This is a genomic window from Streptomyces sp. NPDC052042 (assembly GCF_044548345.1).
Lineage (GTDB): Bacteria > Actinomycetota > Actinomycetes > Streptomycetales > Streptomycetaceae > Streptomyces.
This window is the reverse complement of the sequence record NZ_JBIUBU010000004.1, coordinates 230687-345062: the sequence shown is the minus strand read 5'-3', so window position 1 is coordinate 345062 and position 114376 is coordinate 230687. Positions and strand designations below refer to the sequence as shown.

The following is a 114376-nucleotide window of genomic DNA, read 5'->3' as shown; positions in this document are numbered from 1 at the left end:
GGCCGCCGCCTTCGCCGAGATGGGACGGGACGTCATCCTGCTCGAAGCCGATCTGCGCGCCCCTTCCCTGGCCGCGGACCTCGGCCCGGCCGTGCAGGGGCCCGGGCCCGGCCGCATGACGCGAGGCCCGCTGCCCTGGCCCTCAGACAGCCGGATGAACGTGGACGTGCCCGGGTCGGGAGCCTTCACCCTGATCGCGGGACGGCGGACGGACAACGTGGCACGCGCCCTGACCTCCGTACCGGTGGGCCGCATCACCGACGAGGCGGACCGGCCGGGCGCCGTCGTCGTCGTACCGGCCCCGCCGGTGCTCTCGTACGCCGACGCCGTCGCCCTGATCGACCGGGTGCCGGGCGTCCTGGTGGTCTGCGACGCGCGGGAGGTCCACCGCAGCGACCTGGAACGGATCCGCGAGATCGTCGAGGCGGCCGGCGGCACCGTCCTCGGCGCCCTGCTGCACCCCGCCCGGACCCGCCGCGAACGCCGGGCCCGCGAGAAGGCCGCCCGGCGCCGCACGCCGGCCGAACGGTCCGGCCCCGCACCGGGCCGCGGCGGACGCAACGGCCCCGAGCACGCCGGCGATCCGGCCGACACACTGGGCCTGCGCGCCTTCGACCCCACCGCGGGACGCGGATGAGGGCACGCGCCGCGATCGTCTGCTCGGTCGCGGACCAGGGCGTGGCGGCACTCACCAACATCCTGGTGCTGGTGGTGGCCGCCCGGCTCTCCACCGCCGCCGAATTCGCCCGGTTCTCGGCGGTCTACCTCGTCTTCACGGTGCTGCTGGGCGTGTCCGGCGCCCACACCGGGCAACCGCTGGTGCTGCGGCGCGGCGGAGGCGACGAGGTGCGCGGCGCCTGCCGGTCGGCACTCGCCTTCACCCTGCTCGCCGCCGCCGCGCTGGGCCTCCCGCTCGCCGCCGTCTGCCTGCCGCTGCCCGGGGCCACCGCCCGCGCCCTGGCGGTGCTGGGGCTCGTCCTGCCGGTGGTGCTCGGACAGGACGCCGCGCGCTACGCCTTCTCCACCCTCCACCTGCCCCACCTCGCCCTGGCGGGCGACACCCTCAGACTGGTCTGCGCGCTCGGCGCGCTCGCCGCACAGCCCCACGGCACCCCGGCCGCCCGGCTCGTCCTCGTCTGGGGCCTGTCCGCACTGCCCGCCCTGCTGTTCTCGGCCGTGCTGCTGCACCGCACCACGGCCGGAACCCCGTCCCGGCCCGGAGAACTGCTGCGACGCGGCCACCTCGGGCGGCGCTTCGTGGTGGAGTTCGGGGTGGGGAACGCCACCGGTCAGCTGTCCGTGCTCGGCCTCGGCGCCGTCGGCGACCCGCTGGTCGTCGGGGCCCTGCGCGGCGCGACCACCCTCTTCGGGCCGCTGAACGTGCTGTTCGGCTCGGCCACCGGGTTCGGCCCGCCGCTGCTCGGGCGGCTCCCCTCGGCCCGCCACCGGGTCCGCGCCACGGCGGTACTCGCCGCCGTGCTGGCCGGGACCGCCGTGCTCTGGGCCACCGCGTCGGCCCTGCTGCCGGACGGAGCCGGCCGCAGGCTGCTCGGCGACACCTGGCCCGCCGCCGCGGCGCTGCTCCCGGCGACCGGCAGCCAGTACGCGGCGATGGCCGTCGGCACCTGCGGGCTGCTGGCGCTGCGCACGCTCGACCCCCGCACCACCCTCCCCGTCCAGGTGGTGTTCTCGCTCGTCACCGTCGTGTTCCTCACCGGCGGCTACGCACTCGGCGGGATTCCGGGCGCGGCCTGGGGCCTGTGCCTGGGGTCCGTCTGCAAGGCGGCTGCCACCTGGACCAGGGTGGCACGGCTGCGTCGCCGCGCCGTCGCGTCACCCGGCCCCCTCAGCGCGGGCGACGCGCGGCCCGGCCCCTGACACCGGCGACCAGCAGCAGGCAGAGCACCGCGATCGCCGGCTTCCCCATGGCCTGCAGCAGCGGGCCGCGCAACAGGATGAAGGCGTACCCTGCGACCAGCGGCACGACGACGGCCGCCGCCCCGCCGGGCCCGGCCCCGGAAACCGCACGCGCGTAGCGCCGGTCGGTGCGCGCGGCGGCGTACCCGATCAACGCGAACCCCCCGGCCATGCCTATCACCCCGAAATCCACCCAGAGCTCGGCCCACAGCGGCGCCGACAGGTTGGTCATGCTCATCCCCATCCACTGGCCGACCCGCACCCCCGTGTCCTCCGGCTTGCCGCTCCACACCGACCGGGGCACGAAGAACAGGGCGGAGCCCGCCAGTTGGTGGCCGTAGGTGTGGCCTCGGGAGCCGACCCAGGTGACGGTGTTGGCCACCATCACCGTCTGGTCGTAGTCCTTCGTGGCCAGCGGCTCGAACACCGACGACGACTCGATCGGCCGGTACCCCGCGCTCTCGTAGCGGAAGCGGTCCGCGTACGGGAACAGCACCAGCGCCCCGGCCACCCCCAGCGCCAGCACCGACCGGTGCATCGCCGAACTGCTCGGGAACACGGTGAACAACAACGACACCAGGACCGTCAGGAACCAGTAACGAGCGTTGGACACCGGGTTGTTGACGACCGCGTTGAGCACCGCCAGCGCACCCCACACCAGCACCGTCGACGGAGTGCGCCGGGCCCGGCGCGACGTCACCAGCCGACGGGAGTAGAGGAGCAGCGCGAGCAGGGCGGGCACCGTCCCGAAGCCCTTGAGGAGCGCCGGACCCACGTGGGAGCCGTCCGACCCGACCCCGCTGAACGCCACCGACGCGCTGATCTCCTGGCGGCTGCTGAAGAAGATCGCGGGCCCGCCGAGCCGCACGACGTAGTAGCCGCTCGCCGCGAACGCCAGCAGCACCAGCAGCCTGAGCCGCGCCCGTTGAGCGGAGGACGGATCCCGCTCGGGACGCGCCGCGAACCGCTCGCGCAGCGGACGCCTCGACGCCAGCAGCGCCCCGAGATCGAAAGCGATGCAGCCGACCAGGACCAGGGCGACGGCCGTCACCAGATCGGAACGCGGGCCGACCAGCGGGGTGGGGGTCTGCCCGATCACCGCCTGCGCGAACGGCGCCACCCCCATCGCGATGTACACGAACATCCAGAAGACGCCCTGCAGCAGCCGCCGCCGGGTGGACAGGATCATGGTGCCGAGCCGGGCACCCGCGTAGCACGTCAGCACGAGCTGCAACCAGTACGCGGTGTCACGGACACCGCTGCCCGGCTGCCCGGCGATCACCGCCGGCAGGAAGCACACCAGCGCGAGCACGAGGGGGACGGCGAGCGCGCGCGACAGCATCGCCCACGACATAGGCTTCGCCGTCGGCCGGACCCGGCTTTCCGGACCGTGTTCCGGCACGGGTGCGGACGGCTCCGTCTCGTGCGCGGACGTCATGGGCTCCCCGTTCCACCGACCGTGAACACTCTAACGAATCAACCCGGTTGAAGGATCGGGGCGACTATTCTGTGCGCAGCCGACCGAGGTTGGGGGAACCCTGGTGAAGATCCTGCACGTCGTCACACTGCACACCCCCGACCACGCCTTCGGCGGCCCGACCAGGGTGGCGCTCAACCTCGCGAAGACCCAGCGGGCCGGGGGCGACGACGCCCGCGTCATGGCCCTGGGCGACGGCTTCACGGGCCCGCTGCCGCATGAGGTCGAGGGGGTGCCGGCCCACCTCTTCCGGGCCCGCCACGTGCTGCCGAGGTTCGAGGTCAGCGGGATCACCTCCGGCGCGCTGCTGCTCGCCGCCCGCGGCCTGATGCGGGGTGCCGACCTCGTCCACGTGCACCTGATGCGCGACCTGGTGACCCTGCCCGTCGCGCTGCTCGCGCTGGCGTCCGGAACCCCCCTGGTCGTCCAGACGCACGGCATGGTCGACCCGACCGAGAACCGGGTCGCCCGGCTGACCGACCTGCTGGGGGTGCGCAGGGTGCTGCGCCGGGCGGACGCGTTGCTCCATCTCACCGAGGCGGAACGCCTCGACGTGAACGCGGTGGCCGCACCCGTTCCGCCGACCCGCACGGTGCGGCTGGTCAACGGCGTCCGGTCGCAGGAGCACAAGCCCGCCCGCGACTCGGGCCGGCCACCGACGGTCCTCTTCCTGGCCCGGATCCAGCAGCGCAAACGGCCGCAGGACTTCGTCGCCGCCATGCCGGAGGTCCTGGCGGTGCATCCGGACGCGCGGTTCGTGCTGGCCGGGCCCGACACCGGCGCACTGCCCGCGACGCTCGAACTCGCCCGCGCACTCGGGGTGACGGGCTCCCTGGACCATGTGGGCCCGCTGGATCACGACGAGGTCCTGGCGGCGGACCGGCGGGCCGACGTGTACGTCCTGCCGTCGATCGAGGAACCGCTGGGAGTCTCCGTCCTCGAGGCGATGTCGGTGGGCACGCCCGTCGTCATCACCCGCACCTGCGGCCTCGCGCCCGACGTGGCACGGGCCGGGGCCGGCCGGGTGATCGACAGCCGGGTCGGCGAGGACGCCAAGAACGCCTCCAAGGTGGCGGGCGCGATCCTGGAGCTCCTCGAACCGGAGGCCGGCGCACGGGCCGGGCGGGCCGCCGTGAAGCTGGTCGACGAGCACTTCACCATCGAGGCGGTGACCCGTACCCTCCGGCGGACCTACGAGGACGTGGTCCGCCGGAGGAATCGCTGAGTCAGGACGCCTTTGTTTGGCGGGATTTGAGCCCGATCTGCCAGCGGTAGAAGCTCATCGCCAGTGCGAAGTCGAAGCCCGCCCGGCCGTCCAGGAACCCCCGCCGGTACAGGTACATGTACACGAAGGACACCAGCGGCTTGAACGGCGCCTTGTGGAACAGCTGCCCCTGACGCGACTTGACCCTGCGCACCTGCTCCTTGACGTCCGGGTGGTGCTCCAGCCACGCCTCCCAGTCGGAGTAGCGGTTGTGCCGCTCGAACCAGGCGGCGACCGGGTCGAGGTCCTGGTGCTCGATCGGGTTCCGCAGAGCCCGGACCGACTCCGCGACCGGTTGGTAGTGGCCCTCCACCTCGCCGATGCCCGGCGCGTCGAGATCCCCCACCTCCGGGTAGTGGCAGCGGGTGCGGTCGGTCAGTGAACGCTTGCGGATGGTGTAGCCGTGCCGCAGCCGCTTTCCGGAGAACCAGTAGCCCAGCGGGATGTCGTACGCCGCCGGTCTCGCTGCCCCGTCATCGGCGAACTCCCGGCGCAGTTCGGCCAGCAGGCCGGGGCTGATCCGCTCGTCGCCGTCGAGCAGCAGGATCCAGTCGAGGTCGGTGCGGACGTGGTCGAGGCACCACTGCTTCTTGCGCGGATGGCCGCCGTCCCAGGTGTACGTGATCACCTCGGCGCCGCACTCCGCGGCGATCTTCGCCGTGTCGTCGGTGCTGTGCGAGTCGACGACGACGACCGCCGCGAAGTGGTCGAGGACCGACCGGACCGCCTCGGCGATGTTGAGCGACTCGTTCCTGGTCGGGATCGCCACGGCGATCGGCAGCTTCCTCATCCGGCCCCTCCTTCGGGCAGCCAGGCGTAACAGCCGGTGGAGGTGAAGGCGCGGGCCGTGTCCGGGACGGTGATCCGGGCCGGTTTCCCCGCGGTGGTGGAACCCGAGGCCAGGACCGCGCCGTCGGCCCCGGCGATCTGCCAGGTGCAGGAGTCGGTGGGGGAGGCGCCCCGGTAGCGGCCCGGCCGGAGCCCGGCACCCTCGTGGGTGCCGTCCGGGTACCCGCCCGCGGCCTCCCGCAGCAGATCGCGGCGGCGGGGGCACAGGTGTGCGATGGTCGGTTCGGCGTCGGCGATCTCGCCCGTCACGATGGCACCGACCGCGGTGTCCCGATCGGCCTTCACCAGGAACGCCAGCCGGTCGCAGGTCTCCTGACCGGTCTGGAGCACGGCCGCCGGGTCCATGCCCCGGGGCACCCGGTCGGTCAGGTACTCCTTCTCCTTCCGGGTGAACGAGCCGGTGGCCGGGGTGAGTTCCGCGGTGGGCAGCTTCGGCCGCTCCTCGTCCCGGTCCTCGTTCGGCGCGGGCTCGGGCGCCCGGGACGCGGTGGCGGCCGGACCGGCCACCGGGCCCCCGGCCGGAGCCGGGGACGTCGACGGTCCGGCGGCCACGTCCGCCGTTTCCCGCCCGGAGGAGGACGAGCCGCAGGCGGCCAGCACCGCCGCCAGGACGACGGCGGCGGCACCGGTGCGGAGCGGGTGTGTCATCAGCCCGTCCTCAGCGCGTAGTGGGCGCTGACCGCCGAGGCGCTCAGCGCGGTCGGATAGACGGCGGTCTCGTCGATCTGCCCGGCGAAGAAGCTGCTCGTCGGCTGGCCCGGCCAGTTCTTCAGGTTGTCGCCGCCCACACGCCAGTAGCCGCTGTAGTTCTCGTTGACGGTGTAGGAACTGTTGGAGGCGCGGAGCTTCCCGTCCACGTACAGGGCCGTGCCCCCGGCCCCCTGGGTGGCGACGACATGGTGCCATGCGCCGTTGTTGTAGGCGTCGGACGTGGCGATGGTCTTCGCGCCGCCGCTGTAGACGCCGAAGACGAGGCGCCCGTCGTCGCGCATGTAGACGTGCTTGTCGAACCGGGTGCTGTTCTGCATGGTCACGTTGCCGAAGCCGATGATCTTCCCGCCCTTGGCCGTCGTCGTCCTGAACCAGGTCTCGACGGAGAACCTGGCCGGCTGCGGATGGCGCCGGTTGCTGTACGCGTACTGGTTCGAACCGTTGAAGCCGATCGCGGTCGAGGGACCCGCGACCGCGGCCGGCTTCTGCCGGTAGGCGGGGGAGTTGCGCAGGAAGCCGTTGTCGCGTCCGGAGCCGGTGTCCGCGGCGAAGGTCGAGGATCCCTCGTCGTACCGCCAGTACAGCGAGGCGCCGTCGGACAGCACTCTGGCGGGGTACTTCTCGGCGGTGGAGGTCACGGTCGCGGAGGCGGCCGGTGACTTGGCGCTGGTGTTGGTGCCGTCGCTCGCGCTGATCCGGTAGGAGTGCGTCTCGCCCGGGGCCACGTCGGTGTCGGTCCACCTCAGCTGGGGGCGGTCCCAGAAGACCGAATACCCCGTCGTCGTGTGGACCGGGGTGGTGGCCCCGTCCTTGTAGATCCGGTAGGTGAGCTGCCCGTCGTCGGCGTCGAAGCTCGCCTGCCAGTTGACCTCGATCCTGCCGGGGGCGACCGTGGACAGGCTGACGTTGGGCACCCAGGGGGCCCCGGTGTCCGGACCGTCCGCGAACCGGGTCAGACCCTGCTGGCGGACCCCGTTGACGCTGGTGAACTCGCCGCCCACCCACAGGTAGTGGTGGCCGCCCTTGTCGGTCTGCGCCATGACCCGCGGGCCGACCGGCTCACCGATGCCGTCGTTGGTGTCCGGGAACCAGGGCAGCAGCTTCGGGTCGTTCACGGACTGGGCCAGCAGATGCCGGCGCGGCTGGTCCGGGAACTCGTCCATGCTGGAGCAGTCGTGGGCGTGGCTCCCGCTGTACAGCACGCCCCGGTGGACGAGGACGGCCTGGGTGGCGCCCAGACAGGTGTCGCGCCAGCGCTGCTCGAAGTTGCCGAGGTTCAGCGCGATCCGGCCGTCGAAGACGCCCGCGCCGGTGCCTTCGTTGGCGGTGTAGAAGCCCGTGGCGTCGGTGGTGATGTCCTGCACCGTGGAGGTGTCGGGGATGAAACCGGCCGGGTAGCCCTTGACGACGGCGCCGGTGACGGCGTCCACCACGGCCAGGGCGTGCGAGTTGGTGCCGTTGACCTTGAAGAAGTTGCCGCCGAGCAGGACACGCCCCCCGTCGGGGGTCAGCTCCACGGCCCGGCCCACCTCGTCGGCGTCGGCCGTCCAGGGCTTGAGGGCGGCTGCCGTGGTGACCGCGGCGAACTTGTTCCGGGTCTGCCCCGCGACCTTGTTGAAGTCGCCGCCCAGGTACACGGTGTCCGCCGTGACGGCCAGGGCCCGCACCGTCGCGGAGACGGACACCTTGAAGTCCTGGCGCGGGGTGCAGGTCGCCGTGTCGACCGCCGCGATGTTGCTCACCCCGACCCCGTTCACCGCCCCGAACTGCCCGCCGGCGTACAGGGTCTTCTGGTCCGGGGAGAGGGCGAGCGCCCGTACGGTCGCCGTACCCGACGACATGGTGAACGACAGCTCGCAACCGGTGGGTTCACCGGTCGCGGCGTCGAACGCGGCGAAGTTCAGCGCGGGCCGCTCCGAGGTGCCGGCCTCGGCCCCCGGCGGCCGGAGGGCGGAGAAGGTGCCGCCGGCGTAGACGACACCGGCGTCCGACGCCGCCATGGACCAGACGATGCCGTTGGTCTGCCAGGTGGCGAGGTCGTCCGCGGTCAGCGAGACCGGGGGAGTCAGCGCCGAGGCCGGTGAGCCAGCGGACGCCGTGGCGGTCAGCGCTCCGGCGAGCAGGCACAGCGCGGCGACACCGGCACGCGTCCGCCGGCGCCCGGCGGGTCCGCGCCCCGTGGTTGCGTTCATGATTCAGCTCCGAAGGTGAGAACGGGCCGCGGCCGGGGAGCCGCGATTCCTGCCCCGTCCGCTGGGTCGGCGGGGCCGGGCCGCCCCGTCATCGGCATGGGGAAGCGGGTGGTGGTGGGGGTGGTGCCGTCCCGGTCCCCGGTCCGGACGGGCGGGCCGGGGACCGGTCCCCGGCCGGGGGCGGGGCGCGGCAGGGCGTCGGGACGGTTCATCGGTCCACCCGCACGGCCGTTCCGGCGAGTTCGTCGGCGAGCCGGCGGATGTCGGCATCGACCATGATCACGGCGAGCTCCCGTGCCCGCACGGACGGTTTCCAGCCGAGCAGCTCCCGCGCCTTGGCGGCGTCGCCGATCAACGCGTCGACCTCGCTGGGCCGTTCGTACTTGGCGTCGTAGCGGACGTGCTCGCGCCAGTCCAGGCCCGCGTGCGCGAAGGCGTGCTCCAGGAACTCCCGGACGCTGACGCCCTCGCCGGTCGCCACCACGTAGTCGTCCGGGGTGTCGCGCTGGAGCATCCGCCACATCGCGTCCACGTACTCGGGGGCGTAGCCCCAGTCGCGCACCGCGTCGAGATTGCCGAGGTGGAGGCGGGTCTGCAGCCCCGCCTTGATCCTCGCCACCGCACGCGTGATCTTCCGCGTCACGAAGGTCTCGCCGCGGCGCGGGGACTCGTGGTTGAAGAGGATTCCGTTGACCGCGAACATCCCATAGGCCTCACGGTAGTTGACGGTCGCCCAGTACGAGTAGACCTTCGCGACGCTGTACGGGCTGCGCGGATAAAACGGGGTCCGCTCGTTCTGCGGCGGCGGGCTGGCGCCGAACATCTCGGACGACGATGCCTGGTAGATCCGGGTGTCGATACCGCTGGCCCGTACGGCCTCCAGCAGCCGCATGGTGCCCAGGCCGGTGATGTCACCCGTGTACAGCGGGGCGTCGAACGAGACCCGCACGTGCGACTGCGCGCCCAGGTTGTAGACCTCGTCCGGACGGATGTCGCGCAACAGGTTCACCAGCGCGACCCCGTCGGCCAGGTCGGCGTGGTGCAGGACGAACGACCGGTCCGGCTCCTCCGGGCCCTGGTAGATGTGATCGATCCGCTCCGTGTTGAAGCTCGACGAGCGGCGTACCAGTCCGTGGACCGTGTACCCCTTGTCGAGCAGTAACTCGGACAGGTAGGAGCCGTCCTGTCCCGTCACGCCCGTGATGAGCGCGGTCTTCGCCATGCGTCCCCCCATGTGATCCGCCCGAAGGGCTGTCGGTCCTCACCGATCTCTCCCGCCGCTCTCCCCCGGGTATTCCGCGATGGGGGAGATCCGCGGTACGGCGCCACCCCGCCGCTCGGCTGCTGGCACAATCCGAGCCATGACGACAGAGTCGCCCGGCCCCGCCCAGGAATCCGTCCGCTCCCTGCTGCCGTCCGCCGCCCGTGTGTTCGTCGCGGGCCACCGCGGTCTGGTCGGGTCGGCACTGGTGCGCCGTCTCACCGCCGCCGGGCACGAGGTGATCACCCGCGACCGCGCCCTTCTCGACCTGCGCGACGCCGAACGGACCGGGGCGTTCCTCCGCGAGGCACGCCCGGACGCCGTGGTCCTGGCCGCCGCCAGGGTCGGCGGGATCATGGCCAACGACACCTTCCCGGTGCAGTTCCTCGAGGACAACCTGCGCATCCAGCTCAGCGTTGTCGCCGGGGCGCACGCCGCCGGGGCCCGGCGGCTGCTCTTCCTCGGCTCGTCCTGCATCTACCCCCGGCACGCCCCGCAGCCGATCCCCGAGAGCGCCCTGCTCACCGGTCCGCTGGAACCGACGAACGAGGCGTACGCCCTGGCCAAGATCGCCGGTGTCGTGCAGACCCGGTCCTATCGCAGGCAGTACGGCGTCCCGTACATCAGTGCCATGCCCACCAACCTCTACGGGCCGGGGGACAACTTCGACCTGGAGACCTCGCATGTCCTGCCCGCGCTGATCCGCCGCTTCCACGAGGCGCGGCGCGACGGCGCGCCCACGGTCACGCTCTGGGGGTCGGGTCGGCCCCGCCGCGAATTCCTGCACGTCGACGACCTGGCCGCCGCCTGCCTTCTGCTGCTGGAGCGCTACGACGGCGAGGAACCCGTCAACATCGGCTGCGGGGAGGATCTGTCCATCCGCGAACTCGCCGATACCGTCAGCGAGGTGACGGGCTATCACGGGACGGTCGCATGGGACGTGTCGAAGCCCGACGGGACCCCGCGCAAACTGCTCGACACCACCCGGCTCGCCGCGCTGGGTTTCGAGCCGCGGATCCCCTTGCGCGAGGGCATCGCCGGCACGTACGCCTGGTGGCTGGAGCAGTCGGCCGCACGGAGCTGAGCCGACCTGCCGGGACCGGCCCGTCCGGGGAACCGGGCGGGCCACCGCCGCGCGCCGGTGGCCCCATGGGCCGGATCCGCTCGTCCGGGCCGTGCCGCGCGGCCCGCGCCCCCGTGATCCACGCATGGACGCCCGTCCCCCTCAGTAGGCCCCGCGCCCGTCGGCGACGGCGCGCAGCGTACGGCCCATGAGCCCTAGGTCGGTGGCCGGAGACCAGTTGTCGACGTACCACAGGTCCAGGGAGACGGTCTCCTGCCACGACAGGTCCGAGCGTCCGCTGACCTGCCACAGCCCGGTCAGTCCGGGCCGGACCGCGAGACGTCTCAGCTCGCGCTCGTCGTAGCGCGAGACCTCCTCCGGCAGCGGGGGGCGCGGACCCACGAGCGACATGTCGCCGCGCAGCACATTGACCAACTGGGGCAGTTCGTCGAGCGAGGCGCGGCGCAGCAGACGGCCGATTCTCGTCACCCGCGGGTCCCGGCGCATCTTGAACATCGGGCCGTCGCTGTCGTTCGCCGCCGCCAGCAGGTGCTTGTGGCCTTCGGCGTCCACCACCATCGTGCGGAACTTCCACATCGTGAACGGGCGGTTGTGCAGCCCCTGGCGGATCTGCCGGTGGAGCGCCGGACCGTCCGAGCCCAGCCGCACCGCCGCGCCGATCAGCAGCAGCACGGGCGCGAGGACCAGCAGTCCGAGGGCCGCGCCCGCGCGGTCCAGGACGGTCTTGAGGAGCATCTGAGGGCCCCGTCGCAGCGGCGGGGCGATGTGCAGCAGGGTCAGCCCGGCCGCCGCGGCGGGCCGCACCCGCGCGGCCGCGACGCCCGAGAGCTCCGACAGCACGGACAGGGGGAGCCCGCCGTCGTGCAGCCCCCAGAAGAGCCGGCACAGCCGCTCCTCCGAGAGATGCGGCCCGGGGGCCACCAGGGCCAGGTCCGCGTCATGGGCGAAGGCCGCGCCCAGGACCGTCGACGCGTCGTCCCCGGCGGGCGCCGGGGCGAGCCGCCCGGCCACCCGCACCCCGCAGTCCAGTGGCGTGGCCCCCACCGGTACGGCGGCCACGACCTCATAGGGGTGGCCGGCTCTTGATCCGAGCACCCGCACCGCGCGCTCCACCCCGAGCGGCTCGCCGACCACGAGCACCCTGCGCAGGGCTCGTCGCCGCCGCCCCGCGCGCGGCAGCCACCGCAGTGCCGCGCTCACCGGCACGCCGGTCAGTGGCACCACGAGGGCGGCCGAGGGTTCGACCGCGTCTGCGGTCACGGTCCGGAGCACGGCGAGCACGCCCACGAGCAGCAGCGCGTCGCCGACCGTGGTCAGCGGCCGCGGCGGGTTCCCTCCGGTGCGTTCGTCCGCGTAGCGGCCGCGCGCGGCGCGCACACAGACCCACGCCAGCGCGGCCACGACCGCCACCACCGCGGCCCGCGGTTCTCCGACGGCCCGCAGGGCCGGCCACGCCGGGAGCCCGAGCCCGAGGAACTCGGCACCGGCGAGTGCGGGCGCGCGATAGCGGGCCGGCCTCCCGGCCACGGCGGGCGCCGGACGCGCACGCGCGACGTCCCGCGCCCGCCGTGGGCCGTCGAGTGCCCTGCCCCGAGGCGGCGGCACGGCGGTCCGTGGACGGGGTGCCCCCCAAGGCCCCGTGGAATCCGATCGGTCCGAATCGGATAACTCGACATGCCCCATGAACCCCCCAGTCACAGTCGCATCGTCATAAACGGGGCGCACCCGTCGATCCTGGGGACCGACGGATGCGCCTTCGCCCGGTGCACGATATCCACACACGTGCCATTTCGCTGGAGTTCCGGTGAAGTTCAGACATGCGCACCGACTCGGAACTCGTCCCGTTCCGTGCCGGGTCTCCGGTTCTGCGGGCACCTGTGCGTACATGGGCGAGTCAGTTTCCGATAGTGCGCGTTTCTGTGCACGGTCCGTCGCATGATCCCATCGATCGGCGCCTGCCGGGAGACCGCCCCGGGGTCGCGGTGCGCGGGCGCGAGGCACGGGGCATCGGCGTCCCGGGCCGGGGGCACCATCGCGGGCCCGGGAGCGTCCGGGCGGCGGGTCGGGGTCCGGTCCGGCGGGCGCGAGGCGGCGCCCGGGCGGGAGAGAGCCGGCTCAGCGCCCGCCGGTCTCGTCCTCGGCGCGGGGCGGCCAGGCCACCGCTCTCCCCGGCGCCAGCCGGTCCACCACCTCGGCCAGCTCCTCGCAGGCGTGCTCGATCCTGCGGCGAATGTCGCTCTGCTCGGTGACCACGGCCGCGAGCAGCAGCGAGGTCAGGGCCACGGAACCGTCGAGCAGGGCGAGGTTGATCATCACATGGAGCATGCTGTGGCCCTCGAACGGCCCTACGCCCTGCGCGCCCGCGACCGCGGCCATCACCGACACGAGGAACGCGCACGGCGCGCTGCCCGCCAGCCGGAAGCTCAGGGCCGCCCAGACGAGCAGCGGGAAGACGAGATACAACATCTCCAGCGAACTCCTGGTGGCCACCCAGGAGACCACGACGGCCGCGACCGCCAGCGCACTCGCCTCGGCCCACCGGTCGCCGCGCCGGGGCATCCGCGCCCTGTGCAGCACCAGCACCAGCGGGGTGACGACCAGCACGCCCATCGCGTCCCCCGACCACCAGGCCGTCCACACCGGCCAGAACCCGTGCAGCGGCAGATCGCCGTCCAGCACCAGGGCGCAGGTGCCCACCGTCGCGCTGATGGCCATGCCCGGCACCGCGCCGAGGAAGACCAGCGCGAGACCGTCGCGCAGCCGGTCCAGCTCCCGGCGGAAGCCGGCTCTGCGGAGCATGAGGTACGAGCAGACGGGGGCCAGGGTGTTGCCCGCCACGACGGCGCCGGTGAGGAGGGAGACGGAGCCGTCGAGCGTGGAGAGGACGCAGAGGGATCCCAGCGCGATGCCGGGCCAGGCTCTGGGGCCCAGATGGATCAGGGCACTCAGCGCGATGCCCGTCGGCGGCCAGAGCGGGGTGACGGCCGCGCCGTGGACGGACACCCCGGGGATCAGCCCGAGCCCGCCGGCGGCGTAGTAGGCGGCGGCCACGGCCAGGACGCACAGGACGGTCCGGGCGGTGCGGCTGGTTCTCTCGCTGCGGATCACGCGTCTCATCAGACACCGGCCCGGACGGGCGGCCGACCCTGACACGCTCGGCCCCCGCCGGTCGTCAGTTCTGCCCGGGCGGGGCCCCGTGGCGCAGGACGAGAACGGCCGCGTCGTCCTCGTGCCCGGTGCGCTCCGCCGAGTCCAGGACCGCGTCCGCCAGCTCGCCGGCCGTGGCGGAGACCCGGGCGGCCACCAGGCGTGTCACGGCCTCCAGGCCCTCCTCCAGCGGGAACGAGGGGCCTTCGACCACGCCGTCCGTGAGCAGGACGAACGCCCCGGGCGCGGTCAGCCGCCGCCGGGTGACCGGATAGCGTTCCCCGGCCTGGACGCCCAGTGGCGGGCCGCCCTCGTCGGAGGTGATCCCCGCGCGGCCGTCCGCCGTGGCCCAGACGGCGGCCACGTGCCCGGCCCGGGCACTGCGGAGCTCCCGGGCGACGGGGTCGAGGCGCACGAACGTGCAGGTCGCGAAGAGACCGGAGTCCACGGACAGCAACAGGTCGTTGGTCCGTCCCATGATCTCCCCGGGGTCCGAGGCGGTGGCGGCCATCGCCCGCATCGCGATGCGGACCTGGCCCATGAACGCCGCCGCCTCGACGTCATGTCCCTGGACGTCCCCGATGGCGAAGGCCAGCGCCCCGTCGGGCAGCCTGAAACCGTCGTACCAGTCACCGCCGATGTCCAGCCCGTTGCGGGCCGGTGCGTACCGGGCGGCGGCCCGCAGTCCGGGAAGGCCCGGCAGCGTCGCGGGCAGCATCCCGCGCTGCAGCGCCTCGGCCAGTTCCACCCGGGCCCGGTGCAGCTCCACCTCACGGCGTGCCCGCGAGGTGAGCTGCTGGAGAGTGGCGAGCAGTTCGCCGGCGCTCGCCGAAGGGGGAGGACGACGCCGGTCCATGGGCCGCTCCGCATGCGGGGGAAGTGACCCGGGCATCGTATTTCGGCCCCGTGCTTCCCGCAGGGCGAGCCGGGGGCGGCGGATGGAGCGGCACGGCCCCCCGGAGCCGCGGAGCGGAACGGGGCCCCGCCGTCCGGGTGAGGCGGACGGCGCCGGGAGCACAGGGTGAGGCCGGGTGCGCGGGGCGAAGCGGAACGCGCGGACGGGCCCGGACGGGTGGATGCTGAGGACAGGGACGGCGAGACCGCGCCGAGTCCGCTGCTCCGGGCCCGCGCGCGGTGGCAGGAGGTGCGCGATGACCCGCACGCTGGAATGGAACGTCCGGGTCGGCCTGTCCGAGGAGGACGGCACGACCAGGGCCGAGGCGGTGCTGGAGACCGGCTCGGAGAAGCTCGTCGGGCACGGGGTCGCCCGTTGCAATCCGCAGGACGTGGACATCCCCGCCATCGGCGACGAACTCGCGGCGAGCCGCGCGATGAAGGACGTCGCCGCGCAGCTCATGCGGGCGGCCGACCGGGAACTGGAATCGGTCGGCGCGGGGCCCGCGAGCGGACCGGTGACACCCCCGTACGCCTGGTCCGACACCACGGCCTGAGAGCAGGACCACCACGGTCCGCGACCGGGTCCGGCGGCGGGACGACCGCGTCCACCCCCGCCCGGTGCGCTGCCCCGTCCCGGCCGGCGGATGCCCGGCCGGGACGGGGCCGGGCTCAGTCGCCGGACGCCTCCCGGCCGGGGGCGGGCAGCCCGATCGGGTTGGGGAACGGCAGCAGCTTCGCCTCCAGCACCTGCCGGGCCGGTACCTCCAGCGCGGCCAGCAGCGCGTCCGCCGTGCTCTCCGCGAGGGGGGCCAGCAGCCGGCCGGCCAGCCGGTCGGTGGTGTTCTCGACCAGGTCCCGTTCCACCGCCCGCCCGGACGTACGGCCGGGCTCCGTCATGCGGCACCCGCGTGCCGCTCGACGATCGCGGCGGCGTCGGTGCCGCGCGGCAGCACCCCGTACTGGAGGCCGCGCTCCTCCCCGAGCCGGGCGGCGACGAACGCCTCGGCGCTCGCCGCGGGGGCGTGCCGCAGCATCAGCGAGCACTGGAGCGCCAGGGCCATCCCCTCGACCGACGCCCGGGCGCGGGCCTGCGCGCCGAGCGGATCGCGCAGGTCGTCGGCCAGATCCCGGCGCAGTCGGCGCACGTGCGCGTCCAGGACGGGGTGGGCGCCGGCCGTGGTGTCCAGTTCGGCCCAGAAGGCGTCCAGCGACTGCGGCGTGCGGCCGATGCCGCGCAGCACATCGAGGGCGATGACGTTGCCCGAGCCCTCCCACACGGCCATCACCGGCTGCTCGCGGTAGCGCCGGGCCAGCGGCCAGTCCTCGGTGTAGCCGTTGCCGCCCAGGCACTCCAGCGCCTCGTAGGCGTGGTGCGGGCCGCGCTTGCAGATCCAGTACTTGGACACCGCGGTGGCCAGCCGCCGGAACAGCTCCTCGGACGTGCCGCTGTCGGCCTCGTAGGCGTGGGCCAGACGCAGCGAGGTCCAGGTCGCCGCCTCCGTCTCCAGCGCCAGGTCCGCGAGGACCGAGGTCATGGCGGGCTGGTCGACCAGCCGGGCGCCGAACGCGCTGCGGTGCCGCGCGTGCCAGATCGCCTCGGACACCGACTCGCGCATACCGGCGGTGGTGCCCAGCACGCAGTCGAGACGGGTGTGGTTGACCATCTCGATGATGGTGCGGACCCCGCGCCCGGGTTCGCCGATCCGCAGCGCCCAGGTGCCGTCGAACTCGACCTCCGAGGAGGCGTTCGACTTGTTGCCGAGTTTGTTCTTGAGCCGCTGGATCCGGATGGTGTTGCGGGTGCCGTCCGCCAGCACCCTGGGCACGAGGAAACAGGTCAGCCCGGCCTCGGCCTGGGCCAGCACCAGGAAGGCATCCGACTGCGGGGCGGAGAAGAACCACTTGTGGCCGGTCAGCAGATGGGCCCGTCCCTCGGAGCCGGAGGCGACCGGCACGGCCCGGGTGGTGTTGGCGCGCACGTCCGAGCCGCCCTGCTTCTCCGTCATCCCCATGCCGAACGTCAGCCCGGACTTCTCGGCCGGGGCGATCGGCCGTGGGTCGTACGAGCGGCTCAGCAGGCCCGGCAGCCAGTCCCGCCCCACCTCCGGATCGCGCCGGAGCACGGGGACCACGGCATGCGACATGGAGATCGGGCAGGCGTGGCCGGGCTCGATCTGGGCGAACAGCATGAACGCCGCCGCCCGGGCCACCGCGGCCCCTGGCCTCGGGTCGGCCCAGCCCGCCGTGTGCGTGCCATGGCGCACCGCCGCGCCGATGACCTCGTGGTACGCGGGGTGGAAGTCGATCGCGTCGACGCGGTTGCCGAAGCGGTCGTGGGTGCGCAGCACGGGCGGGGACGTATGGGCGAGTTCGGCGTCGGCCCGGAACCGTTCGGAACCGACCAGGGCGCCGATCTCGCGCAGTTCCGGCTCGCGCCAGGCCGCGCCGAAGGCCTGGACGGCCTGGACGAGCGGCTGGTTGGCGGCGTACTCGTCGATGCCGGTCCGGGGCGGTGGCTGGTTGGCGACCTCGTGGGTGCGGTGCGGGGCGGGTGCCTCGGGCCGGGGGCCGGCCGGCTTCGGGGTGACGGTCATCGCGGCTTCCTCCTGGAACGACGGGCGGGCGACGGCGGTTGACGGGGCGGCGGGACGGACGTGGGGGTGCGGGCCGGGCGGTGAACGGCCCCGACCGTGCGGGCCGGGCCGTTCGAGACGGGCCGGGTGGATGGTCGAGGTGGTCGGGCGGTGGCGGCTGGTCAGGGGGTGCGGCGGTGGGGTCGGTGGTACGGGTCCGGGGACGCGGGGGGACGCGGCGGAGGGTGGGCGATCACGTGGTACCGGCCCCGACCGCGCGCAGGCACAGCGCGGTGATGCCCGCCACGACCGGCTCCGGATCGGTCCGTTCGCCGACCGGCGACAGCGGGCCGAGCAGGGCCTCGCCGACCGCCCCGATCACGGCGGCGGCCGACAACCGTGCGTTCTGCTCGGGCAGTTCACCCGCCGCCATCCCGGCGGCGACAATCGACTCGGCGAGGGCGTGGTAGTCGCGCCGGTAGGTCAGCCGCTCCTGTTCGACGAGGGGATCGACCGGTTCGGCGAGCAGCGCCCAGGCCGTGCGCGGGGTGCGCAGTGCCCGGCGGGAGAAGACCTCGACCAGGGCGCGCACCTGCTCCGCCGCCCCGGACTCGGCCCGTACCGCCTCGCGCACCGCGCTCAGTTCATGACCGGCGACATGGCGGAAGACGGCGGCGAGCAGCTCCTGTTTGGAGGAGAAGTGGGTGTAGACACTGCCGGTGGCGACGCCCGCCCGGTCGGCGAGCGCGGAGACGCTCGCCGCCGCGTACCCGCCCTCGGCGAGGAGCGCGCGGGCTGCGTCCAGCAGCCGTTCCCGGTGGGCGAGCCGGGTCGCCTCCGTGCGGGCGGTGGGTCGATAGGCCACGATGATCTGAACCTCGATTCATATCTTCATCTGGCACTCAACCATGCTTGTGCGCAAGGGGCAATGGCCCTGCGGCGGACGCGGCCGGGAGCTCCTGCTCGGTCCACAGCGTCTTGCCCTCGGCGCCGTACCGGACGCCCCAGTGCGCGGCGAGCCGGGAGACGATGAACAGCCCTCGCCCACCCTCGTCGACGGTGCGTGCGTGGCGCAGATGCGGGGACACCCGACTGCTGTCGTGCACCTCGCAGGTGAGTGTGCGGTCGAGGATCAGCCGCAGGCGCAGCGGAGGGGTGCCGTAGCGAACGGCGTTGGTGATCAGTTCGCTGACGATGAGTTCGGTGGCCTCGGCGGTCTCCCCGTCGAGGTTCCAGCCGTCGAGCCGGTCGCGCACCAGGGTGCGGGCGACGGCCGGGGTGGTCCGGTCGTGGGGCAGTTCCCATGTCGCGACGCGGTCGGCCGGGACCGCGCCGGTACGGGCGATCAGCAGAACGGCCCCCTCCGCGCGGGTGTCGTCGGGCAGGCTGTAGACGATGGCGTCGCACAGGTCCTGGATGCTGCGTCCGGGCCGCGCGAGAGCCTCCCGCACCCGGTCCGCGCATTCCTCGTCGGGCAGGAGGGTGCCGCTGAAGAAGGCCAGGACGCTGCCTTCGGCGAGGTCGGCAGAGGTCATGGCGAAGGGTGAGCCCTCGGAGTCGAACAGCGAAGGCCCCTCCGGCACGTCCAGGAGGGCCGCGGTGCCACCGGGCGTGACCAGGACCGGCGCCGGGTGCCCCGCCCGGGCCACCGTGCAGGTGCGGGCGAGCGGGTCGTAGACGGCGTAGACGCACGACGCGGTCAGCGGGCGTCCGCTCTCCCGGCCGGCAGAGGGTGCCTGCGCCTGCTCGGCGGCCAGCCGGGTGGCCGAATCGGCGAGCCTGGCCAACACCTCGTCGGCTTCCAGGTCGAGACCGGCCAGGGTGTGGATCACGGTCCGCAGCTGCCCCATGACGATGGCCGCCCGCAGTCCGCACCCCTCGACGTCTCCGATGATCAGGGCGGTGCGCGCGCCGGAGAGGTTGATGGTGTCGAACCAGCGTCCGCTGCCGCGGCCGGGCAGCAGCACGTGCGCCGTCTCGACGGCCACCCCGTCCCCGTCGCGCTGGGGCAGGAGCCGGCGCTGCACCGCCGACGCGATCACATGGTCGCGTACGTAGCGCCGCGCGTTGTCGATGCTCAGGGCGGCGTGGGCGGCGGCCGTCAGGGCGAGCGGGAGATCGCTCTCCTCGAACGGCCGCGTCCCCCGGCACCGGTACAGACTCACGAGCCCGAGGACCGCCCCGCGCAGCGTCAGCGGCGCCACCAGCAGGGAACGGGCCCCGGTCTCCCCGATTAACCGAGCGGTGTCCGGGTCCGCGCCCAGCCACGGCGCCCGGCCGCCGACCGGCACGATACGGGCCCGCAGATCCGCCACGGCCAGGGAGTGCGGCGTACGGGCGGGCAGCCGCCGCATCTCCGGGACGAGGCCGTCCAGCGGGTCGTCCGCACCCGCACCGCGCACCGCCGCGCGGCGCAGCGGGACCGCGGTCCCCAGGGGCCCGGGAGGCGGATCCGAGCCGCGCACCACCTCGTCCACCACCTCCACCACCACGAGATCGGCGAACTCCGGAACGACAGCTTCCGCGAGCGCCTCGCAGGTGGCCGCCATGTCGAGCGATGCGCCCACCTTCGTTCGCACGGCCGCGAGGCACGCCGCCCGGGCGCGCTCCCTCTCCCGTTCCTCGACGTCGACGACGAGGGCCAGCAGCCCCAGGACCCGGCCGTCCGAGTCCTCCAGCCGGTGGACCGACACCAGGAGGCTGCGGTCGGGGCCGGGGGCGTCCGCGAGCCTGCCCCGGACCACCTGGTCGTACACGGGCACACCGCTGTCCAGCACCTCGCGCAGCAACCGTTCCACCCTGTCCGGCCGCTCGAAGTGGTACGCGTCCGTGAAGTGATGCCCCACCAGGTGCTCGGCGGACCCGGCGCCGGACAGGCTGGCCGCCCGCACCAGGCGCAACCGCGCGTCCAGCACGTGCAGCCCTACCGCCGACTGGGCGAACAGGGTGTGGAGCAGCGCCGGCCCCATTGCGTCGGCCCGTGCCGACGCGGGGCCCGGTGCACCGGCATCCGACACGGGTTCACCCCCATGAGACCGCCCCCGCGAATCCGGGGCTGGTGACCAGCCTCGGTCCGCCCCGCACGCCCCGCCACCGGCGGATGGTGCACGGGTGAACCGCGCGACCGGTCCGCGGGGGCCGCCGCCCGCCGCGGGTGGTAGGGCGGACTTCCTCGGAGCGCCGTCGACCCGTACGGCACCGTCCGGGTGCCGGGCAGGGGCGGCCCCCGGCCCGGCACCCGTTCCGCACGGGCCCGGACTTGGCGCATGCCGTGCGGAACCGGCCGGCCGGAGCCCGAACGACGGGAACCGCCGGCGCACCGGGGCCCGAACCGGCCGGAACCTGCGGCGTGTCGAGCCGGCCGCAGGTTCCGGAGCCGTGGACGGCGGCTCCGGCCGGTCCCCGGCGGCCATCCCGACCCGATGGCCGGATTCAGGCGTCCAGGGCCGCGGAGACCACGGCCCGTGCCTCCTCCTGCACCGTGGCGAGGTGATCGGCGCCCAGGAACGACTCGGCGTAGATCTTGTAGACGTCCTCGGTGCCCGAGGGACGCGCGGCGAACCAGGCGTTCTGCGTGGTGACCTTGATGCCGCCGATCGGCGCGCCGTTCCCGGGCGCCTCGGTGAGCACGGCCGTCACCGGCTCACCGGCCAGGGCGTCGGTGGTCACCTGCGCGGGGGAGAGCCGGGCGAGCACCGCCTTCTGCTCACGGGAGGCCGGCGCGTCCGTCCGCGCGTACGCCGGCGCACCGAACCGGGAGGTCAGCGCCGCGTAATGCTCCGACGGGGACCTTCCCGTCACGGCGAGGATCTCCGAGGCCAGCAGCGCCAGCAGGATGCCGTCCTTGTCGGTCGTCCACGCCGAACCGTCGCGGCGCAGGAACGAGGCCCCGGCCGACTCCTCGCCGCCGAACCCCAGCGACCCTTCGGCCAGCCCGTCGACGAACCACTTGAAGCCGACCGGCACCTCCACCAGCTCTCGCCCGAGCCCCGCGGCGACCCGGTCGATCATCCCCGACGAGACCAGCGTCTTCCCGATGCCCGCGGCGGCCGGCCAGCCCTCGCGGTGCGCGTACAGGTAGTCGATGGCGACGGCCAGGTAGTGGTTCGGGTTCATCAGCCCGCCGTCGGGGGTGACGATGCCGTGCCGGTCGGCGTCGGCGTCGTTCCCGGTCGCGATCTGGTAGCGGTCGCGCTGCGCGATCAGCGAGGCCATCGCCCAGGGCGACGAGCAGTCCATCCTGATCTTCCCGTCCCAGTCCAGCGTCATGAACCGCCAGGTGGGATCGGTCAGGGGGTTGACCACGGTCAGGTCCAGCCGGTGCTGCTCGGCGATGCGGGCCCAGTACGCGACGGAGGCGCCGCCCAGCGGATCGGCGCCGATGCGCACCCCGGCGGCGCGGATCGCGTCCAGATCGAGCACGGAGGGCAGATCGGTCACGTAACGGTCGAGGAAGTCGTACGTCCCGGTGGTCGACGCCGCCCGGGCCCGCGCGTACGGCAGCCTGCGCACGTCCTTCATGCCCGCCGCGATGATCTCGTTGGCCCGCTCCTGGATCCAGCCGGTGGCCTTTGACCCGGCCGGCCCGCCGTTCGGCGGGTTGTACTTGAACCCGCCGTCACCGGGCGGGTTGTGGGACGGGGTGACCACCACACCGTCCGCGAGGCCCGAGGACCGGCCGCGGTTGTGGGTGAGGACGGCGTGCGACACCGCCGGGGTCGGGGTGTAGCCGTCGGCCGGATCGACGAGCACGGTCACGCCGTTGGCGGCGAACACCTCGACGGCGGTGGTCCGGGCCGGTTCCGACAGGGCGTGGGTGTCCGCGCCGAGGAAGAGGGGGCCGTCGGTGCCCTGACGTGCCCGGTACTCGACGATGGCCTGGCTGGTGGCGGCGATGTGGTCCTCGTTGAACGCGACGGCCAGGGACGACCCCCGGTGCCCGGACGTGCCGAACGCCACGCGCTGGTCCGGCACGCCCGGATCCGGGCGCAGCGCGTAATACGCCGTCACCAGCCTGGCCACGTCGGTGAGATCCTCCGGCCGGGCCGGCTGTCCCGCTCGTTCGTGCGGCATTCGTCAGTCCTCCGTATCGGTCGGTCGTCGAGGGCTTCCCCGTGCCATCTTCGCGGGTCGACCGCGCCGGTCCGCGAGGGCCCCGCCGCATCGGGACGGCGGAGCGCGGCACGGGGGCGCCGGGGCGGACCGGGCCGCGCGACTCCCGTGGAGGGCTGCACGGTCGGCCGTGGTGGACCGGCGCGCGGCGTCGGACGCGATGCGCCGCGGGGCGCAGGAGCGCCCGCGTACCCGATGTGTGCGGGCGTTCCGCCCACGCGGCGAGGTGCCGCAGCCGCCGGTCGGCGCCCGCCGGGGATGACGGAGACGGCGCAGGATAGCGCGGGCCCGGTACCTGCGGCAGAGTGGGCACATGGACGACCTGACCATCCTCGCCGACGAGCACCTGGCCGCGGCCCGCGCCTCCGCGCACGGCCGCAGCGCCCACCGACTGCTCCACCAGGACCCCCTGCGCCAGACCGTCATCGCGCTCGTCGCGGGCACCGCCCTGGACGAGCACAACGCACCCACCGCGGCCTCCCTCCAGGTGCTCCGCGGCCGGGTGCGGCTGACCGCTGCCTCGGGCGACGTGGAGGTGGGCGCCGGAGGGCTCCAGCCCGTCCCGCACGAGCGACACGGACTGCAGGCACTGGAGGACGCCGTGGTCCTGCTGACCACCGTCAACGAGTGACGCCGACGGGCGCCGGATCCGTTCCACCGCCCGTCCAGACCCGCTCCAGCACCCAGAGCACGAGGCTCCCGGCGGCCAGCGCCGCGCCCAGCAGGCAGACACCGCCCCAGCCCGCCGCCGTCCACACCACCGGGGCGAGCGCCGCGCCGGCCGCACCGCCCAGGAAGAAGAGCGTCATGAAGGCGGCGTTGATCCGGTTGCGGGCCTCCGGACGCAGCGCGTAGATCACGTTCTGGCAGGAGTTGAGCCCGGCCTGCTGGGCGATGTTCAGCGAGATCACACCGACGGCCAGCCACGGCGGGGACGCCTCCCCGGCCAGCAGCGGCAGCCACGAGAGGACGAGCAGACAGGCCGCCGTCCCCGACACCGCCTGCACCAGGCCGCGGTCGCTCAGCCGGGCCGCGATATTCATGCCCACGACTCCGATGACGCCCAGCAGCCCGAACAGCCCGATGGCGGCCGCGTTCCAGCCGTACGGCGACCGGGTCAGCAGGAACGTCAGGGCGGTCAGCTGCACGCTGTACGAGGCCATCGAGAGCGCGCCGATGCCCGCCCGCCACCGCAGCAGGGGCTCCTGCCCGAGCAGCGACACGGTCGAGCGCAGCAGACCGGTGTACGACGGCGAACCCGCCTCGCGCGCGTGCGGCTGCCGGGGCAGCCGCAGCTGGAGCAGCACCGCCATCACGGCCACGAGCAGCGCGTTGACCCAGTACACGGTCCGCCAGCCGCCCAGCTCGGACAGCGCCCCGGCCGCCAGCCGGCCGAACAGTCCACCGAGCAGCACCCCGGACATCACGACACCGACGACCCTGCCGCGCTCCGCCGGAGCCGCCAGGGTCGCCGCGAACGGCACCACGACCTGCGCCCCCACGGAGGTGAGCGCGGTGAGCAGCGTCCCGGCGATCAGCAGCGGCCCGCTGGGTGCGGCGGCCGTCACCACCAGGAACAGGGCGGTGAGCGCGAACAGGGACACCGCCAGCCGGCGGCGCTCCAGGACGTCCCCGAGCGGCACGAGCAGGATCAGCCCCAGCGCGTACCCGGCCTGGGCCGCCGTCACGACCAGCCCCGCGGTGGTGACGCCGATGTGCAGGTTCCGCCCGATGACATCGAGCAGCGGCTGCGCGAAGTAGTTGCCGGAGACCGAGAGCCCGGCCGCCAGGGCCATCAACGGCACCGGACCGCGCCCCGGCACGGGGGAGTCGGGACGTGGGCGGGTAACGGACCGGGTGCGGGCCCGCACGGGGGAAGGAACCATGCGTTCAGCGTCGGGCATCGTCCTTCCATGAGTCCAACACATGTTTTTCATCTCATCGATCGTGATTCACGATGGATGGATGGAACTTCAGCAGATGCGGTACGTCGTCGCGGTGGCGGAACTGGGGAGCTTCACCCGCGCCGCGAAGCGGTGCCTGGTCGTCCAGTCCGCGCTCAGCCACCAGATCGCCCGGCTGGAGAAGGAACTCGGTGCCCGGCTCTTCGACCGCACCAGCCGCCGGGTGCGGCTCACCCCGGCGGGCGAGGCGTTCCTGCCGCAGGCCAGGCAGGCGCTGGACGCGGCGGAACGGGCCCGCAGCGAGGTGGCCGCCGCGGTCGGGGAGATCCGCGGGCGTCTCGCGGTCGGCGCCATCCCGACCATCGGATCGGTCGATCTCCCGGCCGAGCTGCGCGCGTTCCGCCACCGTCACCCGAACGTGGGCGTCGCCCTGCGGGAGGGGGCCAGCAAGGACCTGGTCCAGGAGGTCCGGGACGGCACGCTCGACGTCGCGTTCCTGGGCGTGCCGCCCAGCTACCGGCCCACCGGCGTGAGCCAGCGCGAACTCGCCACCGGCGAACTGGTCGCCGTGGTCGCCCCGGCCCATCCCCTGGCGGGCGAGGCGGACGTGGGTCTGGACCGGCTCGCGCGGGAGACGTTCGTCGACCATCCCGCCGGCACCGCCGCCCGGGCGCAGTCGGACGAGGCGTTCGCGGCCATGGGCCTGACCCGCGAGGTGGCGTTCGAGGTCGGCGGCACCGACTTCATCGTCCGGCTCGTCCGCAGCGGGCTCGGCGTCGCCATGCTCCCGGCCGCCTTCGCGGAGGGGCTGACCGGTGTGCACGTGCTGCGGGTCCGCGAGGCGCCCGCCCGCACGGAACGGCTGGTCTGGAGCCGCTCCGGCCCCACCCCCGCGGCCACGGCCTTCCTGACCGGACTCGGGGTCGACGCGGCGGCCGGCAACGGCGGGAGCACCGCGACCAGTGCCCGGAACACCACGCGCTGACGGGAAACCTCGCACCGTGCGAGGCCCCCCGGAAGACCGCCCCCGGCCCCGGCAGCGGGTCGCGACCGGCGCGCGACGCCCGCGTCCGGAGCCGGTCCCGCCCGTCCGCCGCAAGGGCGTCATCGAGCCACATCGCGCCCGGACGGCCCGCGACCGCGGATGCCGCCCGGACCCGTTGGGCAGGTACAGGTGTACGACCCGGCAGAGAAGTCCCCGGCGACCGCGCCGGAGGGCGTACGAGGTGAGGGAGCGGACCGTGTGGCAGTTCTCCGACGATCGTGGACAGGTGGCGGCCGCTGCGCGGCGCCCGGCACGGGTGCTCGCCTATGTGCAGGCCGGAGCGACCCTGTGGGACCACGGGATACGCCCGACCGCGATATTCGGCTCCGACCACGACGACCCCGCCGTGCCGGACACGGCGAAGACCGGATCGCTCCCGACGGACACGGTCGCCTACGCCGGGGCGGGCAGCGCCCTGGACACGGACACCCTGCTCGGCGGTGGGCCGGACCTCGTCGTGGCCGTCACCTACGGCGGCGGTCACGTGTATGCACTTGCCCCGCAGACCGCCAAGCAGGTGGAGGAGCAGGTCCCGGTCGTCGTCATCGACGTGAGCCGGGCGCGTTCCTTCGCCCAGGTCGCCGAACGCTTCGCGCAGCTCGCCCGGTCGCTCGGGGCCGAGCAGCCCGCCATGGGCACACGCGATCCGGAGACCGCACGGGACCGGCTGCGCACGCTCTGCGCCGGGGCACGCCGACCCCGGGTCCTCGCGCTCTCCCCGGCCGGCCAGGAACGGACGCACCTGGCACGCCCCCGCATGTGGCCCGAACTGCGCGTGCTGGCCGAACTCGGTGTGGACCCGGTGGAACCCGCCGACGGACCGGGCGCGAGCTGGGCGACGGTCGACTGGGCCGAAGCGGCGGCGCTGCGCCCCGACATCGTCCTCGCAGATGTCCGGGCCAACGCCACCCCCCTCGACGACCTGCGGACGAACGCGGAGTGGGCGGCGATCGAACGGACCGCCCGGGTGATCCCCTGGAACCCGGAGCCGGTCTTCGGCCCGCAGGCCCACGCGCGCTTCCTGGGCCTCGTGGCGGACGCGGTGGAGGACGCCCCCGGCCGGTGACCGCGGCCGGGCAGGATGGGGCCCACCGTGACCGCACGCCGCGCCGCCCGCGAGGGGCGACGCGGCACCGCACACCAGGAGACCCCGCCCCATGCCCGACCCCCTCGACCTGCTGGTCATCGGCGAATGCGTCGCCGACATCGTCCGGTCGGCGGACGCGTCCGCCCGTGTCCATCCGGGAGGCAGCCCCGCCAATGTGGCGTACGGCCTGGCACGGCTGGGGCACGCCGCCACCCTGCTCACACAGCTGGGCCCGGACGACCACGGACGGCTGATCAGGAGTCATCTGACGGACGCCGGGGTCGCCGTGCGCACGGACGGTTCGACGGCCCCCACCCCGACGGCCGTCGTGACCCTCGACCGAGAGGGCCGGGCCGCGTATGCCTTCGAGATCGGCTGGACGCTGGCCCCGGTCGCGCCGGACCGGCCGCCCCACCACGTCCACACCGGTTCGATCGCCGCCGTGACGGACCCCGGAGCGGCCACCGTCCTCGCCGCCGTCGAGGCGCTGCGCACGTCCGCGACCGTCAGCTACGACCCCAACGTACGGCCGGCGTTGATGGGCGACCACGACACGGCCGTGCGCAGGGCTGAGCGCTGTGTCGCGCTGAGCGACGTGGTCAGGGCCAGCGACGAGGACCTGGCATGGCTCTATCCCGGCGAGGAACCGGAGACGGTCGCGCGGCGGTGGCTGGACCGGGGCCCGGCCCTCGTCCTCGTCACCCTCGGCGGCGACGGAGCCCTGGCCGTCCTGCCCGGCGGGCGGGTGACGGTCGGCGCGTTCGGCACCGAGGTCGTCGACACGGTGGGGGCGGGCGACGCCTTCATGTCCGGCACCCTGCACGCGCTGGCCGCGCACGGACTGCTCGGCGCGGGCGGCCGGGAGCGGCTGCGTTCGGCGGACCGGGCCACCCTGGCCGACGTCCTGCGCCACGCCTCCGCCTCCGCCGCCGTCACGGTGGCGCGGGCCGGGGCCAACCCACCGGACGCGGCCGAGCTGAGCGCGGCACTCGCCCGCGGTCGAGCGGGCGGCGGGGCGCCGGCACGGGACCCGCGGCGAGCTGTACGGCACGGTGCGGCGGACGGGTGAAATCGATCACTGCGGATGGCCCGGACGGCCGAATCATGACCCGTTCGGCTCAATGAGCGCATCCTCACGGGGGATACGGCCGTTCGACAACCGGTAGGCGTGATCGATTACGGAGGAGGGGGCGGAACATGGGGCGGTCCGATACGGCCGTGGCGGTGACCGGCATGGGGATGGTGACTCCCGCGGGAGCCGACGAGCGCACCTTCTGGGAGGGACTGTGCGCCGGGGTGTCCCTGGCCCGGCGCTGCGAGCAACTGGCCGGTCTGCCCGTCGACTTCGCCTGCCCGGTGGCCGGCATCGACCTGGACGAGGCGGTCGGCGGACGCTCGGTGTGGCGGATGGCCCGGTTCGTGAAGATGGCGCTGGTCGCCGCCCGCGCGGCGGTCGCCGACGCCGGGCTGGCACCGGAGCGGTGGGACGGCGGCCGGGTGGGCGTGGTGCTCGGTGTCGGCGTGGGCGGGGTGGCCGTGCTCACCGACAACGCCCGCAGGCTGGACGTCGACGGGCCGGAGGCGGTGTCGCCGCTCCTCGTCCCGATGATGATGCCCAACGCCGCCGCGGGGGAGGTGGCCATCGCGCTGCGGGCGCACGGCCCCAGCCTGGCCCCGGCCACGGCGTGCGCCTCCGGGGCGACCGCGATCGCCCTGGCCGGAGACCTGCTGACGAGCGGCCGGTGTGACGTGGTGGTGGCGGGCGGCGCGGAGGCGGTGGTGACCCCGCTGGTGGTGAGCGCCTTCGCCGGCATGGGCGCGCTCTCGCTGCGGACCGCCGACCCGGCGGGGGCGTCGCGCCCGTTCGCCGCCGACCGGGACGGATTCGTGATCGGTGAGGGGGCCGCCGCCCTGGTGCTGGAGCGGGCACCCGACGCGTACGCCCGCGGCCGGCGTCCGCGGGCCCTGCTGGCCGGCACCGGTTCCGGCACCGACGCCCACCACCCCACGGCACCGTCCCCGGACGGGGCCGGGGCGCGCAGGGCCGTGGAGGCGGCCTTGCGCGAGGCGGGCTGGGCGGCCCGCGAGGTCGACCACATCAACGCCCACGGCACGTCCACCCGGCTGAACGACACGATGGAGACCGGTCTGATCTCCGGGATGTTCCCGCACCGGCCGACGGTGACCGCGCCGAAGGGCGTGCTCGGACACACCCTCGCGGCGGGAGGGGCCATCGAGGCGGCGGCCACGGTCCTGACCCTGGAGCACGGAGTCGTGCCGCCGGTCGCCAACCTGGAATCGCCGCCCGACGGCTTCGACCTCGACTGCGTGGTCAAGGAGCCCCGGACGCAGGAGGTCCGGCGGGCGCTCAGCCATTCCTTCGGCTTCGGCGGGCACAACGTCGTGCTCGCCTTCCAACGTGCCGACGGGGACGGCCCGGTGCCCGGACGCGAGGGGCCCGGCGCGGGGCGCGGCGCCGGATCGGCCCCGGTGTCCTAGCCGTTGACTGAATCGTTCATGTCTCATGACCGCAACGATCGACAGCCCGTACACCGAACGGTCCATGAACCCCCTCACGGCAGTGCTCCTCGGCGACGACCATCAGCGCGAACACGGCTTCTGGCGGCGGCTGATCGCCACAGAACCGTTCCGCCGACCGGACCGGCCCACGCACGAGCAGCGCCTCGGCCTCGCGTACGACCGCCTGCGCGCTCTCAACGACGCCCTCGGCAACGGTCCGGACGGCCCCGGCGAGAGCATTGGCAACGGCCCCGGTGGCGCTGCGCGGCTCGCCGCCGACCCGCGCGCCCTCTCCGCCCTGCACGAATGGCTCGGCCCGGTCGACCCGGCGCTCACGACCGTGGCCGGTATCCACTACAGCCTCTTCCTCGGCAGCCTTCTCGACCACGACGGTCCCGGCCACCGCGATCTGACCGACTTCCTCCGGCTGCGGAGGATCGGCACCTTCCTCTGCACCGAGGTGGCGCACGGCAACGACGCGGCGGCCATCGAGACCACCGCCCGCTACGACCGCGACCGCGACGGGTTCGTGCTGCACACCCCCCACGCCGGCGCCCAGAAGTTCATGCCCAACACCAGTCCGGCGGGCGGCCCCAAGGCGGGGCTCGTGGCCGCGCGGCTGCTCGTCGACGACACGGATCAGGGGGTCTTCCTCTTCCTCGTACCGCTCACCGATGCCGAGCGGGCCCTGCCCGGAGTCCGGGTCCGTCCGCTCCCCGCACGCATGGGGAGCCCGGTGGACCACTGCCTGACCTCCTTCGACCACGTCTTTGTGGAACGCGGCGCGCTGCTCACCGGGAACCACGGACGGATCGGCGACGACGGCGTGTTCAGCAGCGCGATCGGCAACCGGAGACGGCGCCTCCTCGCGTCGATCGGGCGGGTGACCGCGGGCAAGATCTCGATGAGCGCCTGCGCGGTCGGCTCCGCCCGCGCCACGCTCGCCGTCGCCGTCCGCTACGGCGGCCACCGCCACGTCTCCGGCCCCCGCGGCACCGGAACGGTGCCGGTGATCGCACACCGCAGCCACCACGGGCCGCTCGTCCGGGCCACGGCCACCGTCTTCGCGATGAGCCTGCTGCACCGCAGGGCCCTGGACCGCTGGGAGACGTGCGGGGACCAAGCGGGCCCCGAGAGGGAGGAGGCGGAGCGGCTGGTCGCCGTCGCCAAGGGGTGGATCACCTGGCAGGCCAGGTCGGTGATCGTGGAGTGCCGCGAACGCTGCGGCGCCCAGGCACTCCTGGAGAACAACGGCATGAGCGCGCTCCTCACCGGTGTGGAGGGCGCCGTCACCGCGGAGGGGGACAACCTCGCGATCCACGCCAAGGCCGCCGCGGAGATGCTCCTGGCCACCGACCCGGCCCGGGACGCGGCCCCGTCCGCCGGTGAACCGGGCGAGCTCGCCGACCCCCGCTTCCTCGTCGGGCTTCTGGCGGCCCTGGAGAGGATCTGGTTCGACCGCGCGGGGCGGCGCATGGGGCGCGTGCGGCACGGCGATCCGCTGGTCCGGTGGAACGCCGCCTCGGGTCCCGCCCTGCGCGGCGTCGAGACCCATGCCCACCGGCAGGCGGCCGAGGCGTTCACGGACGCGGCGGCCGGACTTCCGCCCGGCCGCGCCCGTGAGCAACTGAACCGGTTGCAACGTCTGTTCGCGCTGGGACGGATCGCGAACGACAGCGGGGAGTTGCTGGCCGCCGGTTATTTGACTCCACGTCAGGTCCAGGAGATCCCGGACGTCATGGATGAGCTGATCCTTGAACTCGCCGACGGGCTCCCCGAACTCGTCGACTCCTTCGCGCTGCCCGCCGAACTCCTCGCGGACTGGCCCATCGCCGGATCCGACTACATCGACGCCTACGACGACCCGGAGGCCGCCTGGCACCAGGCCGGGAGCCGGGCTGCGATCCGGAACGAGCGGCGGGAGTCGTGAACGACACGGGGACGGCCGGCCGCGGGGAGCGGGTCCGGGAGGCGGTCGGCGTCCTCGTGCTCCGGTTCGTACTGCTGGTCTTCTGGGGGACTCCGGCCGTACTCGCCCGCTCGCGCGCCTTGCCGCCGACCGGCGGTGCCGAATCGGTTCGCCATAAGGCGTAACTGGATCGACGCCACCCAGTTGATCGAGCGTCGGGACGATGTCGTCCCACTGCGCCGACAGCCGTACCGAATGATGGAGAGAAAGCCCATGAGTACGATTCATCCGCGGATCACCGAGGTCCTGACGCACACCTTCAAGGTGCCGCTCTCCGAGATCCACCCGGATTCCACGATGGACAGCCTGGAGATGGACTCCCTCGCCGTCGCCGAGTTCGCCGTCCTGCTCAGGGAGACGGTGGAGGGCGACACGGACCTGGACCGGATTCCCAAGGACGCCACGCTGGCTGAGATCTCGTGCTTCATCGACGTGCCGTGCGGCAGCGGAGAGCGGACGCACGCCGAGGCGCACCTGAGCAACGCGCGATGAACAAGCCGGACATCGCCGTCACGGGCCTGGGAATGATCACCCCGGTCGGCAACGACACCGAATCCACCTGGGAGGGCGTGTGCGCCGGGGTCTCGCCGGTTCGCACCGTCCCGGAACTCGACGGGTGCGCCATCGACTTCGCCTGCACGGTGGACGGGATCGACCTGGACGCCGCGATCGGGGGCCGCGCGTCCTTCCGGATGGGGAAGTACGTCAAGCTCGCCGTCGTCGCGGCCCAGGAGGCGGTCGCCGACTCCGGACTTGATCCGCGGCACTGGGCGGGCGATCGCGTCGCCGTGGTCGTCGGAACCAGCAGCGGGGGCTCCGCGGCACTGACCGAGCAGGCCGTGGTGCTGGACCGGCTCGGACCGGAGGCCACGTCGCCCTCGGGCATCCTGCTCACCATCCCGAACATGCCCGCGGCCGAGATCGCGATCAAGTTCCGGGCCACCGGTCCCAGCCTGGCGCCGTGCACCGCCTGCTCGTCCGGCGCCACGGCCCTGTCCGTCGCCCGCGATCTGCTGGCCACCGGGCAGTGCGACATCGCGATCGCCGGGGCCACCGAGTCGATCGTCTACCCGGTCGCCATGACCGGATTCGCCCGGTCCGGCGCCGCGGCCCGGGCGACGGGCGACCGGACCCGGCTGTGCCGTCCCTTCGCGGCCGACCGGGCCGGCCTGGTCATGGGCGAGGGCGCCGCCGTCATGGTGCTGGAACGGGCGGACGACGCGTACGCCCGCGGCCGACGTCCGCGTGCCCTGCTCGCCGGCACCGGCGCCACCACCGACGCCCACCACCCCACCAGCCCCCACCCGTCCGGCGCGGTGGCCCAGGCCGCCGTCGAGGCGGCGCTGCGGGATGCGGGCTGGGCGCCCGAGGACGTCGACCACGTCAACGCGCACGGCACGGCGACGCCGAGCAACGACGCCACCGAGGCCGCCCTCATCGGCCGGGTCTACCCGCACCGGCCGCCCGTCACCGCGCCGAAGGGCGTGCTGGGGCACTGCATGGGCGCCGCCGGGGCGATCGAGGCGGGGCTGACCATCCTGACGCTCCAGCGCGGTGTCGTGCCGCCGATCGCCAACCTGGACGCCCCGGCCTCCGGGTTCGACATCAACTGCGTCGTCGGGCAGCCGCTGCGGCGGCCCGTCCAGCGGGCCGTCAGCCACTCCTTCGGGTTCGGCGGGCACAACGCCGTGCTGGCCCTCCAACGGCCGTAGACGGCGGTCGGCGCCCCATGCCGTCGGCCGCGGCCATGGGGCGCCGCACCCCGGCCGGACCGACCCCACCCCGGCCACGACCCCGGCGCTACCCGCCCGTGCCGGACACCCGCCACCCGTGCCGCCCGTCATCCCCCCACCCCGCGGGGTGCGAAGGGCGGACCCGCGACTCGCCCGGGTCCGCACCCTCACCCCTCCCGGCCGTGCGACGCCGGGAGCGCCGTACCGGGCCCGCCGCACCGGGTCAGCGATGGCGTCCCCGGCCGAACTCGCCACCGGGGCCTTCGCGGCCGATTTCCTTGCCGTCCGTGTAGTCGATCTGCTCCTTGCGGAGTTCGGCGGAGATCTCCTTCTGCTCGGTCACCCGCTCGGTCTCCAGGCGCACCCGCTCGACGGGTACGGTCTCCTTGCGCGTGGTGGCCCGCTCGGCGTGCAGGGTGACCTCGACGTCCTGCTCACGGATGTCCGTGCGGCCGGTCGTCCTCTCGCCGGGCTGCACCGGCTCCCGGACCACCCGCACCTCTTCGTGCGTCAGCGGCACCGTTCTGGTGACGTTCTCCGTGACGACGTACTTGTGCAGGCGGGCCCTGCCGCTCTCGTACTCCTCGGTGCCCACGCGCAGCTGCTCCTCGGAGCGGATCATCTCCTCCCTGTCGCGGAGCTCGGCGGAGCGTTCGGTGCCCGCCCCCGCGCCGGCCAGGGGGCGGCCGGCCGCCTTGGCGTCGCGGTGCCTGCCCGTGCCCGAACCGGCTCCGGCCATGCCGGAGGTGCGCGGTGTGGTGGTGCGGGAGGTGTCCGCGCCCGCGGCGGGGGTGCCGGTCGTGGCCGACGTCTCGCGCCCGGTGGTGCGTCCGGTGCCGGCCGCGCCCACGGCCCCCGCGCCCGCCTGGCCGCCGAGCCTGGACCTGGTGTTCCTGGCGAGGCCGTAGTGGCGGTAGAGCTCTTCCTCCTCCGCCACGGACAGATGAGCGTCGGCGTCCACCCGAGGGGCGTCCCTGACGCTCTCCTTCGTATGCGAAATGTGCAGGTCGGAGCCCACACGGCGGGCTCCGGCAAGGGGCACGAAACTCTCCTTCATGCCGAACAGGCCGGTCTTCACCGTGATCCAGTCCGGGCGACCGGTGTTGTCGTCGACATACACCCGGCCCACGCTGCCGACCTTCTCGCCCGCGGTGTCGTACACCGCAAGACCGTCGAGTTCTCCGGAATCCGTGAATCCGTCAGCGGCTCCCATGACCGATTCCTCCTCACCCGGGCGCGTCCTGTGGCTGGGTCCATCAGGGGAGGCGCGTCCGATTCCCATCGCGCCTCACCCGGATGGGCGCTGCAACCGCCCCGTCCGAGGAGCCCGGGTGCCCTACGCGCACCGCGTCGGCGGTTGCGGCGTGGCACGGTGCTGCGCGGGCCGCACCTTCGTTAGGCCAATCGGGTGAGAGTGGTCCCCGGGTCGGTGCCACCGGGGGTGCACCGGACGGGTCCGGCCGGGGCAGTACGGGCCGGGCCGGGGAGGGGCTCAGGGGCGGCGCTTATGATCGTCCGGCCGACCGCCGGCCTCGTCCCGCCGTCCCACCCGGGGGTGCCTCATCAGTTCTGTACGCATCAGGCTGCCCGAACAGCGCGGTGAACTGCACGCCCGGCGCGAGGAGGGGCAGGACCTCCACCATCTGGTGTGGCGGATGGGACCGGGGTGGCGGGTGTGCAGCAGCGCCGTGCTCGGCGGCGGCATCGGTCCGCGTGCCTGGATCCTCAACGCCCAGGTGCCCGGCGGCTACCCGCGCATGGACCCGGACCGGCACCTCGCCGAGATCGCCGCCACGGAGGGCCTCGCCGGACCCGGCGTCGGCCTGATGACGGCCGCCGACGTCACCGCGTACACCCTCGCCTCCGACGGCGGCGTGACGGCCACCGCCACCTGCGGCCTCGGCGTGCGCGGCTGGGCCGCGGCACCCGCCGGGGAGGCCGACGGGGAGCCGCCGGGGCCCGGGACCGTCAACATCGTCGTGACCCTGCCGGTGGCGCTGTCCGACGCGGCACTCGTCAACGCGGTCGCCACCGCCACCGAGGCCAAGGTGCAGGCACTCCTGGACGCCGGTCTCGACTGCTCGGGCACCCCCACCGACGCCGTCTGCGTCGCCGCGCCCGCCCCGGAAGCCACCCCGGGCGAGCCCTTCGCGGGACCTCGCTCCCGCTGGGGCGCGCGGATTGCCAGGGCCGTGCACATCGCCGTCCGCGAAGGCGCGCTGCGGCGATCCTGGTGACCCGCCGCGCCGCGGGCCGACCGGGTCGCGGTGGACGGGGACGCCGGGCCGTCTCCGCAGACGCCAGGCTGTGTCTGCATGCGGGCGTCTGCTGTGCGACGTCCGGTACGCACGCTCGCCGTGTTTCGGAGCCGTCCTCGTGGGTCCGGTGCGAGGACGATCCCCGCCCCGCGGTCGCACGCGCCGGACGCCCTGCGGCCCGGCCTTCGGCCGAACGCCGCCGGTCCGAGGACACGGCCCGGGGAGTGCCCGGCCCATGGCCCCGAACGACGCCACCGGCTCCGGCACCGCGGCCGGTCCCGCGCCCCGGAACCGCCGCTTTTGACACCCTCGGCCTCGCGCGGAACCCGGGTCTTCCGCCGACAGCGGCACCGCCCGCGCGACGGGCACCCCCGCGCTCGGGATCGCCGTCCTCGGAACCGCCGCCCGCTCAATCCTCCACGAACATCCCGCTGCGCAGCTTCCGCAGGATCCGGCTGAGCAGCCGCGACACGTGCATCTGCGAGACACCCAGCTCCGCCCCGATCTGGGACTGCGTCATCTCCTGGCCGAAACGCATGTCGACGATCCGGCGCTCGCGGTGGTCGAGGCCGCCCAGCAGCGGTGCGAGCGCGTGCAGGTTCTCGACCGTCTCGATGGCGGGATCCGGGCCGCCCAGAACATCGGCGAACGTACGCCCCGGACCGTTGCGCCGACCCGCGTCCGCCGGTTTGGCCGGCATGTCCAGCGAACCGGCCGTGTGCCCGTTGGCCGCCATGATGCCCTCGCCGACCTCGTCCTCGCCCAGTCCCAGCCGCTCGGCGAGTTCGCGAACGGTGGGGTCGCGGTCGAGCTCCGCGGCCAGGGACTCCGTGGCGCCGGCGATGTCGGCCCGCAACTCCTGGAGCCGGCGCGGCACGTGGACGGCCCAGCCCGTGTCGCGGAAGAAGCGTTTGATCTCCCCGGTGATGTACGGGACGGCGAAGGAGGTGAACTCGACCTCCCGGGAGAGGTCGAACCGGTCTATGGCCTTGATGAGCCCGATCGTGCCGACCTGGACGATGTCCTCCGTGTCGCCGCCGCTCCGGCTCCGGTACCGCGCCGCGGCGAACCGGACGAGGGAGAGATTCATCTCGATGAGCGTGTTGCGCGCGTACTGATGAGCCGGAGTGCCCTCCTCCAGGACCCGGAGACGATCGAAGAACAGCCGGGACAGGTCCCGTGCGTCCGACGGGGCGAGCCTGCCCGCGTCCTCGATCCAGGGCAGCTCGCCGTTGCGGGCGGCGGCCTGCGCGCCGCCCCCGAACCTTCCGGCCCCGGCACGGTCCGTCCCGGTGGTCCGCACGGTGTGCGCCGTCATCTCGTCACACTCCCCTGGTCGTGGGTGAGGTGTTGCGCCTGCCCCCCGAAACGGGTGCTCATGCGAAGCGGCGGCGGCCGGCCCGTGCGGCGGCCGGCTCGTGGCCGGGAACCGACGTGATGACCGGTCAGGAAGGCGCGGACACGCCGCGGAACGGAACCGCCCCACCGGTACGGGGGAGCCCGGTGGGGCGGCCGTCTCCAGCGTGCCACAGCCGACGCTCCGTCGGGGCTGCCCTGCGCTCATCCGCTGGTAGTTGAGTCGAAATCGATGGTGGTGCGAGCGGTGCGCGCCGATCCGGCCCGCTGGCGCACGGGTGTCCGCCGCCGCGACGCGTCCCGAGGCGCTGGGCTCATCCGTTCGAGTGACTGGAAATTGTCGTGAACCGGATGGAGCGCTGAAGCCGATAGGCTGCGCAGAAACGTTTTTCGTCGGTTCCGGTTGCCGGTCTCGGCTTCTGGTTGTGAGGGGTGCGTCAGGTCATGGTGGGTCAGTGGCGTTGGTGGGGGCGGGGCGTGGCAGCCGTGGCCGTACTCGCGGTGGCGGGGTGCTCGGTGATCGACGAGGCGTTGGCACCTGCCACCGAGGACGGCAAACCGTCCGCCTCGGCCACGACCGGGGCCGGCGGCGGGCGGGCCGATGAGGCCGCCTCGACTCTCCCGGGTGTGCCGAGTGCCGAGCAGGCGCGGACGGACCTGACGGGGCTGAAGGTGGCCCCGCACGGTTCGATGTCCGGCTACAGCCGCTCCAAGTTCCCCCACTGGGCCTCCCAGGGCGAGTCCTGCGACACCCGGGAGACGGTGCTGGGCCGCGACGGAACCGATGTCGAGCGCGACGAAAAGTGCCGGGCGGTGTCCGGCGAGTGGGTCAGCGTCTACGACGACGAGGTGTTCACCAATGCCTCGGACCTGGACATCGACCACATGGTGCCGCTGGCCAACGCCTGGCGCTCCGGGGCCCGCACCTGGACGCAGGAACAGCGCAAGGCGTTCGCCAACGACCTGACCCATCCGCAACTGCTGGCCGTCTCGGCGTCGTCCAACCGCTCCAAGGGCGACCAGGGGCCCGACCAGTGGCAGCCGCCCTCCAAGACGTACTGGTGCACCTACGCCCGCTCCTGGGTCTCGGTGAAGGCGACGTACGAACTGTCGGTGACCGAGGCGGAGAAGGACAAGCTCGGCGAGATGCTGGACACCTGCGCCTCATGAACGCGGACCGAGCGGCCGGGGCGCGGAGGCTCGTCGACGACGTCGTGGCGGGGCCCGGTGGGGCGATGACCGACGAGGTCGGCGTCATCACCGGCGAGTTGACCGTCGCCACCGAGCTGCGGCCCGACGGACGCGCCGACATCGCCGTCCAGTACACCGAAGCCGACGAGTGGTACACCCTCGAGGGCAGCCCCGTGCCCCTGCCGCCCGACGGGCTGGACGCCCTGCACCAGGACGTGCTCGCCCGGATCCGGCGGGGGGAAGGCGCACGGGCCGCCCTCTGAGACCGGCCTCCGCCGGCCCGCCGCCCTTCGTCCTCACTGCCGCCACCGGGAGTGAGGGCGGCACGTCGCACGGGTGGGGCCTGACCGCCGGTCGCCGGTTCGGTGACCCGCTCACCGGTCACGAGGACCGTGTCCGCGCGGTTGCCGGGGCGCGTTCGACGGCCGTGTCCTCGTGGCCACCGGGTGTGTGGGGCCACCGGGGATTCGGGACCGCATGGTCCGGCTGTGGGACCTCGCCATCGGGCGACAGCCCGCCGTGGCCGTCGCCGGGTACCGACGGCCGGTGCGCGGGGTGGCGTCCGGCCGGGACGGGCGTACGTCGGCGTGCCGAGCGGTCGGCGCCGTGCCGCGCGCCCACCCGGAGCGAACGCGCCGGGGCACCGGATCCAGTGCCCCGGCCCTGGCGAAGGGACGGTGTCCGGCCACCGGCGGTATGCCGCACGGCCCTGGCCGCCCCAGGGACATGGCGGCCCCCTCATGCCGCCGGTCCGCCGGTCCGCCACCCCGGCGGGCTCCTCGCCGTGACCACCGCCGAGCCGGACGGCCGCCCCCTGCTCGTTTCCGCGGGGCAGGACGGGCCGGTCCGGGGCATCGGCCCGGAGCCCCGCGCGCCCGGCGCTCCGGGCCATGTCCGGTCCCGGCGCACGGTCCCGCGCCCCGGTCGCGCCCGCGGTCCCGGACGCCCGATCCCCGCGGTGGTCGCGGCCCCGTGGCAGACGAACCGGGCGGGTCGGACCGGTGGGGCGCCCCGCATTTTGCGCTGTCGCGAACCTTCGGCCGGTCCGGGGACGTCCGGGAATACGGACACCGGCAACTGCCTTGCCGCTGCTGGGGCGATTAGCGGTCCGCCCCGGCCGGGAGCGTCACGCGTCCCTGTACCGACAGCAGGCAGCCACGAGCCCAGGTACCGAAGGCAGGCAGGAGAGAGGGAATCCATGCCCAAGGCTTACGTGTTCACCCGCAACGGCGGTCCGGAGGCGGAGGCGCTCGTCGAGCAGGACGTGCCGGTGCCCGGCCCGGGTGAGCTGCTCGTCGCCGTGCGCGCGGCCGGGGTGAATCCGGTCGACTGGAAGCTGCGCACGGGGTACGTCAGGCCCGGAAGCGCGCCGCAGCCGTTCCCCACCGTCTTCGGCAGCGAGGCGGCCGGGGTCGTGGAGGGCGTGGGGCCGGGCGTCGAGGGCTACGCGGTCGGGGACGAGGTCTTCGGCAATCCGGTGACCGGCGGGTACGCCGAGTACACCCTGCTGCCCGTCGCGGTGACCGCGCACAAGCCGGCCGGGCTGTCTTTCACCGACGCGGCCGTGCTGCCGGTCGCGGCGGCCACCGCGTACGACGGCGTGCGCCAACTCGATCCGGTCCCCGGCTCGACGCTGCTGGTCACCGGCGCCGGGGGCGGCGTCGGATCGGCCGTCGTGCAGCTCGGACGGCACGTCGGCGTTCACGTCATCGGCATCGCGAGCGCGGACAAGAAGGACTACGTGGAATCGCTCGGCGCGGTGCACGTCGAGTCCGGCGACGGGATCGCCGATCGGGTGCGGGCCGCGGCCCCCGACGGCATCGACGCGATTTTCGACCTGGTCGGCGGCGACACCCTGCGGGCCGTGGCACCGCTGGTCGATCCGGCCCGGCTGATCAGCGCCGGGGGCAAGCCGCTGGCGGTGGCACTGGGCGGCGCGGCCGTCGCCCGGGCCCGCAACGCCGCAGTCCTCGAAGCGGTGGCGGACCTCGCCGCCACAGGAGTGCTGCGCGCCCATGTCACCCGGACCTTCCCGCTCGCCGAGGCGGGGGCGGCCCTGCGCGCGGTGGAGAGCGGACACACGCGCGGGAAGATCGTGATCGAGGTGACCGGGTGACCGCGCCCGGCGCCGCCGACGGCGCGCACCCGCTGGACCGCCCGGTGCACGCCGCGCTGACCGGTCCGCACGCCTCCTTCGCCGAACGACGCGGCCGTGTCCTGTGCTACCCGGCGGACGTGGCCCCCTGGTTCGCGCTGCCGGACGCACCGGATGCGAAGGACTGGGCGGACGCCGCGGCCCTCGCCGGACCCGGCGGAACCGTGGCCGTCACCGCCTTCCGTGAGCCGCCGCCCGAGGACTGGGAGGTCACCTTCCACGCCGAGGGTGTCCAACTCGTCGACGCGGGCGTGGTGGCCGCGCCGTTCCCCGAGGCCGTACGGCTCGGGCCCGCCGACGTGCCCGAGATGCTCGACCTGGTCGCCCGCACCCGGCCGGGGCCCTTCCTGCCCCGCACGGTGGAGCTCGGCACCTACCTCGGGGTCCGGCGCGACGGAGTGCTCGTCGCCATGGCGGGGGAGCGCCTGCGCCCGACGGGCTGGAGCGAGATCAGCGGAGTGTGCACGGACGAGTCGGTGCGCGGACAGGGGCTGGGCAGCGGGCTGGTCATGGCCGTCGCCCATGAGATCAGGCGGCGCGGAGCGACACCGTTCCTTCACGCCTCCGCCTCCAATACCGGGGCCGTCCGGCTCTACGAATCGCTGGGATTCGCGCTGCGCCGCCGTACCTCCTTCCTGGCGGCGCTCGTCCCGGGACACCCGGCGGCCGGTCTTCCGGAATCCGGCGGTGTGCACGCGGCATCCGCGGGCTGATCAGCGGCACGGGCCCTTGCCGTGCTCCACGGGACGGGCCGGACGGCCCACCCGCCTCCGGCTCCGGGACCTTCGGCGCACCCCGGGCCGGCGGACCCCGGGCCGCTCGCGGCGTCCATGCCCTCGGTGCGCGGGCCGGTCCCGCCCGCCTCGGACCGGCCGGTACACCGGGCCTCCCCGTAGCCCCGGCCGCGCCCGGTCCGGGCACCGCTCCTCCGGTCCGGGCGTCCGGGCGAGGGCGGGCGCCCCGGCGTCACCGGGCCGCCACCAGCGGGCGCAGCGGGGATTGCCGCAGCCGGGCCACCACCGGGCCGCAGCGCCGCGCCGCGATCGTCAGCGGCGCGGCCACCAGGGCGCCGACGACCAGCCCGATCAGTACGTCGTGCGGATAGTGGACGCCGATCCACACCCGGGACGCGGCCATCAGCAGCGCGGCCGGGATCGCGATCGCGCCGAGTCTGCGGTCCGTCAGCCAGATCGCCGCCGCCGCGGCGGCGGCGATCGCGGCGTGGTTGCTGGGGAAGGACCAGTCCCCGAGGGCGGGGCACGCCTCCACCGTCACGACATGCAGTGCCCGGCACGGCCGCTGCTCGCGGAAGAGGGACTTCACCAGGTCGTCGGCGAGGTACGCGGCCACCACGACAAGCGGAGCGCAGAGCGCCGCGGCGGTACGGGCGGGCGGCGAGGGGCGCGCGCGCCACCAGGCCGCCAGCATCAGCAGGGCGAAGAGCGCCAGCCCGTAGTCCGACCAGAGACGGACCGCCGAGTCGAGGACGGCGGGGGAGTGCCGGGCCAGTTCGGTGACCCGGACGTACAGGCCGCCGTCGACAGAGGCGGGGGCGGTGGAGGCGAGCGGCATCAGCGAGTGGCTCCTTCGGCGATGCGCGGACCGCGCGAGCGGGGCGGTCCGGCATCGGGCGGGACGGGGGAGACCGGGGCCGCCGCCGCGCCGGCCGGCAGCGCGCGGCGATCCGCGTCGGGCACTGACCCCGGTCCGTGCGCCGCGAGGACCGGTCCCGTGACCCGGACCGCACCTTCGGTGGCCCGCCGCGGCGCCGTCACCCAGGCGGGGACGCCGGATGGCGGCGAGGCGAGCAGGCCGGGCACCGCGCGCACGACGAAGACGCCGGGGGTGCCGGACGACCCGGGCAGTGCGCCGGCGCCCGGCGGGCACACGGCCCCGGGTGCCGGCATCGGTGAGCGATCGGACACGACGGAGGGTCTCCCATAATGATGAGCGGGCGACCTGATGGCACGCCCGGACTGACTACAGTGATGTAGACGGTCTACTTCACTGTAGACGCCCGGAGCGGGAGGAGGGTTCCCATGACCCAGGTGAACGGGACGTCCGGCGGAGAGCCCGGTTCCCGTCCGGACGGCGGGGCCGCCCCGGAGCCTGTGCCCGAGGCCGCGCCGGAGCCCCGTCCGGTACCCCGTTCCGGAACGGAGCGGCGCCCGTCCGGGGAACTGGAATCCACCATCCTGGCGGCCCTGTGGGCGGCCGGTACGCCGCTGACACCGGGCCAGGTGCAGGGCGCGATCGGACCGGCGCTCGCCCGCACCACCGTCACCACGATCCTGTCGCGGCTCCACGAGAAGGGCGTGGTGGCCCGCATCCGCGCCGGCCGGGGCTTCGCGTACACACCCACCGAGGACTCACCCGGACTGACCGCCCGCCGGATGCACAGCGAACTGCGGAAGGAACCGGACCGAGGCACCGTACTGGCGCGGTTCGTGTCCCAGCTCAGCGACGAGGACGAACGGCTGCTGAGGGAGCTCCTCGACGGGGAACCGCGATGATCTACGCGGTGTGGGTGCCGCTGCTGATGCCCTTCGCCGCGGTGCCGACCGCCCGCCGCCTGGCGGAGGCGCTGCCGCCGGTACGAGCCGCGCGGCTGCTCGCCGCGACCGGTGTCGGCCTCGCGCTGTGCGGTCTGCTCGCCCTCGCCCTCCTCGTGGTGCCCGGCGCGACCAGGTTCCCCGCCGTCTCCGCCTTCGGTGAACTCGTCAGGCCGCTGTCCGCCGTCGCTCCCGCGGCGGCCGTGCCCCTGGCGGCCGTGGCGCTGGCCCTGCTCGCGGGGTGCTCCGCCGCCGTCGCCCGCGCCGTCCGCCGCCACTGGGCCCAACTGCACCGGTCCGAGCCTCGGTTCGAACGGGCCGAGGAAGAACTCGCCGTGCTGCGCGACAGCCGTCCCGACGCCTACGCCCTGCCCGGACGCCCCGGCACCCCCGGCCGGATCGTCGTCACCACGGGCATGCTGCGCGCTCTGGACCCGGACGAGCGCGACGCACTGCTGGCCCATGAGCGCGCCCATCTCGTGGGCCGGCACCATCTCTACCTCGCCGCCGTCGAACTGGCGGCGCTCTGCCACCCCGCCCTGCGGTCCCTGCGCGGGCCCATGGGCTACGCCCTGGAGCGCTGCGCCGACGAGGCGGCCGCCGAGGCCGTCGGCGACCGGAGGCTCGCCGCCCGGGCCATCGGCCGCGCCGCCCTCGCCACGCGTGCCGCCGAGGGGGACGCCCGCCCCCGGCCGCGGGCGGCGCTCGCCGCGGCCGCCGGGCCCGTGCCGCGTCGCGTCGCCGCACTGCTCGGCCGCGGCACCCCGAGCCCCCGTGTCGGCCGGGCGGCCGCCGCGGCGCTGCTGGCCTGCCTGGTGGTTTCCGGGGCCGCGGCCCTCGAAGCCACCGGCGATCTCCACAGCAGCATCGAAGCGGCCCAGGGGGAGACCGGGCCGCACTGACGCTCCGGTTCCGCGCTCCGCCCGCCGCGGGGTGCGGAACCGCCTCACGGCGCGCGTGCGGGACACCGGCCTGCGCGGCCGTCGCGGGGTCATCGACAACCAGCTCACGGCGCGTGCGGGACACCGGCCCCGTCGCTCCTCGGTGCCGACGCCCCACCCACCTGATGCCGCCGGTCGTGTACCACCCGCTGCACTCTTTCGCGCCGGTGTGCACCCTTTCGCGCTCCGTCGCGCCACCTCGACGATGAACTGCCGCACCTGCGACATCCGTTCCGGCCGCGCCGCGCCTGATACGCCTCGGCCGTGTCGCGTGCAGAGAGGAGATCTCCATGAGGCAGCGGCCGATCGCCATCGATCCGGCGGGACGCGACATCCACGGTGAGGCGCGATCCCTCCGCCGCCACGGCTCCGTCGCCCCGGTCGAACTCCCCGACGGCATCAGGGCCTGGGCCCCCACCGGCTATCAGGTGCTCCGCGGCCTGCTCGCCGACGACCGGGTGTCCAAGGACCCGGACCAGCACTGGCCACCGTGGCGGAACGGAGAGTTCCGGGAGAGCTGGATCAACACCTGGATCGGTGTTTCCAACATGTTCACCGCCTTCGGCGCCGACCACCGCCGACTGCGCAGACTCGTCTCGCCCGCCTTCACCAAACGGCGGACCGATGCTCTGCGGCCCCGCGTCGAGGAGATCACCACGACGCTGCTCGACCGGATGGCCGCCGCCCCCGACGGCCGTGCCGAGTTGCGCGCCGACTTCGCCCATCCGCTGCCGACGGGGGTCATCTGCGAACTCTTCGGCGTTCCCGAGAGCCGGAGGGGCGACTGCGCGCGTCTCGTCGGCGAGATCTTCGACACCACCGCGACGGCCGAGCAGGCCCGAGCCACCCTGCTGGAGAGCCAGGGCCTGTTCGTGGACCTGGTCGCCGCCAAGCGCGAACACCCCGACGACGACCTGACCAGCGTGCTGATCGCCACCCGCGACGAGGAGGGGTCCCGTCTCACCGAGGCGGAACTCGTCGGCACCCTCTTCCTCGTCGTCGCCGCGGGCCACGAGACCACCGTCAACCTGATCGGCAACGCCGTCCACGCCCTGCTCACCCACCCCGAGCAGCTCGCCCGGGTGCGAGCCGGCGAGGTGCCCTGGAGCGAGGCCGTCGAAGAGACCCTGCGCTGGGCGCCGCCGATCGCCAATATGCCGCTGCGCTTCGCCGTCGAGGACATCGAACTCCCCGACGGCGCCACCGTCGCACGCGGCGACGCGATCCTGGCCACCTACGCGGCAGCCGGCCGAGACCCGCTGCGGCACGGCCCGGACCAGGACGGCTTCGACATCACCCGCCCCGACAAGGAACACCTCTCCTTCGGCCACGGCGCGCACTTCTGCGTCGGTGCCTCGCTGGCCCGCCTGGAGGCGTCGATCGCCCTTCCCGCCCTGTTCACACGCTTCCCCCGCCTGCGCACGGACGAGGCGGCGGAACCGGCCACCCGCCTCGACTCGTTCATCGCGAACGGCTTCGGCACCTTTCCGGTACGCCTCCGCTGAACCGCGGCGGTGCGGGCGGACCGGAGGCCACGAGGCCGCCCGCGCCCCGCATCTGTGTCCGCCGCCGCGGCATGCCGCCCCGGGAGCGCGCCCGGCCCCTGGGACCGTTCCGCGCCGGGGACGATGCCGCCGATCGCCCCGCTCTCCGAGGGACGGCAGCGCGGCTCGCACCGCACTGCCGGTCACCCGCCCCCGCTCAGGTGCTCGCGCAGCCGGTCCAGGAAGACCCGCTGCCCCGCCACGAGCCGCCGCTCCGCCTCCCGCGGGGTGCACCAGGCGAACCGGTCGACCTCCGGGAACTCCCTCAGCACACCCGAACCCCTGGGCCACTCCATGGTGAACGTCCCCGGCACGGCCGCCGCGGGATCGACGTCCGCCTCCACCGCCCACACCATCACGGTCTTGCCCCCGGACTGCCGGGCCTCACCGAGCGGCACCCACGCACCGTCCGGCACCGCGTGACCGAACTCCTCCTCGAACTCCCGGCGGGCGGCGGCCCGGGGCTCCTCCTCCGGTCCGTACTCACCCTTGGGGACCGACCACGCGGCGTCCTCACGCCTCGCCCAGAACGGTCCGCCCATGTGCCCGATGAGCACCTCGAAACCGGGGCCGCCGTCCGCCTCGCCGTCTCCTGCGCCGTCCGCGGTCCCGCAGGTGCGGCGGAACAGGAGAAGCCCCGCGCTGCGTCCGGCACGTTTCCCAGGTGGCATGTCGTCAAGTCTGCGCCCCGGTACCGAAGGCCGTCGCGGACAGCGCCCCCGTCCAGGTGATCGTTTCCGTCATGGGGCGGACCCGTCCTGTTCTCCCCGCGGTTCCCGACTCCCTCTGGTGCGCGGCCCCGTACGCGGGCCAGGCTGGCGGCCGACAGGGTCCGGCCCGCGGGTTGGACCGGGCAACCCATGGAAACGCAGGAGGACTTGTGGCCCCTGGCAGAGCCCGCAGGAGCACCGGATCACCGGGCGGAGCGGTGCGGAGGCGGAGAAGAGCGGCGCGCCCGCTCGTGCTGCTCGCGACCGTGTCCGCACTGACGGCCGGCGCGATCGCTCCCGCCGTCGCCGACACGACCCCCGACCCCCGCCCCCGTACCACGGCCGAGATCCTCAGACCCGTCGCCCCGCCGCCCGCGAGCGGTCCGGCGGGCCGGCCCCGATCGGTCGTGGACGGCGACGGGATGGAGACCGCGCGCGCCTCGCGCCCGATCGCCCAGGGCGTCCGCCTGGACTCGTACGACCGGCTCGAATCCGACAAGTGGCTGCGTGTCGACTCGCTCTCGGTCGATCTCGACGGCAGCGGTGTGCGCGCCGACTACCTCTCCACCGGCAAGGTCACCGAACGGCGCACGGTCTTTGAACTCGCCACCGGACACGATCCCGGCCGGGGACGCCGCACCGTCGCGGCGATCAACGCCGACTTCTTCGACATCAACCAGACCGGGGCACCGCAGGGCATCGGTATCAAGGACGGAGCTGTCGTCCAGTCGCCGGCACCGGGCGTCGACCGGGCCGTCGGCATCGGCCCCGGCGGCGCGGGACGCATCCTGAACCTCTACTTCGAGGGGACGCTCACCCTGCCCTCCGGACAGCGCCCGCTCACCGCGTACAACGCCGCCAACGTGCCCGCCGGGGGAGTGGGCGCCTACACCTCCGCCTGGGGAACCGCCGACCGCGCGCTGACCGTGGACGACGCGACCCCCGTCGCCGAGGCCGTCGTACGGGGCGGCAGGGTCGTCTCCGTCTCGGACGTCCCCGGATCCGGGGACATCGCCGACGGCACCACCGTCCTGATCGGCCGCGAGGCCGGGGCCGCCGCGCTGGGCGACCTGAAACCCGGCGACCCGGTGTCCCTGGCCTACCGGGCCCGCACCGACGCCGGAGCCGTGCCGCACACCGCGGTCGGCGGCCGCGAACTGCTCGTCGTGGACGGGGTCGCCCAGGACCACGAGGGCGAGGGCAACAACACCGCCGCGCCCCGCACCGCCGTCGGATTCTCCAAGGACGGCCGGACCATGCAGATCATCACCGTCGACGGCCGCCAGGCCGACAGCGGCGGCGTCACCCTCACCGAACTCGGCCGGATGATGCGCCACGCCGGTTCGTACAGCGCGCTCAACCTGGACGGCGGAGGCTCGTCGACCCTCGTCGCACGGGAACCGGGCAGCGACACGCTCCACGTCGAGAACAGCCCGTCCGACGGCAGCGAGCGCGCCGTCCCCAACGGCCTCGCCCTCACCGCCCCCGACGGCAGCGGCCGGCTCAAGGGCTTCTGGGTCCGGCCCCGCACCCCCGCCGCCTCCGCACCGGGCGTCGACCCCGTGAAGGGAGGCCACCCCGACCGGGTCTTCCCCGGACTCACCCGCCGGCTCGCCGCGAGCGGATACGACGAGACGTACGGTCCCGCCGACGGCACCCCGCGCTGGCGGTCCGTCCACGGCTCCGTCGGCACCGTCGACCGCGGCGGCCTGTTCACCGCGCGGCACGGCGGCACCACCGAGGTGCGCGCCGAGAAGGGCGCCGCGCGCGGCGGCACCACCCTCACCGTCCTCGACGAACTGGTCCGCATCGAGCCGACCACCCGGCGCGTCGGCCTCGCCGACGCGAACGCCACCGGCACGTTCGGGATCGTCGGACTCGACGCCCACGGCACCTCCGCCCCCGTCGAACCGCGCGACGTCACCCTCGACTACGACCGGACGCTCTTCGACGTCCGGGACGACGGCCAGGGCTCCTTCACCGTCACCACGCGCACGGGGAGCGGCGCCGGGCGGATCAGGGCCACCGTCGCCGGAACCACCACCGTCCTCGCCGTCACCGTCGGCCTCGCCGAACAGGCCGTCTCCTCCTTCGACGACGCCGACTCCTGGCAGTTCAGCCAGGCACGGGCGAGCGGCTCCCTCTCCGCCACCCCCGACGGCCGCACCGGCACCGGACTGAGGCTCGGCTACGACTTCACCCGGTCCACCGCCACCCGCGCCGCCTACGCCGCGCCGCCCCGACCGGTCGCCGTGCCCGGCCGGCCCCAGTCGTTCACCCTGTGGATCAAGGGCGACGGCAACGGCGCCTGGCCGACCCTGCACCTCAAGGACGCCACCGGATCCGACCAGTTGCTGCGCGGTCCGTACGTCACCTGGACCGGCTGGCGGCAGGTCGCCTTCGCCGTGCCCCAGCAAGCCGCCGCACCGCTCACCGTCTCCCGCTTCTACCTCGCCGAGACCGCCGCCACGAAGCAGTACACGGGTGAGGTCGTCATCGACGACCTCGCCGCCCAGGTCCCGCCCGCCGTCGACCTTCCCGAGCAGGCCGCACCGGCCGATCCGCTGATCGGTCCGGCGGCGGCGACCGGGCGCCGGGACTGGCGGTTGGCGGTGATGTCCGACGCCCAGTTCGTCGCGCGCGCCCCGGACAGCGACCTCGTCGCCCAGGCACGGCGCACCCTGCGCGAGATCAGGGCGGCCCGCCCCGACTTCCTGGTCATCGACGGAGACCTCGTGGACGAGGGGTCGCCCGCCGACCTGGCGTTCGCCCGCCGTGTCCTCACCGAGGAACTCGGCGACGCGCTGCCCTGGTACTACGTCCCGGGCAACCACGAGGTGATGGGCGGCCGGATCGACGACTTCGTCGACGAGTTCGGGCCCGCGCACCGGACGTTCGACCACAAGGGCACCCGGGTCATCACCCTCGACACGTCCAGCCTCAGCCTGCGCGGCGGCGGTTTCGACCAGATCAAGGAGTTCCGCGCCCGGCTGGACGCCGCGGCGAAGGACCGCACCGTCGGCTCGGTGGTGCTGATCGAGCACGTGCCGCCGCGCGACCCGACCCCGCAGAAGGGCAGCCAGCTCGGCGACCGCAAGGAGGCGGCGCTCGTCGAACAGTGGCTCGCGGAGTTCCGCCGTACGACGGGCAAGGGCGCGGCGTTCGTCGGCGGCCACGTCGGGGTGTTCCACGCCTCGCACGTCGACGGGGTGCCGTACCTGGTCAACGGCAACTCCGGCAAGGCACCGGCCGGCCCCGCCGACGAGGGAGGCTTCACCGGCTGGTCGCTGATCGGCGTGGACCGGGTGACCCCCGGCGAACAGGCCGCCGCCCGGCAGCGGCCGTGGCGCGGCGGCCCCGACTGGATCTCCGTCCAGACCCGGGCCCATGTCGACGCGCTGTCGGTCGACGCGCCCGCGGTCGTCGGCGCCGGGAGCCGTACACAGGTCACGGCGAGCGTCACCCAGGGCTCCCGCGCGGTGCCCGTGGGCTTCCCGCTGTCCGCAGACTGGACCGGATCGCCGAACGTCCACATCGGCCGTCCGGACGAGGCACGGCAGCGCCACACCGCCGTCCTCGACCCGTCGACCGGCATGCTCACCGCGCTGCGGCCCGGCACCGTCACGCTCGCCGTGACGGTCAACGGCACGACGCGGAAGGCCGCGATCAGGGTCGCGGCGGCCGGGTCCGCGCCGGCCGCCTGACCCGCCCCGGGGCCGGGCCCCCGGCCGGGGCGGCGGGAAGGGCCGTCGTGCCCGGCCGGGCCTCAAGGAACGCGGCCGGGCCCGTGCCGCATCCCCCGGCCGGGGGGCGTGGGACGGGCCCGGGGCCGCTACACCTTGCGGTACGCGTACGCCTCCGACGCCGCGGCCTCCACCGCCGCGGCGTCGCCGCCCGCCGACGCGGTCACCACGGCGGCCACCGCGCCCTCCAGGAACGGCGCGTCCACCAGCCGCGAACCGTCCGGGAGCTCGTCGCCCTCGGCGAGCAGCGTCTTGACCGTCAGTACCGCACTGCCCAGGTCGGCCAGCAGCACCACCCCGGCACCCGAGTCCACCGACCTGGCCGCCTCGGCGATCAGCTCCGCGCTCGTGCCGAGCCCGCCCTCCGGGATGCCGCCGGCGGCGGCGACCGGAGCCGTCGCACCGCCGGCCGCGAGGTCCCGCGCCAACTCGGCGACGGACTGAGCCACCGGCCCGCTGTGCGAGACCAGCACGATCCCCACCCGGTTCTCTCCGCTCATGCCCCGGCTCCGTCCACCTTGGCCGTCTCGGCCAGCGCCGCGATCAGCAGGGCGGAGGACGTCGCCCCCGGATCCTGGTGTCCGATGCTGCGCTCACCCAGATAGCTCGCCCTGCCCTTGCGCGCCTGGAGCGGCACCGTCGCCAGCGCCCCCGCCTCCGCGGCCTTGCGGGCCTCCTCGAACGACGTCTTCAGCGCATCGGCCGCGGGCAGCAGCGCGTCGAGCATCGTCTTGTCCCCGGCCTGCGCGCCACCGAGCTGGGCCACGGCCGCGACGCCCACCCCGAGCGCCTCCGCCAACTGCTCCCGCGTCACCTCGGGCTCGTCGCCCAGGGCCTTTCCGGTGCGACGCAGCAGCGTCCCGTACAGCGGCCCCGAGGCCCCGCCGACCGTCGAGACCAGTTGCCGTCCGGCGCGCATCAGCACGGCGCCCGGCGTCTGCGGCGCCTCCTCGTCCAGGACCGCGGTCGCCGCGGTGAACCCGCGCCGCATGTTGGTGCCGTGATCGGCGTCCCCGATCGCCGAGTCGAGCTCGGTGAGGTGGTCCGCCTCGCGGTCCACGGCGGTCGCGGCCGCGGTCATCCAACGGTGGAAGAAACCGGCGTCGAGCACATGATCTCCTTGTCGTCGGGTCAACGGCCCCAGCGCAGCGCAGGCGTCTGTACCGGCGCGTCCCAGAGGCGCAGCATCTCCTCGTCCACCTGGCAGACCGTCACCGAACAGCCCGCCATGTCGAGCGAGGTCACATAGTTCCCCACGAGCGTACGAGCCACCACGACACCCCGCCCCGACAGCGCCCGCTGCACCTCGGCATTGAACCCGTACAGCTCCAGCAGGGGGGTCGCGCCCATGCCATTGACCAGGACGAGCACCGGCGCCGTCGGCCGCAGGTCGTCGAGCACCGCGTCCACCGAGGCGTCCGCGATCTCCCGAGAGGTCATCATGGGACGCCGCTCACGCCCCGGTTCGCCGTGGATCCCGATGCCCAGCTCCAGCTCGCCGGGCGGCAGGTCGAACGTGGGGGACCCCTTGGCGGGCGTGGTGACGGCGCTGAGCGCCACGCCGAAGCTCCGCGAGGAATCGTTTACCCGGCGGGCCAGGTCCGCAACCCGCTCCAGCGGAGCCCCCTCGTCGGCCGCCGCCCCCGCGATCTTCTCCACGAACAGGGTGGCGCCGGTGCCCCTGCGCCCCGCCGTGTACAGACTGTCGGTCACCGCCACGTCGTCGTCGACGACCACCTTCGCGACCCGCACCCCCTCGTCCTCGGCGAGTTCGGCGGCCATCTCGAAGTTCAGCACGTCACCGGTGTAGTTCTTGACGACGAACAGCACGCCCTCCCCGCCGTCGACCGCGGCCGCGGCCCGCACCATCTGGTCCGGCACCGGCGAGGTGAACACCTCGCCCGGGCAGGCGGCGGACAGCATGCCGGGGCCGACGAACCCGGCGTGCAGCGGCTCGTGCCCGGAGCCGCCCCCGGAGACGAGCGCCACCTTCCCGGCCACGGGCGCGTCACGCCGTACGACCACACGGTTCTCGACGTCGACGGCCAGCTCCGGGTGGGCGGCGGCCATGCCGCGCAGCGCGTCCGCGACGACGGTTTCCGGGGCGTTGATCAGCATCCTCAACGAAATCTCCTAGCGAGGGCGGTGGGCTTCGGTCGGGCTGTCGCCGAGTCGAAGCCGACTCTACTGATGGAGCGTCACATGGTGCTGGAGGCGGCCGGGCGGGATCGGGGGGCCGTTCCGGTCACGCCAGGACGCCGGGCCGGTCGGTCCTCCACGGCCGGGTGCCGTCGGGCCGGCGGCGGGCCACCGCGACCATGGCGTCCTTCCTGTCGGTCAGCAGTGCGGAGACGGGGGCCAAGTCGCCGTGATGCAGCGTACGTTGTCGCTCGCCGCGCCGGAAGACGGGCCGGGCCGCCGAGAACCGTCCGCATGCCCTGCGGTTCCACCGCCCCGGCGTGCGCCGTCCGACGCCGCGCGCTGATCCACCACGGATCACCGGGCAGCCCTTAGGGTGCGAGCCATGGCAGAGAGTGCTGCTCACCGGGGTGCCGCGGGGTGGGACACCGGCGCCGCGCCCGCCCCCGGCACGCCCGACCCGCGCCGCTGGCCGGCGCTAGCGGTGTGCTTGATCGCGGGGTTCATGACCCTGCTGGACGTGTCCATCGTCAACGTCGCCCTGCCGTCGATCCGGGCCGGACTCAGCACACCGGACTCCGACCTGCAGTGGGTCCTCTCCGGCTACGCGCTCGCCTTCGGACTGTTCCTGATCCCCGCCGGGCGCCTCGGCGACGCACGCGGGCGCCGCACGGTGTTCATGGCCGGTCTGTCCATGTTCACGCTCGCCTCGGCGGCCTGCGGAGCCGCCCAGTCCAGCCTCTGGCTGGTGGTCGCCCGTCTGGTCCAGGGCCTCGCCGGCGGCATGATCTCGCCACAGATCTCCGCGCTGATCCAGCAGATGTTCTCCGGTCAGGAGCGCGGCCGGGCTTTCGGCGTGTTCGGCACGGTCGTCGGCGTCTCCACCGCCGTCGGCCCGCTGGCGGGCGGGCTGCTGATCCAGGCCGCCGGCGCCCACGAGGGCTGGCGCTGGGTGTTCTACATCAACCTGCCGCTGGGCGCCGTCTGCCTGCTGCTCGCCCGGCGCCTGCTCCCCGACACCCCGTCGGCCGGTCCGGTGCGCCTGCGCGCCCTCGACCCCCTCGGCGTGCTGCTGCTCGGCTCGGGCGTACTGACGCTGCTGCTGCCCTTCGTCCAGGCCCAGCAGTGGCCGGGCGACCGCAAGTGGCTGCTGCTGGTACCGGCCGTGGCGCTGCTCGCGGCCTTCGTCGGATGGGAGTCCCGGTGCGCCACGCGCGCCACGCAGCCGGTCGTCGACCTGTCGCTCTTCCGGGTCCGCTCGTACTGGCTCGGCTGCCTGCTGGCCCTGGTGTACTTCGGCGGATTCACCTCGATCTTCTTCATCACCACGCTCTACCTGCAGAACGGGCTGCACTACAGCGCCCTGCAGGCGGGACTCGCCATCACGCCGTTCGCGCTGGGCTCGGCCGTCGCGGCGAGCCCCGGAGGCCGCCTCGTCGGCCGCTTCGGGCGCCCCCTCGTGGTCGCCGGGCTCACCGCGGTGGTCGTCGGGCTGGCCGCGACCGCGCTCGCCGTGCACCTGGTGCCGGGGAGGGGCGCGGGGTGGGCGATGGCCGTTCCGCTGCTCCTGGCCGGTCTGGGCAGCGGTCTGGTCGTCGCCCCGAACCAGACGCTGACCCTCGCCGAGGTCCCGGTGGTCACGGCGGGCAGCGCGGGCGGCACCCTCCAGACCGGGCAACGCGTCGGGTCCGCGATCGGGATCGCGGCGGCCGGCTCGGTGTTCTTCGCCCAGCTGGGCGCGGACGGCTGGGCCACCGCCTACGACCACGGTCTGGTCGTGGCGCTCGCCTTCGTCGTCGCCGCCCTGCTCATCGGCCTGGCGGACATGCGCGGAGAACGCCGCAGCCGGGGCCGCACCGCACCAACCGTCCCTCGCGCCGACGCGGACGGAACACCATGAACGCAGGGAGAACGCGATGAGCGACAGCAGGACGAAAGGCCCCGAGGGCAGCGGGGCCGGCGGCCCGGAGGTCGTCGGCAACACGGCGTACGGGCACAAGCCGTTCAAACGGTCCCGCAGCCACTTCGCCGACCGCGTCACCGCCGACGGCCGGGACGGCTGGCCGGCCGAGGCCGGCCGCTACCGGCTCGTGGTCAGCCGCGCCTGCCCGTGGGCGAGCCGCGCCCTGATCTCCCGACGGCTCCTCGGGCTGGAAGGGGCCCTGTCGCTGGCCGTCGCCGACCCCATCCAGGACGACCGCAGCTGGCGTTTCACACTGGACGAGGGCGGCCGGGACCCGGTGCTCGGCATCGCGTACCTGAGCGAGGCGTACGAGGCGCGGGAACCCGGCTACTCCGGCGGGGTCAGCGTGCCCGCGATCGTCGACGTGCCCAGCGGCGAACTGGTCACCAACGACTTCCAGCAGATCACCCTGGACCTCGCCACCGAATGGACCACACTGCACCGGCCGGGCGCCCCCGACCTCTACCCCGAGAGCCGGCGCGAGGAGATCGACGAGGTCATGGAGGGCGTCTACCGCGATGTGAACAACGGCGTGTACCGGGCCGGGTTCGCGTCCGGGCAGGCCGAGTACGAGGAAGCCTACGGGGATCTGTTCCGCCGCCTGGACCAGGTGTCCGAACGCCTCGCGGACCGCCGCTACCTCCTCGGCGACTTCATCACGGAGGCCGACATCCGGCTCTTCACCACACTGGTCCGCTTCGACGCCGTGTACCACGGGCACTTCAAGTGCAACCGGTCGAAGCTGGCCGAGGACCCCGTGCTGTGGGCGTACGCCCGGGACCTGTACCAGACGCCCGGCTTCGGCGACACCGTCGACTTCGACCACATCAAGCGGCACTACTACCGGGTGCACGCCGGCATCAACCCCACCGGCATCGTGCCCGCCGGCCCCGACCTGTCGGGCTGGCTGACCCCGCACCACCGCGAGGAGCTGGGCGGCAGCCCGTTCGGGTACGGCACGGCGCCGGGACCCGTGCCGCCGGGCGAGGAGGTCCCCGCGTCGGGGCGCCCCTGAGCCGGAGGCCGTGAGGGCCGTGCGACGCACGGTCGGTGGCAGGGCCCGCGGATGCGGGGCGGGGCCCTGTCGAGTCACCCGCCGTCACGAGATATCTTGATGTCAAGCAATGTTGCAGACGTGGAGCGGAGCAGACGGTGACTGACTCGACCATCATCTACACACACACCGACGAGGCCCCGGCCCTGGCGACGTATTCGTTCCTGCCCGTCGTCCAGGCCTACGCCTCGACGGCCGGGGTCAATGTGGAGAGCCGGGACATCTCTCTGGCAGGGCGCATCATCGCCTCCTTCCCCGAGCGTCTGAAGGAGGAGCAGCGGATCGACGACGCGCTCGCCGAGCTGGGCGCGCTGGCCAAGAAGCCCGAGGCCAACATCATCAAGCTGCCGAACATCTCGGCCTCGATCCCGCAGCTGAAGGCCGCCATCGCGGAGCTTCAGGCGCAGGGCTACGCGCTTCCGGACTACCCGGACGACCCGCAGACCGACGAGGACAAGGACGTCCGCGCCCGTTACGACAAGGTCAAGGGCAGCGCGGTGAACCCCGTGCTGCGCGAGGGCAACTCCGACCGCCGCGCCCCCGCCTCGGTGAAGAACTACGCCAAGGCGCACCCGCACCGCATGGGCGCCTGGACGGCCGACTCGAAGACGAACGTCGCCACCATGGGCGTCGACGACTTCCGCTCCACCGAGAAGTCCACCGTGATCACCGAGGACGGCGCCCTGCGCATCGAGCTGGTCGGCGACGACGGCAGCACGACCGTCCTGCGCGAGTCGGTGCCGGTGCTCGCGGGCGAGGTCGTGGACGCGGCGGTCATGCGCGTCGCCGCGCTGCGCGAGTTCCTCAGCGCGCAGGTGGCCCGCGCCAAGGAGGAGGGCGTGCTCTTCTCCGTCCACCTCAAGGCCACCATGATGAAGGTCTCCGACCCGATCATCTTCGGCCACGTGGTCCGCGCCTTCTTCCCGAACACCTTCGCCCGCTACGGCGAGGCGCTGGTCGCCGCCGGGCTCTCCCCCAACGACGGCCTCGGCGCCATCCTGAACGGCCTGGACTCCGTGCCGCACCTCGGTGCCGAGATCAAGGCGTCCTTCGAGGCCGAGCTCGCCGAGGGCCCCGCCCTGGCCATGGTCGACTCCGACAAGGGCATCACCAACCTGCACGTGCCGAGCGACGTCATCGTCGACGCCTCCATGCCGGCCATGATCCGCACCTCCGGCCACATGTGGGGCCCGGACGGCCAGGAGGCCGACACCCTCGCGGTGCTCCCTGACAGCAGCTACGCGGGCGTCTACCAGGTCGTCATCGACGACTGCCGCGCCCACGGCGCCTTCGACCCGTCGACCATGGGCTCGGTGCCGAACGTCGGCCTGATGGCGCAGAAGGCCGAGGAGTACGGCAGCCACGACAAGACCTTCGAGGTCCCGGTCACCGGCACGGTGCGCGTGGTCGACGGCAAGGGCGAGGTCGTACTGGAGCAGGCGGTCGGCGCGGGCGACATCTTCCGCATGTGCCAGGCCAAGGACCTGCCGATCCAGGACTGGGTCAAGCTCGCCGTCACCCGCGCCCGCGCCACCGGTGCCCCGGCCGTGTTCTGGCTCGACGAGGACCGCGCCCACGACGCGCAGCTGATCGCCAAGGTGAAGACGTACCTCGCCGACCACGACACCGACGGTCTGCAGATCGAGATCCTGTCGCCGGAGAAGGCGACCGCGTTCTCGCTGGAGCGCATCCGCCGCGGCGAGGACACCATCTCCGTCACCGGCAACGTGCTGCGCGACTACCTGACCGACCTGTTCCCGATCCTGGAGCTGGGCACGAGCGCGAAGATGCTCTCCGTCGTCCCGCTCATGAGCGGCGGCGGGCTCTTCGAGACCGGCGCCGGCGGCTCCGCGCCGAAGCACGTCCAGCAGCTCGTCAAGGAGAACTACCTGCGCTGGGACAGCCTGGGCGAGTTCTTCGCGCTCGCGGCCAGCTTCGAGCACCTGGCGGCGACCACCGGCAACGCCCGTGCGAAGGTCCTCGCCGACACGCTCGACCGGGCGACCGGCACCTTCCTCAACGAGGACAAGTCGCCCAGCCGCAGGCTCGGCGGCATCGACAACCGCGGCAGCCACTTCTACCTGTCCCTCTACTGGGCGCAGGAGCTGGCGCGGCAGACCGACGACGCGCACCTCGCGCAGGCGTTCGCCGGTCTCGCGAAGACGCTGTCCGAGCAGGAGCAGACCATCGTCGACGAGCTGATCGCGGTGCAGGGCTCGCCGGCCGAGATCGGCGGCTACTACCAGCCCGACCCGGCCAAGGCATCGGCCGTGATGCGCCCGTCGGCGACGTTCACGCAGGCCATCGCCTCCCTCGGCTGACGGAGCCGTCGCGGGGCGCCCCTCGCGGCGCTCCTCCTCTCCCGCCCCGGTCGGCACACGCCGACCGGGGCGGACCCCTGTCCGGCGCCGCCTCCACGACCGGGCCCGGAGCGGGTGGGACCGTGCCGGCAGGCGGAGGCTCGTTGGTCGTCGCAGGGAAGCGGGAAACCTCGGCGCCCGGGACCGGCCGTCGGTCCCGGGCCCGCGCCATGCGCGGCCGCGTCTCCGCCGCCCTGACGGGTGAAAGTCATGCCCCGGGCGGGTGCCGGGCCGCCCTCGGCGGCCCCGCGGCTGATTTGCTGCACCCGGGACCCGGCGTGACGCGCGGGAGCGGTCCACCGGCCGGCCCGGTGGAGACGGTGCCCCGGCCGGACGTGCGGCCCCTTGCGAACGACGACCGGAAGGAGCGGCCCAGTGACGACGACGGGCAGGGCAGGGGCAGCCGACGACGAGGAGGCGTACGCCAACGAGCTTCCGGTCCGCGCGAAGGAGCCCGGAAACGTCGTCATCCGGTGGCTGACCACCACCGACCACAAGACGATCGGCACGCTCTACCTCGTCACGTCGTTCACGTTCTTCGTCGGCGGCGGGGTGCTGGCCCTGGTCATGCGCGCCGAACTGGCCCGGCCGGGAATCCAGATCGTCTCGCACGAGCAGTTCAACCAGGCGTTCACGATCCACGGCACGATCATGCTGCTGATGTTCGCGACGCCGCTGTTCGCCGGATTCACGAACTGGATCATGCCGCTGCAGATCGGCGCGCCCGATGTGGCGTTCCCGCGGCTGAACATGCTCGCCTACTGGCTGTACCTCTTCGGCTCGCTGATCGCGGTGGCCGGCTTCCTCACCCCGCAGGGTGCGGCCGACTTCGGCTGGTTCGCCTACTCCCCGCTCTCCGACGCGGTCCGGTCGCCCGGCATCGGCGCCGACATGTGGATCATGGGCCTGGCCTTCTCCGGTTTCGGCACGATCCTCGGCTCGGTCAACTTCATCACCACGATCATCTGCCTGCGCGCGCCCGGCATGACGATGTTCCGCATGCCGATCTTCACCTGGAACGTCCTGCTCACCGCGGTACTCGTCCTCCTGGCCTTCCCGGTCCTCGCGGCGGCCCTGCTGGTGCTGGAGGCGGACCGGAAGTTCGGCGCGCATGTCTTCGACCCGGCCAACGGCGGCGCGCTCCTGTGGCAGCACCTCTTCTGGTTCTTCGGGCATCCGGAGGTGTACATCATCGCCCTGCCGTTCTTCGGGATCGTCACCGAGGTCTTCCCCGTGTTCAGCCGCAAGCCGATCTTCGGCTACGTCGGCCTGATCAGCGCCACCATCGCCATCGCGGGTCTCTCCGTGACGGTGTGGGCGCACCACATGTACGCCACCGGTGGTGTGCTGCTGCCGTTCTTCTCCTTCATGACGTACCTGATCGCGGTGCCCACCGGGGTGAAGTTCTTCAACTGGATCGGCACGATGTGGAAGGGGTCGTTGTCCTTCGAGACACCGATGCTCTGGTCCATCGGCTTTCTGGTCACCTTTCTCTTCGGTGGTCTGACCGGTGTGATCCTCGCGTCGCCGCCGCTGGACTTCCACGTCACGGACTCGTACTTCGTGGTCGCGCACTTCCACTACGTCGTCTTCGGTACCGTGGTCTTCGCGATGTTCGCCGGATTCCACTTCTGGTGGCCGAAGTTCACCGGCAAGATGCTGGACGAGCGGCTGGGCAAGATCACCTTCTGGACGCTGTTCGTGGGCTTCCACGGCACGTTCCTGGTGCAGCACTGGCTGGGTGCCGAGGGCATGCCGCGCCGTTACGCGGACTACCTCGCCGCCGACGGCTTCACCGCGCTGAACACGATCTCGACGATCGCGTCGTTCCTGCTCGGCCTGTCGATGCTGCCGTTCTTCTACAACGTGTGGAGGACCGCCAGGTACGGCAGGGACGTGGGCGTCGACGACCCGTGGGGCTACGGGCGCTCGCTGGAGTGGGCGACCTCCTGCCCGCCGCCGCGGCACAACTTCCGTACGATGCCGCGGGTCCGTTCCGAATCCCCGGCCTTCGACCTGCACCACCCCTCGGTCCTCGCCCTCGTCGAAGCGGTCGACCGCCCCGGGACGGCGCGGACACCCCCGGAGGACCGGCCGTGAACCCGCCCCCACCCGCACGGTGACTCCCCGGTCGGACGGGAGCGCCCGGACCAGCCCTCCGTCGTCCCCGACAGGCGGATTCGCACGCGGCTCGTGAAGATGGGGAGGGACACGGGTGCGTGCGACGGAGCCGGCGACCGGGCGACCGCGCATGCCCAAGGAGGGACGAACACTGTGGCACGACCCAGGATTCTCGTTGTCGGCGCCGGATTCGCCGGAGTGGAGTGCGTACGCCGCCTGGAGCGCAGACTCATTCCGGGCGAGGCGGACATCGCGCTCGTCGCCCCGTTCTCCTACCAGCTCTACCTGCCCCTCCTTCCGCACGTCGCGGCCGGGATCCTCACCCCGCAGTCCGTCGCGGTGTCCCTGCGCCGCAGTCGCAGGCACCGCACCCGGATCGTCCCGGGCGGCGGTATCGGCGTGGACCCCGAGGCGAAGATCTGTGTCATCCGCAAGATCACCGACGAGATCGTCTACGAGCCCTACGACTACATCGTCCTCAGCCCCGGCAGCATCACCCGCACCTTCGACATCCCCGGCCTCCTCGACCACGCCCGGGGCATGAAGACGCTCGCCGAGGCCGCGTACATCCGCGACCATGTGATCGCCCAGCTCGATCTCGCGGACGCCAGCCACGACGAGGCCGAGCGGGCCTCCCGCCTCCAGTTCGTGGTGGTCGGCGGCGGGTACGCGGGGACCGAGACGGCGGCCTGCCTCCAGCGCCTGACCACCAACGCGGTCAAGCGCTACCCCCGTCTCGACCCGAAGCTCATCAAATGGCATCTCATCGACATCGCCCCGAAGCTGATGCCGGAACTCGGGGACAAACTCGGCCGGAGCGCCCTGGAGATGCTGCGCGCACGCGGCATAGAGGTCTCGCTCGGCGTCTCGATCGCCGAGGCCGGTCCCGAGCAGGTGACCTTCACCGACGGCCGGGTCGTTCCCTGCCGCACGCTGATCTGGACGGCCGGGGTCGCCGCGAGCCCGCTGGTGTCCACCTTCGGGGCGGAGACGGTGCGCGGCCGGCTGGCGGTGACCCCCGAGATGCGCCTGCCGGGCTTCGACGGCGTCTTCGCGCTCGGTGACGCCGCGGCCGTACCGGACCTGAGCAAGGGAGGCGGGGCCGTGTGCCCGCCCACCGCCCAACATGCCTCGCGCCAGGGCCGCACGCTCGCCGACAACCTCATCGCCACGCTGCGCAACCAGCCGCTGAAACCGTATGTCCACAGGGACCTCGGCCTGGTCGTGGACCTCGGCGGCAAGGACGCGGTCTCCAAGCCGCTCGGCGTCGAACTGCACGGGGTCCCCGCGCAGGCCGTGGCGCGCGGATACCACTGGGCGGCACTGCGGACCAACGTGGCCAAGGTGCGTGTGATGACGAACTGGACGCTGAACGCCGTGGCGGGCGACGACTTCGTGCGCACCGGCTTCCAGGCCCGCAATCCGGCACGCCTGCGCGACTTCGAGTACACCAACTCCTATCTCACACCGGCCCAGGTCCGTGAGCACACGGCCTCGCTGCACACCTCCACCTGAACACCCTGCGACGCCCTGCCCCGGCCGGTCGGGTGCGCCGTCGAACGGGCCGCCGGCCCCGGGGCGGGCGGGGCTCACGCATCGGGAACGGTCAGATGGACCGCGCGGAGGAAGGCGGCGTTGTCGGGGGTGCGCCGCAGTCGGTCGAGCAGCGTTTCGAGCGCCGCCCGCGAGTCCTTCCTGGCGAGGAGCGCGCGCCGCAGTCGTCGCATGGCCCGCAACTCCACGTCCGGCACGAGGAGTTCCTCGCGGCGGGTGCCGGACGCCTGGAGGTCGACGGCCGGGTGGACGCGCCGGTCGGCCAGTGACCGGTCCAGCCGGATTTCCATGTTGCCGGTGCCCTTCAGCTCCTCGAAGAAGTACTCGTCGGCGCGGGATCCGGTCTCCACCAGCGCGGTGGCCAGGATGGTGAGGGAGCCGCCCTCCTCGGTGAGGCGGGCGGCGCCGAAGAGCCGTTTCGGGCCGAGCGGGGCGGTGGCGTCCACGCCGCCGCTGAGGGTGCGTCCGCCCGCCGCGGAGGCGTTGTTGTGGGCGCGGCACAGCCGGGTCAGGGAGTCGAGCAGGACGACGACGTCCTGGCCCCGTTCGACCAGGCGCTTGGCACGTTCGATGGCGAGATCGGCGAGCGCGATGTGCTCCCGCGCGGGCCGGTCGAAGGTCGAGGCGAGCACCTCGCCCCGTACGGACCTGCGCATGTCCGTGACCTCCTCGGGGCGTTCGTCGACCAGCACCACCATCAGACGGCACTCGGGATGGTTCGTGGCGACGGCCTCGGCCAGTTGCCGCAGCAGTACTGTCTTGCCGGCCCTGGGCGGTGCCACGACGAGACCGCGCTGCCCCTTGCCGACGGGGGAGACCAGGTCGACGAGCCGGGTCGCCGGACCGCCGGAGGGCGTCTCCAGGCGCAGCCTTCGTCGCGGGTGGATCGGGGTGAGGTCATGGAAGTGCGGCCGCCCTCGCAGGGCTTCGGGGGAGAGGCCGTCGACGCGCATGACGTCGGACAGGACGCGGGGTTGGTCGCAGACGCCTTCGACCAGGTCGCCCCTGCGCAGGGCATGACGGCGGATCAGCGCGGCGGGGACCTGCGTGTCGGCGGGGGAGGGGCGGTCGGCCCGGGTGCGCAGCGTGCCGCGCCCCTGGTGGGACATGTCCAGGACCCCGATTGCCTCGGTGGTCAACTCCCGCTGTGATATGGGGAGTTCGAGAGTGCTCGTCATGTGGGTGGTCCTTTCGCGGACAGGGCGAATGAAGCGGCCGGTCGGCGCGAGGGGCGGAGGGATCACGCCCCGGCCGACGGGCACGGAAGCCCGGACGGGAAACCCGTACGGACTGGAGAAGCGGCACGGATGAGCTGGACCGCCGACCGGGAAGGGCGGGGGCGGCAGCCTGATGAAGGAGAGACGGCGCAGGGGGCCTCAGAGTGAGGCATGACGCATGCGCCGAGCGCACCCTAGCACGACATGTGCGCTCCGTACCACGGTGTGTGCGGTCGGTGGTCGGCCGTGGCGGCGGCCCCGGCCCGTCGCCTCCCGCGCTCGACCTGGTATTTACCAGGCTGATCGCCTGAATGCCTTGCAAATGCAAGGCTGACGCACATACCTTGACGCATATGCAGTCCTATACGATCGGGCAGGCGGCGCGCCTGCTGGGGGTCAGCCCCGACACGGCCCGCCGCTGGGCGGACGCCGGAAGGGTGGCGACCCACCGGGACGAGAGCGGCCGGCGGCTCATCGCGGGCCGTGACCTGGCCGCCTTCGCCGTCGAGATCGGCCAGGGCGGCGAAGGCGAGGACGAACCCTCGTACACGACGGCGCGCAATGCCTTTCCCGGCATCGTCACCGCGGTGAAGCTCGGCGACGTCGCCGCCCAGGTGGAGATCCAGGCGGGCCCGCACCGACTGGTGTCGCTGCTCACCCGCGAGGCCGTCGAGGAACTCGGACTGGAGGTCGGCATGCGGGCCACCGCTCGTGTGAAGTCCACCAATGTGCACATCGACCGCGTCTGATCGCGCCTCGTCCGCGAAGCGCACCACTCCCGAGGAGACCGGCCACACCATGACGATCCCCCGCACCGGGCACCGCGCCGCCACCGCGCTCGTGACCGCCGCCCTGCTCGTCCCGCTCGCCGCCTGCGGCGGTGGCGGCGGGAAGGGTGCCGCCGACGCGTCGGCGGCACCTCCCGGCACCCGGCTGACGGTGCTCGCGGCGGCGTCGCTCACCGACGTGTTCACGACCGCGGGCGCCGCGTACGAGAAGGCGCACCCCGGCACCGAGGTCGCGTTCTCCTTCGCCGGATCCCAGGAGCTCGCCGCCCAGGTGAGGCAGGGAGCCCCCGCCGACGCACTGGTCACCGCCGACACGAAGACGATGGACGGTCTGAAGGCCGAGACGGGTGCCCCCACCGTCATCGCGAAGAACCGCCTCGTCATCGCCACCGGGGAGGGCAACCCGGAGAGGATCACCGGACTGAAGGACCTGACCAGGAAGGACCTCAAGGTGGTCCTGGCCGCTCCCGAGGTCCCGGTGGGCCGCTACGGCAAGCAGGTCCTCGACGCCCAGGGGCTCCACGTCGAGCCGGTCTCCCAGGAGCCCAACGTCCGCGCCGTGCTCAGCAAGGTCGAACTGGGCGAGGCCGACGCGGGCATCGTCTACAAGACGGACGCGGCGAGCGCCACCGACAAGGTCGACGCCGTCGACATCCCCGACGCCCAGAACGCCGTCGCCTCCTACCCGGCCGCCACGCTCCGCCAGTCCGCGCACACCGCGGCCGCCGCCGCGTTCGTGAAGTGGCTCAGCGGTCCGGAGGCGCAGAAGATCCTCCGGGCCGCGGGCTTCCAGCAGCCGTAAGCCCGCACGGGCGCCGCGTGCCCCCGGACCGGGGCCGAACGGCGTCCGTGCCCACACCGCCACGGGAACCCCCGATGAGAGCCCTCCGCAGCCGCCTCCCCGGCACGCGCACCCCGGTCGTCCTGGCCCTGCCCGCACTGCTCGCCGTCGCGTTCCTGCTGGTCCCGCTGATCGGCGTGCTGGTCCGCACCTCCTGGGTCGACCTCGGCGCCCATCTCACGGCCCCCGGCGTCGTCCAGGCGCTCAGGCTGTCCCTGCTCGTCTCGTTCTGGTCCCTGGGCCTCTCGCTGCTGCTCGGGGTGCCGCTGGCCTGGCTGCTGGCCCGGGTGGACTTCCCCGGCAAGGCGCTCGTGCGCTCACTGGTCCTGCTGCCGATGGTGCTGCCGCCCACGGTCGGAGGCGTGGCCCTCCTCCTCGGATTCGGCCGCCGGGGCCTGCTGGGCCCCTGGCTGGAGGACACGTTCGGTATCACGCTGCCGTTCCACACCTCGGGCGCGGTGGTCGCCGCGACCTTCGTCGCCATGCCGTTCCTCGTCATCAGCCTCGAAGGAGCGCTGGCGGGCCTGAGCCCCTCGTACGAGGAGACGGCGGCCTCCCTGGGGGCCTCGCCGTTCCGGGTGTTCCGCACGGTCACGCTCCCCATGGTCGCCCCCGGGCTCGCCGCCGGGGCCGCGCTCACCTGGGCGCGGGCGCTGGGCGAGTTCGGTGCCACCATCACGTTCGCCGGCAACCTGCCGGGCACCACGCAGACCCTGCCCCTCCAGGTGTACCTGCTCCTCCAGGACTCCCCGGAGGCCGCCACCTCCGTCTCGCTGCTGCTCCTCGCCGTCGCCATGGCCGTGCTCGTCGCCCTGCGCGGGCGCTGGACCGGCACCCCCCGCGTCCGCTCCCGCGCCCACCGGCCGGCAGCGGACGACGCGGGCGCCGCGGACCGGGCGGGCTCCCCGCCCGACGCCCCCGGCCGCCGGCCCGCCCCGGCGGTGCGGGAGGACTGCTCGCTGCACGCCGAGGTGACCGGTTTCAACCGGCTGACCCTCGACGCCGGCCCCGGCACGACGATCGCCGTCGTCGGGCCCAACGGCGCGGGCAAGACCACTCTGCTGCGCGCCCTCCTCGGCCTCACCCGGCGCTCCCGGGCCGTGCTGCGTCTCGGCGGCACCGATGTCACCGCGTCGCCCCCGCACCGTCGCCAGGTCGCCTGGGTGCCGCAGAACGGCGCGCTCTTCCCGCATCTGACCGCGCTGTCGAACACGGCGTACGGGCTCCGCGCCCGCGGCGTTCCCCGGCGCGACGCCCGCCGTGAGGCCCGGCAATGGCTCGACCGGCTGGGCGTCGGCCCGCTCGCCGACCGCAGACCCGCCCAGCTCTCCGGCGGTCAGGCCCAACGCGTGGCACTGGCCAGGGCCCTCGCCGCGCGCCCCCGGCTGCTGCTGCTCGACGAACCGCTCGCCGCGCTCGACCAGACCACCCGGGCCCATGTGCGCCAGACCCTCCGCAGCCATCTCGCCGAGTTCGGCGGCGTCTGCCTGATCGTCACGCACGACCCCGTCGAGGCCGTGTCGCTCGCCGATCGGGTGCTCGTGCTGGAGGAGGGCCGCGCCCTCCAGGACGCGCCGCCGGCCGAGGTGACCCGGCACCCGCGCTCGCCCTGGGTCGCCCGGATGCTCGGCCGCAACGCCTGGCCGGGCACCGTGACCGCCGACGGCGCGCTCCGTCCGCGGGGCGGCGGTCGGCTGGTCGTCGCGGACCCGCTCCCCGAGGGGGCGGAAGCCCTCGCGGTCATCGCGCCGGAGGCGGTCTCCGTGCACCGCGGCAGGCCCGGCGGGAGCCCCCGGAACGTCTGGCCCGGAACGGTGCGCGAGCTCACCGCCGCGGGCAGCCGGATCCGCCTGGTGATCGGCTCGGACGAGGTGCCCGACCTGGTCGCCGAGATCACCCACGAGGCGGCGGGCGAACTCGGGCTCGGTGAGGGCGTGCCCGTGTGGACCGGGGTCAAGGCCACCGAGGTCACCGTCGTCCCCCTCTGACGGGGCCGGGCGGGCCGCGTCGCCTGGCCCGTGCCCTCGCGGTGCCATGGCGCGCCGCACGGGTCCGGGGCCCGCGCCCCGGCCTCCCGACGTTCCCCGATCGGCGCTCCTGCGGCGTTTTCCTTTGTCGAATCCTTGACCGCGTGCGACGTTGGAAACAGCCACAGCTGTCCTGTCCGGCTATTTCCGACGTGCGTCTTCCAGCGTGGGTTCCGGCGGGCGCCGGGCGAAGGGGAAGTTCATCGTGGAGACCGCCAGAGCCGTCCCGGCGTCCACCGTCGTCAACCTGCGGGACCTGGGCGGTATCGCTCTGGGGCCGGGCCGCCACGTGCGGACGGGTGCCGTGCTGCGTTCCGGCGGGCTCGGCGAACTCGACGTGGAACGGGACACGATGGTGGGTGCCCTCGGTATCCGCACCGTCGTCGACCTGCGGACCGCCGACGAGCGTGCGGCATCGCCCGACCGACTGCCGCCCGGTGCGCGGCTGTTCGTCGCGGATGTGCTCGGCGACAACCCCGGCGTCGCCCCCGCCCGGCTGCGTGCCCTGCTGGCCGATCCGTCGGCGGCGGACCGGCTGCTGGGGGACGGAAAGGCGGAGGAGGTGTTCGCCGGGTCCTACCGGCGGATGGTGCTCTCGCCCAGCGCGGCTTCCGCCTACCGGGCCTTCGTGGAGACGGCGGCCGACGACCGCGCCCGCCCGGTGCTGTTCCACTGCACGACGGGCAAGGACCGCACCGGCTGGGCCGCCGTACTGCTCCTGATGCTGCTCGGTGCGTCGCGAGAAGTGGCTCGGGCCGAGTTCCTCGCGGTGAACCGGGTCGCGTGGGGTACCTGCGCCCCGTATGTGCGGGGCTACCTCGACGCCGGTGGCGACCCGGGGATCGCGTCCGCGATCGTCGAGGTCCGACCCCGCTACCTCGAAGCGGCGTTCGATGCCATGGACGAGCGCTGGGGCGGGCTGGAGGGCTATGTGCGCGACGGTCTGAGGATTCCGCGGGCCGCGGTGGAGCGGCTGCGCGACGGGCTCGTCGTCTCCGCCTGAGCGGACCACGGTCTCCGCCGGGCCGGGGCACGGGGGGCGGTGGTGACTGCCGCACATCCGGATTGACACCATACCCCCAGGGGGTATGGTGTTCGGTGATCGGGGCGGGCTGCCCTCCCGACGGGACCCGATGGAGGAGACCGCCATGAACAACGGGCTGAGGATCGCCGCCTTCGCCGCCGCGCTGGCCGCGACCTTCGGGATCGCCTACGGAGTGGGCAGGGGCATCGATCCCCTGGTGGCCCCCGAGGAGCACCCGGCGGTGGGAACGCACCGGCTCCTCCCCGGCCTTCGGCTCGGGGGCGAGGTTCGCACCGCGGACCTCGCCGTCCGGTCGGCGCCGCTCGGAGAGTCGACCGGGGGTCGGGGCGCCGAGGCCGGTGAAGGGCGCGTGCGCTGAGTCGGCGCCGGTCGCCTGTGGTGGATGGGGTGCACGGGGCGACGAGAAGATCCGGGCCCGCCATCGGAAGGCCGCCACCCGGGCCCGTGAAGCAAATCGACCCCTCCGGCGTCGAGGCCGTGGTGGAGGAGTGGCGCGCCGCGCACCGGTCCCCGTCACTCCGGGCCGCCGGCGTCCGGCCGGCGTCTCGCGACGGTGGGGAGGGGCGGCGGTCGGGCGCAACCTCCGATGTGTAATTCTCTGGGCATGGAATCGAGCATTACGCGTGCCGTTGGTGGTGCGCCGAAGGGTGTGCGCGTCAGGCGCGCGACCGCGCGGGACGCCCGCGCGCTCACTCGGATGGTGCGGACCTCGCGCGCCTACGAGGGGCCCTTCGCCGCGATGGTCGCCGGATACCGGGTGGGCGCCGACTACATCGAGAGTCACCGTGTCTTCGCGGCCGTCGACGCCTCCGACGACCGGATCCTCGGTTTCTACTCGCTGATCCTCGCGCCGCCGGAGCTCGATCTCCTGTTCGTCGCCGACGAGGCGCAGGGGCTCGGCATCGGGCGGCTGCTCATCGGGCACCTGCGCGACGAGGCGCGGCGCACGGGCCTGAACGGTGTCCGCATCGTCTCGCATCCCCCGGCGGAGGGCTTCTATCGGAGTGTGGGGGCCCGGCGGATCGGTACCCGGGCGGCCAACCCGCCCGCCGTGATGTGGGACCGGCCCGAACTGCTGCTGCCGGTCGCCTGATTCCGCTACGGCGCTCCCTGAGCGGCCCCTGGCCGCCGATCTGGAAGGGCGCGGCCGGGGATCCCGGTTTCAGCCTCACGCCATCCCCCGCCCCGCCGCGCAGAGCGCCACGCATGTCATAGGGCGGGGTCACCGTTCGCGCGAGGGGTTACGAGGGGAAGCCCCCGTACGGGCGCGTGATGATCTCCATGGCGTGACCGACCGGATCGAGGAAGTAGACGCCCCGGCCGCCGTCGTTGTGGTTGATCTCGCCCGGGCGCTCCCGATGCGGGTCCGCGTAGTACGTGATCCCGCGTTCCTGGATGCGGGCGAACGCCGCGTCGAACTCCGCTTCCGAGACGAGGAAGGCGTAGTGCTGTGTGGCGATCGATTCCTCGGACGCGGACGCGAAGTCCAGGGTGACCCCGTTCGCGGTGGAGAGCGGGAGGAACGGGCCCCACTCCTCGCCGACCTCCAGGCCCAGTATGGCGGCCAGGAACTCGGCGGACTCACGCTTGTCCCGGGCGTGGACGATGGTGTGATTCAACTCGACAGACACGGTGGAATGCCTCCAACGGGCCTCTCACGGCAGCTCCACGCCTCACCCGGCCGGTGACCGGCGCGCGATGCCGTCCTGTGACGAAAGCCTGGGCGGGGCCGGTTCGGCCGTCGAGGCTCCGACGGGATCCCGGCCGAAAGCCGTAAGGGCTGCCCCCTCATCCTCGGCGGGTGCGCGAGGTCGGCCGCGGCACCTCGCGGTGTTGTCGGAATATCCGTACACATCCAGTATGCGGATGTCCCCTCCGTCTTGCCATGCGCCGTATCCGACGCCGCGCGCTGGTCCACCGCGGAGCGCGGCGCAGCCCTTGGGGTGGGTTCACGTACCCCATGTATCCGGACGGTGCCCCACGGTGACCTCCCCCTCTCGCCCCCCGCCGACGGAGGCCGCGGCCCGGGCCGCCACGAGACGCCCGAGCAACGGGCGGACCGGCAGTGGACCGAACTGCTCCAGGAGCTGTGGGTCGCCCAGACCGGTGTCCAGATCCTGTTCGGCCTCCTCCTCGCGGTCGTCTTCCAGCCGCGTTTCGCCGAACTGTCGGACACCGACCGCGCCATCCACGTGGTCACGGTGATGCTGGGCTCCGCCACCGCCGCGGCCCTCATCGGGCCCGTGTCGTACCACCGCCTGCTCACGGGGCGGCGGCTCAAGCCGCAGACGGTCACCCTGGCCGCGCGGCTGACGCTGCTCGGGCTCGTCCTGCTGTTCTGCACCATGTGCTCCGCGCTGCTGCTGGTCCTGCGGGTGGCACTGCACGACGCCCTCGCGCTGTGGCTGGTCGGCGCGATGGCGCTGTGGTTCCTGGTCTGCTGGTTCGCCCTCCCGGCCCGACTGCTCGCGCGGTCCTCCTTTGGCCAGGAGGGATGACCGCCGGACGCCGCGCTCCGGGTCACGCGACGCCGCGGGCGTCGGTGACGGCGAAGAGGCCGCCGTCCGGGTCCAGCAGGGTCGCCTCGCTGCCATCGCCCAGGGGATGCCGCTCGACCAGGCACCCTCCGCGCCTGCGCGCCGCCTCGACCGCCGCGTTCACGTCGGCGACGGGGAAATGGACCCGCCAGTGCGGACGGACCAGCGGATCGGGGGCGGCCTCCACCGCACCCGAGCTGATCCGGGCCAGCTGGCGCCCGGCGCAGTCGATGACGACCTCGTCCTTCTCGTACGACACCTCGCAGCATCCCGGGCGCCCGCTCGCCCAGCCGAGCACCTCGCCGTAGAAGATCGCCGCGTCGAAGGCGTTCCTGGTGTGCAGGCTCAGCCAGGCGTGCGAATGGCCGTCCGGGGCGGGTGGCGAGGTCGACGGCTCGGTGCGTTCCCAGATGCCGAACACCGCGCCGTCGCGGTCCGCCGCCAGCGCGCCGCGCCCCTTCCCGAAGGCGAGCGGCCCCACCGCGACCGTGCCGCTGCGTTCGCGGATGCGCGCCGCGGCCGCGTCGGCGTCGGTGACGGCGAAGTACGGGGTCCAGGCCACCGCCATGCGATAGGCGGTCGCCACCGCGCCGATTCCGGCGACCGGCACGTCCCCGCGACGTGCCACGGAGAACTCCTGTCCCAGCCGTCCCGGCCGGAAGGACCAGCCCAGCACGGCGGCGTAGAACCGCTGCGCCGATTCCAGGTTGCGGGTCATGAGATTGACCCAGCAGGGCGCTGCGGACCCGGTCAGCGGCGCCGGCATCGACACCGCCCCGGGACGGCTTCCGGTCATGGTCCCACTGCCTTCATCGGTCGTGCGGCCCGCGCGTCACCGCCGGCCCTCGGGGCCACACCAGCCTCGCCGCGGGCGATGGTTCCCGCAACACGCGGAGGCCCCCTGCGCCGCGACCCGCGCGGCGTCCCCGTCGGTGAGCTCCCGGCGAAGTCAGTCGCGTCGCTCGTCGGTGTCGCGCCGGATGGTCTCGCTCCCGTGGTCCCCGAGCTCGTAGGGGGACAGTCCGCTGCCGTCGGGCGGGAAGCTGTCGTCGGCGTGGACATCGCGCTGCTCCATGTGGGTGCGATGGTCGGGCCGTGGCGGCTGCTCATCGGGCCGGGGCGGTGGAAGCTCCTGGAGCCGGCGCCTCCGGCCCAGCCAGACCGCGCCGATCAGGATCCCCACCAGCGCGATTCCGATGATGCCCAACACCGACCCCGTCGCGCCCCGCCCGGCGGCGAGGAGCAGGGCCAGTGAGCCGAAATCTCCGTTCGATACGTCCATGCCTCCCCGATACCCCGAGGGGCAGCCGTCAGTCGATAAGAGCGGCGAATTCATGTTTTAAGAGGACATAAACCTTGTGGGCGTTTCGGGCTCTGGTGCCCGGGCCGGGTACCGGAGCCCGGTGGGACCGGCGGGCCGGCCGCGTCCCCCGGCCCGCTCGTGTCGCCGTCGCCCGGTCCGGGGGTGAGCCTGGAGAGGACCCCAACCGTCGCGGGCTTTGCGAAGGGCCTGCCGCACGACACGGAGCAAAGGGAGCCACGGTGAACGGAACCAAGGAGAGGCGGGCGGAAGCGGGCCCGCACGGCCGGGACGTCTCGGTCGTCATCAGCGGCTGCGACACCGATGACGCGCGGATGGTCTTCGACGCGCTGCGGGCCGCCTTCACCACCGACCGGGCCTCCGTCGACGTGCCGAGGAAGCTCGCCGAGAAGCGCCCCACCGTGTGGGCGGCGACCGTCGACGTCACGGAGGAGCGCGTGGTCTCGGGCCCGGCACCGCTCGGCGCACCCGTGTCGCTCGATGTGCAGGGCGGCTACTGGGCGGTCGAACGGCTCCGGCGGAGCCTGGCGCACGCCTTCGACGTCCGGGTCGTCGGAACCGTCTCCGGCGACCAGGAGGAAGAAGTGCGCCTGCGGCTGAGGAACCGGGCCGGCTGACCGGCGGCCCGGTCACGGCCCCGCTTCGGAGCAATGAGCCGGACGGCACCGCCCCCTCTGGTAGAAAGCGGACAAAAGGCCACCCTGAAAGGTGCGAGCGAGTGGATCCCTCACACGGGCGGGACGACGGTGCGCGACAGCCGGGGGCGGTGGGAACGGCCGGTGACCGTGCCACCTTGACGCTGTACGTCAACGGAGCCGGGCGGACCCTGACGCTCGATCACCGGACCACGGTCCTGGACGCCCTGCGCGAGCATCTCGGCCTCACCGGCGCGAAGAAGGGCTGCGACCACGGTCAGTGCGGGGCATGCACCGTCATCGTCGACGGGCGGCGCGCCAACAGCTGCCTGCTGCTCGCCGTGGCGCACGACGGCGCCCGCGTCACCACCGTCGAGGGACTGGCCGACGGCGACCGTCTCCACCCCCTCCAGGAGTCCTTCCTGGAACGCGACGCCCTGCAGTGCGGCTACTGCACGCCCGGCCAGCTCTGCTCCGCCGTCGGCATGCTCGGTGAGGCGGCGCACGGCTTCCCGTCCCACGTCACCTCGCCCACCGCACCCGCGAGCGCCCCGGCTCCGCTGGACGCCGCCGAGATCCGCGAGCGGATGAGCGGCAACCTGTGCCGCTGCGGCGCCTACCCCCGTATCGTCGAGGCGATCGAGGACGTGGCCCCGTGAAGCCCTTCGCCTACCTCCGGGCCCGGACGGCCGCCGAAGCGGTCCGCGAGCACGCCGCCCACCCCGGCGCCGGATACCTCGGCGGCGGAACCAACCTCGTCGACCTGATGAAGCTCGGTGTGGAGACCCCCGGTCTGCTCATCGACATCAGCCGGCTGCCCCTGGCCGAGGTGTCCGACACGGACGACGGCGGGCTGCGCATCGGCGCCACCGTGCGCAACAGCGACCTGGCCGCCCATCCCGCCGTGCGCGGCCGCTACCCGGCCCTGTCGCAGGCGCTGCTCTCCGGCGCCTCCGGGCAGCTCCGCAACACCGCCACGACCGGAGGGAACCTGCTCCAGCGCACCCGCTGCCCGTACTTCCAGGACGTCTCCAAGCCGTGCAACAAACGGGAACCCGGCACCGGCTGCCCCGCCCGCGACGGAGCCCACCGCGATCTCGCCGTCCTCGGCCACTCCGAGCACTGCGTCGCCACCCAGCCCTCCGACATGGCCGTCGCCCTGTCCGCCCTCGACGCCACCGTCCTCCTGCACGGGCCGGACGGTGAACGGACCGTGCCGGCCGCCGAGTTCCACCGGCTTCCGGGTGACACCCCGCACCGGGACACCGAGGTCCGGCCGGGCGAACTCATCACCCGGGTGACCCTGCCGCCCCTTCCGGAAGGCGCGGGCTCCCTCTACCGCAAGGCCCGCGACCGCGCCTCGTTCGCCTTCGCCCTCGCCTCCGTCGCCGCCGTGCTGAGCGTCCGCGACGGCCGGATCGCCCACGCGGCGCTGGCTTTCGGGGGACTGGCCCACCGGCCCTGGCGCGCCCGCACCGCGGAGCGCGTGCTGCGCGGCGCGCCCGCCACCGAGGAGACCTTCGCCCGGGCCGCCGACGCGGAACTCGCCGGGGCCCGGCCCCTGCGCCACAACGCGTTCAAGGTGGGCCTCGCCCGCAGCCTGGCCGTCGACGCGCTGACCGAACTCGCCGCCGACGGCTGACCGGCCACGGCCACGCCGACACACCGACCAGCAGACGTGAGGACCCGTCATGAACCAGGCCCCGTCATCACTGGGCAGCCCCGTCGTCCGCCGCGAGGGCCGGGACAAGGTCACGGGCGCCGCCCGCTACGCCGCCGAGCACACCCCGCCCGGTTGCCTGTACGGGCGGCCCGTCCCGGCCACCATCGCCCGCGGCCGCGTCACCGCTCTCGGCGCCGACGAGGTACGGGCCATGCCAGGCGTGCGCGCGGTCCTCACCCACGCCGACGCCCCGGCGCTGAAGGAACCGGACGACCCGGCCCTCGCTGTCCTCCAGGACGACCGGGTCCCGCACCGGGGCTGGTACGTCGCACTCGTGGTCGCCGACACGCTCGAAGAGGCGTGTGCCGGGGCCGAGGCCCTGCGGATCTCCTACGAGACCGCCCCGCACGACGTCCTGCTGACCGGCGAGCACCCCGGCCTGTACACCCCCGAGACGGTCAACGGCGGCTACCCCGCCGTGCGTGAGCGCGGCGCCGCCGCACGCGCCTTCGCCGCGGCGCCCGTCCGGATCGACGCCACCTACACCATCGGGCCCCTGCACAACCACCCCATGGAGCCGCACGCCACCACCGCCTGGTGGTCGGACGACGGGCATCTGACCGTGCACGACTCCAGCCAGGGCTCCACCACCGTCCGCGACGGCCTCGCCGCCGCGTTCGGACTCCGCCCGCAGCAGGTCACCGCGGTCTCGGAGCACGTCGGCGGCGGCTTCGGCTGCAAGGGCACCCCGCGCCCGCAGGCGGTGCTGGCCGCGATGGCCGCGCGACACACCGGACGGCCCGTCAAGGTGGCTCTGCCGAGGCGCCAGTTGGCGGCCGTCGTCGGCCACCGCGCGCCCACCGTGCAGCGGGTCCGGCTCGGCGCCGAGGACGACGGCACCCTCGTCTCGGTCGTCCACGAGGTCGTCACCCACACCTCCACCGTCAAGGAGTTCGTCGAGCAGGCGGCCGTGCCGTCCCGGGTGATGTACGGATCCACGCACAGCCGCACCGCCCACCGGGTGGCCGCCCTGGACGTGCCCAGCCCGTCCTGGATGCGCGCCCCGGGCGAGGCCCCGGGCATGTACGCGCTGGAGTCCGCCATGGACGAACTCGCCTCCGCCCTCGGCATGGACCCGGTCGAACTCCGCCTGCGCAACGACGTGGTGGACGAACCCGACTCGGGGGCCCCGTTCAGCAGCCGCGGCCTCGTCGCCTGCCTGGAGGAGGGAGCCGCACGCTTCGGCTGGCGCGACCGCGACCCGCGCCCCGCCGTCCGCGAAGAGGGTCCGCTGCTGATCGGCACGGGCGTGGCCTCCGCCACCTACCCCGTGTACATGATGCCCTCCAGCGCCTCGGCGCACGCGGCACCCGACGGCTCCTACCGCATCGGCGTGAACGCCACCGACATCGGAACCGGCGCCCGGACCGTGCTCGCGCAGATCGCGGCCACCGCGCTCGGCACCCCCGTGGCGAACGTGCGGATCGACATCGGCAGCAGCGCCCTGCCCGACGCCTCACTGGCCGGGGGCTCCTCCGGCACGGGCTCGTGGGGCTGGGCCGTGCACAAGGCGTCCACCGCACTCCTGCGGCGGTTGGGCGAGCGCACCGGCCCGCTGCCCGCCGGGGGGCTGACGGTACACGCCGACACCGGGCGGGAGCTCTCCGAGGAATCCCCTTACGCACGGCACGCGTTCGGGGCGCACTTCGCGGAGGTCGCGGTCGACTCGCGCACCGGGGAGACCCGGGTGCGCCGGATGCTCGGCGTCTTCGCCGCCGGCCGCATCCTCAACCCCCGTACCGCGCGCTCCCAGTTCATCGGCGGGATGACGATGGGCATCGGCATGGCCCTGACCGAGGCGAGCGGGCTGGACCCCGCCTTCGGGGACTTCACCGAGAGCGATCTCGCCTCCTACCACGTGCCGGTCAGCGCCGACGTGCCGCGGATCGAGGCGCACTGGATCGACGAGGACGACCCGCACCTCAATCCGATGGGCAGCAAGGGCATCGGCGAGATCGGCATCGTCGGCGCGGCGGCGGCCGTCGGCAACGCCGTGCGGCACGCCACCGGCGTCCGGTTGCGTGGCCTGCCGCTCACCCCCGACACGCTGCTGCCGTATCTGGTCTGACTCCGAGGCCCCCGAGGCACGGCCGGACCGCCGTTCTCCGTGTTGCGCGGGCCGCTCCAACGGGTCACTCTGGAGTGACCCAAAAGTGACATCCGCTCACTCTTCGTGTTCGGGGGGTCGTTGGTTTCGACGGGGCGAAGTCAGTGGGCCTCGATGTGAGGAGCCTCGACGATGACCGTTCCACCCGACCGGCGCTATCTGGTCGAATTCCAGGTTTCGGCAGAGCGTGTTTCCCAGGTGCGGCGCATCGTCGCCGCGCACCTCCGCCACTGGAGTCTCGAACTCCACGTCCGACCGGTGTGCCGGGGCGTGGAGGAACTGCTGACCAACGTGCAGCGGCATGTCGGCGACCATCGCCGCTGCGTCGTCGAACTCCGCTGGTCGGGGCGGCGTCTCACGGCTTCCGTCGCCGACGACGGCACCGGGATGCCGCGGCTGCTCGGCGACGGCGGCGGACTCAGCCGGGTCATGGCGCTCAGCGACAGCTGGGGCACCTGCCGTACCGGCGAGGGCAAGGTCGTGTGGTTCACCCGGTACGCGAAGGAGCCGCGCACCGCCGGGACGCGGTCGCCCGCGCCGCTGCCCGGAGGGCGTGAGTTCCGACGCCCGCCGAGCGCGGCTCCGGGCACGGTTCCCGGAGCCGCGGCGGTGTCCGGCGCCGCCCCCGCCTCCGCCCCCGTCCTCGTCTGACCCGGGCCCGCCCGACCCGGCCCCGGGACCGGTACCACCGGTGCGGCCGGGATGCTCCCCGGCGCGGACGGCGCGTACACCGCACGCGCGATCCGCGCCGGTCCGCTCGCCCCGGACGGCGCGCGCCGGTCCCACAAGGCCCCGCGTTGCGGTAGGGCGCGGGGCGCGGCACGGTCGAAGTACCGAGGCAAGGAGACCCAGGCATGTCCATCGCGACGGTCAACCCCGCGACCGGTCAGACGCTCCGGACGTTCGACGCGCTGGGGGCGGCGGAGATCGAACAGCGGCTCGCCACCGCCCACACCGCGTTCGGCCACTGGCGCACCAGCGACTTCGAGGAGCGGGCCCAACTGCTCGGCCTGGCCGCCGACCTCCTCGACGAGGACCAGCAGGACATCGCGCGCACCATGACCACCGAGATGGGCAAACCCATCGCGGCGGCCCGGGCGGAGGCCGCCAAATGCGCCAAGGCGATGCGCTGGTACGCCCTGCACGCCGAGGAACTCCTCGCGGACGAGCACCCCGCCCCTGCCGATGTGGCGGACTCCGGCGCCTCCAGGGCCTTCGTCCGCTACCGCCCGCTGGGCGTCGTCCTCGCCGTGATGCCGTGGAACTTCCCGCTCTGGCAGGTCGTACGGTTCGCCGCCCCCGCGCTGATGGCGGGGAACGTCGGCCTGCTCAAGCACGCCTCGAACGTCCCGCAGACGGCCCTCTACCTGGAGGGCCTGTTCCGCCGGGCCGGATACCCGGAGGGGTGCTTCCAGACGCTGCTCGTGGGCTCCGGAGCGGTCGAGTCGATCCTGCGCGATCCCCGGGTCGCCGCCGTCACCCTCACCGGCAGCGAACCGGCCGGGCGCTCGGTCGCGTCGATCGCCGGTGACGAGGTGAAGCACACCGTGCTGGAACTGGGCGGCAGCGATCCGTACCTCGTCCTGCCGTCGGCCGATGTCGCCGCGGCGGCCCGCACCGCCGTGACCGCCCGGACGCAGAACAACGGCCAGTCCTGCATCGCGGCCAAGCGGTTCATCGTGCACAGCGAGGTCTACGAGGAGTTCGCCGAGCGTCTCACCGCGGGCATGCGCGAGCTGGCGGTCGGCGATCCGCTGCGGGAATCCAGCGACATCGGCCCCCTGGCCAGCGAACGGGGCCGCGCCGACCTGGAGGAGCTGGTGGACGACGCGGTACGGCGGGGCGCGAGCGCGCTGTGCGGCGGAGGCCGGCCCGAGGGCCTGGGGCCGGAGCTGGAGAACGGCTGGTTCTACGCACCCACCGTGCTCACCGGCATCACGCCCGCCATGCGCATCCACCGCGAGGAGACCTTCGGTCCCGTCGCCGCGCTGTACCGCGTGGAGTCGCTGGAGGAGGCCGTGGCGCTCGCCAACGACAGCCCCTTCGGCCTCAGCTCCAACGTATGGACCCGCGACGCTGCCGAGGCCCGCCGCTGCGTGCGCGATCTGGAGGCGGGCGGCGTCTTCTTCAACGGCATGACGGCGTCCCATCCCGCGCTGCCCTTCGGTGGCGTGAAGCGCTCCGGCCACGGGCGTGAACTCGCCGGCCACGGCATGCGCGAATTCTGCAACGCGACCACGGTCTGGTACGGCCACGAGCCGGTCGGGACACCCTCCTAGTGCCGCTCCCGGCAACGTTCGCCCCGTTGCGACGCCTGGCACGCACGCGCGCGGCATCGGCCAAAAGCCCACGCAGCCCTTCCCCGAGCTCTCGACTTCGTTCGATCAGGGGAGACCCCGTCCGAGGGCTTCCGGCCGCCGTGCGGTCGCACGCGTCGGACACGATCCAGGAGTAGCAGATGAGTCACGCCGTCCACCCGGCAACGACATCCGGACCCTCCGACGAGGAGGTCGCCGCACTCGACGCCCACTGGCGGGCCGCCAACTATCTGACCGTCGGCCAGATCTACCTCATGGCCAACCCGCTGCTGACCGAGCCGCTGGCCCGCGAGCACATCAAACCGCGCCTGCTCGGCCACTGGGGCACCTCGCCCGGACTCAACCTGGTCCACACGCATCTCAACCGGATCATCAAGTCCCGAGGCGTCCAGGCCCTGTGCGTCTGGGGGCCCGGGCACGGCGGGCCCGCCGTGCTCGCCAACTCCTGGCTGGAGGGCAGCTGTTCGGAGACCTACCCCGACATCGGGCGGGACGCCGACGGGATGGGGCGGCTGTTCAAGCAGTTCTCCTTCCCCGGCGGGGTGCCCAGCCACGTGGCACCGGAGACACCCGGCTCCATCCACGAGGGCGGCGAGCTCGGCTACGCGCTCACCCACGCCTACGGTGCCGCCTTCGACCACCCCGACCTGCTCGTCGCCTGCGTCGTCGGGGACGGCGAGGCGGAGACGGGCCCCCTCGCCGCGTCCTGGCACTCCAACAAGTTCCTCGACCCCGTGCACGACGGTGCCGTCCTGCCGATCCTCCACCTCAACGGATACAAGATCGCCAACCCGACGGTCCTCGCCCGCCTGCCCGAGACCGAACTCGACGCCCTCCTGCGCGGATACGGCCACGACCCCCTCTACGTCGGGGGCGACGACCCGCTCACCGTTCACCGGGCGATGGCCGCGGCGATGGACCGGGCCGTCGACCGCGTCCAGGAGATCCAGAGTGCGGCCCGCGGCGGCGCCACCGCCGAACGCCCGCACTGGCCGATGATCGTGCTGCGCACCCCCAAGGGCTGGACGGGCCCGGCCGAGGTCGACGGCATGCCCGTCGAGGGCACCTGGCGCTCCCACCAGGTGCCGCTGCCCGGTGTCCGGGACAACCCCGATCATCTGCGGCAGCTGGAGGCGTGGATGCGCTCCTACCGGCCGCAGGAGCTCTTCGACGCGTCCGGGCGCCCCACCGCGCAGGTGCTCGGCTGTGTCCCCGGCGGCGACGCCCGGCTCGGGGCGACCCCGTACGCCAACGGCGGTCTGATGCTGCGTGAGCTGCCCATCCCGCCGCTGGAGGAGTTCGCCGTCGCCGTCGACGAACCCGGCACCGTCCTGCACGAGCCGACCCGGGTGCTGGGCGGGCTCCTGGAGGCCGTGATGGCCGCGACCGCGGAACGCCGCGACTTTCGTGTGATGGGCCCCGACGAAACCGCCTCCAACCGGCTCGACGACCTCTACGGGGCCACCGGCAAGGCGTGGCAGGAGCGGATCCTGCCGACCGACGAGAACCTAGCGCACGACGGCCGCGTCATGGAGGTGCTCTCGGAGCACCTGTGCCAGGGCTGGCTGGAGGGGTACCTCCTCACCGGACGGCACGGCCTGTTCTCCTGCTACGAGGCGTTCGCCCACATCGTCGACTCGATGGTCAACCAGCACATCAAATGGCTCAGGACCGCCCGCAGACTGGCCTGGCGCCGCTCCGTCGCCTCCCTCAACTACCTGCTCACCTCACACGTGTGGCGCCAGGACCACAACGGGTTCTCGCATCAGGACCCCGGCTTCGTCGACCACGTCCTCAACAAGAGCCCCGAGGTCGTCCGGGTCTATCTGCCACCGGACTCCAACACACTGCTCTCCATCGCCGACCACGCCCTGCGCAGCCGCGACCACGTCAATGTCATCGTGGCCGGCAAGCAGCCGTGCCACGACTGGCTCACCCTGGACCAGGCCCGTGCGCACTGCGCCCGGGGCGTGGGGATCTGGGAGTGGGCGGGCACCGATGACGGCACCCGCCGACCGGACGTGGTGCTCGCCTGCGCCGGTGACGTCCCTACCCTGGAGACGCTGGCCGCCGCCGACCTGCTCCGCCGTCATCTGCCGGAACTGGCCGTTCGCGTGGTGAACGTGGTCGACATGACGCGGCTGCTGCCCCGTGAGGACCATCCGCACGGAATGCCGGACGCGGAGTACGACACGGTGTTCACCCGGGACACGCCCGTGATCTTCGCTTACCACGGCTACCCGTGGCTCGTCCACCGGCTGGCCTACCGGCGGGCCGGCCACGTCCATCTGCACGTGCGGGGCTACAAGGAGGAGGGAACCACGACCACCCCGTTCGACATGGTCGTCCGCAACGACCTCGACCGCTACCGGCTGGTCATGGACGTGATCGACCGGGTGCCCGGTCTCGGCGTGCGGGCCGCGGCGGTACGCCAGGCGATGGCGGACACCCGCACCCGCCACCACGCCTGGATCCGCGAGCACGGCGTGGACCTGCCCGAGGTCTCCGAGTGGACCTGGGGCGGCTGACGTCGCCGGAGCACCGACACGCCGACGGCCCCGGTTCCGGAACCGGGGCCGTCGGCAGGTGCGCGGGGTGAGGGGGGCCGTCGGCTGCGGCGGGCCGGACGCGCGGCCGGGCGCCCGCGCGGGATCAGCGCGGCGTCCTCGCGGCGTGCGTCCGGCGGTCGGCCGGCGCGTGCTCAGCGGCCGAGCGCACGGGCCAGTTGATCCTTGGTCATGCTCGAACGCCCGTGGATGTTCTTCTTCTTCGCCTCTTCGTAGAGCTGGTCGCGCGTGGGGCCCGCGGCCCCGGTGCGGGAGCGCAGACCGCCGCGCCGCGACGACGAGATGTCCTCGAGGGACGTACGGCTCGCGGTCTTCGACTCGCCCGCGCGGGCGCGTGCCTTGTTGACGGTGCGGGCCGCGATCTCCTCGGCCCGCTCCTCGCCGACGCCGCGTTCCTGTGCGCTCTCCTTGATGTGTTCGTACTGTCGTTCCCGTTTGGCGTTGGATCCGCGTGGCATGGTGTGCTCACTCCTCTCCGGGGGACCTGCCCCCGGGGGCCTTCTCGTGCCCGGCGGGGACCCTCCCAGTGTCCCAGCGGCCCCGGGGGCCCGCACTCGGCAAGGGCGGCGGTGGCCGGTGCCCGCGCCGAACGTCCTTCCTCGTGCGGGGAGCGGGGCGGCCGGGCGGTTCCGGGCCGCGGACGGCACGTGACCGCCGACGGGCCGGGCGGTGCCCCGTCGGCGGTCACGCGTCCGGCGGGCGCCTACCAGATGGAGTCGACCCACTCGGGGTGATCGATGAACGGGTTCCGGTTGTTCTGGTACTGGTTGTATATGACGTCGTTGCGCCGCTTCTCGAAGGAGTCCGGCGGGTCCTGCTTGCTCCACGCCTTCAGGACGGAGAGGCGGCCCATGTACGGGGCCGAGCCGTTGGACACCCGCTCGTTGGGTTCGAGGTCGGCCCAGCCGTCGCCGCCCTCGTAGCGCACCGCCATGTAGAGGATCATGCGGGCCACGTCGCCCTTGACCGCGTTGCGCGGTTCGAAGGAGTCGCTGTCGGTGTAGCTGCCCGGGGCGCCGCTGACCGGGCTGCCGCCGTTGTCGAAGTCCTTGTTGCCGCGGATGGAGTTGACCTGGACGTCCTCCGCCCGCAGGTGGTGGAGGTCGGTTCCGGGGCCGGTGGCGGTGCCGAAATTGCCGTGGGACTTGGCCCACACGTGCTCACGGTTCCACTGGCCGACCGAGCCGCCGTTGTTGTTCTTGGACGTGGAGCGTCCGGAGTAGACGAGGACCACGTTGGAGGAGTTGGCGGGATCCTGGTCCGTGTTCTTCAGGGCGTCCCAGACCTGGCTGTAGGAGATCTTGGTCTGCTTGCTGATGATCGTGTGCAGCGCGCTCTTGAGCGCAGGGCCGGACTTGCCGATCGCGCCCTTGTAGTACGTGTCGTCGAGGGCCTGGAGCGGTGTCGCGGTGGCGGGAGCGGCCGGGGTGGCGGCCGCGGGCGCCGCGGCCGCGGTGCCGGCGAGCACCGCGAACGCGGCGAACGTCGCCAACAACGGGCGGCGGTAACGAAGGTGACGGCGGGGCATGGGGGGGCGTCCTCTCCGGGGCGACGGGCGCCGCGGCGCCCGTCGCAGGGTGGGGACGGTGTCGCGGCGGGCGTGTGGTGAGTGGTCAGCCGGAGCCTTCCACACGCACCGTGACCCTCGTGTGAACGCTGTGTATTTATCATGTGCAGGTCAAGTGGCGACTTCGGTGGCGCCGATGCGGGGCCCGGAGCGGGGCGCGGGGGCATCGGATGCGCCGGACCGGGCGCGGGGCGAGAATGTCCGAAAGGACGAGGAGGCGGCATGAGCGACGAGCCCGAATCCGTATCCGTAGCCGGGGGAGTGACCCCCGACAGCCTCCTGCACACGGGCGGGAGCGACCATCCGACCCCGGAGGACCTGGTGCTTGCCTCCGGGCGGGACCTGACCCCCGAGAACCTTCGCTGGGCCGAGCGCAAGATCGCCCAGGAGGGCCGTTCGGCGATCGACAAGGCGCTGCCTTAGCGCGGCGCGGCCACGAAGCCGGCGGCGGGGAGTGCGCGAGGCACTCCCCGCGGCTCGGCTAGCCTGGGTGCACGTGAACCGTTTGACGACGTCAGAGGCCGAGTACGAGCTGGCCCGTTTCCCCGAGGACCCCCGCGACCCGTTCCGCGCCTGGGACGCCGCCGACGCATACCTGCTGCGGCGGCTGGAGGGGGCCGACAACACGGAACCGGTGGACCTGTCGGGCACCGTGGCCGTGGTGGGCGACCGCTGGGGCGCCCTGAGCACCGTCCTGGCGGAGCACCGCCCCGTGCAGATCGCCGACTCCTACCTGACGCAGCGGGCCACCCGCGCCAATCTGGAGCGCAACGGCGCCGGCGCGGACGCGGTGCGCCTGCTGTCCGCCAGGGATGCCCCGCCCGACCGCGTCGACGTCCTCCTGGTACGTGTACCGAAGAGCCTCGCGTTCCTGGAGGACCAACTGCACCGGCTCGCCCCGGCCGTCCATGCCGGCACCGTCGTCATCGGTACGGGCATGGTCAAGGAGATCCACACCTCCACCCTCGCGCTCTTCGAGCGGATCATCGGCCCGACCCGTACCTCCCTGGCGGTCAGGAAGGCCCGGCTCATCTTCTGCACCCCCGATCCCGCGAAGGCGCGGACCCCCAGCCCCTGGCCGTTGCGCTACGAGCTGCCCGAGGGCATCGGCCCGGCCTCCGGCAGGACGGTCACCAACCACGCCGGGGTCTTCTGCGCCGACCGCCTCGACATCGGCACCCGTTTCTTCCTCGGCCACCTCCCCGCGCGCAGCGGCCCCGACCGGGTCGTCGACCTCGGCTGCGGCAACGGAGTCGTCGGGCTGTCCGCCGCCCTCGCCAACCCTTCGGCGAGGGTCACGTTCATCGACGAGTCCTACCAGGCGGTCGCCTCCGCGGAGGAGACCTTCCGGGCCAACACCGGACCCGGCGCCGAGGCCGACTTCCTGGTCGGCGACGGACTCTCGGAGGTACCGCCCGGCAGCGTGGACCTGGTGCTCAACAACCCGCCGTTCCACTCCCACCAGGCCACCACCGACGCGACGGCCCGCGCCATGTTCCGGGGGGCGCACGCCGCACTGCGCCCGGGCGGCGAGCTGTGGGTCGTCGGCAACCGGCACCTCGGCCACCACATCCGGCTGCGCCGCATCTTCGGCAACTGCGCCACGGTCGCGGGCAACCCCAAGTTCGTCGTCCTGCGTGCCGTCAAGCGCTGACCCCCGCCAGGCTCCCCGGGCACCCGGACCGCCCCGGCCCTTCCAGATTCCTGCAACGCGTTCTACTGTGTGCGCCGCCGTGCGCCGGCGACGCGACCGCGAGACTCCTGGAGGGGCCGTGCACCTGGAATACACGCCTGAACAGCAGCAGTTGCGCGCCGAACTGCGTGCGTACTTCGCCGAACTGGTCCCCGACGATGCCTCCGCCCGGTACGCCGAGCCCACGGCGCAGAAGAAGTTCTACCGCGAGACGATCCGGCGTCTGGGCGCCGACGGCCGGCTGGGAGCGGGCTGGCCGGAGGAGTACGGCGGCAGCGGTCTGACCCCGATGGAGCAGTTCATCTTCTTCGACGAGGCCGCCCAGGCGGGCGTGCCGCTCCCGCTGATGGCCCTCAACACCGTCGGCCCGACGATCATGCGGTACGGCACCGACGAGCAGAAGCGGTACTTCCTGCCGAAGATCCTCGCGGGCGAGATCGACTTCGCCATCGGCTACAGCGAACCCGACGCGGGCACCGACCTCGCCGCGCTCAGGACCCGGGCCGTGCGCGACGGCGACGCGTACGTCGTCAACGGGCAGAAGATCTGGACCACCAACGGCGACACCGCGGACTGGGTGTGGCTCGCCGTGCGCACCGACCCGGACGCGCCCTCGCACCAGGGCATCACCATCCTGCTCGTCCCGACCACGGACCCCGGCTACTCCTGCACCCTGATCAACACCCTGGCCTCCCACGACACCACCGCCAGTTACTACGAGGACGTCCGCGTCCCCGTCTCGCACCGCGTGGGCGAGGAGAACGAGGGCTGGCGGCTGATCACCAACCAGCTCAACCACGAACGCGTCACCCTCGCCGCCCACGGCACCATGGCCGTCCGCGCCCTCCACGACGTCCAGCGCTGGGCCTCGGACACCCGGATCGCCGACGGCCGCCGCGTCATCGACCTCGGCTGGGCCCGCACGCTCCTGGCCCGCACCCACGCCAGGCTCGACGCCATGAAACTGCTCAACCGGCGGATGGTGTCCGCCGCCCAGGACGGGACGCTCACCCCGCACGACGCCTCCGCCGTCAAGGTCTACGGCTCCGAGGCCCGACGTGACGCCTATGCCTGGCTGATGCAGGTCGTCGGCTCGGCTGCCCCGCTCAAGGAGGGCTCGGCGGGCGCCGTGCTGCACGGTGAGCTCGAACGCGGCTACCGCTCCGCCGTCATCTTCACCTTCGGCGGCGGCAACAACGAGATCCAGCGGGAGATCATCTCGTGGATCGGGCTGGGGATGCCGCGCGTACGGCGGTGAGCGCGTGCGGGGCGTCCGGTCCGGGGGCGAAGGCGGGACGGTCCCCGCGGCGCCGGTCACGGGGCGGACGCGAGCGCGGTGACCGGCGCCCGGTGGCCCGCGCGCCGGGGCACACACCCGAGCGGCTCGGTCCCGTAGGGGGAGCCGCCCGGGCGCAGGCGCGGCGCCTACGCCGCCGCGGGCCGCGACTGCGGCTGCGGTGCGGTGAGCCACCCGGTTCGGGCGAGCGCGGCGACCGCCGCGGCGCAGACCGTCCCGGTCGCGGTCAGAGCCGCCCAGGTCAACCAGGTGGCGTCATGGCGGTGGGCGTAGTCCCAGAGCGCCCCGGTGCCGAGGTTGCCGAGGGTGATGCCCAGGCCGGAGACGGAGTTGTAGAGACCGTAGTGGGTGGCGACCAGGCGGTTTCCGGACAGAGCCACGACGGTGTCCATCTCGAAGGGATAGACGATCGCGGACCCGGCGGCCAGCAGGACGACGGCCGCGACCAGGGCCACCAGCACGGCCGTCGACGAGCCGCGCGGGCAGAGGGCGAGGGGCACGAACGCGAGCCCCATCGCCGCCAGCCCGCGCACCAGGGCCTCACTGGGCCGCCAGCGCTCCTTGGCCCAGCCGGTGAGCCGCAGTTGGCCCACGACGGCGACCGCGGCCGAGATCACGAACAGCCCACTGGTGACCGCGGTCCCCTCGGCGCCGAGGGCGTCGGTCGCCGCGAGCGGCAGCGCGAGGTAGACCTGGAAGGTCAGGACGTACGAGCCGATCATCGCCGCCGAGAAGAGCAGGAACGGCCGGTTGGCCACCACGCTGCGCCACTGCGCCAGCACGCCGTCCTGCCCGTCGGCCGGTCTCGTGCGTCGGCCGGGGGTGGGCAGTGAGCGCCATTGCAGCAGCGTGAGGACGGCGAAGATGCCGGCGGCGACCGTGCACACGAGCCGGAAGTCGGCGGCCAGCAGGCCGAGGCCGACCAGCGGGCCGAGCAGCATACCGCCCTGGTAGTAGACGTTGAAGGTGGCGAAGGCGTCCACGCGCCGCTCGCCGGCCTCGGCGGCGAGGTAGGCGCGGACGGCCGGGTTGAACAGGGCGCCGGCAAAGCCTGTCGCGGCGGAGGCCGCGATGAGCGCGGGCAGGTCGTCGACCCAGCCGAGCAGGGCGAAGCCCAGGGTGCGCAGGAGGCACCCGGCCATGATGGGAACCTTGTGGCCGAGGCGGTCGGCGAGGGTGCCTCCGATGAGGAACATGCCCTGCTGGGAGAAGTTGCGGACGCCGAGGACGAGTCCGACGGCCCAGGCGGCGAGGCCGAGCCCGTCGGACAGGTGCGCCGCGAGGTACGGCATGAGCATGTAGAAGGCGAGGTTGATGGCGAACTGATTGGCCATCATCAGCTGTACGCCCGGCGGGAAGGAACGGGTCTGCTCCCACAGATGTTTCATCGGGCGGCTCCCACGGGGCCGTGGTGTTCGGGGCGGGCGAGGGGGTCGGTGACGCGGGTGCAGCGGGTCCACCGGGTGACGGTGCGCTCCCCGCTGTCGGCGATCTCGTCGGGATCGACGGTCGGCAGGTGGCCGAGGAGGCCGTGGGCACGGCAGTAGGCGTCGTCGAAGACCGTGCCGACGTAGCGTTGCGGCCCGTCGGGGAAGACCGCGACGATCCGGTTCTCGGGAGGCAGGGTGCCGGCCAGCCAGCGGGCGACCAGCGCGACGGCGCCGACGCTCCAGCCGCCGGTGGCGTAGTGGTGGCGGGCCAGATGACGGGCGGCCCACACCGCTTCGGGGGCGGCGACCCAGTGGACCTCGTCGAAGAGGCCGTAGGCGACGTTGCGGGGGTAGATGCTGGAGCCCAGACCGCGCATGAGGCGAGTGGCGGCGGGCTGGCCGAAGATCGTGGACCCGGTGGTGTCGACCCCGACGACCCGGAGTCCGGGGAAGCAGCCGCGCAGCACCGAGCCGATGCCCGCCGAGTGCCCACCGGTGCCGACGGAGACGACCAGGGTGTCGATGCGGCCGAGCTGGCCGACGAGTTCATGGGCGAGTGGGGCGTAGGCGGCGACGTTGTCGGGGTTGTTGTACTGGTCCGGGCACCAGGCGTCCGGGTGGACGGCGAGCAGCTCCTCGACGCGTCGTCGGCGGGCCTCCTGCCAGCCGCCGTCCGGATGCGGTGTGGCGACGAGGTCGACCTCGGCGCCGTACGCGGAGAGCAGGCCGGTCATCAGCGGCTCCATGCCGGGGTCGGTGACGACGGTGACCGGATGGCCGTAGGTCGCGCCGGCCAGGGCCAGGCCGAGGCCGAGGGTGCCGGAGGTCGACTCGACGATGCGGGCGCCGGGCAGCAGCCGGTCCCGTTCGCGTGCGGCGCGGACCATGTGCAGGGCGGTGCGGTCCTTGATACCGCCGGGATTGTGGCCTTCGAGCTTGGCCCAGAAGCCGCGTCCGGCGGTGGTGAACGGTGCGCCGATCCACAGGACGGGGGTGTCGCCGACGAGGCCGGCGGGGGTGTGCAGGGGATGTTTCGCGTCGGACAGCAACTGGGCCGGAGACATCGGCAGCGCGGTACCGGTGGGGTGGTTCATGACGTGCTTCTCCTGCGGCCGGCGCCGTGACGGGCAGCCGGCCGATGTGTGAGGAAGGCGACGGAGGTGATCGGTCGCCGTGCGGCCCGGATCGGGTGCGCACGGAGAGGGGCCGATCAGGTCCGCCACACGCCGAGAAGAGCCCGCGCATGTCCGGCGGACGACGCGGTGGAGGAAGCGGGGCAGTGGTGCGGCGCCGGCAGCGGGCCGAACGGATCGGTGACCGAGGGGTCGGCCGACAGCACGGCGGGAAGCGGCCATGACGGGTCGAGGTCGCGCGACGGCTGGACGGTCGGCTCGTCCAGGTCCTGGCAATCGGCGTCCCTGTCGGGCGCGGGCGTGCTCGGCCCGGCCGAGGCCTGCCGGTCCGTCTCGGACGGGGACTGCCCGTACGAGGCGGGAGAGATCGGCAACACGGCGTCGGCGCGCAGGGCGGGGGCCGCCGTCGGGCCGTGGGAGCAGGCGAGGACGTGCAGCAGCGTGGTCAGCAGCACGGCGACCACCGCTCCGGCCCACGGCACGGAGCGGCCGCCTCGCATGACCGACCCGGCTCGCACGAACACGAAAAGTAGTCGGACCGCTGCATAAAGTTCTTGTCAGAGGAGCTCGCGCCCTCGCGTCCCCGACATCGGGGAAGGCTGCCCGAGTTCCGGCACCGCCTGCCCTTCCGGGCCCCACACGACGGGCGCCCCGCCGACAACCTTGCGTCTGATGATCACCGCATTGGGTGAATCCGTCGCACCGATCGGAGCCGGGCCATCGGCGCGGCGCCCCGCGGTCGTACGCGTGCGTCGGCCGTGCGTCGGCCACTCACGCCGCCTACCGGGCGCGTCGCGCCACCTCGCGCCGCACCTCGCCGGCGCCGGGCGAGCAAGCCGTAGGCGCCTGGTGCGGCCAGGGCCGTCCGACGGCCCCGCAACCGCACCGGATGCCGATCGGCGTGCGGAGATTACCGTGGAGATGTGGCCGGGCCTGTACGCGTGGGGGCAGGACGGAGGCACCGTGGGCGACAACGGGACGGAACGCCGCGGCGGGGACCGCCCCCGACGGAGCGCGCTGCCCGAGGAGCTCCAGCACCGCCTCGACGCCGTGGGACGCCGCCCCGCCGCGGCGGCCCTGCTGCTGGAGGCCGTCATGTCGGTCGGGCGGGAACTCGACCTGTCGGAGGTCCTGCGCCGGATCGTCGAAGCCGCCGTCGTCGTGGCCGACGCCGAATACGGGGCACTGGGCGTGGTCGGCGAGGGCGCCCGCCTCACCCAGCTCCTGACCGTGGGCGTCACGGAGGAGCAGCGCCGGGCCATCGGCAGGCTGCCTGAGGGACACGGCATCCTGGGTGAACTGCTCCGCCACCCCCGGCCGCTGCGCCTCGCGGAACTCTCCGAGCACCCCGCGTCCCGCGGGTTTCCGCCGAACCACCCCCCGATGCGCTCGTTCCTGGGGGTTCCCGTCCGGATCCGCGACGAGGTGTTCGGCCATCTGTACCTCACGGAGAAGCGCGGCAGCCGCGCGTTCGACGCCGAGGACGAGACCCTGCTGTCCACGCTGGCGGTGGCGGCCGGGGTCGCCATCGAGAACGCTCGCGCGCACGCGCGTACGCGCGAGCGGCAGCGCTGGCAGGAGGCGGGCAACGAGATCGTCGCGGGGCTGCTGGGCGGGGCCGGCGACCGGGACGTCCTGCGCATGATCGTCGACCGCTCCCGCCGTATCCTCGCCGCGGATCTCGGGGTCCTGGCGGTCCCCGCCGAAGGAGGCGCCGTCCGTGTGGCGCTGGCGTCCGGCACGGACGCCGAGCGGTACCGCGGGCTGACCCTCCCGTGCGAGGGAACGTTCGCCGGGGCGGCCCTCGACGCCGGTGAACCGGTCACCACCCCGGACATCGCGCGCGACCCGAGGACCACCGGCGGCCCCCTGCGGCGGACGGGGCTCGGCCCCGCGGTCGCCGTCCCCCTGGCCGCGGGGAAGCGGACCTGCGGGGTGCTGATGCTGGCCCGCGCACGCGGCAGCCCCGCCTTCACCGACACGGAGACCGCGCCCCTGCCGGCGTTCGCGGGGCAGGCGGCCCTGGCGATGGAGCTGACCGAGCGGCGCGAGTCGGCCGAGCAGATCGCCCTGCTGGAGGAACGCGACCGGATCGCCCGGGATCTGCACGACCTGGCCATCCAGCGGCTCTTCGCCACCGGGATGACCCTGCAGAGCGTGGTGCGCCTCGTCGAACAGCCCCAGGCCGGCGAACGGCTGCTGCGCGCGGTGGACGATCTGGACGAGACCATCAAGATCATCCGGTCCACCATCTTCGGCCTCCGCGCCCGTGACGCCGGACGCACCGGTCAGGGGCTGCGCGTCCGGACGGCGAAGGCGGTCGAGCAGGCGGCGCGGGCCCTCGGATTCCAGCCGTCCCTGCGGATGGGCGGGCTGATCGACACGGATGTGCCGGCCGATGTCGCGGAGCAGATGGTCGCGGTGCTCGGCGAGGCGCTGACCAATGTGGCGCGCCATGCGCGGGCGTCGGCGGTGGACGTCTCGCTGACGGTGGGCGCGGGGCGGTTGACGCTCGTCGTGTCCGACGACGGGATCGGGATGCCCGAGCACGGGGTGTCCCCCAGCGGGCTCGACAACCTCGCGCGACGGGCCGAGAAGCTCGGCGGGGAGATGGACGTGGGGGCGTCGCCGCGGGGCGGCACCCGGCTGAGCTGGCGGGTGCCGCTGCGGCCGTACTGACACCCCGGGCCGTACTGCCACTCCGGGCCGGGCCGGCTGCGCGCCCCCGCCGTGGGGCCGCCCCGAGGGCGTGACCGTCTCGGGGCGCTCCCCGGCCCGGAGGCGGCGCGGAGACGGCCCGGGGCCCTGCGCGGGTCATCGGCGGCGGTGCCCGGCACCCCCGGCCGGCGGGGCGGAATCCCCGGTGTGCGCCGCGATCACGGCCGCTTGGACGCGCCGTTCGACGCCGAGCTTGGCCAGGAGGCGTGAGATGTGGTTCTTCACCGTCTTCTCGGACAGATACAGCCGTTTGCCGATCTGGCTGTTGGTCAGCCCCTCACCGATCAGGGCCAGGACGTCCTTCTCCCGCGGTGACAGCCCCGACAGGGCGTCGTCCTGCGCGCACTCGGCGCCGTAGTCCTCCTCGCGCAGGCTGTCCATCAGCCGTGCCGTGGTCGCCGGGTCGAGGGTGGAGCGCCCGGAGGCCAGGGTGCGCACGGCGGCGACCAGGTCGGCCCCCTTGATCTCCTTGAGCACATAACCGGCCGCACCGGCCATGATGGCGTCGAGCAGGGCCTCGTCGTCGTCGAACGAGGTGAGCATCAGGCAGGCCAGTTCCGGCATGCGGGAGCGCAGCTCACGGCAGACCGTGATGCCGTCCCCGTCCGGCAGCCGCACGTCGAGGATCGCGACGTCGGGGCGGAGGGCCGGGCCCCGGGCCAGCGCATGACCGGCCGTGCCCGCGTCGCCGACGACCTCGATGTCCGGCTCCGCGTCCAGCAGATCCTGCACCCCGCGCCTGACGACCTCGTGGTCGTCGAGCAGGAACACACGGATCGGCTTCCGCGCCGGGAATCCGCACTCCGCGCTCATGGCGCCCTCCTCGTCGTCGACGGGCGGTATGGACCGCTGCCGAGGGGCGGCGCGGCCACGCCCTCACTCATCGTGGTCCGTGCCGGGAGCGGCTCACCAGGGCCGAACGGGTCCCGCGGCGACCGTTCGGCGGCGCCGCCGGGACCGGGGGCCGGAGGGGGCGGCGCCATTCCCCTCGCGGCACGGCGGGGCCGTGCGCCGCGCTCAGCCCGGCCCGCCCGGACCGTGGTCGCCGTCCCCGGCGGCATGACTCCCGAGGACGTGGATGCGGCGCCCGGTGACGCGTGCCGGGGTGATCGTCAGCCACACGTTCCGCGGGCCTCCGGCCCAGGGCGTGGTGCGGGCCTCCTCGTCCAGCCGCCGGGCGGCCTCCGGATCGTCGACGACCGCGACCTCGCCGACGACCAGCACGCTCCACCCCTGGCTCATCGCCTCGTCGATGTGGTCCACCTCGAAGGCGACCGTCCGGCCCGCGGTGGCGGTGAGGAGCGAGCCGCGGGCGCTGCGATAGGCGATCCGGTCGCCGTCCACGAGGTAGTTGACCGGGAGGATGGCGGGCCCGTCGTCCGTCGTCACACCGACCCGGCCCACCCCGTGCGTGGACAGCAGGAGGCTGCACTCCCGGGGGTCGAGTTCGAGCAGTTGTGTGCGATATCCGGCGCGACCCAGCCCCGGCGGCAGGTTCGCCGTGCAGCCGGTCAGCTCGGCCACCGTGACCTCCAGGGCCTCGGCCAGCCGCAGCAGGAACCCGATGCCGGGCGTTGCCTGGTGCTGCTCGACGTACTGGAGGTAGCCGGGGGCGGAACCGGCCCGCTCGGCCACTTCCTCTCTGCTGAGCCCGAGTTCTTCGCGCCGCAGCGCCACCCGTCGGCCCAGTTCCCCCGGGGCCCGGCCCGGGCCGTCGCCCGACGAGTGACTTCCTCCACGCGTCATGTCGTACACGTCCTTCGCGGATCCGTTCCGGCCGCCGTGGGATTCGCTCCCGGCCCTCGCGGGAGGGCTCGGGCCGCCGACGTCCCCGCCGTCGTTCCCCGCGTCCCTCCGCCGTTCCACGTGCGCTTCGTCGGTTTCATGGTGCGCCGTCGGGCGCCGCGGCGCATGGGCCGACCGGCCTGGTCCGGCGCCCGCCCGGACCATGCAGTCGTGCCGGGCACGGGCACAGGATGGCCGTACGGCCCCGTGAACACCGCGTTCGAGCCCGCGGGGGACGGCCCGGGGCATGGGCGTGCGGGGACCGCGGAAACGCAAGGAGAAAGACCGAAGGAGAGAGACCGAAGGAGAAGGACCATGGGCAGCATTCCGCTGGACATGTTCATGGCGGCGCCGCTCGTGGTCGGCACCGATGGCTCCGGGCATGCGCTGCGGGCCGTGCGATGGGCCGCGGCCGAGGCCGCCGCCCGGGGGACGGCGCTGCACATCGTGCACGCCGTCGGGTTCGGCCGGGGAGGCCCGTACCTCAGCGAGGGGGACCGGCGGCGGATCGTGACCTTCGGGAACACCGTGCTGGCAGAGGCCGCCGCGCACGCCCGCCGGGCGGCCCCCGGCGTCGCGGTGACCACGACCTTGTGCGAGAACCGGACGACGCCCTGTCTGCTCGGTGAGGCGGCGCCCGACGCCACGGTCGTCGTCGGCTCGCGCGGGCGCGGGGGGTCCGCGCCCCGGCTGATCGGGCCGGACTCGCTCGACCTGGCCGCCCACGCGTCGCTTCCCGTCGTGGTCGTGCCCGGCGAGGAACGCGAACGGGCGGGCGTCGTCCTGGCGGCGGTGCGGGACGGCCGCGACGCCGAGGCGCTGTGGCTCGCCGCCCGGCTGGCCGTCCGGGACGGAGCCGCGCTGGGCGTGGTGAGCGCCTGGGTCCCCCTCGGGAACGCGGGCGGTACGGCGGCCGGGTGCGTGGGCGCGGACCGGCCCGCCGAAGGGCGGGCGCGAGTCGTCGCCCGGATCACCGAGCCCGTGCGCACGGAGTTCCCCGGCCTTCCGGTGACCGAGCGGGTCGTCCGCGCGGGATCGGTTCCCGACACGTTGGTACGGGCGACCGAGGAGGCCGATGTCATCGTCATGGGGGCGCGTCGGCGTTCCCACCGCGTCGGATCTTCGCCGGGGCATGTGGCACACGCCGTCCTGCACCGCACCCACTGCCCCGTCCTGCTCGCCCCGCGCGGTGTCCCGCCCCTGAAAGGGGCGCACCCGTGAAAGCCTCCTCGAACGCACCTGCGAAGCCCCGCGACGCGCCCCGCACCGTGGGACGACGGACGACGGACGACGGGCCGCGGTACGGCCCCGCAGCAGGTCCCGATCAGGCGGGAGTCGCGCCCTCCAGCCGGCAGTCCACGTCCACCACGCCCTCCACGGAGCGCGCCAGCCGGGCAGCGACGGGAATGAGGGAACTGTCGGGAACACGTCCGGACAGGGTGACCACGCCCCGGGCGACGGAGACCTCGACCGGCCGATCAGCGGCGGGGAACAGCCGGTCGACGACCTCGTGGCGCACCTCGTCCGCGAGCGCGTCGTCGGGCCGAAGGAAGACCTTCAGAAGGTCGGCACGGCTGACGATGCCCTTGAGATCGCCGCGCTCGTCCACGACCGGAAGGCGCTTGACGCGCCGGTCGGCCATGAGGCGGGCGGCCCGAGGGAGCGGCGCGTCGGGCCGTACCGTGACCGCCGGGCTCGTCATCAGGTCCCCGGCCCGGACCGCGCCTGCCTTGGCGGTGTCGGCGAGACGCCGCATCTGCTCGATCATGCCGATCCGGTGCGCGTGGAACTCCTCCTTCGTGAGCAGATCGGCTTCGGAGACCACGCCTATGACGCGTGCTCCCTCGTCGACGACCGGTACGGCGGTGACCTTCCACCGCTCCATGACCGCGACGATCTCCTTGAACTCCGTGTCGGGGGTGACGGTGACGACGGTCTTCGTCATCACGTCGTCGACGGTGTACCGGGCAGGCGCCATGGCAGTTCCTCGGTGGACGTACGGGACCGGCGGGTCGGCCGGGAGCGGCGGACGGGGCCGGACCGGCACGTACGGGCCGGGGCGGGCCCGTACGTCTCGCCGTTCACGTCCACCGTTCGCCGCGTGTCGGCCGGGAGGCAACGTTCTCACACCCTCGCGCCCCCGGCGCCACGGGTACCAGGGGCCGACCGGCCCAGGCGGGGGCCGACCGGCCCAAGCGCGGGGGCCGGGTGCCGGGGCAGCCTGGGAGCGGAGGCGCAGGACGCCGCACGGGAAGAAGGACAGCGTCGTGAAGGCACTCGTATTCCAGGGGCCGGGACAGACCGCGTGGCAGGACGTTCCGGACCCGGTTGTCATGGACGCCGCCGATGCCGTCGTCCGCGTGGACGTCGTGACGATCTGCGGCACCGACCTCCATATCGTCAAGGGCCATGTGCCCGATGTGACCCCGGGACGGATTCTGGGCCACGAGGCCGTCGGCACCGTGGTGGAGACCGGTCCGGAGGTCCGGACCGCGCGCCCCGGCGACCGTGTGCTGGTCTCCTGCGTGTCGGCGTGCGGCCGGTGCGGCTCCTGCCGCGAGGGCCGTTACGGCCAGTGCCGGGGCGGAGGCGGCTGGGTGCTCGGCCGCACCGTCGACGGCGCGCAGGCCGAATACGTGCGGGTGCCGTTCGCCGACCTGACCCTGCACCCCTTGCCGGCCTCCGTCGACAGCGGTGACGGGGTGCTGCTCGCCGATGTCCTCCCGACCGCCTACGAGGTCGGTGTGCTGAACGGCGGCGTGCGGCCCGGCGAGACCGTCGTCGTGGTCGGCGCGGGCCCGGTCGGGCTGGCCGCCGTGGTCTGCTCGGGCCTCTACAGCCCCGGACGCGTCGTCGCCGTCGATCTCGCGGAGAACCGGCTGGCCGCCGCGCGTTCTCTGGGCGCCGACGCGACGGTGAACGCCGCCGAGGAGCCGGAACGCCTGGTCGAGGACCTCACCGACGGGCTCGGCGCCGATGTGGTCATGGAGGCCGTCGGCGTGCCCGAGACCTTCGAGATGTGCACCCGCATGGTGCGGCCCGGAGGCCGTGTCGCGAACATCGGGGTGCACGGCGAACCGGCGACGCTCCACCTCGAAGACCTGTGGGCCAAGGACGTCACCGTCACCACCGGACTGGTCGACACGTACTCCACACCCATGCTGCTGCGGATGACGGCGATGGGCCGGCTGTCCGCGTCCCCCCTGATCACCCACCGCTTCGCACTGGGGCAGATGGAGGAGGCATACGACGTGTTCGCGCGCGCCGCGGACACGGGGGCCCTCAAGGTGGTGCTGGGCGGGGCGCGGCACGACGAGGTCGTCGCCCCGCTCCGGCCGTCGGTCCGCGCCCCATGAGCGGACGCGCGCGCACGGAGGGGTCCGGGAATCCGGTGGCAGCGCCCCCGAGCGGGAGGCCGTGTTCGAGGCCGGGCGCTCGGCGACGACAGGTGCGCCACGGGGCCCGCGTCCGAGTCGCCCGCAGGCCCCGTCCACCGCCCGGGGACCTGCGCGGCCGGGTACCACGACCGGCTTGCCTGCGACATCGGCGGGGGAGCTCAGGTGTGGGCGACGACGGCGACCGGGGCCGTGGAGTGGTGGAGGACCGCATGGGTCACCCGGCCGATGTGGCCGCCGATCCGGGACCGGCGGACGCGGCGGCCGACGACCACGAGATCCGCCGCGGCGCCCGCCTCCAGCAACTGCTCGGCGGGGCGGCCGGCCTCGGACCGCGCGTCGAGGGCCACCGTCGGACACCTCTCGCGCCAGGGCCTCAGCACCTCGTCCAGCCCGGCCCGCGCGGTGTCCGCCATCCGCGCGTTGCCCTCCGGGCTGTACGCGGCCCCGTACCCCGCCAGCGGGGGCAGGGTCCAGCTGTGCAGCGCGACGAGCGGGCAGTGCCGCCGCGCCGCCTCCTCGAACGCGAAGGCGAGCAGGGCTTCGCACGGGTGGCCGGTGTCCACGCCGACCACCACGCGGTGCTCGGCGTGACCGCCCCGCGCGTTGCGCGGTTCCGGCGGACCGCCGCGCGCCCGCCCGTGCGGCGCCGTGTCCTTCGCGGCGCGCACCAGGACGACCGGTCGCTCCGAAGCGTGGACGACCGCCATGCCGACGGAACCGAGGACGACGCCGGCCACGGTGCCCAGTCCCCGGGAGCCGAGAACCAGCATGGTCGCGTCCGCCGCCGCCCCGGCCAGTGCCTCGGCCGGGCGGCCCTCCAGCGTCGCGGAGCCGATGTCGAGTCGCGGGTACTCTGCCCGCAGCTCCTCGCAGGCCCCGCGCAGGAGCTCGTCGACGTACCCGGGGCGGGGACCGGACCCGGCCGCGGGGACGTCGAGGACCGCGTACGACTCCGCCACGTGGACGAGCCGCAGGGGTACGCCGTGCAGGAGCGCTTCCGCCGCGGCCCAGCGGGACGCCGCGGCGCTCTGCGTGGATCCGTCGAATCCCGCGACGACGCGCTGGTCCATGGTGACCTCCCGACGTACTTCACGGCGGCTCCTTCCGCCGCCTCGCGCAGCCCCCGGGGAACCCGCACGGCCGAACGCCCCGGGCCCTCCACGAACCAGGATCCGCCGGGCGGCGGCCGGGAGGGAGGGCCGAACGGGGCGTGGCCGGGGCCGGTCGGCCCGGTCCCGGCGCTCGGACGAGGCAGGATGGCACGGGAAAGGGGGCCACCGGCCCCGGGCGTCCCCGAGCGGCCCCGCGCACGCGGCGCCCGGGACGCCGCCGTGGCGGGCCTTACCGGCGCCACTCGGCGAGGAGGAACCGAGGAGGAACCATGGAAGGCATCACCGGCCGCCCGGAACTGGGCTCCGTCGTGGTGGGCGTCGACGGCTCGGAGCCGGCCCGCCGCGCAGTGTTCTGGGCAGCGGACGAGGCGGCACGCCGCGGCACACTGCTCCACATCGTTCACGGCGCGGACACCGACACGCGGAGTCTGTACCTGTCGGCGGACAGCATCGAGGGCATCCGCAGCGCGGGCCACGAACTGCTGCGGGACATCGCGGCCGTCGTCGCGGAACGGTTTCCGGACCTGCGCGTCACCACGGAGTTCAGCCGCAGCGCGCCCGTGCCCAGCCTGCAGCGGACGGCGGGACTCCGCGGCACCCTCGTGGTCGGCAGCCGGGGCCTGGGCGGATTCGCCTACCTCATGCTCGGCTCCGTCGGGCTGCGGATCGTCGGGGCGGCCACCACCCCCGTCGTCGTGGTGCGGGGCGAGGACGACACGGTGGCCGGTGTCGTCGTGGCCGCCGTACGCGACGAGCACGACGCCGAGAGCGTCCGGTACGCCGCGTGCGAGGCGGAGATTCGCGGGGCGTCGCTGCGACTGCTGCACGTGTGGAACGTGTTCGCGTCCGCCGGGGTGGCCACGCCCATGCTCGACGGCGCCGGCACGGTCGTCGGCGAGCGCGTCCGCCGCCTGACCGACCTGACCGCCCGGATCCGGGAGGAGTTCCCGGGACTCACCGTGCAGGCGGAGGCCGAGAAGAGCCTGAACACGGCCGGAGCGTTGGTGGAGGCGTCACGCCACGCGGATCTGCTGGTGATGGGCGGGCGGCGGTCACCCGGGTACATCGGCCCCACCCTCGGCCGCGTCACGCACGGTCTGGTGCACCACGCCCACTGCCCCGTCCAGCTCATTCCGCGCGGGCACGGGAGCGAGGCATGAAGGACGGCGGGCACCGGCGAACCGTCACCGGCCTCGCCGCGCGGGCGGCGCGAAGGCACGGCCGAGCCGCCGCGGGCCGTCGTGGTGGGCGGGGGCGTCCCGCCGCTCGGTGAGGGCGACGGCGCCGCCGCGCGGACGACGGGCGGAGCGGCGCCCGGACGGAGCGGCGCCCGGACGGAGCGAGGGCTCAGGCGGACTCCACGCGCACGTCCACGACGCCCTCGACGGCGCGGACGGCCCGGACCAGCAGGGGTGTCAGGGAGCGGTCGGGCAGCGGGCCCCGGAGGGTCACGACGCCGTCCAGCACCTCGACGTCCACCTGGCCCGGGACGGGCGGACCGGCGAGTACGGCCGACCGGATCTCCTCGGCCAGCTCCTCGTCGGGGCGCAGGAACACCTTCAGCAGGTCGCTGCGGCTCACGACGCCCTCCAGCATGCCGAGCCGGTTCACGACCGGCAGGCGCTTGACCCGCCTGCGCGCCATGATCCGCGCGGCTTCGGCGAGCGTGGCGTCGGCGTGGACCGTGACGGCCGGGCTGGACATCAGTTCCTCGGCCAGCACCGCGTCGGCCTTGGCCGCCTCCTCCGTCCCGCCGGGCGGCGCCGGACCGCCTTCGCGAAACCCCTCCTTGGGCAGCAGGTCCGCCTCGGAGACGACGCCGACGACGCGGCCCTCGCCCTCGAGCACCGGCACCGCGCTGACCTTCCACGCGTGCATCAACTCGACGATCTCCTTGTACGAGGCGTCGCGGCCGATGGCCACGGCCGTATGGGTCATGACATCGCTGACGGTGTATCGGGAGGCGGCCATGGGCGGTGCTCCTCGGGCGTGGTTCCGGGCGCCGACGCGCGGCGGACGGCGGGGGCGGCGCCCGGAACCGGGCACGCCCCCGCCGCCGCTCACAGGGGGCTGCCGCCGTGCGGGGCGTAGAGGTCGAGCAGACGGATCCGCGCGGCCTGTAGCCGGTGGGCAAGGACCTGACCGACCCAGTGGCCGACGGCGGAACCGAAGGCGGGATCCGCGTCCATCATCATCCGTATGGTCGCGGCGTCGAACTCGTGGGTGCGGACCGGGGTCATCGCGTCCGCTCCGAGGTGCCACAGATACGGCTCGAAGAGCCAGGACCAGCCCACCAGTTCACCGGGGCCCAGATTCTCGATCGCGGCCCTGCGCCCGCCCGGGACGCGGAAGTCCAGGGTGACGGTGCCCGAGCGCAGGATCCAGAAGCGGTCCGCGTAGTCCCCTTCGTCGAAGAGTCGGACACCCTGGTCGAAGTTGACCTCCCGGCCGACGCGCAGCAACCGGGTGCGGTACTGGGCGGGCAGAGCGGTGATACGGGTCGGAGAAGTGCTCATCGACAGCCTCCTGTGGATGGGTCCGGAGCCAGCATCGCCGGGCGGCCGGTCCACGCACATGGGCCGACCGGCCCCTGCCGTGGTTCCGTCCGGCCCCGCGCGGTCGTGGGAACCCGCCGAACGGGCCCCGGGGGGTGGGGCGGCTCCCCGTTCCGGGCCGTGCGCACGGGCGGGACGGACCGGCGGCCGCCCCAGGAAGTGCGTCTCGACGTACCGGCGGACGTCCGCCGTGAGCGAGACGAGGCGCTCCGAGACCTCCACGGTCGGCGCGACGGGCGCCCGTACGGCGCGGGCCCGGGGCGGAAGCGCCGCGAGATCGGCGGAGAACCGCCTGCGGGCCGCGGCGGGCCCCGCACGGGGCGAGATCCGGCGCCCCTCCCGCATGACCGGCTCCAGCAACGGGACCGCGCCGGGCGGCGGCGGCTCGTCGGCGCGGGCGATGAGATCGGCCCGCCCAGGCCGCCGGAACACCTGCTTGCGGCCCGGCGCCGTCACCTTGGCCGGCGACAGCTTCATCACCGGGCGGCCGTCGTACTCGACCAGCTTGTACGCGGAGTCCAGATACGGTGCGTCCGCGCAGACGCCGACCCGGGTGCCGACCGCGAACGTGTCGATGGGTGCCCCCGCACGGACCAGGTCGTCCACCGCGAACTCGTCGAGGCCGCCGCTCGCCACGATCCGGGTCTCCCGGAGCCCGGCGGTGTCGAGTACGGCCCTGGCCCGCGCGGCCAGGGCCGTAAGGTCCCCGCTGTCGAGCCGCACGGCGCACCCCGGCCCCAGTCCCAGCTCGCGCAGCACCCTCGCCGCCGTCTCCACCCCCGCCAGGGTGTCGTACGTGTCCACGAGAAGGGTCACCGGGCCGGGGCGGGACCGGGCGAAGGCCCGGAAGGCGTCCTCCTCCGTCCCGAACGCCTCCACGTACGAGTGGGCCATGGTGCCGACCGCGGTCAGTCCCTCGGCATGGGCGGCCGCCACGTCGCTGGTGCCGGCGAAACCGACCATGGCGCCCAGCCGGGCGGCCTGATGCCCGGCCTCGATGCCGTGCGTGCGGCGCAGGGAGAAGTCGACGACGGCGTGCCCGTCGGCCGCCAGCACGCACCGGGCGCACTTGGAGGCCACGGCGGTCTGATGGCTGACCTGATTGAGCACATAGGTCTCCACGAGCTGGGCCTGGGGGAGAGGGGCGGTGACCTCCAGCAGTGGCTCACCGGGCAGCACCACGCGTCCCTCGGGCACCGCCCGGACCGTGCCCTCGAACTCCAGGCCCAGCAGCGGCGCCAGATCCTCGGGCCGCTGCCCGGTCACGGAGGCGAACACGGCCACGTCGTCCGCGTCCACCCGGTAGTCGGCGAGGTAGGTGAGCACCGGCTCCAGACCCGCGCAGACCAGGAAGCCCCGGTCCGGCGGCAGTTCGCGGACGAACAGGCTGAACGTGGCGGGCCCGGTCATGCCCTCGCGCAGATAGGACTGGGCCATGGTGACCTCGTAGAGGTCGGTGCTCGTGGCCTTCGACATCGACGGCACCCTCCTCCCGCCGCCGTCCTCCCGGACCGCGACCCGCACCCGCACGGACGCGCCGCGCCGGTTTCATCCGCCTTCTTCCACTATCGGCCCCCTTCATCTTGCGGGCCAGCCGGAGGGCCCCGGGGCGGCCGAGCCGGGGTGGTGCGGACGCGTCCGCACCGCGGGGGAGGGCGGGGCGCCCCCGCCCGGCGGATCCGGCCGGCTCACGGACGGACCGCTCCGGTGCCACCGTGGGAAGCGGGGGATGTCCCGTCCGGCGGAGCGGAAGGCGGTGGAGACGATGACGAGACCGTCCGTCGTCGTGGGAGTGGACGGATCGGACATGTCCCTGCGAGCGGTCCTCTGGGCCGCCGACGAGGCGGCCGTCCATGGGCTGCCGCTGCGGGTGGTGCACGTGTCGGGGCGCGCGGGCGACGCGAACGCGGCCCGCACCGGTCGCCGCTCCCCCGAAAGGGCGCGTGCCGAGCGCGTCGTCGAGACGGCCGCCGAGCGGGCCCGCCGCCACCGCCCCCGGACCGAGGTCTCGGCCGAGTTGCTGCCCGGTGACCCGGTCTCCGTCCTCCTGCGCGAGGGGCGCGGCGCCGGGGCACTGGTCGTCGGCGAACGGGGCATCGGCGCCGTCGCCGGGCTCCTGCTCGGCTCGGTCGGCGCGGCCGTGACCGCGTCGGCCCCGTGCCCGGTCGTCGTCGTGCGTGGCGACGGGGCCGATTCCGGGGCCGCCCGCGGGCGGATCCTGCTGGGTGTCGCCGAACCGGAGGACGGCCCCGCGGTCCGGTTCGCCTTCCACGAGACCGCGGCACGGGACTGCGTCCTGGACGCGGTGCACGCTTGGCGGTGCCCTCCCGGCGACCGCGCCGACCACCCGCGTGTCGCCGGTGAGCCGCACCTCTACTGCAAGGCCCGCGCCGCGACCCTGATCGACCACGCGGTCGCCCGGTCCGTGCGCGACCATCCGGCGGTCCGGCTACGCTCGGCGGCCGTCGAGGGAACGGCCACCGAGGTGTTGGTCCGGTGCTCGGCCGCCGCGGACCTGATCGTCGTCGGGACCCACCGCCGCCGCACCCGCCTCGGTTCCCCGCTCGGCCGGGTGGCCCGCACCCTGCTCCACCACGCGGACTGCCCCGTGGCCGTCGTCCCGCCCGAGGCCCGGCCGGGCGGGGGCCCGTTCCACCCGCCCCGTCCGGCCGCGGGGCCGGGGGCGGACGGCTGAGGCTTCCCCGGCGGGCTCCGGTGCCCGGCGGCGGGACCGGCGCCGAGATGATCGCCGAAGTGATCGCCGAGGCGGCCCGCCCGGTCCGCACCGCCCTGCGGCCGCTTCCCCGGTACCAGGACCGTGCCCGGGACAGCCGCGCACTCGAACGGCCACGCGGGGAGTGCCGCCCCGCCGAGGGGAACGCACAATGCCGTAGGACCGGAGTCGCTCCCGGGGCCACCGCCCCCGGGAAGGGGCCGGCCGGTTCGACCGGGTGCGCCCGCTCCCGGCCCATCCGGCACGGGACCGCGCCCGGCCGTACGTGATCGCTTCCGGCCGTCACACCGAGCCGCCACACCCCGAAGGGGGCGTCACATGCAGCACCGAACGGTCGCAGAGCTCATGACCCGGGACGTCGTCCGGGCGCGGCGCGATCTGCCGTTCAAGGAGATCGTCGAACTGCTGGCGAAGAACCACGTCACCGCGGTGCCCGTGGTGGACGAGCTGGACCGGCCCATGGGGATGGTGTCCGAGGCCGATCTGCTGCGCAAGTCGTCCGACCGGGCCGATGCGTCCGGGTTGACACCCGTCCCGCACCTGGAGGCGTGGGAGCGGGCCAAGGCGGAGGGGGCCAGGGCGGAGGAGCTGATGTCGGCCCCCGCCGTGTGCGCGCGTCCGGACTGGACGGTGGTGGAGGCGGCCCGCCTGATGGAGGTGCAGGGAGTGAAGCGGCTGCCCGTCGTGGACGAGACGGACAGGCTGCTGGGCATCGTCAGCCGCAGGGACCTGCTCCGGGTGTTCCTCCGCCGGGACGAGGCCATCCGCGAGGAGATCGAACGGGACGTGCTGCGGCGGACGATGGGCCTCGATCCCGCGACGGTGACCGTCGACGTCCGGGAAGGAGAGGTGGTCCTCGGCGGATCCGTCGAGTTCAAGAGCCTGATCCCGGTCGTCGAGCGGCTGTGCCGGAGCGTCGACGGGGTGGTGTCCGTGACCGAGCGCCTGGCCTACCGGACCGACGACGGCATCCGGAACGCCGCCACCGGCATGTGACACCGCTGCCTCGCCCCCCACCGGACTCCGCATGCGCCACCGGCGCATCTGCGGTACGTGTCGAAGGAGCGCCGCCCGTGCCCGCCGCGGCCACGCCGACGCTTCCCCACAGACCACCGCCGCCGACCGGGAACCGGGGCCCCGTCCGCGGGCACGGCGGCGGAAGCGGTACGCGGAGGCGGCCCGCACCCCGGCGCCCCCCGCCCTCCCGGGTCGTCCGGGTCCTTCCCAGTCCTTCTCTCCCGGTCGTCCCCGGCCCTCTCGCGATACGGAGGCAAGTCGCCATGGAACCAGTCGTCACCGTCGGCCTCGACGGGTCACCGGAAAGCCTGTCCGCCGCCCGCTGGGCGGCCGACGAGGCCGAACGGCGCAGGCTCACCCTGCGCCTGCTGCACGCGTGGCCCCTGCTGGTGCCGGAACCGACCCGTGTACCGGTCGAGATGGACCAGAACTACTGGGCGCGGCGGATCGTGCACCACACCAAGGCGGAGCTCCAGTCCCGCCACCCAGGTCTTTCCGTGGTCGGCAGCCTGGTCGCCGACGACGCCGAGAACGCGCTGCTGCGCGCGGCGGCGGAGTCGGAGATGGCCGTGCTCGGCTCACGGGGCCTCGTACCCGTCGAGAGCTATTTTCTCGGCGACATCAGCCTGTCCGTCGTGGCGCGCGCCGATCGGCCGGTGGTCCTGGTGCGTGCGGGCGTCGGCGAGGACGGCCCCCGGTCCGCGCAGGCCGCGACGGGCGGTGTGGTGGTGGCGGTCAAGCTGCACGGTCCCTGCGACGAACTGCTGGAATTCGCCTTCGAGTCCGCCGCCGCGCGCGGTGTGCCGCTGCGGGCCGTCCACGGCCGGAGCCTGCCGGTGGACGCGTACGTGCCCTGGGGCGTGGACCACGAGGTGTCGGAGGCGATCGCCCGGGACGCGCGCAAGCTCCTCGGCCAGACCCTCGGCCCCTGGCGCGACAGGTTCCCGGCGGTGACGGTCGCAGAGAACGTCGTGCTCGCGAGCCCCGCCAAGGCCGTCGTACGGGCCGCCGAGGGCGCTGGTCTGCTGGTCGTGGGCCGACGCAGGCACCACCGCCCCCTGGCACCGCATCTGGGGCCCGTGACCCAGGCCGCCGTCCACCACGCGCGCTGTCCCGTCGCCGTCGTCCCCCACCACTGACGCGTGGAGCGGCCCGGCACGGCCCTCCGGGGCGCACCGCCCCTCGGGCGCGCGGCGGACGGGGTGTGCGTCCCCCGGCGGAGGGCGGCGCGCGGCGTCACACTGGGCAGGGGGAAGTCAGGCCGTCCGGCAGAAGGTGATCGGCATGATGTGGTACGGCGGCTGGGGCTGGGGCGGCTGGTTCCTCATGGCCGTGGTCACGGTGGTGTTCTGGGCGTTGCTGATCGCCGGGGCCGTTGCCCTGACGCACTACGTCACCGGCGGGCGCGGCCGTCGGCCCGGGCCGCCCCCGGGCGAGGCGGGCTGGGGAGGTCGACGGGCCGAGGACCTGCTCGCGGAGCGGTTCGCCCGCGGCGAGATCGACGACGAGGAGTACAGACGCCGCCTGACCGTGCTCCGTGAACAGAGATGAACCGGCACCGCTCGTCGTGAACACCGTGCGTCGTGAACACCGTGCGTCGTGAACACCGTGCGTCGTGAACACCGCGCGTCGGGGAGACAGCGCTTTTCGGCCCCCGCCCCGCGTGAACACTGCGTTTGGTGAGGGTGCCGGGCATGCGGCCGCCGGGCGCGGTCCCGGATCCGGCGACGGCGGCCGCCCGGCCGCGTCCCGGACGAGGTCCCGTGCCCGGTCGGCCCCGCCCCGCCGCGATGCGTGCCGACCGCCCCACCCCGTACGGATCCCGTGGCCGGGCGTCCATACTGGACGGGCCGGGGAGGGCGCGTAAACAGCGGGCGGAACGACGGGGGCGACAGCACGACATGGCGGACACCAGGCTGGTCCAGAGCCGGTACCGACTGCTCGATCTGATCGGGCGCGGGGGCATGGGCGAGGTGTGGCGCGCCCGGGACGAGTCGCTCGGCCGCCAGGTGGCCGTGAAGTGCCTCAAGCCGGCGGGCCCGTACCACGACCAGTCGTTCACCCGCGTCCTGCGCGAGCGATTCCGCCGCGAGGCCCGCGTCGCCGCGTCGCTCCAGCACCGCGGCGTCACCGTCGTCCACGACTTCGGAGAGGACGACGGCGTCCTCTTCCTGGTGATGGAACTCCTCGACGGCCGCAACCTCAGCCAGATCCTGGAGGACAACGACCGGCGCCCGCTTCCGGTGTCCGACGTCGTCGACATCGCCGAGCAGGTCGCCGACGCCCTCGGCTACACCCACCAGCAGGGCATCGTGCACCGCGACCTCAAGCCCGCCAACATCATGCGCCTCACCGACGGCACGGTGAAGATCTGCGACTTCGGCATCGCCAGGCTGGGCCGCGACATCGGCTTCACCTCCAGGCTCACCGGTACCGGCATCGCCATGGGAACCCCGCACTACATGTCGCCCGAGCAGATCGGCGGGGGCCAGGTCGACCACCGCAGCGACCTCTACTCGCTGGGCTGCGTCCTGTACGAGATCGCCACCGGGGCGCCGCCGTTCGACCTCGACGACACCTGGGCCGTCCTGGTCGGGCACCGCGACACCGAGCCCGAGCCCCTGCGTGCCCGCCGGGCGGAACTTCCCGGATTCCTCGACCGCGCCGTCCTGGACCTGCTGGCCAAGGAACCGGGGGAACGCCCCGGCGACGCGGGCGACCTTCGCCGCAGGATCACCATGGGGCGCAGCGGCGAGCAGCTCCAGGCCGGGCCCACCAGCCAGCTGCCGCTCGTACCGCCCGCCTCCGTCACCCCCATCGGGAACGAGCTGCCGGCCTGGGCCCGCGGCATGACCACCGGACACAAGGCGGTGGGCGCGCTCCTCCCGGCCGCCCCGCCCGACCGCTGGACAGGACTCACCGACGCGTGGACCACCGCCACCGGTCGCCGGCAGCCGGTCGCCGGCACCGGCCCGTGGTACCTCGCCGCGTCTTCGCCCCCGGAACCGGCAAAGCGGCCGGACCCGTCGCCGGAACTCCTCTCCGCGCTCGCCGGCCGTCACAGCGCCGGTCTCAACCTGGGCAGACTCGGCCACTGGGAGGCGGCCGAGGAGGCGCATCGCGCGGTCGCCGCCGAACGCGAGCGGGTGCTCGGCCCCGACCACCCGGACACGCTCTCCAGCAGATACGAGATCGGCGTCGCCCTGGCCCGCTCGGGCCGGGCCGAGGACGCCCTGCGGGAGTTCGTCCGGGTGGCCGGGGGGCGTGAACGCGCCCTGGGCCCCGACCACCCGGAGACCCTCGCCGTCCGCCAGGAGACGGCCTATGTGCTGGGCGGGCTCGGACGGCACGCCGAGGCCCACCGGCTGTACGCCGCGGTGCTCGCCTCCCGGGAGCGGTCCCTGGGCCCCGACCATCCGGACACCCTGCGCTGCCGCCACAACCTCGCCTTCAGCCTCGGCAGACTCGGCCGCGCGGAGGACTCCTGGCGGACGGCGCGCGAGGTGGCGTCCGCCCGCGCCCGGGTGCTCGGCGCCGATCACCCCGACACCCTGGCCACGCTGTACGAGGCGGCCTACGCGCTCGGCCGGCTGGGCCGCTGGACGGAAGCCCTGCGGACCTACCGGGATGTCGTCGCCGGCCGGACCCGATCCCTCGGCGCCGATCACCCCGACACCCTCGCCGCCCGCTACGAGACCGGCATCGCGCTCGGCCGCCTGGGCCGCGGCGCGGAGGCCCTGGAGCAGTACCGCGCCCTGATCGACGACCGGACCCGGGTGAGCGGCCCCACCCACCCCGAGACGCTCCGCGCCCGCCACGGCCTCGGCGTCAGCCTCGGGCGTCTCGCCCGCTGGGAGGAGGCGCTCGCCGAGGCGCGCGACGTCTGCGCGACCCGCGAGCGCGTCCTGGGCCCCGACCACCCCGACACGCTGGTCAGCCGTCGCGAGGTCGCCGTCGGGCTCGGCTGGCTCGGCCGCTGGGCCGACGCCCTCGCGCTCTACCACCGGGTCGCCGGGACCCGCGAGCGGATCCTGGGCCCCGGTCACCCCGACACCCTCGCCGCCCGCAACGACGAGGCGCACTGCCTGGAACAGGTCGGCCGGGGAGCCGAGGCGGTCGAGCTGTACCGCCGCGTCGCGGCACTGCGCCACGGGCATCCCGCGCCGCCCGGCGGCCCGGCACCCACCGGCCCTGGCCGGGCGTGAACGCCCCGTGCTACGAAGGGGCATGCCCGCATCCGACCGCTATGACGCGGTGATCGTGGGCGGCGGCCACAACGGTCTGGTCGCCGCCGCCTACCTCGCCCGCGCCGGACAGTCCGTCCTGGTCCTGGAGCGCCTGCCCGCCACCGGCGGGGCCGCCGTCTCCACGCGCCCTTTCGACGGGGTCGACGCCCGCCTGTCGCGCTACTCCTACCTGGTGTCCCTGCTGCCCCGGAAGATCGTCCGCGACCTCGGCCTGGACTTCGCGGTCCGCGGGCGGGCCGTCTCCTCGTACACCCCGACCGTGCGCGGCGGCCGGGCCACCGGGCTGCTGATCGGGGAGAGCCGCACCCGCGACTCCCTCGCCGCGCTCACCGGCTCGGACCGCGAGTACGAGGCGTGGCAGCGCTTCCACGGCATGACGCGGCACGTCGCCGGACGGGTCTTCCCGACCCTCACCGAACCCCTGCCCACCCGGGACGCCCTGCGCGAACGGACCGGCCACCCGGAGGCCTGGCGGGCCCTGTTCGAGGAACCCCTCGGAGCGGCCGTGGAGCGGTACTTCGACGACGACCTGGTGCGCGGAGTGGTGCTGACCGACGCCCTGATCGGCACCTTCGCCGACGCGCACGACCCGTCGCTGCGCCAGAACCGCTGCTTCCTCTACCACGTCATCGGCGGGGGCACCGGCGACTGGAACGTACCGGTCGGCGGCATGGGCGCCCTCACCGACGCCCTCGCCCGGGCGGCCCGCTCGGCCGGGGCCGAGATCCGCGTCCGGCACGAGGCGACCCGGATCGAGACCGACGGGGCACACGCCGAGGTCACCGTCCGGTCACCGGAGGCGGAACAGGTCGTCGCGGCCCGCCGGGTACTGGTGAACGCCTCGCCGCAGGCACTCGCCGCCCTGCTCGGCGACGAGCCGCCCGCGCCCGCCGAAGGCGCGCAGCTGAAGGTGAACATGCTCCTCACCCGGCTGCCCCGGCTGCGCGACCGCAGCGTCGACCCGCGCGAGGCGTTCGCCGGGACGTTCCACATCGCCGAGGGCTACGGCCAGCTCGCCGACGCCTACCGGGAGGCGTCGGCCGGCCGGATCCCGGCCGCCCCGCCGTCGGAGATCTACTGCCACTCGCTGACCGACCCGTCGATCCTCGGCCCCGGCCTCGCCGCGAGCGGCCACCACACCCTCACCCTCTTCGGTCTGCACGCCCCCGCCCGGCTGTTCGCCGCCGACAACACCGCGACGCGCGCCCGGCTGCTGGCCGCCGCACTCGCCCGGCTCGACGACCACCTGGAGGAACCGATCGCCGACTGCCTGGCCCTCGACGGCGACGGCAAGCCGTGCATCGAGGCGAAGACACCGCTCGACCTGGAACGGGAGCTGGGATTGCCCGGCGGCCACATCTTCCACCGCGACCTCGCCTTCCCGTACGCCACCGGATCCACCGGCCGCTGGGGTGTGGAGACACGGCACGCCAACGTGCTGCTGTGCGGGGCGGGCGCGGTGCGCGGCGGCGGGGTCAGCGGGGTGCCCGGCCACAACGCCGCCATGGCGGCGTTGGGCCGGTGACCCTTCCGCGCTGCCCCGGAAGGTCACGTCGAACACATCGACGGTCGTGAATCCGGCGTCGTACGGGACGAAGACCGCGTCCAGCGGGTGGCGGGCCGTCTCGGCGAGCGTCTTCTCCCAGAACGCGTCGAAATCGCCTGGTTCCTCGGGCTCCGGCCGATAGTCGCGCAGCTGGTCGAGAGGCATGTCGAACAGCAAGTCTCTAGCTCCACTTCAGGGTGAGGGTCAGGGGCTCGCCGGGGCGGCCGGCGGTGTCCGCGCTGATCCGGGTACCGGACCGGTTCGGGGCGACGCGGATGCCCGGATCCGCGGAGAGGACGCGCAGGCCGCGCCACGCCAGGTCCAGCACGACCGAGGACCGCGACTGCGTGGGGTCGGACAGCGACACCACCACCGTCTTCCCCTCGGGGCGCACCAGGACCGACGCCGGGCCGTCCGAGGGCAGCGCCCGCGTGGTGCCCGCGGCCCAGAAGTTCGCGGCGAGCAGCCGGTCCGCGCAGCGGCGCACCGCGTGCACGACGGTGGAACGGGCGATCGCTTCCACCGGGGGTGCGGCCGACCACCGCTCGGTGCGCTCGGCGGAGGCCGCCGGGGCCTGGAGCCAGAAGTAGCCCGCTCCGTCCGGAGCAGTTCCGTCGTCCTGCCGCAGCGTCAGGTACGGGCGGGTCACCGGGGTGTCGGTCCCGTGGCGCGCGGGCCGTCGTGAGCGCGCAGGCGTGGGAGGCGGCGTGAGGCGGGCCGCGTGGGACGCGGTGTCGCGGCCGGTACGAGGGGGTGCGGGGTGCGCGTGCCGCTCCTCCGCGATCGGCCGCGCACGTACGGCGGCGACCGTGTGCCGTACGCCGACAGCGAGCGCGCTTTGCCCCGGCGGGCCCGGGAGCACCCGCAGAACCACGTCGACGCCACGTCCGGGGCGTCGCGGGCATCCTGGAACGGGCGGCGGCCGGCGTCGGCCGACCCGCACCGCGGCGCGGGAGCACCGGGTCCGGCCGGTCACGGAACCGTGACCCCCCGCTGTTCCTCTGCTCCTCCGCCCGTCCGGCCGGGAAGGCCGCCGCCGTCACAGGCGTTGCTCGGCCAGATCGATCCAGCGCCCGACGTCCTCCGGGGCGAAGTGCCGGATGGCCCAGTCGACCATCCGCAGGCTCATGTGCGCCCAGGAGACGCGCAGGACGTCCCCGGGCAGGCCGTCCAGAACGCCGTCCAGGCGGTCCGCCACCCCCGGCGCCTGCTCGGTGGCGTGCAGCCCGAAGCGCAGGGTGACCAGGTCGAACCGGCGGTCTCCCCGGCAGGCGCCGTCCCAGTCGATGACACCGCTGACCGCGCCGCCGCTCCGGAGCAGATTGCCGTGGTGGAAGTCGTGGTGCACGACGTCGTGGCCGGGCAGCCGTCGGGGACGGGAGGCCCCCAGCGCCGCGATCCGGCGCTCCAGGTCACGGCTGCGCCGGCCATGCCGACGCAGCGGCTCGTGAAGGCAGTAGCCGGGGCCGTCGTCGAGCAGATACAGCGGCATCGAGGGGATGTCCGCACGGCCGGTCAGCAGCCCCGACTGCGCTTCGTTGAGGGCCAGTGCCCGGTCAAGTCCGTCGTGGTCGAGGCGGGCCACCGGGGTGCCCGGCAGCAACTCCTGGACCAGAACCGCCGCATGGCCCACCTGGACCGCCAACTCGGTCGAGGGACACGGGTATCCGTGCGCGCGCAACACCTCGCACACCGCCACGGGCCCCGCGCGCAGTTCCTCGATCCGGGTGTCCGGGCGCCACTTCAGCACGGACCGGCGGCCGTCCGGCCATCGCACATAGGCCGCGCCCACCTCGCCGCCCGGGCAAGGCCCTTCCACGGTCAGCCGCAGGCCCGTCCGTGCGTGCAGCTCCTCGGTCAGGCCGTCGGCGTCGAGTCGTCGGGCACGTGTCCAGTCCTGCGGTGAAGCGGTCATCGGCGCATTCTCCGCCACCGGTCCGGCCGGGTGGAAGCGGGCCGGGCCCGCCCCGCTCCCTTCCGGCCGGACCGTCCGGCGCCACCAAAACTCCTTGCCCGAGGCGCCGTCCGGGCCCGACCAGCTGCCCATGACACCGGCCGGCATGCCGCCCGCGTGCCGTCGGTCGACCGCCTCCGTCAGTCCGCCGAGGCCGTCCAGCCCACCGCCTCGACGCGGGCCGCGTCGGCGGGCCGGCTCTCGTCGAAGACCGTCCGGCCACCGTCCTCGACCCGGATCGCGTCCACATACACCCCGCGCCCGACGTAGAGCCGGTCCGTGGTGTACCGCCAGCGCAGCCGTACTTCCTTGCCGCGCCACGCGGAGAGATCGGCGTCGAGCCGGTGCCAGACGCGCCCCGACCAGCCGGAGACCGAGCCCGACGGCCGCGGTTCGGGCTCCGGGCGGCCGTGTCCGCTCATCGGCGCGGTGGTGAACGGCACCGGCTGCCAGGTCGTCCCGGCGTCCGCCGACGCCTCCAGGAAGACGAAGTCGGAATCCGGCTCGGTGTCCCACCACAGGGCCGATGCCAGCCGGGCCCGTGACGAGGCGAGGCGCAGCGCGGGGAGGTCCAGCGTGGCGGTGGACGCGCTCGCCATGCCCGAGAACCACGCCGTGCGGCCCCGGACGGGACGTACCGCGACGGCGCGCGCCATCCGGTTGGCGGTGGCGACCCGCGGTGCGCTGCCGGAACGCCAACTGCGCACCGGATGGACCGAGTTGCCCAGGACGATCAGGAACGAGTCGGTCGTCGGGTCCAGGACCAGGCTGGTGCCGGTGAAACCGGTGTGCCCGGCCGTGCGCGGGGTCGCCATCGCGCCCATGTACCAGTGCTGGTAGAGCTCGAACCCGAGCCCGTGCGCATCGCCGGGGAAGTCGGTGTTGAAGTCCGTGAACAGCAGGTCCACCGAGGCGTCGGTCAGGATCCTCGCCCGGCCGTAGACCCCGCCGTTGAGCAGGGTGCGGGCGAGGACCGCGAGGTCCCAGGCGCAGGAGAAGACCCCGGCATGCCCCGCGACGCCGCCCAGGCCGTACGCGTTCTCGTCGTGCACCTCGCCCCAGACCAGTCCCCGGTCGAGGCCGGACCACGGCAGCCGGGCGTCCTCGGTCGCGGCGATCCCCGGTCTCCAGGAGGCGGGCGGGTTGTACCGCGTGCGGTGCATCCCCAGCGGAGCGGTGATCTCCTCGCGGAGCAGGGTGTCCAGTGTGCGACCGGTGATCTTCTCCAGCACCAGTTGCAGCGAGATCAGGTTGAGGTCGGAGTAGAGGTACACCGTGCCGGGCGCGTTGGCCGGAACCTCGTTCCACAGCAGCTCCAGCTGCCCCTCGCGCGTCGGCGCCGTGTACAGCGGTATCCACGAGCGGAAACCCGAGGTGTGCGTGAGTAGTTGACGGATCGTTATATTCTGCTTCCCGCCGCGGGCGAAGTCGGGCAGGTACGAGGCGACCCGCGCCTCCAGCTCCAGCGTTCCGCGCTCGATCTGCTGCACGGCCAGGATCGAGGTGAACAGCTTGGAGACCGACGCCAGGTCGAAGACCGTGTCCTCGGTCATGTCGATCTGCCGGCCGGGCGGGAACTCGACCCCCGTGTCGGTCTTCTCGTCGTACGCGGCATAGCGCACGGCCTTGCCGATCGGATGGTGGAGCGCCACCGTGCCACCCCGTCCGGCCAGCAGCACCGCGCCGGCGTACCAGGGATGCGCGGGTGAGGCGGAGAGGAAGGTCTCGGCATCGGCGACCAGTTGGTCCAGGTGCTCCTGCGAGAGGCCGGCGCGGGCGGCGGGTCCGCGCCGCAGCGTCGGACGGGCGCCCCCGCGCGCCGTACCCGCCGCGGATCCCGTGCGCATGTCCGACGACCCCGCTCCCGACTCCATGGCCGACGCCCGTTCCGCGAACGGAATCGGCGCCAGGGCGAGTGCTCCGCCCAGGGTCAGCATCCCACCGCCCAGCCTGCGCCGACTGATCCCTCTGCTGCCGGTCGTGTCCTCGGTCATCCGGAACCCCTTCCCGCCGCGCGAAAGTAACTTTCGAATTCACATCAGATGATGAAACTTCTTTCCGGCGCAGAGATTACTGTCACCTCCGCCGTCGCGGAGGTCCCCGGCGCCACAAAGAATCTGACGCTGTATCAGAAAATCTCTTCCTTCGGCCGCCGGGCTGCGGCATCCTGCGCCCCATGGAGACGGAGCTGAGCAAGAGACTGGGTGTCGAGCACGCCATCTTCGGCTTCACGCCGTTCCCCGCGGTGGCCGCCGCCATCACCCGAGCCGGGGGCTTCGGCGTACTCGGAGCGGTCCGCTACACCGCCGCGGACGAGCTCGCGCGCGAGCTCGACTGGATGCAGGAGCACACCGACGGAAAGCCGTACGGCCTCGACGTCGTCATGCCCGCCAGGAAGGTGGAGGGCGTGACCGAGGCCGATGTCGAGGCGATGATCCCGGACGGGCACCGCCGCTTCGTCCGGGACACCCTGGCCGAGCACGGCGTCCCCGAACTCGCCGAGGGCGAGGCGTCCGGCTGGCGCATCACGGGGTGGATGGAGGACATCGCCCGCACCCAGCTCGACGTCGCCTTCGACTACCCGATCAAGCTGCTCGCCAACGCGCTCGGCTCCCCGCCCGCCGATGTCGTCCGGCGCGCCCACGACCGGGAGGTCCTCGTCGCCGCGCTCGCCGGAAGCGCCCGACACGCCCGCCACCACGTGGACGCGGGTATCGACGTCGTCGTCGCCCAGGGCTACGAGGCGGGCGGCCACACCGGTGAGATCGCCTCCATGGTCCTGGTCCCGGACGTGGTCGACGCGGTGGGCCCTCTTCCGGTCCTCGCCGCGGGCGGCATCGGCAGCGGCGAGCAGATCGCCGCCGGACTCGCGCTCGGCGCCCAGGGCGTCTGGCTCGGCTCGATCTGGCTGACCACCGAGGAGGCCGACCTCCACTCCCGTGCCCTGACCCGCAAGCTCCTTGCCGCGGGCTCAGGCGACACCGTCCGCTCGCGCGCGCTCACCGGCAAACCCGCCCGCCAGCTCCGCACCGAGTGGACCGACGCCTGGGACGACCCGTCGGGCCCCGGAGCCCTGCCCATGCCGCTCCAGGGGCTGCTGGTCGCCGAGGCGCTCTCCCGCATCCAGAAGTACGAGACAGGTGCGCTGCTCGGCACCCCGGTCGGTCAGATCGTCGGCCGGATGAACAGCGAACGCGGCGTGCAGGCCGTCTTCGACGACCTGACCCGCGGCTTCGAACGTGCCATCGACCGGATCAACCGCATCGCCGGACGGAGCACCTCATGAACCGGCCGCCCAACGGCTTCTGGGCCCAGGCCGCAGCCGACCCCGGCCGCACGGTCCTGACCGCGCCCGACGGCGAGGACTGGACGGCGGGGCGGCTGCACGCCGAGGCCAACCGCCTGGTCCACGGGCTGCGCGCGGCCGGGCTGCGGCGCGGCGACGCCTTCGCGGTCGTGCTGCCCAACGGCGTCGAGTTCTTCACCGCCTACCTCGCCGCCGCCCAGGCGGGCCTCTACCTCGTCCCCGTCAATCACCACTTCGTCGGACCCGAGATCGCCTGGATCGTCTCCGACTCCGGTGCCAAGGTGCTCATCGCCCATGAGCGCTTCGCGCCCGCGGCGATCGCCGCCGCCGACGAGGCGGGTCTCCCGGACGGCCGCCGCTACGCCGTGGGCGCGGTCGACGGCTTCCGCCCGTACGGCGAACTCCTCGACGGACAGCCCGGCACGCCACCCGAGGACCGCACCCTCGGCTGGGTCATGAACTACACCTCCGGCACCACCGGCCGGCCCCGCGGCATCCGCCGCCCCCTCCTCGGCAAGCCGCCCGAGGAGAGCCATCTCGGGGGCTTCCTCGGCATCTTCGGCATCAGCCCCTTCGACGACAACGTCCATCTGGTGTGCTCGCCCCTCTACCACACCGCCGTCCTCCAGTTCGCCGCCGCCTCCCTGCACATCGGACACCGGCTCGTCCTGATGGACAGATGGGCGCCCGAGGAGATGCTGCGGCTCATCGACACCCACCGCTGCACCCACACGCACATGGTCCCGACCCAGTTCCACCGCCTCCTCGCCCTCCCCGACGAAGTGAAGGGACGGTACGACGTCGGCTCCATGCGGCATGCCGTCCACGGCGCCGCACCCTGCCCCGACCACGTCAAACGGGCCATGATCGAGTGGTGGGGGAGGTGCGTCGAGGAGTACTACGCGGCGAGCGAGGGCGGAGGCGCCTTCGCGACCGCAGAGGACTGGCTGAGGAAGCCCGGCACCGTCGGCAGGGCCTGGCCGATCAGTGAGCTCGCCGTCCTCGACGACGACGGCCGCCGTCTGCCACCCGGCGAACCGGGCACCGTCTACATGCGGATGGACACCGGCGGTTTCCGCTACCACAAGGACGAGGCGAAGACGGAGGAGAACCGCGTCGGCGACTTCTTCACCGTCGGCGACCTCGGCATCCTCGACGAGGAGGGCTACCTGTTCCTCCGCGACCGCAAGATCGACATGATCATCTCGGGCGGGGTCAACATCTACCCCGCGGAGATCGAGGGCGCCCTCCTCGCGCACCCCGCCGTCGCGGACGCGGCCGTCTTCGGCATTCCCCACTCCGACTGGGGCGAAGCGGTCAAGGCCGTCGTCGAACCGGCCCCGGGACACGAGCCGGGCGCCGCGCTCGCCGCCG

General features: G+C 73.8%; 96 protein-coding genes and 2 pseudogenes (2 of these 98 cut by a window edge). 57 read left to right on the top strand and 41 right to left on the bottom strand.

Annotation, left to right across the window (positions count from 1 at the left end; all coding sequences use genetic code 11):
* Both ACIHCL_RS10990 and ACIHCL_RS10985 read left to right on the top strand, forming a co-directional pair.
* On the top strand, positions 1 to 637 hold the end of the coding sequence (locus tag ACIHCL_RS10990; protein WP_399859664.1) for a lipopolysaccharide biosynthesis protein. 1046 nt of this gene lie to the left of the window's left edge; only the last 637 of its 1683 coding nucleotides appear in the window; its start codon lies off the left edge, out of view; the stop codon is at positions 635 to 637.
* Positions 634 to 1878, top strand: a complete 1245-nt coding sequence (locus tag ACIHCL_RS10985; RefSeq protein WP_399859661.1) for a hypothetical protein — start codon at positions 634 to 636, stop codon at positions 1876 to 1878. The genes ACIHCL_RS10990 and ACIHCL_RS10985 overlap by 4 nt, the downstream gene beginning before the upstream one ends.
* Here the strand turns inward: ACIHCL_RS10985 and ACIHCL_RS10980 are convergent.
* Positions 1847 to 3355, bottom strand: coding sequence for a hypothetical protein (locus tag ACIHCL_RS10980; protein ID WP_399859658.1), 1509 nt, complete (start codon positions 3353 to 3355; stop codon positions 1847 to 1849). The genes ACIHCL_RS10985 and ACIHCL_RS10980 overlap by 32 nt on opposite strands.
* A 103-nt stretch (positions 3356 to 3458) precedes the next feature.
* Here ACIHCL_RS10980 and ACIHCL_RS10975 point away from each other — a divergent pair, with 103 nt between their 5' ends.
* Complete coding sequence (locus ACIHCL_RS10975) at positions 3459 to 4619, top strand: glycosyltransferase (RefSeq protein WP_399859655.1); 1161 nt, start codon at positions 3459 to 3461, stop codon at positions 4617 to 4619.
* A 1-nt stretch (position 4620) separates the two neighbouring features.
* On the opposite strand, the gene ACIHCL_RS10970 is transcribed toward ACIHCL_RS10975, so the two are convergent.
* The 4 genes from ACIHCL_RS10970 to gmd all read right to left on the bottom strand — a co-directional run bounded on the left by ACIHCL_RS10970 (position 4621) and on the right by gmd (position 9632).
* Positions 4621 to 5448 (bottom strand): glycosyltransferase family 2 protein, encoded by an 828-nt coding sequence (locus ACIHCL_RS10970; RefSeq protein WP_399859653.1) that lies wholly within the window; start codon positions 5446 to 5448, stop codon positions 4621 to 4623.
* Entirely contained in the window at positions 5445 to 6155 is a 711-nt protein-coding gene (locus tag ACIHCL_RS10965) for a hypothetical protein (RefSeq protein WP_399859650.1), read from the bottom strand. Before ACIHCL_RS10965 ends, ACIHCL_RS10970 begins: the two co-directional genes overlap by 4 nt.
* Positions 6155 to 8410 (bottom strand): LamG-like jellyroll fold domain-containing protein, encoded by a 2256-nt coding sequence (locus ACIHCL_RS10960; RefSeq protein WP_399859647.1) that lies wholly within the window; start codon positions 8408 to 8410, stop codon positions 6155 to 6157. The genes ACIHCL_RS10965 and ACIHCL_RS10960 overlap by 1 nt, the downstream gene beginning before the upstream one ends.
* Positions 8411 to 8618: 208 nt before the next feature.
* Positions 8619 to 9632, bottom strand: a complete 1014-nt coding sequence (gene gmd / locus ACIHCL_RS10955) for a GDP-mannose 4,6-dehydratase (RefSeq protein ID WP_399859644.1) — start codon at positions 9630 to 9632, stop codon at positions 8619 to 8621.
* Between the two features lie 139 nt (positions 9633 to 9771).
* Between gmd and ACIHCL_RS10950 the strand changes: the two genes are divergently transcribed.
* Positions 9772 to 10755, top strand: coding sequence for a GDP-L-fucose synthase family protein (locus tag ACIHCL_RS10950; protein ID WP_399859642.1), 984 nt, complete (start codon positions 9772 to 9774; stop codon positions 10753 to 10755).
* Positions 10756 to 10896: 141 nt separating this feature from the next.
* Here ACIHCL_RS10950 and ACIHCL_RS10945 read toward each other — a convergent pair whose 3' ends face one another.
* The 3 genes from ACIHCL_RS10945 to ACIHCL_RS10935 form a co-directional block, all read right to left on the bottom strand.
* The gene (locus ACIHCL_RS10945; protein ID WP_399859835.1) at positions 10897 to 12438 is read right to left on the bottom strand and encodes a sugar transferase; all 1542 of its coding nucleotides are present in this window, start codon (positions 12436 to 12438) and stop codon (positions 10897 to 10899) included.
* 432 nt (positions 12439 to 12870) lie between these two features.
* Positions 12871 to 13863 carry an MASE1 domain-containing protein gene (locus ACIHCL_RS10940; protein WP_399859639.1) on the bottom strand — a complete coding sequence of 331 codons (993 nt, stop codon included), beginning with the start codon at positions 13861 to 13863 and terminating at the stop codon, positions 12871 to 12873.
* A 64-nt stretch (positions 13864 to 13927) separates the two neighbouring features.
* Positions 13928 to 14758: a PP2C family protein-serine/threonine phosphatase gene (locus ACIHCL_RS10935; RefSeq protein ID WP_399859636.1), complete on the bottom strand. Its 831-nt coding sequence runs from the start codon at positions 14756 to 14758 to the stop codon at positions 13928 to 13930.
* Positions 14759 to 15053: 295 nt separating this feature from the next.
* Between ACIHCL_RS10935 and ACIHCL_RS10930 the strand changes: the two genes are divergently transcribed.
* A complete protein-coding gene (locus tag ACIHCL_RS10930) occupies positions 15054 to 15353 on the top strand; it encodes a DUF1876 domain-containing protein (RefSeq protein WP_399859634.1) in 300 nt (99 codons plus the stop codon).
* Positions 15354 to 15468: 115 nt separating this feature from the next.
* Here the strand turns inward: ACIHCL_RS10930 and ACIHCL_RS10925 are convergent, their stop codons facing one another.
* The 5 genes from ACIHCL_RS10925 to pgm form a co-directional block, all read right to left on the bottom strand.
* Positions 15469 to 15696, bottom strand: a complete 228-nt coding sequence (locus ACIHCL_RS10925; protein WP_399859632.1) for a hypothetical protein — start codon at positions 15694 to 15696, stop codon at positions 15469 to 15471.
* The gene (locus tag ACIHCL_RS10920) at positions 15693 to 17393 is read right to left on the bottom strand and encodes an acyl-CoA dehydrogenase family protein (RefSeq protein WP_399859630.1); all 1701 of its coding nucleotides are present in this window, start codon (positions 17391 to 17393) and stop codon (positions 15693 to 15695) included. The genes ACIHCL_RS10925 and ACIHCL_RS10920 overlap by 4 nt, the downstream gene beginning before the upstream one ends.
* 232 nt (positions 17394 to 17625) lie before the next feature.
* Positions 17626 to 18237 (bottom strand): TetR/AcrR family transcriptional regulator, encoded by a 612-nt coding sequence (locus ACIHCL_RS10915; protein WP_399859628.1) that lies wholly within the window; start codon positions 18235 to 18237, stop codon positions 17626 to 17628.
* A 37-nt stretch (positions 18238 to 18274) separates the two neighbouring features.
* Positions 18275 to 20389: a SpoIIE family protein phosphatase gene (locus ACIHCL_RS10910; protein WP_399859625.1), complete on the bottom strand. Its 2115-nt coding sequence runs from the start codon at positions 20387 to 20389 to the stop codon at positions 18275 to 18277.
* 415 nt (positions 20390 to 20804) lie between these two features.
* A complete protein-coding gene (gene pgm, locus ACIHCL_RS10905; RefSeq protein ID WP_399859623.1) occupies positions 20805 to 22445 on the bottom strand; it encodes a phosphoglucomutase (alpha-D-glucose-1,6-bisphosphate-dependent) in 1641 nt (546 codons plus the stop codon).
* 352 nt (positions 22446 to 22797) lie between these two features.
* On the opposite strand from pgm, the gene ACIHCL_RS10900 reads away from it, so the two are divergent.
* The gene (locus tag ACIHCL_RS10900) at positions 22798 to 23115 is read left to right on the top strand and encodes a cupin (RefSeq protein ID WP_399859620.1); all 318 of its coding nucleotides are present in this window, start codon (positions 22798 to 22800) and stop codon (positions 23113 to 23115) included.
* Here the strand turns inward: ACIHCL_RS10900 and ACIHCL_RS10895 are convergent.
* Positions 23105 to 24370, bottom strand: a complete 1266-nt coding sequence (locus ACIHCL_RS10895) for an MFS transporter (protein WP_399859617.1) — start codon at positions 24368 to 24370, stop codon at positions 23105 to 23107. The two genes, ACIHCL_RS10900 and ACIHCL_RS10895, sit on opposite strands and share 11 nt — an antisense overlap.
* Positions 24371 to 24449: 79 nt before the next feature.
* Between ACIHCL_RS10895 and ACIHCL_RS10890 the strand changes: the two genes are divergently transcribed.
* The 8 genes from ACIHCL_RS10890 (at position 24450) to ACIHCL_RS10855 (ending at position 32721) form a co-directional block, all read left to right on the top strand.
* Complete coding sequence (locus ACIHCL_RS10890) at positions 24450 to 25373, top strand: LysR family transcriptional regulator (RefSeq protein WP_399859614.1); 924 nt, start codon at positions 24450 to 24452, stop codon at positions 25371 to 25373.
* A 241-nt stretch (positions 25374 to 25614) separates the two neighbouring features.
* Positions 25615 to 26499, top strand: a complete 885-nt coding sequence (locus ACIHCL_RS10885) for an ABC transporter substrate-binding protein (RefSeq protein ID WP_399859612.1) — start codon at positions 25615 to 25617, stop codon at positions 26497 to 26499.
* Between the two features lie 91 nt (positions 26500 to 26590).
* Entirely contained in the window at positions 26591 to 27589 is a 999-nt protein-coding gene (locus ACIHCL_RS10880; RefSeq protein WP_399859610.1) for a carbohydrate kinase, read from the top strand.
* Between the two features lie 128 nt (positions 27590 to 27717).
* A complete protein-coding gene (locus tag ACIHCL_RS10875) occupies positions 27718 to 29019 on the top strand; it encodes a beta-ketoacyl-[acyl-carrier-protein] synthase family protein (protein WP_399859607.1) in 1302 nt (433 codons plus the stop codon).
* Between the two features lie 25 nt (positions 29020 to 29044).
* Positions 29045 to 30970: an acyl-CoA dehydrogenase gene (locus ACIHCL_RS10870; protein ID WP_399859604.1), complete on the top strand. Its 1926-nt coding sequence runs from the start codon at positions 29045 to 29047 to the stop codon at positions 30968 to 30970.
* Entirely contained in the window at positions 30967 to 31134 is a 168-nt protein-coding gene (locus ACIHCL_RS10865; RefSeq protein WP_399859601.1) for a hypothetical protein, read from the top strand. The genes ACIHCL_RS10870 and ACIHCL_RS10865 overlap by 4 nt, the downstream gene beginning before the upstream one ends.
* Positions 31135 to 31222: 88 nt before the next feature.
* Positions 31223 to 31501 carry an acyl carrier protein gene (locus ACIHCL_RS10860; protein ID WP_399859599.1) on the top strand — a complete coding sequence of 93 codons (279 nt, stop codon included), beginning with the start codon at positions 31223 to 31225 and terminating at the stop codon, positions 31499 to 31501.
* Positions 31498 to 32721 carry a beta-ketoacyl-[acyl-carrier-protein] synthase family protein gene (locus ACIHCL_RS10855; RefSeq protein ID WP_399859597.1) on the top strand — a complete coding sequence of 408 codons (1224 nt, stop codon included), beginning with the start codon at positions 31498 to 31500 and terminating at the stop codon, positions 32719 to 32721. The genes ACIHCL_RS10860 and ACIHCL_RS10855 overlap by 4 nt, the downstream gene beginning before the upstream one ends.
* Positions 32722 to 32965: 244 nt before the next feature.
* Here ACIHCL_RS10855 and ACIHCL_RS10850 read toward each other — a convergent pair whose 3' ends face one another.
* Positions 32966 to 33955 carry a DUF2382 domain-containing protein gene (locus tag ACIHCL_RS10850; RefSeq protein ID WP_399859595.1) on the bottom strand — a complete coding sequence of 330 codons (990 nt, stop codon included), beginning with the start codon at positions 33953 to 33955 and terminating at the stop codon, positions 32966 to 32968.
* Positions 33956 to 34388: 433 nt separating this feature from the next.
* Here ACIHCL_RS10850 and ACIHCL_RS10845 point away from each other — a divergent pair, with 433 nt between their 5' ends.
* Positions 34389 to 34979, top strand: a complete 591-nt coding sequence (locus ACIHCL_RS10845) for an adenosylcobinamide amidohydrolase (protein ID WP_399859592.1) — start codon at positions 34389 to 34391, stop codon at positions 34977 to 34979.
* Positions 34980 to 35409: 430 nt separating this feature from the next.
* On the opposite strand, the gene ACIHCL_RS10840 is transcribed toward ACIHCL_RS10845, so the two are convergent.
* The gene (locus tag ACIHCL_RS10840; RefSeq protein WP_399859589.1) at positions 35410 to 36318 is read right to left on the bottom strand and encodes a SigB/SigF/SigG family RNA polymerase sigma factor; all 909 of its coding nucleotides are present in this window, start codon (positions 36316 to 36318) and stop codon (positions 35410 to 35412) included.
* A gap of 482 nt (positions 36319 to 36800) precedes the next feature.
* On the opposite strand from ACIHCL_RS10840, the gene ACIHCL_RS10835 reads away from it, so the two are divergent.
* The 4 genes from ACIHCL_RS10835 to ACIHCL_RS10820 all read left to right on the top strand — a co-directional run bounded on the left by ACIHCL_RS10835 (position 36801) and on the right by ACIHCL_RS10820 (position 40415).
* On the top strand, positions 36801 to 37526 hold the full coding sequence (locus ACIHCL_RS10835; protein ID WP_399859587.1) for an HNH endonuclease family protein: 726 nt from the start codon (positions 36801 to 36803) through the stop codon (positions 37524 to 37526).
* Complete coding sequence (locus ACIHCL_RS10830) at positions 37523 to 37810, top strand: hypothetical protein (RefSeq protein WP_399859584.1); 288 nt, start codon at positions 37523 to 37525, stop codon at positions 37808 to 37810. Before ACIHCL_RS10835 ends, ACIHCL_RS10830 begins: the two co-directional genes overlap by 4 nt.
* A 935-nt stretch (positions 37811 to 38745) precedes the next feature.
* Entirely contained in the window at positions 38746 to 39663 is a 918-nt protein-coding gene (locus tag ACIHCL_RS10825; protein ID WP_399859581.1) for an NADP-dependent oxidoreductase, read from the top strand.
* A complete protein-coding gene (locus tag ACIHCL_RS10820) occupies positions 39660 to 40415 on the top strand; it encodes a GNAT family N-acetyltransferase (RefSeq protein WP_399859579.1) in 756 nt (251 codons plus the stop codon). Before ACIHCL_RS10825 ends, ACIHCL_RS10820 begins: the two co-directional genes overlap by 4 nt.
* A 253-nt stretch (positions 40416 to 40668) precedes the next feature.
* On the opposite strand, the gene ACIHCL_RS10815 is transcribed toward ACIHCL_RS10820, so the two are convergent.
* The gene (locus tag ACIHCL_RS10815) at positions 40669 to 41274 is read right to left on the bottom strand and encodes a phosphatase PAP2 family protein (RefSeq protein WP_399859576.1); all 606 of its coding nucleotides are present in this window, start codon (positions 41272 to 41274) and stop codon (positions 40669 to 40671) included.
* A gap of 539 nt (positions 41275 to 41813) precedes the next feature.
* Here ACIHCL_RS10815 and ACIHCL_RS10810 point away from each other — a divergent pair.
* The 3 genes from ACIHCL_RS10810 (at position 41814) to ACIHCL_RS10800 (ending at position 44700) form a co-directional block, all read left to right on the top strand.
* The gene (locus ACIHCL_RS10810) at positions 41814 to 42215 is read left to right on the top strand and encodes a BlaI/MecI/CopY family transcriptional regulator (RefSeq protein ID WP_399859832.1); all 402 of its coding nucleotides are present in this window, start codon (positions 41814 to 41816) and stop codon (positions 42213 to 42215) included.
* Entirely contained in the window at positions 42212 to 43156 is a 945-nt protein-coding gene (locus ACIHCL_RS10805; RefSeq protein ID WP_399859574.1) for a M56 family metallopeptidase, read from the top strand. Before ACIHCL_RS10810 ends, ACIHCL_RS10805 begins: the two co-directional genes overlap by 4 nt.
* Positions 43157 to 43485: 329 nt before the next feature.
* Positions 43486 to 44700, top strand: a complete 1215-nt coding sequence (locus tag ACIHCL_RS10800; protein WP_399859571.1) for a cytochrome P450 — start codon at positions 43486 to 43488, stop codon at positions 44698 to 44700.
* Between the two features lie 182 nt (positions 44701 to 44882).
* On the opposite strand, the gene ACIHCL_RS10795 is transcribed toward ACIHCL_RS10800, so the two are convergent.
* A complete protein-coding gene (locus tag ACIHCL_RS10795; protein ID WP_399859569.1) occupies positions 44883 to 45410 on the bottom strand; it encodes an NUDIX domain-containing protein in 528 nt (175 codons plus the stop codon).
* Between the two features lie 305 nt (positions 45411 to 45715).
* Here ACIHCL_RS10795 and ACIHCL_RS10790 point away from each other — a divergent pair, with 305 nt between their 5' ends.
* A complete protein-coding gene (locus tag ACIHCL_RS10790) occupies positions 45716 to 49153 on the top strand; it encodes a phosphodiester glycosidase family protein (RefSeq protein WP_399859566.1) in 3438 nt (1145 codons plus the stop codon).
* A 128-nt stretch (positions 49154 to 49281) separates the two neighbouring features.
* Here the strand turns inward: ACIHCL_RS10790 and ACIHCL_RS10785 are convergent, their stop codons facing one another.
* The 3 genes from ACIHCL_RS10785 to dhaK are packed head-to-tail and all read right to left on the bottom strand — an operon-like array spanning position 49282 to position 51310.
* Entirely contained in the window at positions 49282 to 49692 is a 411-nt protein-coding gene (locus ACIHCL_RS10785) for a PTS-dependent dihydroxyacetone kinase phosphotransferase subunit DhaM (RefSeq protein ID WP_399859562.1), read from the bottom strand.
* On the bottom strand, positions 49689 to 50303 hold the full coding sequence (gene dhaL / locus ACIHCL_RS10780) for a dihydroxyacetone kinase subunit DhaL (RefSeq protein ID WP_399859560.1): 615 nt from the start codon (positions 50301 to 50303) through the stop codon (positions 49689 to 49691). The genes ACIHCL_RS10785 and dhaL overlap by 4 nt, the downstream gene beginning before the upstream one ends.
* Before the next feature lie 20 nt (positions 50304 to 50323).
* Positions 50324 to 51310: a dihydroxyacetone kinase subunit DhaK gene (gene dhaK, locus ACIHCL_RS10775; protein ID WP_399859830.1), complete on the bottom strand. Its 987-nt coding sequence runs from the start codon at positions 51308 to 51310 to the stop codon at positions 50324 to 50326.
* Positions 51311 to 51716: 406 nt separating this feature from the next.
* Between dhaK and ACIHCL_RS10770 the strand changes: the two genes are divergently transcribed.
* The 5 genes from ACIHCL_RS10770 (at position 51717) to ACIHCL_RS10750 (ending at position 60344) form a co-directional block, all read left to right on the top strand.
* Positions 51717 to 53231 (top strand): MFS transporter, encoded by a 1515-nt coding sequence (locus tag ACIHCL_RS10770; RefSeq protein WP_399859557.1) that lies wholly within the window; start codon positions 51717 to 51719, stop codon positions 53229 to 53231.
* A 16-nt stretch (positions 53232 to 53247) separates the two neighbouring features.
* The gene (locus ACIHCL_RS10765; protein ID WP_399859554.1) at positions 53248 to 54309 is read left to right on the top strand and encodes a glutathione S-transferase family protein; all 1062 of its coding nucleotides are present in this window, start codon (positions 53248 to 53250) and stop codon (positions 54307 to 54309) included.
* Positions 54310 to 54446: 137 nt separating this feature from the next.
* A complete protein-coding gene (locus tag ACIHCL_RS10760; protein WP_399859551.1) occupies positions 54447 to 56669 on the top strand; it encodes an NADP-dependent isocitrate dehydrogenase in 2223 nt (740 codons plus the stop codon).
* A gap of 414 nt (positions 56670 to 57083) precedes the next feature.
* Positions 57084 to 58808 (top strand): cytochrome c oxidase subunit I, encoded by a 1725-nt coding sequence (gene ctaD, locus ACIHCL_RS10755; protein WP_399859548.1) that lies wholly within the window; start codon positions 57084 to 57086, stop codon positions 58806 to 58808.
* Positions 58809 to 58982: 174 nt separating this feature from the next.
* Positions 58983 to 60344: an NAD(P)/FAD-dependent oxidoreductase gene (locus ACIHCL_RS10750; RefSeq protein ID WP_399859545.1), complete on the top strand. Its 1362-nt coding sequence runs from the start codon at positions 58983 to 58985 to the stop codon at positions 60342 to 60344.
* Between the two features lie 74 nt (positions 60345 to 60418).
* Here the strand turns inward: ACIHCL_RS10750 and rho are convergent, their stop codons facing one another.
* Complete coding sequence (gene rho / locus ACIHCL_RS10745) at positions 60419 to 61561, bottom strand: transcription termination factor Rho (protein WP_399859543.1); 1143 nt, start codon at positions 61559 to 61561, stop codon at positions 60419 to 60421.
* 392 nt (positions 61562 to 61953) lie between these two features.
* Here rho and ACIHCL_RS10740 point away from each other — a divergent pair, with 392 nt between their 5' ends.
* The 6 genes from ACIHCL_RS10740 to ACIHCL_RS10715 all read left to right on the top strand — a co-directional run bounded on the left by ACIHCL_RS10740 (position 61954) and on the right by ACIHCL_RS10715 (position 67394).
* A complete protein-coding gene (locus tag ACIHCL_RS10740) occupies positions 61954 to 62349 on the top strand; it encodes a molybdopterin-binding protein (protein ID WP_399859540.1) in 396 nt (131 codons plus the stop codon).
* Between the two features lie 49 nt (positions 62350 to 62398).
* Positions 62399 to 63190, top strand: a complete 792-nt coding sequence (modA, locus tag ACIHCL_RS10735) for a molybdate ABC transporter substrate-binding protein (protein WP_399859538.1) — start codon at positions 62399 to 62401, stop codon at positions 63188 to 63190.
* A gap of 74 nt (positions 63191 to 63264) precedes the next feature.
* Positions 63265 to 65217, top strand: a complete 1953-nt coding sequence (locus tag ACIHCL_RS10730; protein WP_399859535.1) for an ABC transporter permease — start codon at positions 63265 to 63267, stop codon at positions 65215 to 65217.
* 244 nt (positions 65218 to 65461) lie between these two features.
* On the top strand, positions 65462 to 66259 hold the full coding sequence (locus tag ACIHCL_RS10725) for a tyrosine-protein phosphatase (RefSeq protein WP_399859533.1): 798 nt from the start codon (positions 65462 to 65464) through the stop codon (positions 66257 to 66259).
* Positions 66260 to 66404: 145 nt separating this feature from the next.
* A complete protein-coding gene (locus ACIHCL_RS10720) occupies positions 66405 to 66659 on the top strand; it encodes a hypothetical protein (RefSeq protein WP_399859531.1) in 255 nt (84 codons plus the stop codon).
* Between the two features lie 246 nt (positions 66660 to 66905).
* Positions 66906 to 67394, top strand: a complete 489-nt coding sequence (locus ACIHCL_RS10715; protein WP_399859529.1) for a GNAT family N-acetyltransferase — start codon at positions 66906 to 66908, stop codon at positions 67392 to 67394.
* A 148-nt stretch (positions 67395 to 67542) separates the two neighbouring features.
* Here the strand turns inward: ACIHCL_RS10715 and ACIHCL_RS10710 are convergent, their stop codons facing one another.
* A complete protein-coding gene (locus ACIHCL_RS10710; RefSeq protein WP_399859526.1) occupies positions 67543 to 67932 on the bottom strand; it encodes a VOC family protein in 390 nt (129 codons plus the stop codon).
* Between the two features lie 342 nt (positions 67933 to 68274).
* On the opposite strand from ACIHCL_RS10710, the gene ACIHCL_RS10705 reads away from it, so the two are divergent.
* Complete coding sequence (locus tag ACIHCL_RS10705) at positions 68275 to 68799, top strand: DUF6328 family protein (RefSeq protein WP_399859523.1); 525 nt, start codon at positions 68275 to 68277, stop codon at positions 68797 to 68799.
* A gap of 22 nt (positions 68800 to 68821) precedes the next feature.
* On the opposite strand, the gene ACIHCL_RS10700 is transcribed toward ACIHCL_RS10705, so the two are convergent.
* Together ACIHCL_RS10700 and ACIHCL_RS10695 are read right to left on the bottom strand one after the other, a co-directional pair.
* Positions 68822 to 69634, bottom strand: coding sequence for a VOC family protein (locus ACIHCL_RS10700; RefSeq protein ID WP_399859521.1), 813 nt, complete (start codon positions 69632 to 69634; stop codon positions 68822 to 68824).
* A 153-nt stretch (positions 69635 to 69787) separates the two neighbouring features.
* Positions 69788 to 70120, bottom strand: coding sequence for a DUF6479 family protein (locus tag ACIHCL_RS10695; RefSeq protein WP_399859518.1), 333 nt, complete (start codon positions 70118 to 70120; stop codon positions 69788 to 69790).
* A 260-nt stretch (positions 70121 to 70380) separates the two neighbouring features.
* On the opposite strand from ACIHCL_RS10695, the gene ACIHCL_RS10690 reads away from it, so the two are divergent.
* The 7 genes from ACIHCL_RS10690 to ACIHCL_RS10660 all read left to right on the top strand — a co-directional run bounded on the left by ACIHCL_RS10690 (position 70381) and on the right by ACIHCL_RS10660 (position 79470).
* Positions 70381 to 70776, top strand: coding sequence for a hypothetical protein (locus ACIHCL_RS10690; RefSeq protein ID WP_399859516.1), 396 nt, complete (start codon positions 70381 to 70383; stop codon positions 70774 to 70776).
* A gap of 149 nt (positions 70777 to 70925) precedes the next feature.
* Positions 70926 to 71453, top strand: coding sequence for a 2Fe-2S iron-sulfur cluster-binding protein (locus tag ACIHCL_RS10685; RefSeq protein ID WP_399859827.1), 528 nt, complete (start codon positions 70926 to 70928; stop codon positions 71451 to 71453).
* Positions 71450 to 72436 (top strand): FAD binding domain-containing protein, encoded by a 987-nt coding sequence (locus ACIHCL_RS10680; protein WP_399859514.1) that lies wholly within the window; start codon positions 71450 to 71452, stop codon positions 72434 to 72436. The genes ACIHCL_RS10685 and ACIHCL_RS10680 overlap by 4 nt, the downstream gene beginning before the upstream one ends.
* A 49-nt stretch (positions 72437 to 72485) precedes the next feature.
* On the top strand, positions 72486 to 74585 hold the full coding sequence (locus ACIHCL_RS10675) for a xanthine dehydrogenase family protein molybdopterin-binding subunit (protein WP_399859511.1): 2100 nt from the start codon (positions 72486 to 72488) through the stop codon (positions 74583 to 74585).
* 171 nt (positions 74586 to 74756) lie between these two features.
* Positions 74757 to 75275, top strand: coding sequence for an ATP-binding protein (locus ACIHCL_RS10670; protein WP_399859509.1), 519 nt, complete (start codon positions 74757 to 74759; stop codon positions 75273 to 75275).
* Between the two features lie 203 nt (positions 75276 to 75478).
* Entirely contained in the window at positions 75479 to 76903 is a 1425-nt protein-coding gene (locus tag ACIHCL_RS10665; protein WP_399859506.1) for an NADP-dependent succinic semialdehyde dehydrogenase, read from the top strand.
* A gap of 179 nt (positions 76904 to 77082) precedes the next feature.
* Complete coding sequence (locus tag ACIHCL_RS10660) at positions 77083 to 79470, top strand: phosphoketolase (RefSeq protein ID WP_399859503.1); 2388 nt, start codon at positions 77083 to 77085, stop codon at positions 79468 to 79470.
* Positions 79471 to 79643: 173 nt separating this feature from the next.
* Here ACIHCL_RS10660 and ACIHCL_RS10655 read toward each other — a convergent pair whose 3' ends face one another.
* Positions 79644 to 79967 (bottom strand): plasmid stabilization protein, encoded by a 324-nt coding sequence (locus ACIHCL_RS10655; RefSeq protein WP_399859501.1) that lies wholly within the window; start codon positions 79965 to 79967, stop codon positions 79644 to 79646.
* Positions 79968 to 80212: 245 nt separating this feature from the next.
* Positions 80213 to 81037: an endonuclease I family protein gene (locus ACIHCL_RS10650; RefSeq protein ID WP_399859498.1), complete on the bottom strand. Its 825-nt coding sequence runs from the start codon at positions 81035 to 81037 to the stop codon at positions 80213 to 80215.
* 261 nt (positions 81038 to 81298) lie between these two features.
* On the opposite strand from ACIHCL_RS10650, the gene ACIHCL_RS10645 reads away from it, so the two are divergent.
* The 3 genes from ACIHCL_RS10645 (at position 81299) to ACIHCL_RS10635 (ending at position 84027) form a co-directional block, all read left to right on the top strand.
* Positions 81299 to 81499 carry a hypothetical protein gene (locus ACIHCL_RS10645; RefSeq protein WP_399859496.1) on the top strand — a complete coding sequence of 67 codons (201 nt, stop codon included), beginning with the start codon at positions 81299 to 81301 and terminating at the stop codon, positions 81497 to 81499.
* A 73-nt stretch (positions 81500 to 81572) separates the two neighbouring features.
* Positions 81573 to 82730, top strand: coding sequence for a methyltransferase (locus ACIHCL_RS10640; RefSeq protein ID WP_399859495.1), 1158 nt, complete (start codon positions 81573 to 81575; stop codon positions 82728 to 82730).
* A 118-nt stretch (positions 82731 to 82848) separates the two neighbouring features.
* Complete coding sequence (locus tag ACIHCL_RS10635) at positions 82849 to 84027, top strand: acyl-CoA dehydrogenase family protein (RefSeq protein WP_399859493.1); 1179 nt, start codon at positions 82849 to 82851, stop codon at positions 84025 to 84027.
* 167 nt (positions 84028 to 84194) lie between these two features.
* Here the strand turns inward: ACIHCL_RS10635 and ACIHCL_RS10630 are convergent, their stop codons facing one another.
* The 3 genes from ACIHCL_RS10630 to ACIHCL_RS10620 form a co-directional block, all read right to left on the bottom strand.
* Positions 84195 to 85454 carry an MFS transporter gene (locus ACIHCL_RS10630; RefSeq protein ID WP_399859490.1) on the bottom strand — a complete coding sequence of 420 codons (1260 nt, stop codon included), beginning with the start codon at positions 85452 to 85454 and terminating at the stop codon, positions 84195 to 84197.
* On the bottom strand, positions 85451 to 86590 hold the full coding sequence (locus ACIHCL_RS10625) for a PLP-dependent cysteine synthase family protein (RefSeq protein WP_399859487.1): 1140 nt from the start codon (positions 86588 to 86590) through the stop codon (positions 85451 to 85453). Before ACIHCL_RS10625 ends, ACIHCL_RS10630 begins: the two co-directional genes overlap by 4 nt.
* 116 nt (positions 86591 to 86706) lie before the next feature.
* On the bottom strand, positions 86707 to 87111 hold the full coding sequence (locus tag ACIHCL_RS10620) for a hypothetical protein (protein WP_399859485.1): 405 nt from the start codon (positions 87109 to 87111) through the stop codon (positions 86707 to 86709).
* A gap of 439 nt (positions 87112 to 87550) precedes the next feature.
* On the opposite strand from ACIHCL_RS10620, the gene ACIHCL_RS10615 reads away from it, so the two are divergent.
* Positions 87551 to 89308 (top strand): GAF domain-containing protein, encoded by a 1758-nt coding sequence (locus tag ACIHCL_RS10615; protein WP_399859824.1) that lies wholly within the window; start codon positions 87551 to 87553, stop codon positions 89306 to 89308.
* A gap of 135 nt (positions 89309 to 89443) precedes the next feature.
* Here ACIHCL_RS10615 and ACIHCL_RS10610 read toward each other — a convergent pair whose 3' ends face one another.
* Both ACIHCL_RS10610 and ACIHCL_RS10605 read right to left on the bottom strand, forming a co-directional pair.
* On the bottom strand, positions 89444 to 90160 hold the full coding sequence (locus ACIHCL_RS10610; protein ID WP_399859483.1) for a response regulator: 717 nt from the start codon (positions 90158 to 90160) through the stop codon (positions 89444 to 89446).
* 204 nt (positions 90161 to 90364) lie between these two features.
* A complete protein-coding gene (locus ACIHCL_RS10605) occupies positions 90365 to 91093 on the bottom strand; it encodes a helix-turn-helix domain-containing protein (protein WP_399859480.1) in 729 nt (242 codons plus the stop codon).
* Between the two features lie 354 nt (positions 91094 to 91447).
* On the opposite strand from ACIHCL_RS10605, the gene ACIHCL_RS10600 reads away from it, so the two are divergent.
* The gene (locus ACIHCL_RS10600; protein ID WP_399859477.1) at positions 91448 to 92353 is read left to right on the top strand and encodes a universal stress protein; all 906 of its coding nucleotides are present in this window, start codon (positions 91448 to 91450) and stop codon (positions 92351 to 92353) included.
* A gap of 103 nt (positions 92354 to 92456) precedes the next feature.
* On the opposite strand, the gene ACIHCL_RS10595 is transcribed toward ACIHCL_RS10600, so the two are convergent.
* Positions 92457 to 93110 carry a CBS domain-containing protein gene (locus ACIHCL_RS10595; protein WP_399859475.1) on the bottom strand — a complete coding sequence of 218 codons (654 nt, stop codon included), beginning with the start codon at positions 93108 to 93110 and terminating at the stop codon, positions 92457 to 92459.
* 289 nt (positions 93111 to 93399) lie between these two features.
* On the opposite strand from ACIHCL_RS10595, the gene ACIHCL_RS10590 reads away from it, so the two are divergent.
* The gene (locus ACIHCL_RS10590) at positions 93400 to 94488 is read left to right on the top strand and encodes an alcohol dehydrogenase catalytic domain-containing protein (RefSeq protein ID WP_399859473.1); all 1089 of its coding nucleotides are present in this window, start codon (positions 93400 to 93402) and stop codon (positions 94486 to 94488) included.
* Positions 94489 to 94688: 200 nt separating this feature from the next.
* Here the strand turns inward: ACIHCL_RS10590 and ACIHCL_RS10585 are convergent, their stop codons facing one another.
* Positions 94689 to 95600 carry a universal stress protein gene (locus ACIHCL_RS10585; RefSeq protein ID WP_399859471.1) on the bottom strand — a complete coding sequence of 304 codons (912 nt, stop codon included), beginning with the start codon at positions 95598 to 95600 and terminating at the stop codon, positions 94689 to 94691.
* A gap of 311 nt (positions 95601 to 95911) precedes the next feature.
* Here ACIHCL_RS10585 and ACIHCL_RS10580 point away from each other — a divergent pair, with 311 nt between their 5' ends.
* Entirely contained in the window at positions 95912 to 96802 is an 891-nt protein-coding gene (locus ACIHCL_RS10580) for a universal stress protein (protein ID WP_399859469.1), read from the top strand.
* Between the two features lie 187 nt (positions 96803 to 96989).
* Here the strand turns inward: ACIHCL_RS10580 and ACIHCL_RS10575 are convergent, their stop codons facing one another.
* The 3 genes and pseudogenes from ACIHCL_RS10575 to ACIHCL_RS10565 form a co-directional block, all read right to left on the bottom strand.
* Positions 96990 to 97613 (bottom strand): CBS domain-containing protein, encoded by a 624-nt coding sequence (locus ACIHCL_RS10575; protein ID WP_399859466.1) that lies wholly within the window; start codon positions 97611 to 97613, stop codon positions 96990 to 96992.
* Between the two features lie 89 nt (positions 97614 to 97702).
* Positions 97703 to 98158: a Crp/Fnr family transcriptional regulator gene (locus ACIHCL_RS10570; RefSeq protein ID WP_399859821.1), complete on the bottom strand. Its 456-nt coding sequence runs from the start codon at positions 98156 to 98158 to the stop codon at positions 97703 to 97705.
* Between the two features lie 135 nt (positions 98159 to 98293).
* Positions 98294 to 99673 (bottom strand): annotated as a pseudogene (locus ACIHCL_RS10565) (nicotinate phosphoribosyltransferase); the annotation flags it as partial.
* Positions 99674 to 99962: 289 nt separating this feature from the next.
* On the opposite strand from ACIHCL_RS10565, the gene ACIHCL_RS10560 reads away from it, so the two are divergent.
* The 6 genes from ACIHCL_RS10560 (at position 99963) to ACIHCL_RS10535 (ending at position 107720) form a co-directional block, all read left to right on the top strand.
* Positions 99963 to 100892 carry a universal stress protein gene (locus ACIHCL_RS10560; RefSeq protein WP_399859464.1) on the top strand — a complete coding sequence of 310 codons (930 nt, stop codon included), beginning with the start codon at positions 99963 to 99965 and terminating at the stop codon, positions 100890 to 100892.
* 357 nt (positions 100893 to 101249) lie between these two features.
* Positions 101250 to 101927, top strand: coding sequence for a CBS domain-containing protein (locus ACIHCL_RS10555; RefSeq protein ID WP_399859461.1), 678 nt, complete (start codon positions 101250 to 101252; stop codon positions 101925 to 101927).
* Positions 101928 to 102211: 284 nt separating this feature from the next.
* The gene (locus ACIHCL_RS10550) at positions 102212 to 103087 is read left to right on the top strand and encodes a universal stress protein (protein WP_399859460.1); all 876 of its coding nucleotides are present in this window, start codon (positions 102212 to 102214) and stop codon (positions 103085 to 103087) included.
* 145 nt (positions 103088 to 103232) lie between these two features.
* On the top strand, positions 103233 to 103499 hold the full coding sequence (locus ACIHCL_RS10545; RefSeq protein WP_399859457.1) for an SHOCT domain-containing protein: 267 nt from the start codon (positions 103233 to 103235) through the stop codon (positions 103497 to 103499).
* Between the two features lie 350 nt (positions 103500 to 103849).
* A complete protein-coding gene (locus ACIHCL_RS10540) occupies positions 103850 to 106153 on the top strand; it encodes a tetratricopeptide repeat protein (protein WP_399859456.1) in 2304 nt (767 codons plus the stop codon).
* Positions 106154 to 106175: 22 nt separating this feature from the next.
* Positions 106176 to 107720, top strand: a complete 1545-nt coding sequence (locus tag ACIHCL_RS10535; RefSeq protein WP_399859454.1) for a phytoene desaturase family protein — start codon at positions 106176 to 106178, stop codon at positions 107718 to 107720.
* Between the two features lie 15 nt (positions 107721 to 107735).
* Here the strand turns inward: ACIHCL_RS10535 and ACIHCL_RS10530 are convergent.
* The 4 genes and pseudogenes from ACIHCL_RS10530 to ACIHCL_RS10515 form a co-directional block, all read right to left on the bottom strand.
* Positions 107736 to 107906: pseudogene (locus ACIHCL_RS10530) on the bottom strand (acetylxylan esterase); the annotation flags it as partial.
* Positions 107907 to 107922: 16 nt separating this feature from the next.
* The gene (locus ACIHCL_RS10525; protein ID WP_399859451.1) at positions 107923 to 108390 is read right to left on the bottom strand and encodes a polysaccharide lyase beta-sandwich domain-containing protein; all 468 of its coding nucleotides are present in this window, start codon (positions 108388 to 108390) and stop codon (positions 107923 to 107925) included.
* Between the two features lie 390 nt (positions 108391 to 108780).
* Positions 108781 to 109656, bottom strand: a complete 876-nt coding sequence (locus ACIHCL_RS10520; RefSeq protein WP_399859448.1) for a phosphotransferase — start codon at positions 109654 to 109656, stop codon at positions 108781 to 108783.
* A gap of 179 nt (positions 109657 to 109835) precedes the next feature.
* Complete coding sequence (locus ACIHCL_RS10515; RefSeq protein ID WP_399859445.1) at positions 109836 to 111689, bottom strand: serine hydrolase; 1854 nt, start codon at positions 111687 to 111689, stop codon at positions 109836 to 109838.
* Positions 111690 to 111871: 182 nt separating this feature from the next.
* On the opposite strand from ACIHCL_RS10515, the gene ACIHCL_RS10510 reads away from it, so the two are divergent.
* Entirely contained in the window at positions 111872 to 112981 is a 1110-nt protein-coding gene (locus tag ACIHCL_RS10510; RefSeq protein WP_399859444.1) for a nitronate monooxygenase, read from the top strand.
* On the top strand, positions 112978 to 114376 hold the 5' portion of the coding sequence (locus tag ACIHCL_RS10505; protein ID WP_399859441.1) for an acyl-CoA synthetase. 152 nt of this gene lie beyond the right edge of the window; 1399 of the gene's 1551 nt are visible here — the first part of the coding sequence; the start codon lies at positions 112978 to 112980; its stop codon lies off the right edge, out of view. The genes ACIHCL_RS10510 and ACIHCL_RS10505 overlap by 4 nt, the downstream gene beginning before the upstream one ends.

What these genes read in the sequence shown, in the direction of transcription:
- ACIHCL_RS10985 (WP_399859661.1), top strand. Translation starts at nt 634, where the DNA reads ATGAGGGCACGCGCCGCGATCGTCTGCTCGGTCGCGGACCAGGGCGTG.
- ACIHCL_RS10980 (WP_399859658.1), bottom strand. Translation starts at nt 3,355, where the DNA reads ATGACGTCCGCGCACGAGACGGAGCCGTCCGCACCCGTGCCGGAACAC.
- ACIHCL_RS10970 (WP_399859653.1), bottom strand. Translation starts at nt 5,448, where the DNA reads ATGAGGAAGCTGCCGATCGCCGTGGCGATCCCGACCAGGAACGAGTCG.
- ACIHCL_RS10965 (WP_399859650.1), bottom strand. Translation starts at nt 6,155, where the DNA reads ATGACACACCCGCTCCGCACCGGTGCCGCCGCCGTCGTCCTGGCGGCG.
- ACIHCL_RS10960 (WP_399859647.1), bottom strand. Translation starts at nt 8,410, where the DNA reads ATGAACGCAACCACGGGGCGCGGACCCGCCGGGCGCCGGCGGACGCGT.
- gmd (WP_399859644.1), bottom strand. Translation starts at nt 9,632, where the DNA reads ATGGCGAAGACCGCGCTCATCACGGGCGTGACGGGACAGGACGGCTCC.
- ACIHCL_RS10950 (WP_399859642.1), top strand. Translation starts at nt 9,772, where the DNA reads ATGACGACAGAGTCGCCCGGCCCCGCCCAGGAATCCGTCCGCTCCCTG.
- ACIHCL_RS10945 (WP_399859835.1), bottom strand. Translation starts at nt 12,438, where the DNA reads ATGGGGCATGTCGAGTTATCCGATTCGGACCGATCGGATTCCACGGGG.
- ACIHCL_RS10935 (WP_399859636.1), bottom strand. Translation starts at nt 14,758, where the DNA reads ATGGACCGGCGTCGTCCTCCCCCTTCGGCGAGCGCCGGCGAACTGCTC.
- ACIHCL_RS10930 (WP_399859634.1), top strand. Translation starts at nt 15,054, where the DNA reads ATGACCCGCACGCTGGAATGGAACGTCCGGGTCGGCCTGTCCGAGGAG.
- ACIHCL_RS10925 (WP_399859632.1), bottom strand. Translation starts at nt 15,696, where the DNA reads ATGACGGAGCCCGGCCGTACGTCCGGGCGGGCGGTGGAACGGGACCTG.
- ACIHCL_RS10920 (WP_399859630.1), bottom strand. Translation starts at nt 17,393, where the DNA reads ATGACCGTCACCCCGAAGCCGGCCGGCCCCCGGCCCGAGGCACCCGCC.
- pgm (WP_399859623.1), bottom strand. Translation starts at nt 22,445, where the DNA reads ATGCCGCACGAACGAGCGGGACAGCCGGCCCGGCCGGAGGATCTCACC.
- ACIHCL_RS10900 (WP_399859620.1), top strand. Translation starts at nt 22,798, where the DNA reads ATGGACGACCTGACCATCCTCGCCGACGAGCACCTGGCCGCGGCCCGC.
- ACIHCL_RS10895 (WP_399859617.1), bottom strand. Translation starts at nt 24,370, where the DNA reads ATGGTTCCTTCCCCCGTGCGGGCCCGCACCCGGTCCGTTACCCGCCCA.
- ACIHCL_RS10890 (WP_399859614.1), top strand. Translation starts at nt 24,450, where the DNA reads ATGGAACTTCAGCAGATGCGGTACGTCGTCGCGGTGGCGGAACTGGGG.
- ACIHCL_RS10880 (WP_399859610.1), top strand. Translation starts at nt 26,591, where the DNA reads ATGCCCGACCCCCTCGACCTGCTGGTCATCGGCGAATGCGTCGCCGAC.
- ACIHCL_RS10875 (WP_399859607.1), top strand. Translation starts at nt 27,718, where the DNA reads ATGGGGCGGTCCGATACGGCCGTGGCGGTGACCGGCATGGGGATGGTG.
- ACIHCL_RS10870 (WP_399859604.1), top strand. Translation starts at nt 29,045, where the DNA reads ATGACCGCAACGATCGACAGCCCGTACACCGAACGGTCCATGAACCCC.
- ACIHCL_RS10860 (WP_399859599.1), top strand. Translation starts at nt 31,223, where the DNA reads ATGAGTACGATTCATCCGCGGATCACCGAGGTCCTGACGCACACCTTC.
- ACIHCL_RS10855 (WP_399859597.1), top strand. Translation starts at nt 31,498, where the DNA reads ATGAACAAGCCGGACATCGCCGTCACGGGCCTGGGAATGATCACCCCG.
- ACIHCL_RS10850 (WP_399859595.1), bottom strand. Translation starts at nt 33,955, where the DNA reads ATGGGAGCCGCTGACGGATTCACGGATTCCGGAGAACTCGACGGTCTT.
- ACIHCL_RS10840 (WP_399859589.1), bottom strand. Translation starts at nt 36,318, where the DNA reads ATGACGGCGCACACCGTGCGGACCACCGGGACGGACCGTGCCGGGGCC.
- ACIHCL_RS10835 (WP_399859587.1), top strand. Translation starts at nt 36,801, where the DNA reads ATGGTGGGTCAGTGGCGTTGGTGGGGGCGGGGCGTGGCAGCCGTGGCC.
- ACIHCL_RS10830 (WP_399859584.1), top strand. Translation starts at nt 37,523, where the DNA reads ATGAACGCGGACCGAGCGGCCGGGGCGCGGAGGCTCGTCGACGACGTC.
- ACIHCL_RS10825 (WP_399859581.1), top strand. Translation starts at nt 38,746, where the DNA reads ATGCCCAAGGCTTACGTGTTCACCCGCAACGGCGGTCCGGAGGCGGAG.
- ACIHCL_RS10815 (WP_399859576.1), bottom strand. Translation starts at nt 41,274, where the DNA reads ATGCCGCTCGCCTCCACCGCCCCCGCCTCTGTCGACGGCGGCCTGTAC.
- ACIHCL_RS10805 (WP_399859574.1), top strand. Translation starts at nt 42,212, where the DNA reads ATGATCTACGCGGTGTGGGTGCCGCTGCTGATGCCCTTCGCCGCGGTG.
- ACIHCL_RS10800 (WP_399859571.1), top strand. Translation starts at nt 43,486, where the DNA reads ATGAGGCAGCGGCCGATCGCCATCGATCCGGCGGGACGCGACATCCAC.
- ACIHCL_RS10795 (WP_399859569.1), bottom strand. Translation starts at nt 45,410, where the DNA reads ATGCCACCTGGGAAACGTGCCGGACGCAGCGCGGGGCTTCTCCTGTTC.
- ACIHCL_RS10785 (WP_399859562.1), bottom strand. Translation starts at nt 49,692, where the DNA reads ATGAGCGGAGAGAACCGGGTGGGGATCGTGCTGGTCTCGCACAGCGGG.
- dhaK (WP_399859830.1), bottom strand. Translation starts at nt 51,310, where the DNA reads ATGCTGATCAACGCCCCGGAAACCGTCGTCGCGGACGCGCTGCGCGGC.
- ACIHCL_RS10770 (WP_399859557.1), top strand. Translation starts at nt 51,717, where the DNA reads ATGGCAGAGAGTGCTGCTCACCGGGGTGCCGCGGGGTGGGACACCGGC.
- ACIHCL_RS10765 (WP_399859554.1), top strand. Translation starts at nt 53,248, where the DNA reads ATGAGCGACAGCAGGACGAAAGGCCCCGAGGGCAGCGGGGCCGGCGGC.
- rho (WP_399859543.1), bottom strand. Translation starts at nt 61,561, where the DNA reads ATGACGAGCACTCTCGAACTCCCCATATCACAGCGGGAGTTGACCACC.
- ACIHCL_RS10740 (WP_399859540.1), top strand. Translation starts at nt 61,954, where the DNA reads ATGCAGTCCTATACGATCGGGCAGGCGGCGCGCCTGCTGGGGGTCAGC.
- modA (WP_399859538.1), top strand. Translation starts at nt 62,399, where the DNA reads ATGACGATCCCCCGCACCGGGCACCGCGCCGCCACCGCGCTCGTGACC.
- ACIHCL_RS10730 (WP_399859535.1), top strand. Translation starts at nt 63,265, where the DNA reads ATGAGAGCCCTCCGCAGCCGCCTCCCCGGCACGCGCACCCCGGTCGTC.
- ACIHCL_RS10720 (WP_399859531.1), top strand. Translation starts at nt 66,405, where the DNA reads ATGAACAACGGGCTGAGGATCGCCGCCTTCGCCGCCGCGCTGGCCGCG.
- ACIHCL_RS10715 (WP_399859529.1), top strand. Translation starts at nt 66,906, where the DNA reads ATGGAATCGAGCATTACGCGTGCCGTTGGTGGTGCGCCGAAGGGTGTG.
- ACIHCL_RS10700 (WP_399859521.1), bottom strand. Translation starts at nt 69,634, where the DNA reads ATGACCGGAAGCCGTCCCGGGGCGGTGTCGATGCCGGCGCCGCTGACC.
- ACIHCL_RS10695 (WP_399859518.1), bottom strand. Translation starts at nt 70,120, where the DNA reads ATGGACGTATCGAACGGAGATTTCGGCTCACTGGCCCTGCTCCTCGCC.
- ACIHCL_RS10675 (WP_399859511.1), top strand. Translation starts at nt 72,486, where the DNA reads ATGAACCAGGCCCCGTCATCACTGGGCAGCCCCGTCGTCCGCCGCGAG.
- ACIHCL_RS10670 (WP_399859509.1), top strand. Translation starts at nt 74,757, where the DNA reads ATGACCGTTCCACCCGACCGGCGCTATCTGGTCGAATTCCAGGTTTCG.
- ACIHCL_RS10665 (WP_399859506.1), top strand. Translation starts at nt 75,479, where the DNA reads ATGTCCATCGCGACGGTCAACCCCGCGACCGGTCAGACGCTCCGGACG.
- ACIHCL_RS10660 (WP_399859503.1), top strand. Translation starts at nt 77,083, where the DNA reads ATGAGTCACGCCGTCCACCCGGCAACGACATCCGGACCCTCCGACGAG.
- ACIHCL_RS10655 (WP_399859501.1), bottom strand. Translation starts at nt 79,967, where the DNA reads ATGCCACGCGGATCCAACGCCAAACGGGAACGACAGTACGAACACATC.
- ACIHCL_RS10650 (WP_399859498.1), bottom strand. Translation starts at nt 81,037, where the DNA reads ATGCCCCGCCGTCACCTTCGTTACCGCCGCCCGTTGTTGGCGACGTTC.
- ACIHCL_RS10645 (WP_399859496.1), top strand. Translation starts at nt 81,299, where the DNA reads ATGAGCGACGAGCCCGAATCCGTATCCGTAGCCGGGGGAGTGACCCCC.
- ACIHCL_RS10630 (WP_399859490.1), bottom strand. Translation starts at nt 85,454, where the DNA reads ATGAAACATCTGTGGGAGCAGACCCGTTCCTTCCCGCCGGGCGTACAG.
- ACIHCL_RS10625 (WP_399859487.1), bottom strand. Translation starts at nt 86,590, where the DNA reads ATGAACCACCCCACCGGTACCGCGCTGCCGATGTCTCCGGCCCAGTTG.
- ACIHCL_RS10615 (WP_399859824.1), top strand. Translation starts at nt 87,551, where the DNA reads ATGTGGCCGGGCCTGTACGCGTGGGGGCAGGACGGAGGCACCGTGGGC.
- ACIHCL_RS10610 (WP_399859483.1), bottom strand. Translation starts at nt 90,160, where the DNA reads ATGAGCGCGGAGTGCGGATTCCCGGCGCGGAAGCCGATCCGTGTGTTC.
- ACIHCL_RS10605 (WP_399859480.1), bottom strand. Translation starts at nt 91,093, where the DNA reads ATGACGCGTGGAGGAAGTCACTCGTCGGGCGACGGCCCGGGCCGGGCC.
- ACIHCL_RS10600 (WP_399859477.1), top strand. Translation starts at nt 91,448, where the DNA reads ATGGGCAGCATTCCGCTGGACATGTTCATGGCGGCGCCGCTCGTGGTC.
- ACIHCL_RS10595 (WP_399859475.1), bottom strand. Translation starts at nt 93,110, where the DNA reads ATGGCGCCTGCCCGGTACACCGTCGACGACGTGATGACGAAGACCGTC.
- ACIHCL_RS10585 (WP_399859471.1), bottom strand. Translation starts at nt 95,600, where the DNA reads ATGGACCAGCGCGTCGTCGCGGGATTCGACGGATCCACGCAGAGCGCC.
- ACIHCL_RS10580 (WP_399859469.1), top strand. Translation starts at nt 95,912, where the DNA reads ATGGAAGGCATCACCGGCCGCCCGGAACTGGGCTCCGTCGTGGTGGGC.
- ACIHCL_RS10575 (WP_399859466.1), bottom strand. Translation starts at nt 97,613, where the DNA reads ATGGCCGCCTCCCGATACACCGTCAGCGATGTCATGACCCATACGGCC.
- ACIHCL_RS10570 (WP_399859821.1), bottom strand. Translation starts at nt 98,158, where the DNA reads ATGAGCACTTCTCCGACCCGTATCACCGCTCTGCCCGCCCAGTACCGC.
- ACIHCL_RS10560 (WP_399859464.1), top strand. Translation starts at nt 99,963, where the DNA reads ATGACGAGACCGTCCGTCGTCGTGGGAGTGGACGGATCGGACATGTCC.
- ACIHCL_RS10555 (WP_399859461.1), top strand. Translation starts at nt 101,250, where the DNA reads ATGCAGCACCGAACGGTCGCAGAGCTCATGACCCGGGACGTCGTCCGG.
- ACIHCL_RS10550 (WP_399859460.1), top strand. Translation starts at nt 102,212, where the DNA reads ATGGAACCAGTCGTCACCGTCGGCCTCGACGGGTCACCGGAAAGCCTG.
- ACIHCL_RS10545 (WP_399859457.1), top strand. Translation starts at nt 103,233, where the DNA reads ATGATGTGGTACGGCGGCTGGGGCTGGGGCGGCTGGTTCCTCATGGCC.
- ACIHCL_RS10540 (WP_399859456.1), top strand. Translation starts at nt 103,850, where the DNA reads ATGGCGGACACCAGGCTGGTCCAGAGCCGGTACCGACTGCTCGATCTG.
- ACIHCL_RS10535 (WP_399859454.1), top strand. Translation starts at nt 106,176, where the DNA reads ATGCCCGCATCCGACCGCTATGACGCGGTGATCGTGGGCGGCGGCCAC.
- ACIHCL_RS10520 (WP_399859448.1), bottom strand. Translation starts at nt 109,656, where the DNA reads ATGACCGCTTCACCGCAGGACTGGACACGTGCCCGACGACTCGACGCC.
- ACIHCL_RS10515 (WP_399859445.1), bottom strand. Translation starts at nt 111,689, where the DNA reads ATGACCGAGGACACGACCGGCAGCAGAGGGATCAGTCGGCGCAGGCTG.
- ACIHCL_RS10510 (WP_399859444.1), top strand. Translation starts at nt 111,872, where the DNA reads ATGGAGACGGAGCTGAGCAAGAGACTGGGTGTCGAGCACGCCATCTTC.